General features: G+C 64.5%; 110 protein-coding genes and 5 pseudogenes (2 of these 115 running past the window's edge). 53 read left to right on the top strand and 62 right to left on the bottom strand.

From position 1 onward, the window contains the following. Both RFM98_RS06170 and RFM98_RS06165 read right to left on the bottom strand, forming a co-directional pair. Positions 1 to 267 carry the start of a GMC family oxidoreductase gene (locus RFM98_RS06170; protein WP_320308006.1) on the bottom strand. 1,440 nt of this gene lie to the left of the window's left edge, so only the first 267 of its 1,707 coding nucleotides appear in the window; the start codon lies at positions 265 to 267; its stop codon lies off the left edge, out of view. Between the two features lie 82 nt (positions 268 to 349). Next, positions 350 to 1,471: a mandelate racemase/muconate lactonizing enzyme family protein gene (locus RFM98_RS06165; RefSeq protein WP_320308005.1), complete on the bottom strand. Its 1,122-nt coding sequence runs from the start codon at positions 1,469 to 1,471 to the stop codon at positions 350 to 352. A 119-nt stretch (positions 1,472 to 1,590) separates the two neighbouring features. On the opposite strand from RFM98_RS06165, the gene RFM98_RS06160 reads away from it, so the two are divergent. The 4 genes from RFM98_RS06160 (at position 1,591) to RFM98_RS06145 (ending at position 6,150) form a co-directional block, all read left to right on the top strand. Then, positions 1,591 to 2,040 (top strand): cupin domain-containing protein, encoded by a 450-nt coding sequence (locus RFM98_RS06160; RefSeq protein WP_320308004.1) that lies wholly within the window; start codon positions 1,591 to 1,593, stop codon positions 2,038 to 2,040. Between the two features lie 54 nt (positions 2,041 to 2,094). Continuing rightward, positions 2,095 to 4,398, top strand: coding sequence for a molybdopterin-dependent oxidoreductase (locus tag RFM98_RS06155; RefSeq protein WP_320308003.1), 2,304 nt, complete (start codon positions 2,095 to 2,097; stop codon positions 4,396 to 4,398). Beyond that, complete coding sequence (locus RFM98_RS06150; RefSeq protein WP_320308002.1) at positions 4,395 to 5,090, top strand: FadR/GntR family transcriptional regulator; 696 nt, start codon at positions 4,395 to 4,397, stop codon at positions 5,088 to 5,090. The genes RFM98_RS06155 and RFM98_RS06150 overlap by 4 nt, the downstream gene beginning before the upstream one ends. A 217-nt stretch (positions 5,091 to 5,307) precedes the next feature. Beyond that, the gene (locus RFM98_RS06145) at positions 5,308 to 6,150 is read left to right on the top strand and encodes a GntR family transcriptional regulator (protein ID WP_320308001.1); all 843 of its coding nucleotides are present in this window, start codon (positions 5,308 to 5,310) and stop codon (positions 6,148 to 6,150) included. 33 nt (positions 6,151 to 6,183) lie between these two features. Here the strand turns inward: RFM98_RS06145 and RFM98_RS06140 are convergent, their stop codons facing one another. Beyond that, positions 6,184 to 7,359 (bottom strand): acetyl-CoA C-acetyltransferase, encoded by a 1,176-nt coding sequence (locus RFM98_RS06140; protein WP_320308000.1) that lies wholly within the window; start codon positions 7,357 to 7,359, stop codon positions 6,184 to 6,186. A gap of 310 nt (positions 7,360 to 7,669) precedes the next feature. Between RFM98_RS06140 and RFM98_RS06135 the strand changes: the two genes are divergently transcribed. From RFM98_RS06135 to RFM98_RS06070, 14 genes are all read left to right on the top strand, one after another. After that, positions 7,670 to 8,443, top strand: coding sequence for an SDR family NAD(P)-dependent oxidoreductase (locus RFM98_RS06135; RefSeq protein WP_320307999.1), 774 nt, complete (start codon positions 7,670 to 7,672; stop codon positions 8,441 to 8,443). Between the two features lie 5 nt (positions 8,444 to 8,448). After that, positions 8,449 to 9,102, top strand: a complete 654-nt coding sequence (locus RFM98_RS06130) for a class II aldolase/adducin family protein (RefSeq protein ID WP_320307998.1) — start codon at positions 8,449 to 8,451, stop codon at positions 9,100 to 9,102. A gap of 73 nt (positions 9,103 to 9,175) precedes the next feature. Further along, positions 9,176 to 10,144: a sugar ABC transporter substrate-binding protein gene (locus RFM98_RS06125; RefSeq protein ID WP_320307997.1), complete on the top strand. Its 969-nt coding sequence runs from the start codon at positions 9,176 to 9,178 to the stop codon at positions 10,142 to 10,144. Positions 10,145 to 10,207: 63 nt separating this feature from the next. Then, a complete protein-coding gene (locus RFM98_RS06120) occupies positions 10,208 to 11,722 on the top strand; it encodes a sugar ABC transporter ATP-binding protein (protein ID WP_320307996.1) in 1,515 nt (504 codons plus the stop codon). Beyond that, complete coding sequence (locus RFM98_RS06115; protein ID WP_320307995.1) at positions 11,719 to 12,720, top strand: ABC transporter permease; 1,002 nt, start codon at positions 11,719 to 11,721, stop codon at positions 12,718 to 12,720. The genes RFM98_RS06120 and RFM98_RS06115 overlap by 4 nt, the downstream gene beginning before the upstream one ends. Before the next feature lie 2 nt (positions 12,721 to 12,722). Beyond that, positions 12,723 to 13,703: an ABC transporter permease gene (locus RFM98_RS06110; RefSeq protein WP_320307994.1), complete on the top strand. Its 981-nt coding sequence runs from the start codon at positions 12,723 to 12,725 to the stop codon at positions 13,701 to 13,703. Positions 13,704 to 13,715: 12 nt separating this feature from the next. Then, the gene (locus RFM98_RS06105; protein WP_320307993.1) at positions 13,716 to 14,669 is read left to right on the top strand and encodes a carbohydrate kinase family protein; all 954 of its coding nucleotides are present in this window, start codon (positions 13,716 to 13,718) and stop codon (positions 14,667 to 14,669) included. Positions 14,670 to 14,690: 21 nt separating this feature from the next. Next, a complete protein-coding gene (locus RFM98_RS06100; protein ID WP_320307992.1) occupies positions 14,691 to 15,449 on the top strand; it encodes an SDR family NAD(P)-dependent oxidoreductase in 759 nt (252 codons plus the stop codon). 92 nt (positions 15,450 to 15,541) lie between these two features. Further along, positions 15,542 to 16,966, top strand: coding sequence for an aldehyde dehydrogenase family protein (locus tag RFM98_RS06095; RefSeq protein ID WP_320307991.1), 1,425 nt, complete (start codon positions 15,542 to 15,544; stop codon positions 16,964 to 16,966). A 4-nt stretch (positions 16,967 to 16,970) separates the two neighbouring features. Continuing rightward, positions 16,971 to 18,959 carry an acetoacetate--CoA ligase gene (locus RFM98_RS06090; protein ID WP_320307990.1) on the top strand — a complete coding sequence of 663 codons (1,989 nt, stop codon included), beginning with the start codon at positions 16,971 to 16,973 and terminating at the stop codon, positions 18,957 to 18,959. Further along, positions 18,956 to 20,113, top strand: coding sequence for a thiolase family protein (locus RFM98_RS06085; protein WP_320307989.1), 1,158 nt, complete (start codon positions 18,956 to 18,958; stop codon positions 20,111 to 20,113). The genes RFM98_RS06090 and RFM98_RS06085 overlap by 4 nt, the downstream gene beginning before the upstream one ends. After that, the gene (locus tag RFM98_RS06080) at positions 20,110 to 20,535 is read left to right on the top strand and encodes a Zn-ribbon domain-containing OB-fold protein (protein ID WP_320307988.1); all 426 of its coding nucleotides are present in this window, start codon (positions 20,110 to 20,112) and stop codon (positions 20,533 to 20,535) included. The genes RFM98_RS06085 and RFM98_RS06080 overlap by 4 nt, the downstream gene beginning before the upstream one ends. A gap of 1 nt (position 20,536) precedes the next feature. After that, positions 20,537 to 20,986, top strand: coding sequence for a MaoC family dehydratase (locus RFM98_RS06075; protein WP_320307987.1), 450 nt, complete (start codon positions 20,537 to 20,539; stop codon positions 20,984 to 20,986). A gap of 2 nt (positions 20,987 to 20,988) precedes the next feature. Then, complete coding sequence (locus RFM98_RS06070) at positions 20,989 to 22,203, top strand: MFS transporter (RefSeq protein WP_320307986.1); 1,215 nt, start codon at positions 20,989 to 20,991, stop codon at positions 22,201 to 22,203. Here the strand turns inward: RFM98_RS06070 and RFM98_RS06065 are convergent. From RFM98_RS06065 to RFM98_RS06025, 10 genes and pseudogenes are all read right to left on the bottom strand, one after another. Next, the gene (locus RFM98_RS06065) at positions 22,200 to 22,481 is read right to left on the bottom strand and encodes a hypothetical protein (protein ID WP_320307985.1); all 282 of its coding nucleotides are present in this window, start codon (positions 22,479 to 22,481) and stop codon (positions 22,200 to 22,202) included. The two genes, RFM98_RS06070 and RFM98_RS06065, sit on opposite strands and share 4 nt — an antisense overlap. A 31-nt stretch (positions 22,482 to 22,512) precedes the next feature. Beyond that, positions 22,513 to 22,812, bottom strand: coding sequence for a nuclear transport factor 2 family protein (locus RFM98_RS06060; protein WP_320307984.1), 300 nt, complete (start codon positions 22,810 to 22,812; stop codon positions 22,513 to 22,515). A 49-nt stretch (positions 22,813 to 22,861) separates the two neighbouring features. Next, positions 22,862 to 23,194 (bottom strand): annotated as a pseudogene (locus RFM98_RS06055) (transposase); the annotation flags it as partial. A gap of 49 nt (positions 23,195 to 23,243) precedes the next feature. Next, positions 23,244 to 23,441: pseudogene (locus RFM98_RS31350) on the bottom strand (Cif family virulence factor); the annotation flags it as partial. 329 nt (positions 23,442 to 23,770) lie between these two features. Then, positions 23,771 to 24,613 (bottom strand): carbohydrate ABC transporter permease, encoded by an 843-nt coding sequence (locus RFM98_RS06050; RefSeq protein ID WP_320307983.1) that lies wholly within the window; start codon positions 24,611 to 24,613, stop codon positions 23,771 to 23,773. Positions 24,614 to 24,618: 5 nt separating this feature from the next. Beyond that, entirely contained in the window at positions 24,619 to 25,515 is an 897-nt protein-coding gene (locus RFM98_RS06045) for a carbohydrate ABC transporter permease (RefSeq protein WP_320307982.1), read from the bottom strand. A gap of 136 nt (positions 25,516 to 25,651) precedes the next feature. Next, positions 25,652 to 26,899, bottom strand: a complete 1,248-nt coding sequence (locus RFM98_RS06040; RefSeq protein WP_320307981.1) for an ABC transporter substrate-binding protein — start codon at positions 26,897 to 26,899, stop codon at positions 25,652 to 25,654. A gap of 111 nt (positions 26,900 to 27,010) precedes the next feature. Continuing rightward, entirely contained in the window at positions 27,011 to 28,156 is a 1,146-nt protein-coding gene (locus RFM98_RS06035; RefSeq protein WP_320307980.1) for an ABC transporter ATP-binding protein, read from the bottom strand. Between the two features lie 89 nt (positions 28,157 to 28,245). Beyond that, positions 28,246 to 29,196 (bottom strand): PfkB family carbohydrate kinase, encoded by a 951-nt coding sequence (locus RFM98_RS06030; RefSeq protein ID WP_320307979.1) that lies wholly within the window; start codon positions 29,194 to 29,196, stop codon positions 28,246 to 28,248. A gap of 3 nt (positions 29,197 to 29,199) precedes the next feature. Then, a complete protein-coding gene (locus RFM98_RS06025; RefSeq protein ID WP_320307978.1) occupies positions 29,200 to 30,000 on the bottom strand; it encodes a beta/alpha barrel domain-containing protein in 801 nt (266 codons plus the stop codon). 162 nt (positions 30,001 to 30,162) lie between these two features. On the opposite strand from RFM98_RS06025, the gene RFM98_RS06020 reads away from it, so the two are divergent. Next, complete coding sequence (locus RFM98_RS06020; protein ID WP_320307977.1) at positions 30,163 to 30,924, top strand: DeoR/GlpR family DNA-binding transcription regulator; 762 nt, start codon at positions 30,163 to 30,165, stop codon at positions 30,922 to 30,924. Positions 30,925 to 30,968: 44 nt separating this feature from the next. Here RFM98_RS06020 and RFM98_RS06015 read toward each other — a convergent pair whose 3' ends face one another. The 10 genes from RFM98_RS06015 to RFM98_RS05970 all read right to left on the bottom strand — a co-directional run bounded on the left by RFM98_RS06015 (position 30,969) and on the right by RFM98_RS05970 (position 40,508). Next, the gene (locus RFM98_RS06015; protein ID WP_320307976.1) at positions 30,969 to 32,078 is read right to left on the bottom strand and encodes a Gfo/Idh/MocA family protein; all 1,110 of its coding nucleotides are present in this window, start codon (positions 32,076 to 32,078) and stop codon (positions 30,969 to 30,971) included. A gap of 70 nt (positions 32,079 to 32,148) precedes the next feature. Beyond that, entirely contained in the window at positions 32,149 to 32,913 is a 765-nt protein-coding gene (locus RFM98_RS06010) for an ATP-binding cassette domain-containing protein (RefSeq protein ID WP_320307975.1), read from the bottom strand. Beyond that, positions 32,910 to 33,914 (bottom strand): ABC transporter permease, encoded by a 1,005-nt coding sequence (locus tag RFM98_RS06005; RefSeq protein ID WP_320307974.1) that lies wholly within the window; start codon positions 33,912 to 33,914, stop codon positions 32,910 to 32,912. Before RFM98_RS06005 ends, RFM98_RS06010 begins: the two co-directional genes overlap by 4 nt. Beyond that, the gene (locus tag RFM98_RS06000) at positions 33,911 to 34,900 is read right to left on the bottom strand and encodes a sugar ABC transporter substrate-binding protein (RefSeq protein ID WP_320307973.1); all 990 of its coding nucleotides are present in this window, start codon (positions 34,898 to 34,900) and stop codon (positions 33,911 to 33,913) included. Before RFM98_RS06000 ends, RFM98_RS06005 begins: the two co-directional genes overlap by 4 nt. Positions 34,901 to 35,291: 391 nt before the next feature. Next, positions 35,292 to 36,299 (bottom strand): ROK family protein, encoded by a 1,008-nt coding sequence (locus RFM98_RS05995; RefSeq protein WP_320307972.1) that lies wholly within the window; start codon positions 36,297 to 36,299, stop codon positions 35,292 to 35,294. After that, on the bottom strand, positions 36,299 to 37,021 hold the full coding sequence (locus RFM98_RS05990; protein WP_320307971.1) for a ribulose-phosphate 3-epimerase: 723 nt from the start codon (positions 37,019 to 37,021) through the stop codon (positions 36,299 to 36,301). Before RFM98_RS05990 ends, RFM98_RS05995 begins: the two co-directional genes overlap by 1 nt. Beyond that, positions 37,018 to 37,836, bottom strand: a complete 819-nt coding sequence (locus RFM98_RS05985) for an alpha/beta fold hydrolase (protein ID WP_320307970.1) — start codon at positions 37,834 to 37,836, stop codon at positions 37,018 to 37,020. Before RFM98_RS05985 ends, RFM98_RS05990 begins: the two co-directional genes overlap by 4 nt. Beyond that, positions 37,836 to 38,654, bottom strand: a complete 819-nt coding sequence (locus RFM98_RS05980; protein WP_320307969.1) for a sugar phosphate isomerase/epimerase family protein — start codon at positions 38,652 to 38,654, stop codon at positions 37,836 to 37,838. Before RFM98_RS05980 ends, RFM98_RS05985 begins: the two co-directional genes overlap by 1 nt. Continuing rightward, the gene (locus tag RFM98_RS05975) at positions 38,654 to 39,730 is read right to left on the bottom strand and encodes a Gfo/Idh/MocA family protein (RefSeq protein ID WP_320307968.1); all 1,077 of its coding nucleotides are present in this window, start codon (positions 39,728 to 39,730) and stop codon (positions 38,654 to 38,656) included. The genes RFM98_RS05980 and RFM98_RS05975 overlap by 1 nt, the downstream gene beginning before the upstream one ends. 4 nt (positions 39,731 to 39,734) lie before the next feature. Continuing rightward, positions 39,735 to 40,508, bottom strand: a complete 774-nt coding sequence (locus RFM98_RS05970; RefSeq protein ID WP_320308145.1) for a sugar phosphate isomerase/epimerase family protein — start codon at positions 40,506 to 40,508, stop codon at positions 39,735 to 39,737. A 279-nt stretch (positions 40,509 to 40,787) separates the two neighbouring features. Here RFM98_RS05970 and RFM98_RS05965 point away from each other — a divergent pair, with 279 nt between their 5' ends. Continuing rightward, positions 40,788 to 41,936, top strand: coding sequence for a Gfo/Idh/MocA family protein (locus tag RFM98_RS05965; protein ID WP_320307967.1), 1,149 nt, complete (start codon positions 40,788 to 40,790; stop codon positions 41,934 to 41,936). 9 nt (positions 41,937 to 41,945) lie between these two features. Further along, complete coding sequence (locus RFM98_RS05960) at positions 41,946 to 42,893, top strand: alpha/beta hydrolase (protein WP_320307966.1); 948 nt, start codon at positions 41,946 to 41,948, stop codon at positions 42,891 to 42,893. 12 nt (positions 42,894 to 42,905) lie between these two features. Here RFM98_RS05960 and RFM98_RS05955 read toward each other — a convergent pair whose 3' ends face one another. Beyond that, on the bottom strand, positions 42,906 to 43,928 hold the full coding sequence (locus tag RFM98_RS05955) for a LacI family DNA-binding transcriptional regulator (RefSeq protein WP_320307965.1): 1,023 nt from the start codon (positions 43,926 to 43,928) through the stop codon (positions 42,906 to 42,908). Positions 43,929 to 44,519: 591 nt separating this feature from the next. After that, positions 44,520 to 45,638 (bottom strand): NAD(P)/FAD-dependent oxidoreductase, encoded by a 1,119-nt coding sequence (locus RFM98_RS05950; RefSeq protein WP_320307964.1) that lies wholly within the window; start codon positions 45,636 to 45,638, stop codon positions 44,520 to 44,522. 116 nt (positions 45,639 to 45,754) lie between these two features. On the opposite strand from RFM98_RS05950, the gene RFM98_RS05945 reads away from it, so the two are divergent. The 5 genes from RFM98_RS05945 (at position 45,755) to RFM98_RS05925 (ending at position 52,483) form a co-directional block, all read left to right on the top strand. Then, positions 45,755 to 46,660, top strand: coding sequence for a LysR family transcriptional regulator (locus RFM98_RS05945; protein WP_320307963.1), 906 nt, complete (start codon positions 45,755 to 45,757; stop codon positions 46,658 to 46,660). 90 nt (positions 46,661 to 46,750) lie between these two features. Next, positions 46,751 to 48,829 (top strand): hydantoinase/oxoprolinase family protein, encoded by a 2,079-nt coding sequence (locus RFM98_RS05940; protein WP_320307962.1) that lies wholly within the window; start codon positions 46,751 to 46,753, stop codon positions 48,827 to 48,829. 5 nt (positions 48,830 to 48,834) lie between these two features. Beyond that, positions 48,835 to 50,820, top strand: a complete 1,986-nt coding sequence (locus RFM98_RS05935) for a hydantoinase B/oxoprolinase family protein (RefSeq protein ID WP_320307961.1) — start codon at positions 48,835 to 48,837, stop codon at positions 50,818 to 50,820. After that, a complete protein-coding gene (locus RFM98_RS05930) occupies positions 50,817 to 51,119 on the top strand; it encodes a (2Fe-2S)-binding protein (RefSeq protein WP_320307960.1) in 303 nt (100 codons plus the stop codon). Before RFM98_RS05935 ends, RFM98_RS05930 begins: the two co-directional genes overlap by 4 nt. Then, the gene (locus tag RFM98_RS05925; protein ID WP_320307959.1) at positions 51,116 to 52,483 is read left to right on the top strand and encodes an FAD-dependent oxidoreductase; all 1,368 of its coding nucleotides are present in this window, start codon (positions 51,116 to 51,118) and stop codon (positions 52,481 to 52,483) included. Before RFM98_RS05930 ends, RFM98_RS05925 begins: the two co-directional genes overlap by 4 nt. A 53-nt stretch (positions 52,484 to 52,536) precedes the next feature. Here the strand turns inward: RFM98_RS05925 and RFM98_RS05920 are convergent, their stop codons facing one another. Further along, positions 52,537 to 53,862: an NAD(P)/FAD-dependent oxidoreductase gene (locus tag RFM98_RS05920; protein WP_320307958.1), complete on the bottom strand. Its 1,326-nt coding sequence runs from the start codon at positions 53,860 to 53,862 to the stop codon at positions 52,537 to 52,539. 223 nt (positions 53,863 to 54,085) lie between these two features. Between RFM98_RS05920 and RFM98_RS05915 the strand changes: the two genes are divergently transcribed. Continuing rightward, complete coding sequence (locus tag RFM98_RS05915; RefSeq protein WP_320212843.1) at positions 54,086 to 54,562, top strand: Lrp/AsnC family transcriptional regulator; 477 nt, start codon at positions 54,086 to 54,088, stop codon at positions 54,560 to 54,562. A 34-nt stretch (positions 54,563 to 54,596) separates the two neighbouring features. Here RFM98_RS05915 and RFM98_RS05910 read toward each other — a convergent pair whose 3' ends face one another. From RFM98_RS05910 to RFM98_RS05880, 7 genes are all read right to left on the bottom strand, one after another. Next, a complete protein-coding gene (locus tag RFM98_RS05910; RefSeq protein ID WP_320307957.1) occupies positions 54,597 to 56,252 on the bottom strand; it encodes an ABC transporter ATP-binding protein in 1,656 nt (551 codons plus the stop codon). Beyond that, a complete protein-coding gene (locus tag RFM98_RS05905) occupies positions 56,249 to 57,100 on the bottom strand; it encodes an ABC transporter permease (protein ID WP_320307956.1) in 852 nt (283 codons plus the stop codon). The genes RFM98_RS05910 and RFM98_RS05905 overlap by 4 nt, the downstream gene beginning before the upstream one ends. Continuing rightward, the gene (locus RFM98_RS05900) at positions 57,097 to 58,047 is read right to left on the bottom strand and encodes an ABC transporter permease (RefSeq protein ID WP_320307955.1); all 951 of its coding nucleotides are present in this window, start codon (positions 58,045 to 58,047) and stop codon (positions 57,097 to 57,099) included. Before RFM98_RS05900 ends, RFM98_RS05905 begins: the two co-directional genes overlap by 4 nt. An 86-nt stretch (positions 58,048 to 58,133) precedes the next feature. After that, positions 58,134 to 59,744, bottom strand: coding sequence for an ABC transporter substrate-binding protein (locus tag RFM98_RS05895; RefSeq protein WP_320307954.1), 1,611 nt, complete (start codon positions 59,742 to 59,744; stop codon positions 58,134 to 58,136). A 65-nt stretch (positions 59,745 to 59,809) separates the two neighbouring features. Then, a complete protein-coding gene (locus RFM98_RS05890) occupies positions 59,810 to 60,532 on the bottom strand; it encodes an HAD-IA family hydrolase (protein ID WP_320307953.1) in 723 nt (240 codons plus the stop codon). Positions 60,533 to 60,769: 237 nt separating this feature from the next. Beyond that, positions 60,770 to 62,143, bottom strand: coding sequence for an aspartate aminotransferase family protein (locus RFM98_RS05885; RefSeq protein ID WP_320307952.1), 1,374 nt, complete (start codon positions 62,141 to 62,143; stop codon positions 60,770 to 60,772). A 128-nt stretch (positions 62,144 to 62,271) separates the two neighbouring features. After that, positions 62,272 to 63,111, bottom strand: coding sequence for a GNAT family N-acetyltransferase (locus tag RFM98_RS05880; RefSeq protein ID WP_320307951.1), 840 nt, complete (start codon positions 63,109 to 63,111; stop codon positions 62,272 to 62,274). 322 nt (positions 63,112 to 63,433) lie between these two features. Here RFM98_RS05880 and RFM98_RS05875 point away from each other — a divergent pair, with 322 nt between their 5' ends. Continuing rightward, complete coding sequence (locus tag RFM98_RS05875; RefSeq protein WP_320307950.1) at positions 63,434 to 64,102, top strand: haloacid dehalogenase type II; 669 nt, start codon at positions 63,434 to 63,436, stop codon at positions 64,100 to 64,102. A gap of 16 nt (positions 64,103 to 64,118) precedes the next feature. Beyond that, positions 64,119 to 65,393, top strand: coding sequence for an NAD(P)/FAD-dependent oxidoreductase (locus RFM98_RS05870; RefSeq protein ID WP_320307949.1), 1,275 nt, complete (start codon positions 64,119 to 64,121; stop codon positions 65,391 to 65,393). Between the two features lie 71 nt (positions 65,394 to 65,464). Here the strand turns inward: RFM98_RS05870 and RFM98_RS05865 are convergent, their stop codons facing one another. The 6 genes from RFM98_RS05865 to argE form a co-directional block, all read right to left on the bottom strand. After that, positions 65,465 to 66,922 carry an NAD-dependent succinate-semialdehyde dehydrogenase gene (locus RFM98_RS05865; RefSeq protein WP_320307948.1) on the bottom strand — a complete coding sequence of 486 codons (1,458 nt, stop codon included), beginning with the start codon at positions 66,920 to 66,922 and terminating at the stop codon, positions 65,465 to 65,467. A gap of 17 nt (positions 66,923 to 66,939) precedes the next feature. Further along, positions 66,940 to 67,983 (bottom strand): tartrate dehydrogenase, encoded by a 1,044-nt coding sequence (locus RFM98_RS05860; RefSeq protein ID WP_320307947.1) that lies wholly within the window; start codon positions 67,981 to 67,983, stop codon positions 66,940 to 66,942. A 10-nt stretch (positions 67,984 to 67,993) separates the two neighbouring features. Beyond that, positions 67,994 to 69,457, bottom strand: a complete 1,464-nt coding sequence (locus RFM98_RS05855) for an aldehyde dehydrogenase family protein (protein ID WP_320307946.1) — start codon at positions 69,455 to 69,457, stop codon at positions 67,994 to 67,996. Between the two features lie 147 nt (positions 69,458 to 69,604). Continuing rightward, positions 69,605 to 69,958 carry a cupin domain-containing protein gene (locus RFM98_RS05850; protein ID WP_320212830.1) on the bottom strand — a complete coding sequence of 118 codons (354 nt, stop codon included), beginning with the start codon at positions 69,956 to 69,958 and terminating at the stop codon, positions 69,605 to 69,607. A 23-nt stretch (positions 69,959 to 69,981) separates the two neighbouring features. Then, on the bottom strand, positions 69,982 to 70,905 hold the full coding sequence (locus RFM98_RS05845; RefSeq protein WP_320307945.1) for a 2-hydroxyacid dehydrogenase: 924 nt from the start codon (positions 70,903 to 70,905) through the stop codon (positions 69,982 to 69,984). An 11-nt stretch (positions 70,906 to 70,916) separates the two neighbouring features. Further along, positions 70,917 to 72,041: an acetylornithine deacetylase gene (gene argE, locus RFM98_RS05840; protein ID WP_320307944.1), complete on the bottom strand. Its 1,125-nt coding sequence runs from the start codon at positions 72,039 to 72,041 to the stop codon at positions 70,917 to 70,919. 240 nt (positions 72,042 to 72,281) lie between these two features. Between argE and RFM98_RS05835 the strand changes: the two genes are divergently transcribed. Continuing rightward, positions 72,282 to 73,184 (top strand): GNAT family N-acetyltransferase, encoded by a 903-nt coding sequence (locus RFM98_RS05835; protein ID WP_320307943.1) that lies wholly within the window; start codon positions 72,282 to 72,284, stop codon positions 73,182 to 73,184. Positions 73,185 to 73,315: 131 nt separating this feature from the next. Here the strand turns inward: RFM98_RS05835 and RFM98_RS05830 are convergent. The 3 genes and pseudogenes from RFM98_RS05830 to RFM98_RS05820 all read right to left on the bottom strand — a co-directional run. Beyond that, positions 73,316 to 73,483, bottom strand: a pseudogene (locus tag RFM98_RS05830) (D-amino-acid oxidase); the annotation flags it as partial. Positions 73,484 to 73,536: 53 nt separating this feature from the next. Next, complete coding sequence (locus tag RFM98_RS05825) at positions 73,537 to 74,136, bottom strand: NADPH-dependent F420 reductase (protein ID WP_320307942.1); 600 nt, start codon at positions 74,134 to 74,136, stop codon at positions 73,537 to 73,539. A gap of 202 nt (positions 74,137 to 74,338) precedes the next feature. Next, complete coding sequence (locus tag RFM98_RS05820) at positions 74,339 to 75,073, bottom strand: SDR family NAD(P)-dependent oxidoreductase (protein WP_320307941.1); 735 nt, start codon at positions 75,071 to 75,073, stop codon at positions 74,339 to 74,341. Between the two features lie 287 nt (positions 75,074 to 75,360). On the opposite strand from RFM98_RS05820, the gene RFM98_RS05815 reads away from it, so the two are divergent. Further along, positions 75,361 to 76,257, top strand: a complete 897-nt coding sequence (locus RFM98_RS05815) for a LysR family transcriptional regulator (protein WP_320307940.1) — start codon at positions 75,361 to 75,363, stop codon at positions 76,255 to 76,257. Between the two features lie 396 nt (positions 76,258 to 76,653). Here the strand turns inward: RFM98_RS05815 and RFM98_RS05810 are convergent, their stop codons facing one another. Beyond that, entirely contained in the window at positions 76,654 to 76,944 is a 291-nt protein-coding gene (locus RFM98_RS05810; RefSeq protein ID WP_320307939.1) for a mannonate dehydratase, read from the bottom strand. Between RFM98_RS05810 and RFM98_RS05805 the strand changes: the two genes are divergently transcribed. Beyond that, positions 76,930 to 77,166, top strand: coding sequence for a Rossmann-fold NAD(P)-binding domain-containing protein (locus tag RFM98_RS05805; protein WP_320307938.1), 237 nt, complete (start codon positions 76,930 to 76,932; stop codon positions 77,164 to 77,166). The genes RFM98_RS05810 and RFM98_RS05805 overlap by 15 nt on opposite strands. 56 nt (positions 77,167 to 77,222) lie before the next feature. Here RFM98_RS05805 and RFM98_RS05800 read toward each other — a convergent pair. The 3 genes and pseudogenes from RFM98_RS05800 to RFM98_RS05790 all read right to left on the bottom strand — a co-directional run bounded on the left by RFM98_RS05800 (position 77,223) and on the right by RFM98_RS05790 (position 79,486). Then, positions 77,223 to 77,647: pseudogene (locus tag RFM98_RS05800) on the bottom strand (type II toxin-antitoxin system VapC family toxin). Then, on the bottom strand, positions 77,647 to 77,889 hold the full coding sequence (locus RFM98_RS05795; RefSeq protein ID WP_320307937.1) for a type II toxin-antitoxin system Phd/YefM family antitoxin: 243 nt from the start codon (positions 77,887 to 77,889) through the stop codon (positions 77,647 to 77,649). The pseudogene RFM98_RS05800 and the gene RFM98_RS05795 overlap by 1 nt, the downstream one beginning before the upstream one ends. A 100-nt stretch (positions 77,890 to 77,989) precedes the next feature. Next, positions 77,990 to 79,486, bottom strand: coding sequence for an HAL/PAL/TAL family ammonia-lyase (locus tag RFM98_RS05790; protein WP_320307936.1), 1,497 nt, complete (start codon positions 79,484 to 79,486; stop codon positions 77,990 to 77,992). Positions 79,487 to 79,629: 143 nt separating this feature from the next. On the opposite strand from RFM98_RS05790, the pseudogene RFM98_RS05785 reads away from it, so the two are divergent. The 10 genes and pseudogenes from RFM98_RS05785 to RFM98_RS05740 form a co-directional block, all read left to right on the top strand. Beyond that, positions 79,630 to 79,794 (top strand): annotated as a pseudogene (locus RFM98_RS05785) (RNA polymerase sigma factor SigJ); the annotation flags it as partial. Between the two features lie 100 nt (positions 79,795 to 79,894). After that, positions 79,895 to 80,068, top strand: coding sequence for a hypothetical protein (locus RFM98_RS05780; RefSeq protein ID WP_320307935.1), 174 nt, complete (start codon positions 79,895 to 79,897; stop codon positions 80,066 to 80,068). Further along, the gene (locus RFM98_RS05775) at positions 80,065 to 80,337 is read left to right on the top strand and encodes a hypothetical protein (RefSeq protein WP_320307934.1); all 273 of its coding nucleotides are present in this window, start codon (positions 80,065 to 80,067) and stop codon (positions 80,335 to 80,337) included. Before RFM98_RS05780 ends, RFM98_RS05775 begins: the two co-directional genes overlap by 4 nt. A 287-nt stretch (positions 80,338 to 80,624) precedes the next feature. After that, complete coding sequence (locus RFM98_RS05770) at positions 80,625 to 81,827, top strand: ABC transporter substrate-binding protein (RefSeq protein ID WP_320307933.1); 1,203 nt, start codon at positions 80,625 to 80,627, stop codon at positions 81,825 to 81,827. An 82-nt stretch (positions 81,828 to 81,909) separates the two neighbouring features. Beyond that, positions 81,910 to 82,776, top strand: a complete 867-nt coding sequence (locus RFM98_RS05765; protein ID WP_320307932.1) for a branched-chain amino acid ABC transporter permease — start codon at positions 81,910 to 81,912, stop codon at positions 82,774 to 82,776. A gap of 7 nt (positions 82,777 to 82,783) precedes the next feature. Beyond that, the gene (locus RFM98_RS05760; RefSeq protein ID WP_320307931.1) at positions 82,784 to 83,764 is read left to right on the top strand and encodes a branched-chain amino acid ABC transporter permease; all 981 of its coding nucleotides are present in this window, start codon (positions 82,784 to 82,786) and stop codon (positions 83,762 to 83,764) included. A gap of 3 nt (positions 83,765 to 83,767) precedes the next feature. Continuing rightward, positions 83,768 to 84,547, top strand: coding sequence for an ABC transporter ATP-binding protein (locus RFM98_RS05755; protein ID WP_320307930.1), 780 nt, complete (start codon positions 83,768 to 83,770; stop codon positions 84,545 to 84,547). Further along, entirely contained in the window at positions 84,544 to 85,266 is a 723-nt protein-coding gene (locus tag RFM98_RS05750) for an ABC transporter ATP-binding protein (protein ID WP_320307929.1), read from the top strand. Before RFM98_RS05755 ends, RFM98_RS05750 begins: the two co-directional genes overlap by 4 nt. Positions 85,267 to 85,277: 11 nt before the next feature. Next, positions 85,278 to 86,021, top strand: coding sequence for an aspartate/glutamate racemase family protein (locus RFM98_RS05745; protein ID WP_320212813.1), 744 nt, complete (start codon positions 85,278 to 85,280; stop codon positions 86,019 to 86,021). A gap of 134 nt (positions 86,022 to 86,155) precedes the next feature. Next, positions 86,156 to 86,863: a GntR family transcriptional regulator gene (locus RFM98_RS05740; RefSeq protein WP_320307928.1), complete on the top strand. Its 708-nt coding sequence runs from the start codon at positions 86,156 to 86,158 to the stop codon at positions 86,861 to 86,863. 152 nt (positions 86,864 to 87,015) lie between these two features. On the opposite strand, the gene RFM98_RS05735 is transcribed toward RFM98_RS05740, so the two are convergent. Next, positions 87,016 to 87,918, bottom strand: coding sequence for an SDR family oxidoreductase (locus RFM98_RS05735; protein ID WP_320307927.1), 903 nt, complete (start codon positions 87,916 to 87,918; stop codon positions 87,016 to 87,018). A 97-nt stretch (positions 87,919 to 88,015) separates the two neighbouring features. On the opposite strand from RFM98_RS05735, the gene RFM98_RS05730 reads away from it, so the two are divergent. Continuing rightward, positions 88,016 to 88,864 (top strand): helix-turn-helix transcriptional regulator, encoded by an 849-nt coding sequence (locus RFM98_RS05730; RefSeq protein WP_320307926.1) that lies wholly within the window; start codon positions 88,016 to 88,018, stop codon positions 88,862 to 88,864. Between the two features lie 52 nt (positions 88,865 to 88,916). Here RFM98_RS05730 and RFM98_RS05725 read toward each other — a convergent pair whose 3' ends face one another. Further along, the gene (locus RFM98_RS05725) at positions 88,917 to 89,525 is read right to left on the bottom strand and encodes an NAD(P)-dependent oxidoreductase (RefSeq protein ID WP_320307925.1); all 609 of its coding nucleotides are present in this window, start codon (positions 89,523 to 89,525) and stop codon (positions 88,917 to 88,919) included. 33 nt (positions 89,526 to 89,558) lie between these two features. Continuing rightward, positions 89,559 to 90,197 (bottom strand): DsbA family protein, encoded by a 639-nt coding sequence (locus tag RFM98_RS05720; protein WP_320307924.1) that lies wholly within the window; start codon positions 90,195 to 90,197, stop codon positions 89,559 to 89,561. Between the two features lie 107 nt (positions 90,198 to 90,304). On the opposite strand from RFM98_RS05720, the gene RFM98_RS05715 reads away from it, so the two are divergent. After that, on the top strand, positions 90,305 to 91,210 hold the full coding sequence (locus RFM98_RS05715) for a LysR family transcriptional regulator (RefSeq protein ID WP_320307923.1): 906 nt from the start codon (positions 90,305 to 90,307) through the stop codon (positions 91,208 to 91,210). Positions 91,211 to 91,281: 71 nt separating this feature from the next. Further along, positions 91,282 to 91,620 carry a fluorescence recovery protein gene (frp, locus tag RFM98_RS05710; RefSeq protein WP_320307922.1) on the top strand — a complete coding sequence of 113 codons (339 nt, stop codon included), beginning with the start codon at positions 91,282 to 91,284 and terminating at the stop codon, positions 91,618 to 91,620. A gap of 33 nt (positions 91,621 to 91,653) precedes the next feature. On the opposite strand, the gene RFM98_RS05705 is transcribed toward frp, so the two are convergent. Continuing rightward, the gene (locus RFM98_RS05705; RefSeq protein WP_320307921.1) at positions 91,654 to 92,610 is read right to left on the bottom strand and encodes a LysR substrate-binding domain-containing protein; all 957 of its coding nucleotides are present in this window, start codon (positions 92,608 to 92,610) and stop codon (positions 91,654 to 91,656) included. An 84-nt stretch (positions 92,611 to 92,694) separates the two neighbouring features. Between RFM98_RS05705 and RFM98_RS05700 the strand changes: the two genes are divergently transcribed. Both RFM98_RS05700 and RFM98_RS05695 read left to right on the top strand, forming a co-directional pair. Further along, the gene (locus tag RFM98_RS05700) at positions 92,695 to 93,525 is read left to right on the top strand and encodes a class I SAM-dependent methyltransferase (RefSeq protein ID WP_320307920.1); all 831 of its coding nucleotides are present in this window, start codon (positions 92,695 to 92,697) and stop codon (positions 93,523 to 93,525) included. A gap of 12 nt (positions 93,526 to 93,537) precedes the next feature. Further along, complete coding sequence (locus RFM98_RS05695) at positions 93,538 to 94,041, top strand: DUF8737 domain-containing protein (protein WP_320307919.1); 504 nt, start codon at positions 93,538 to 93,540, stop codon at positions 94,039 to 94,041. On the opposite strand, the gene RFM98_RS05690 is transcribed toward RFM98_RS05695, so the two are convergent. Continuing rightward, positions 94,038 to 94,577, bottom strand: a complete 540-nt coding sequence (locus RFM98_RS05690; RefSeq protein ID WP_320307918.1) for an Lrp/AsnC family transcriptional regulator — start codon at positions 94,575 to 94,577, stop codon at positions 94,038 to 94,040. The two genes, RFM98_RS05695 and RFM98_RS05690, sit on opposite strands and share 4 nt — an antisense overlap. Positions 94,578 to 94,625: 48 nt before the next feature. Here RFM98_RS05690 and RFM98_RS05685 point away from each other — a divergent pair, with 48 nt between their 5' ends. Beyond that, positions 94,626 to 95,813 (top strand): MFS transporter, encoded by a 1,188-nt coding sequence (locus tag RFM98_RS05685; RefSeq protein WP_320307917.1) that lies wholly within the window; start codon positions 94,626 to 94,628, stop codon positions 95,811 to 95,813. Between the two features lie 120 nt (positions 95,814 to 95,933). Next, positions 95,934 to 96,353, top strand: a complete 420-nt coding sequence (locus RFM98_RS05680; RefSeq protein ID WP_320307916.1) for a GNAT family N-acetyltransferase — start codon at positions 95,934 to 95,936, stop codon at positions 96,351 to 96,353. 48 nt (positions 96,354 to 96,401) lie between these two features. Here RFM98_RS05680 and RFM98_RS05675 read toward each other — a convergent pair whose 3' ends face one another. Then, entirely contained in the window at positions 96,402 to 97,517 is a 1,116-nt protein-coding gene (locus tag RFM98_RS05675) for an anhydro-N-acetylmuramic acid kinase (protein WP_320307915.1), read from the bottom strand. A 228-nt stretch (positions 97,518 to 97,745) separates the two neighbouring features. Here RFM98_RS05675 and RFM98_RS05670 point away from each other — a divergent pair, with 228 nt between their 5' ends. Together RFM98_RS05670 and RFM98_RS05665 are read left to right on the top strand one after the other, a co-directional pair. Beyond that, the gene (locus RFM98_RS05670) at positions 97,746 to 98,435 is read left to right on the top strand and encodes an SDR family NAD(P)-dependent oxidoreductase (protein WP_320307914.1); all 690 of its coding nucleotides are present in this window, start codon (positions 97,746 to 97,748) and stop codon (positions 98,433 to 98,435) included. Between the two features lie 307 nt (positions 98,436 to 98,742). Further along, the gene (locus tag RFM98_RS05665) at positions 98,743 to 99,762 is read left to right on the top strand and encodes an isopenicillin N synthase family dioxygenase (protein WP_320307913.1); all 1,020 of its coding nucleotides are present in this window, start codon (positions 98,743 to 98,745) and stop codon (positions 99,760 to 99,762) included. A 224-nt stretch (positions 99,763 to 99,986) separates the two neighbouring features. Here RFM98_RS05665 and hpaH read toward each other — a convergent pair whose 3' ends face one another. From hpaH to RFM98_RS05640, 5 genes are all read right to left on the bottom strand, one after another. Continuing rightward, complete coding sequence (gene hpaH, locus RFM98_RS05660; RefSeq protein ID WP_320307912.1) at positions 99,987 to 100,790, bottom strand: 2-oxo-hept-4-ene-1,7-dioate hydratase; 804 nt, start codon at positions 100,788 to 100,790, stop codon at positions 99,987 to 99,989. After that, positions 100,787 to 101,662, bottom strand: a complete 876-nt coding sequence (locus RFM98_RS05655) for a fumarylacetoacetate hydrolase family protein (RefSeq protein WP_320307911.1) — start codon at positions 101,660 to 101,662, stop codon at positions 100,787 to 100,789. The genes hpaH and RFM98_RS05655 overlap by 4 nt, the downstream gene beginning before the upstream one ends. Before the next feature lie 251 nt (positions 101,663 to 101,913). Then, on the bottom strand, positions 101,914 to 102,894 hold the full coding sequence (gene hpaD / locus RFM98_RS05650) for a 3,4-dihydroxyphenylacetate 2,3-dioxygenase (RefSeq protein ID WP_320307910.1): 981 nt from the start codon (positions 102,892 to 102,894) through the stop codon (positions 101,914 to 101,916). A 12-nt stretch (positions 102,895 to 102,906) separates the two neighbouring features. Next, positions 102,907 to 104,424 carry a 5-carboxymethyl-2-hydroxymuconate semialdehyde dehydrogenase gene (gene hpaE / locus RFM98_RS05645; protein WP_320307909.1) on the bottom strand — a complete coding sequence of 506 codons (1,518 nt, stop codon included), beginning with the start codon at positions 104,422 to 104,424 and terminating at the stop codon, positions 102,907 to 102,909. A gap of 49 nt (positions 104,425 to 104,473) precedes the next feature. Further along, positions 104,474 to 104,860, bottom strand: a complete 387-nt coding sequence (locus RFM98_RS05640) for a 5-carboxymethyl-2-hydroxymuconate Delta-isomerase (protein ID WP_320307908.1) — start codon at positions 104,858 to 104,860, stop codon at positions 104,474 to 104,476. A gap of 221 nt (positions 104,861 to 105,081) precedes the next feature. On the opposite strand from RFM98_RS05640, the gene hpaR reads away from it, so the two are divergent. Next, entirely contained in the window at positions 105,082 to 105,486 is a 405-nt protein-coding gene (gene hpaR / locus RFM98_RS05635) for a homoprotocatechuate degradation operon regulator HpaR (protein WP_320307907.1), read from the top strand. A 158-nt stretch (positions 105,487 to 105,644) separates the two neighbouring features. Here the strand turns inward: hpaR and RFM98_RS05630 are convergent, their stop codons facing one another. After that, positions 105,645 to 106,154: a flavin reductase gene (locus RFM98_RS05630; protein ID WP_320307906.1), complete on the bottom strand. Its 510-nt coding sequence runs from the start codon at positions 106,152 to 106,154 to the stop codon at positions 105,645 to 105,647. A 25-nt stretch (positions 106,155 to 106,179) separates the two neighbouring features. Then, on the bottom strand, positions 106,180 to 107,724 hold the full coding sequence (locus RFM98_RS05625; protein WP_320308144.1) for a 4-hydroxyphenylacetate 3-hydroxylase family protein: 1,545 nt from the start codon (positions 107,722 to 107,724) through the stop codon (positions 106,180 to 106,182). A 94-nt stretch (positions 107,725 to 107,818) separates the two neighbouring features. Between RFM98_RS05625 and RFM98_RS05620 the strand changes: the two genes are divergently transcribed. Continuing rightward, positions 107,819 to 108,697 (top strand): helix-turn-helix domain-containing protein, encoded by an 879-nt coding sequence (locus tag RFM98_RS05620; RefSeq protein ID WP_320307905.1) that lies wholly within the window; start codon positions 107,819 to 107,821, stop codon positions 108,695 to 108,697. Between the two features lie 101 nt (positions 108,698 to 108,798). On the opposite strand, the gene RFM98_RS05615 is transcribed toward RFM98_RS05620, so the two are convergent. The 3 genes in view from RFM98_RS05615 to RFM98_RS05605 are tightly spaced (at most 24 nt apart) and all read right to left on the bottom strand, a layout consistent with a single transcriptional unit that may run on beyond the window. After that, positions 108,799 to 110,154: an aminotransferase class III-fold pyridoxal phosphate-dependent enzyme gene (locus tag RFM98_RS05615; RefSeq protein WP_320307904.1), complete on the bottom strand. Its 1,356-nt coding sequence runs from the start codon at positions 110,152 to 110,154 to the stop codon at positions 108,799 to 108,801. Positions 110,155 to 110,178: 24 nt separating this feature from the next. Then, complete coding sequence (locus tag RFM98_RS05610; protein ID WP_320307903.1) at positions 110,179 to 110,844, bottom strand: HAD family hydrolase; 666 nt, start codon at positions 110,842 to 110,844, stop codon at positions 110,179 to 110,181. Continuing rightward, positions 110,841 to 111,471, bottom strand: the 3' portion of a protein-coding gene (locus RFM98_RS05605) for a Tm-1-like ATP-binding domain-containing protein (RefSeq protein WP_320307902.1). Its footprint extends 620 nt past the window's final position; only the last 631 of its 1,251 coding nucleotides appear in the window; the start codon falls outside the window, past its right edge; it ends in the stop codon at positions 110,841 to 110,843. The genes RFM98_RS05610 and RFM98_RS05605 overlap by 4 nt, the downstream gene beginning before the upstream one ends.

Raw genomic sequence — 111,471 nt, 5'->3', positions numbered from 1 at the left:
GCGCGGCAGCACCATTTTCATATTGCCGAGCCCGCGCGAAGGCTCGGCCTCGTAGAGGTACATCATCCTTGTGCCGCCGAGGAACGCCAGGTTCGGCATCATGAAGGACACCATGCCGAGCGGCATCCGCACGATCTGGCGCTTGTGGTTGCCGCTGGTGCCGAACTCGAGCATTGCCACCCGCACATTGGGGTCCTCGGTCAGCCGGTTGGCCACCACACAGCCGGCAACCCCGCCGCCGACGATCACATAGTCGAATTCAGACATGGTCTCTTCCCTTGCAGTGCTGCAGGCGCAATTGTCGTAGGTGCCGCCGGTCAGCCACGTGAACGGTCCATTTGAAAATGGCCTAACCGAGTGGAATGGTGGAAGACCGCACGACGCGCTCGTTCAGCTCGACGCCGAGCCCCGGGCCTTCCGGCAGCCGCACCTTGCCATTGTCAACCACGACCGGCTGCGCCAAGAGGTCGCCGCGCAACGGAACAGGCGCCTCGTCGCGCAGCATGATCGAAAAGTTCGGCCGGCTCGCGGCGAGATGAAGCGCTGCCACGAAGCCGATGTCCGATCCGTAGTGATGCGGCGAGAAGGGTATGCCGAGTTCATCGGCCGCTTCGCACATTCGCGTCGCCTGCGTGAACCCGCCGGACCGGCAGGGGTCGGGCATCACGAACTGTACGGCGTCGGCGCCGAGGAAGTCGCGGTAGTCCGACAAGGCAAACGCGTTCTCGCCCCAGGCGAGCGGCAGGGCCGGGAACTCCTCGCGTAGCCTGCGGTAGCCGTCGAGATCGTCGGTCAAAAGCGGCTCCTCCAGCCAGGAGAGGCTGAGGGGCTCGAGTTCGCGCAGCATCGTTCTGGCCCGCGGCAGGTCGAAGGCCTGGTTGGCGTCGATCATCATGCCGAAACCGGCCCCGACGGCGTCGCGCATGGCGCAGGCCTTGGCGATGTCCTCGGCATCGTTGAAGCCGATACGCATCTTGGCGTGGCGATAGCCCTTCCTTTGCATTTCCAGTGCGCCGGCTGCCGGATCGACCGCGCTGAAGCCGACCGCATAGCATTCGATCTCTTCCCGGTAGCGTCGACCCAGAAGCTGCCAAACGGGCATGCCAAAATGCTTGCCCGCCAGGTCCCACAGCGCGATGTCGATGCCGGAAATCGCCTGCATGATGGCGCCCTCGGCCCACATGCGCGTGAAGGCGCGGGTGGCTTCGACCATCTTGCGCCAAAGCCGGTCGATATCGAGCGGGTTCTCGCCGATGAGCAATCCGGCCAACCCATCCTCGATGGTCGCGCGCCTTTCGTGAACGCACCATGGTGGAAAATTGACCGAAGTCTCGCCGATGCCGGTGAGCCCGGCATCGGTTTCGACGGTGACGATGCCGAAATTGCGATGCGTCAGCCTTCCGCAGGCGAGCGGGATCGGCGTGGCGAGCTCGTAGCCGCAGAGGGTGAATCGTACCCTCGTGATTCTCATCGTCCCGCTTCTCCTCCGGTCGCTGAAAACTGCCGACACGAAAAAATATCACTTGGCAGCTTATCGGTTGTCAACCTATAAGTTGGTAAGACCAGCATACTGCAAACAAGGAGACAGGAATGAGTGCGGAAGAGACGGCCAAGGTGGTGACGATCGCGCCGGAAGAAATCCAGGACGGGGCGCCGATGCAGCAGGAGCATGGCGGCGTGCGCGACCTGAAGCTGGTCTATCCGGAGACGGGACTCGATGCCCGCACGCTTTGCATGGGGCTGGTCGAGATCGATCCCGGCCATTCGTCGCCACTGCACCGGCATAATTGCGAAGAGGTTTATTACGTGCTGGCCGGCAAGGGGGAACTGGAGCTCGAGGGCAAGCGCTATCCGCTCGTCTCGGGAGGCTGCTCGCTGCAGCGTCCGAACGATATCCACCGCGTTCACAACACCGGCGCGGAAACATTGAGGCTTCTCGTGATAGCCGGAATCATGCTTGTTCCGCTCTGGCCGAAATGGCCGACCGAGACACCTTATGAGGTGTTCGAGGGCACGACGCGCAACGCGACGGCGGCGTAAGCGGCAGGAGCGCCGGCCTTCGTCATCGTTGCCGCCGGCAGGAAAGCGACTGGAATGTCGGACTTATCCGCAACGCATTGGGGCTTCGCTCATGTGGACGTCGAAGACGGCCGCGTCGCACGGCTGCGGCCATTCGAGAAGGACGCCAACGCATCCCCGATCCAGGATGGCGTCGCCGAGGCCGTCTACGCCGCTACTCGCGTCGGTCGTCCGCATGTCCGCAAGGGCTGGCTTGAAGGCCGGCGCGACGGACGCGGCGGCGACGCGTTCGTGCCGGTCGACTGGGAGACGGCTTACGATCATGTCGAGCGCGCGCTGCGGCAAGCGCTCGACAATGGCGGCAACGAGGCGATCTTCGCCGGCTCCTATGGCTGGGGGTCGGCGGGCCGGTTCCACCATGCCGCGACGCATCTGAAGCGCTTCCTCAACACGATAGGCGGCTTCGTCGACCAGAAGCAGACCTATTCATTCGCCGCGGGGCAGATCATCTGTCCGCATGTGGTCGGCGACAACCGGATCCTATTCGGCGGCGAGACGACCGTTTGGCCCGCCATCATCGAGAACGCCCGCCTGATCCTCTTCTTCGGCGGCATCAACCTGACGAACGCGCAGGTTTCGGCCGGCGGACTCGGCAACCATGCCACGCCCGACTGGGTATCGAAGGCGCTCCAGCGCGGCATCAGGATCATCAGCATCACGCCGAAGCGCGATGCCGATCCCCGCCTCGCCGGCGTGGAGTGGCTGCCGCTGCGTCCCGGCTCGGATGTCGCGCTGATCCTGGCGCTTGCTCATACGATCGCCGATGAAGGCAGGCTCGATCGCGATTTCATCGATCGCTGCACAAGCGGCTATGACCGTTTCGAGCCTTATCTTCTGGGCCAATCGGACGGCGTGCCAAAGGACGCCGCGTGGGCCTCCCACCAGACCGGTATCGAGCCGCAGATAATCCTGGACCTTGCGCGGGCGTTGGCCGAGTCGCCGTCATTCCTCACGGCCAGCTGGTCGATGCAGCGCCAGGAGAACGGCGAGCAGCCGCTGTGGATGCTGATCGTGCTTTCGGCAATGCTGGGCGAGATCGGGCGGCCCGGAGGCGGAGTCTCCTTCGGCTACGGCTCCGTCGGCAATCGCGGCGAGCCGCGCCCGCTCGTCTCCTCGCCAAGCTTCAGCGCCGGCAAGAATCCGCTCGGCCGCTTCATCCCCGTGGCGCGGGTCGCGGACATGCTGCTTCATCCAGGCGAGACGATTCGCTTCGACGACCTCGACCTCGTCTATCCGCGCATAGATCTTGTCTGGTGGGCGGGCGGCAATCCGTTCCACCACCATCAGGACCTGAACCGGCTGGTCGAGGCCTTCCAGAAGCCTTCGACGATCATCGTCAACGAGATCTGGTGGACGGCGACGGCGCGGCATGCCGATATTGTGCTACCTGCCACTACATCGCTGGAGCGCAACGACCTTTCCGGTTCACCGACAGATCGGTTCAGCGCGGCGATGCGTCGCCAGATCGATCCGGTCGGCGAAGCGCGCTCCGAGTTCGACATCTTCCTTCCGCTCGCCGCCCGGTTCGGGACCGAGGCGCTCTATGCCGAAGGTCTGGACGAGATGGGCTGGATACGCCGCATCTATGAGGATTTCCGGACCAGGGCTGTCGGGGTCGGCGCCGAGCTGCCGGAGTTCGATGCGTTCTGGGAGAAGGGCTATGTCGAATTGCCGGTGCCCGAACGCCACTACACACTGTTCGAGGATTTTCGCCGCGACCCCGAACGCCACCCGCTCGCCACGGCGTCTGGCAAGATCGAGATCTGGTCGTCATTTATCGAACAGGCCGGGCATGCGGACGTCCATCCCCATCCGCGCTGGGTGGAGCCCGTCGAATGGCTGGGCACTGCCGAAGCAGGACAGCTGCATCTCGTCTCGCCGCAGCCATCCACGCGGCTGCATAGCCAACTCGACGGCGTCGGCGTGAGCCGCAGAAGCAAGGTCGCCGGACGGGAGCCGGTGTTGATAAACCCGATCGATGCCGCCGCGCGTGGGATCGCCGACGGCGATGTCGTCCTCATCCGCAACGCCAGGGGACGTTGCCTGGCGGGCGCCAAACTGTCTGAGGATATCATGCCGGGCGTCCTGTCGCTGCCGACGGGGGCTTGGTATAGTCCGGTCGAACCAGGAAAGGCGTCCTCGCTTGATCTTCACGGCAACCCCAACATGCTGACCACCAACCGGCCGACAAGTTCGCTGTCACAGGCGCCGGCTCAGCATTCGGCGCTGGTTTTCCTTTCCAAAGCCAACATCTATGATCAGCCGCAGATTCATCGCGGCGGCCCGGGAGCGCCGCAAGGCCAGACAAACGTTGTATGAGTGATCGGTTCACCACCATAGAAAGGCGATCGATCTGGCAGGAAGTTGCCAGCCAGATCAGCCAGATGATCGACAACGGGGTCATGGCGCCGGGCGAGAAGCTGCCCAGCGAGCGCGAGATGTGCCAGCAGTTCGGCATCAGCCGGATCAGCCTGCGCGAGGCGCTGCGTGCCCTGGAACGGCAGGGATTCATCGAAGTGCATGCGGGCCGCGGCGCTTTCGTCCGCTCGCCGGCGGACCGGAGCCAGCATGTGCTGCAGGCCTGGATCAGCATGGGCGCCGACAACGTCGCCAAGGTGTTCGAGCTGCGCAAGCTGTTCGAACCGAACCTGGCGGCGCTCGCCGCCCGCAGCATCACCGGCGAGAATATCGACCGCCTGCGGGCCGCGATCGAGGCGTTGAGGGTAAATCTCAACGATCCCGAGAAGGCGATCGAGGCGGATGCCGACTTCCACCGGATACTGGGAGAAAGCACCGGCAATCCGCTGATCGAGAGCCTCGTCCACTTCGTCATGACGGCGACTGGCGCGGAACGGTCCGTGACGCTGAACTCGACCAAAGGGGTCAAGCAGGCGCTGCTCGGTCACGAGCGCATTCTCGAACGAATCGTCGCCAGGGACGAGGCCGGGGCCCGCCAGGCCATGGAGGCCCATCTGGCCGACGCGGTCCGCTTCGCGTCCGGCAAACGGTGACGGCGCCTAGAACGATTCTGCTTTTCACAGGATCGCTGACTCGCTCTAAGCCTTTGTTTTTCCGCAATTCCGGACGGAAACCGCTCCGCATTTTCCTGGAATTGCTTTGGGGTTACGGCGTTCCGCTCACTTTCTGCTCGAAAGCCGCGCAGGGCTAAATTGAAGGTTCCTTCAAATCTGGGCTAATATTGGCGCGCCAGTTTGCATGGAGTTCGATTTGGATCAGCTTGCAAGCCACTCGAAGCGCGGTCGCGGGCGGCCGCGCAATGAGTTCGAAGACACGGGCAGCGCGGATGTCTTCCGCCGCATTGCACGCGAATCGAGGCTCGACAGATCCAACGCCGTGCCGCTCTGGGTCCAGCTCAAGAACGCTATTTCCGATGCGATCCTTAAGAAGGACCTGGTCCCCAGCGCGAGGTTGCCCTCGGAACAGACGCTGTGCGAGATTTTCGAGATTTCCCGGCCTGTGGTGCGAGCCGCGATCGCCGGCCTTGCGGCGGAAGGCCATCTGGCGCGCGTCCCGCGAAAGGGGATCTTCGTTTCCGTGCCGCGCATGGAGACGAACTTCCTGACCTCCAACGTTTCCGTGCATAGCGATCTCACCGCGCGCGGCCACAACGTGACGTCGAAGGCCTTCGAGTTCCGCCGCTGCGAGCCGGACGATGCCGAGCGCCAGGTGTTTGGCATACCCGACGGCGGCACAGTCGTGCGCATCGGCCGCATCTACTATTCGGACGGCAAGGCGATCACCAACACGCTGATCTCGCTGCCCGGCCACCGTGTTCCGGGCTTCGAGAACCTCGACATCGAGGGGCAGTCGATCTTCCAGATCCTGAAGGAAAAATACGGCCTCGTCTCGAAGCGGGCCGAGCGCTGGTTCTGCGCCGCGATGCCGGATGCCAAGGTCGCGCAGATGATGGGCATCCAGATGAGCGTGCCGCTGATCTCAATCGAATCGATCGCCTACGATCCGGACGATGTCCCACTCGAATACTATCGCGCCTACTACAATTCCGCCGTGGCGCGCATCCATGTTTCGACCACCGGCGTGAACAACTAGCGGCGCGATCGTGCCCTCTTTGGGCAGTCCCGCTCAGCGTTCCAGGCAGATCGCAACGCCCTGGCCGCCGCCGATGCAGAGCGTCGCCAGCCCCTTGCGGGCGCCCGAGCGTCGCATTTGATGCGCGAGCGTCACAACGATGCGCGCGCCCGAACCCGCCAGCGGATGGCCGAGCGCGATAGCGCCGCCGAGGCGGTTGATGCGGGCAGGGTCCCATCCCATTTCGCGGTTGACGATGATCGCCTGCGCGGCAAAGGCCTCGTTGACCTCGAGGATATCGAGGTCATCGACCGTCCAGCCGGCGATTTCCAGCGCGCGGCGCGACGCCGCGATGGGTCCCAGGCCCATGTCCATCGGCTCGACCGCAGCCGACGCATAGGCCGCGATGCGCGCAAGCGGTTCGAGGCCATGGCTGCGCAACGCGTCTTCGCTCGCGACCAAAGTCGCCGCCGCGCCGTCATTCAGGCCGGACGAGTTGCCGGCTGTCAGCGTGCCCTCTGGATCGAAGGCCGGCCGCATCGCCGCCAGCTTGTCGAGCGTCGTTTCCGGGTTGGGATGCTCGTCGCGTTCGACGACGCCGGGCTTGCGGCCGCGATCGATCGTCGCCGGCGCCAGTTCTGACTCGAACGCATTCGCCGCCATGGCGGCGGCGGCCCTGCGCTGCGATCCAAGCGCGAATTCGTCCTGCTCGGCGCGGGTCACCTGGTAGCGCGACGCCAGGCGCTCGACCGTGGTTCCCATATGGACGTCGTGGAAGGCATCCCACAGACCGTCGACCACCATGGAGTCAACCAGCCGCTGGTCGCCTGAGCGCACTCCAGTGCGAACGCCATAGAGCAGGTGAGGGGCCTGGCTCATCGAATCCTGGCCGCCGGCGACGATGAGGTCGGCGTCGCCGCATTTGATCGCCTGCGCGGCAAGATGGAGCGAGCGTTGGCCGGCGCCGCAGACCTGGTTGACGCCCATGGCCGGGGTGGTGACCGGCAAACCGGCCTTGAGCGCCGTCTGGCGCGCAGGGTTCTGGCCGGCGCCGCCAGTCAGCACCTGCCCCATGATGACCTCGTCGATCGCACCGGGATCGAGGTCGGCATCCTTCAGCAGGGCGGCCGTCGCCACCGCGCCGAGCTCGGAGGCCGAAAGCACACTCAGCGCGCCGTTCAGCTTGCCGATCGGCGTGCGCCTTGCGGCGGCGATGTAGGCGCTGCGCATGCTCACCTCCTAACCTTAATTTTGATTATAATCAAAAATAGCGACGGTGCGCAACGTCGGCTTCCCGGCCATTTTCTTGTTGTCAGCTCGACTGTTGTCAACTTATAAGGTGGTCAGACCAGCTTACTGAGGTGTTTGGCGTAGAGAAGGCTGGTTGAGTTGGCGTTGGGAGGGCCGTCGAAAAAACTTCAGCGAGCGGATTGACAGGGTCCGCTTCGGTCGACATGATTTCTGGTAACAATCAGAATTGCCGAGCGCCCGAGAATTCGAGAAGGCGTCCGGTGCGAGCTCAAGGGCTCTGGAGGAAGCGTTGGACTACCCAGGTCAGTTTCGTCTCGATGGAATGGTCGCTGCCGTCACGGGCGCGGCGAGCGGCATAGGCCTGGAGGTCTGTCGGGCGTTCGGCTCGGCGGGTGCCAGCATCGTCATGCTCGATCGCGCCGCCGATCAGCTTGCCGCGCGCCGCGATGAACTCGTCGGGGCGGGCCTCACCGTCGCCGGCTATGCCTGCGACGTCACCCGTCCCGCCGAGGTCAATGCCGTGGCCGAACGTGTCGAGAGGGAACACGGCCGCGTCGACGTCCTTGTCAACAGCGCCGGCATTGCCGTGCTCCATTCCGCCGCCGACTGCACCGACGAGGACTGGCTGCGGGTGATGGATGTCAACGTCAACGGCACGTTCTGGCCGTCGCGCGCCTTCGGCGCCGGCATGGTTCGGCGAAAGTCTGGCTCGATCGTCAATCTGGGTTCGATGTCCGGGATCGTCATCAACCGGCCGCAGCACGCCTCGAGCTACATGGCCTCGAAGGGCGCCATCCATATGCTGACCAAGGCGCTGGCCGCGGAATGGGCGAAGGATGGCGTGCGCGTCAATGCGCTCGCACCCGGTTATGTGGCGACCGAGATGACGCTCAAGATGCGCGAGCGCCCGGACCTGTTCAACACTTGGCTCGACATGACGCCCATGGGGCGCTGCGGGGAGCCCAGCGAAATCGCCGCGGCGGCGTTGTTCCTGGCGTCGCCCGCGTCCAGTTACGTCACCGGCGCCATCTTGTCGGTCGACGGCGGCTACACGGTTTGGTGAGGGGAATGCCTGTGTCGAGCCTGACTGAAATCGAGCGCCGCCAGTCGATCATCAGCTACTGCCTGCTGATGAATGAACTCGGCATCAACCAGGGCATGTCCGGCAACATCAGCCTGCGCCATGGCGACGGCCTGCTGATAACGCCGACGAGCATTCCCTACGATCGACTCGAGCCCGAGGATATCGTCTACCTCGCGGCCGACGGCACGCCGACCGGCAGGCGACCACCGTCGAGCGAATGGCGCTTCCATCGCGACATCCTGCATGCGCGCAAGGACGTCAACGCCGTTATCCACGCGCACCCGACCTATTGCGCCATCCTGGCCATCATGCACCGGCCCATTCCGCCCATCCACTACATGATCGCGGTGGCCGGCGGGCACGACATACGCTGCGCGCCCTATGCGCTGTTCGGGTCGGAGGAGCTGTCGCGGCACGCCGTCGAAGCGCTCGAGCAGCGTCGCGCCTGCCTTCTTGCGCATCACGGCATGATCTCGGTCGGCAGCTCGCTCGAAAAGGCGATGTGGCTGGCGGTGGAGGTCGAGACGCTCGCCCGGCAATATCACGGCTGCCTGCAGATCGGCGAACCGCCGCTGCTGACGATTGAACAGATTCAGGAGGTCGCCACGAAGATGGCCGGTTACGGCCAGACCGAATGAGTCGCACCAGCTTTTGCCGCGTATCGCGGTAAAGTCCGCCGGGGTGGCCCGGCATTCAAGGGAGGAACCCGGAATGAAGACCATAAAAGCATTGATGCTTGCCGCAACCGCACTGGCAACCATGGCTTTCGCCGCGCAGTCGAGCGCAGAGGAATTGTCGCTCAAGGGCAAGAAGATCGGCGTCACCGTCATCGGCACCGATCACGATTGGGATCTGCGCGCCTATCAGGGCCAGATCGACGAGATCAAGCGTCTCGGCGGCGAGGCGATCGCCCTCGACGCCGGCCGCAACGACCAGACCCAGATCACCCAGATCCAGACACTGATCGCGCAAAAGCCGGACGCCATCATCGAGCAGCTCGGCAACATCCAGGTGCTGACCCCGTGGCTGCAGAAGATCAAGGACGCGGGCATTCCGCTGTTCACGGTCGATACCGCCACGCCGCTCGCCATCAACAACACCACGTCGAACAACTACAACATCGGCGCCGAACTCGCGTTGCAGATGGTCAACGACATGGGCGGCAAGGGCAATGTGCTGGTCTTCAACGGCTTCTACAGCGTGCCTGTCTGCAAGATCCGCTACGACCAGATGAAGTACGTTCTGACCAATTTCCCGGACGTCAAGATCATCCAGCCCGAGCTGCGTGACGTCATCCCGAACACCGTGCAGTCGGCTCAGTCGAACATCACGGACATGCTGACCAAATATCCGAACGACGGTGACGTCAGCGCCATCTGGGCCTGCTGGGACGTTCCGATGGTCGGCGCGACACAAGCGGTCGAGCAATCCGGCCGCAAGGGCGTGCGCACCTATGGCGTCGACGGCAGCCCGGACTTCACCGCCATGGTCGCCGACCCGAACTCGCCGGCGGCGGCGGTGGCCGCGCAGCAGCCCTACGAGATCGGCAAGACGGCGGCGCAGAACGTCGCCAAGCATCTGGCCGGCCAGAAAATCCCGCCGTTCACTTTCGTTCCCGCGGTGCTGATCACCAAAGAGAACGCCGCGCAGACCGCAGGACCATTCCTCCCCAAGAAGTAGCGCAAACTGGCCGGCGGCGGCATCATGCCGCCGCCGGCACTTTCACGCGGGACGGACGACGCCATGGCCGACATACTTGCCATCGAAATGACCGGCATCACCAAAACCTTCGGCGCGGTGAAGGCATTGGTCGATGCCGACCTCAAGGTCGCCCGGGGCACCATTCACGGCCTCGTCGGGCAGAACGGCGCGGGCAAGTCGACCATCATCAAGATCCTGGCCGGCATCTATTCTCCAGACGCCGGCAAGGTCGTCATTAACGGCGAGCAGGTGACGCGCCTGACACCTGCTTCCGTCGAGAAGCTCGGCGTGCATTTCATCCACCAGGAGCGGCTCCTGGTTCCGACCGCCACGGTTGCGGAAGCCGTGTTCGTCAATCATGAGCCGCGGTTCGGCCCGTTCATCCGCAGCGGCGCGATGAAGCGCGAGGCAGAGGCCCTCATCAAACGCTATTTCGAGATCGACCTGCCGGCCGACACGCTCATCAAGGACCTGACGACGGCGCAGCAGAAGATCGTCCAGATCACCCGAGCGCTCGCCCGCAAGGCGTCCATCCTCGTCCTCGACGAGCCGACAGCGGCGCTGGTCAAGCGCGAGGTCAACAGCCTGTTCTCGGTGCTTCGCCGGCTGCGCGACGACGGTCTCGCCGTGATCTTCATCTCGCATTACATGCAGGAGATCGAGGAGCTCTGCGACGTCGTGACCGTGATGCGCAACGGCACTGATGTCGGCGTGGTCGAGCCGAGGGCGACGTCGATCGACGAGATTGTCGCCATGATGATCAACCGCGACGTCGGCGAGATGTATCCGCGCCGCTCGCATCCTCTCGGCGACACGCTGCTCAAGGCCGATCATCTTTCGAGCCAGGGGCATTTCTCAGCCATCAGCTTCGAGGTTCGCAGCGGCGAGATACTCGGTATCACCGGGCTGCTTGGCTCCGGCGTGAAGGAGCTGGTCGAATGCCTGTTCGGCCTCGAAACGCCCGACGGCGGCACGATCTCGATCGAAGGCAAGGTCAGGCGCTATCCAAATCCGAACAGCGCGGTCAGGAGCCGCGTCGCCCTGGTGCCGGAAGACCGGCGCGCCCATGGCGTCGCCATTGACCTGTCGGTGCGCGACAACATTACGCTCGCAAGCCTCGACCGCTACATGAAGGCAGGCTTCGTGTCCCGCGCCCGCGAGGCGGAGTCGGTCGACGCGCTGATCAGGGAACTGTCGATCAAGACCCCGCATCGCGACCACCCTGTACGCAATCTGTCGGGCGGCAACCAGCAGAAGGTGACTTTGGCCAAATGGCTGAGCTGCCAGAGCCGCGTCTATGTTCTCGACGAGCCGACGGTGGCGGTGGATGTCGGAGCCAAGGTCGAGATCTACAACCTCCTCAACCGGCTCGCGTCCGAGGGGGCGGCCATATTGTTCATGTCGTCGGACCTGCTCGAAATCGAAGGCTTCTGCGATCGCGCCATCACCGTCTATCGCGGCCAACTCAGTGGCGAGTTCTCCGGCGATCGGCTGAATAGCGACGCACTTTTGGCGGCGGCCTCCGGCGCCGGCAGTCGCGAAGGAGCGGCGGCATGAGCGCGGTCGCCGACACGATGAATACACCTGCTCGCAGTGGCGGCAGCAGGCTGGCGACATTTGCGATCCGGCTCGGCGCGCTCGCGATGTTCGTGCTGATCATGCTCTATTTCGCGGTCACCGCGCCGGGCTTCCTCAGCGCCTTCAACATCGTCAACGTTATCGAGCAGTCCGCCATCCTCGGCGTGCTGGCCTTCGGCGTAGCTGTCGTCATCATCGGCGGCGGCTCCGATGTACAGACCGGCGGCATCGATCTCTCCATCGCCGCCAATGCCGGCCTGTGCGCCGCCGTCTACGCCCTGATGACCAATGCCGGCTACGATCAGCTCCTTGCGGTCGCCGCGACCTTCGCGACAGGGATGGCGATCGGCTGCCTCAATGCGTTTGCCGTGGTGTGGCTGCGCATCCTGCCGCTTCTCGCGACGCTGGCGGCGATGAACATCGCGGCGGGCCTGGAACTCACCATCACGGAGAATACGGTTGTCGGCACGACATCGCCGCTGCTGACGCTGCTCGCGGGCGGCAGGTTCCTCGACATTTCGGCGCTCGCCTGGGTGCTGATCCTGTTCGCGCTCCTGAGCGCGCTGGTGATCCATCGGACGCCGGTCGGCGTGCGCCTCTATGCCGTCGGCGGACATCCCGAGGCGGCGCGCGCCGCAGGCCTCGGCACCGCGCGATATGTTGCCGGCACCTACATCTTCTCAGGCTTCTGCGCGGCCTTCGCCAGTATCCTCATCGTCTCGCGGCTGAGCGCCAGCACGCCGGGCACGGGGGAACTGCTGCTGTCAGTGCTGGCGGCCGCCTTGCTCGGCACGGTGTTTTCGCGCCGCTTCATCCCCACCATCGGCGGCACGCTGCTGGCGGTGATCTTCATCGGCTTCCTGGCCAACGGCTTCCAGCTGCTCAGCATCTCCAGCTATTGGGTGAGCGGCGTGCAGGGTGCGCTGATCCTGCTCGTGGTCGCCGTCACCACCTTCGCCCGACCACAGGAGCATTGACGATGGCGGTAGAGGCCGTGCGTTCTTCCTTCAAGCCCGCCGAGCACAAGTCGACGATCGCGGTGCTCGTGGCATTCGCGGCGGTGTTCGTTTTCTTCGCGATCAGCGCGCAGGGCTTTCTGTCGCTCGCCAACTTCCTCAACGTTCTGGTCAACAACGTCGTGCTGCTCGCGGTCGTCGCGCTCGGCATGACGCTGGTGGTGACCGCCGGCGGCATCGACCTCTCGGTTGGGGTGTCGCTCGACCTGGCGAGCCTGGTGTTCATTGCCATGCTCGCGGCTGGCTACTGGCCGCCGCTGGCAATCGCCGGCGGACTGGCGGCGGCGCTCCTAGTCGGGCTCGCCAACGCTGTTTTGATTGCCAGGATGAAGATCAGCCCCTTCCTGGCGACGCTCGGCATCCTGTTCATAGGCCAGAGCGTGCAGCGGCTGGCCACCAATGGCGGGCAGCCGATCTACCTGACCACCGGCGCCTATACGCCGGTTTTCGCGGCGATCTCGCGCTCGAGCTTCCTTGGACTGCCGACGCCGGTCTGGATCCTGATCGGCTGCACCATCGTGTGCTATCTGGCGCTCCACCGCATGGGCTTCGGCCGCTATGTGCGGGCCATCGGCGCCAAGCCGGGCGTTGCCTGGTATTCCGGCATCCGCGTGCCTTTCACGCTGGCTAAGGTCTATGTCGGTGCCGCATTCCTTTGCGGCATTGCCGGCATCATCCTGTCGTCCAGCGTCCGCTCCTACGTGCCGATGTCCGGCAACGCCTTCCTGCTCGACGCGATCGGCGCGACCTTCATTGGCACTGCGCTCGGCCGCGACATGCGGCCAAGCGTGGTCGGCACGATCCTCGGCGTCGTCCTTCTGGCGCTGGTCAAGAACGGCCTGCTGCTCATCGGCTGGAACTTCTACTGGCAGCAGGTCGGTATCGGCGTGCTGGTCTTCCTCGTGCTTGCGATGAGCTTCGGCCTGCGCCGCAGGGGCGACTGATACGGAGTGAAAATGACAACCTACGACGTGAGCTCGATCGGGTTCTACGTGCTCGATATTCTCGGGCGCCCGGTTACACGCATCCCTGAAGGCGGCCGCGCCGACTTCATCCAGGAGATCCGTATGACGGTGGCCGGCACCGCCGGCGCGACTGCCGTCGACTGCGCGATCTTGGGTCTCAAGACACAGGCGGTGACCACGGTCGGCGATGACGAGATGGGCGATTTCCTCGTCGCCAAGATGGAGAAGTTCGGGGTCGACTGTTCGATGGTCGAGCGTGACGATTCCGTGCAGACTTCGGCCACCATCCTGCCGGTGCGCCCGAACGGCGAACGCCCGGCGCTGCATGTGCCGGGCACCGCCGCAACCTTCACAATTGCGCCCGAGAAGCTGGTGGCGGCGCTCGACGCCAGGATCGTGCATCTTGGCGGCACCGGCCTGCTCAAGAGCTTCGACGGCGAGCCCAGCGTGGCGCTGTTGAAGCGGGCCAAGGAACTCGGCCGCATCACCACCTTCGACCTCATTCAGGCCACGCCCGAGACGTTCAGGCTGGTCAAGCCGATGATGCCTCATATCGACTATTTCGTTCCCTCCATCGAGGAGGCGTCCGAGATGGCCGGCCTGCGTCACCCGAAGGAGGTGGCCGCCTTCTTCAAGGAGCTCGGTGCCAGGAACGTTCTGCTGACGATGGGCGGCGAGGGCGTCTATGTCTCGCCCGAGGACGGAGCAGACTACCACCTGCCGGCGCATGCGATCGATGTCGTCGATACCACCGGCTGCGGCGATTCCTTCACGGCCGGCATCATCGTCGGGCTCGCTCACGGCTGGCCGCTCAGGGACTGCGCCCGCTTCGCCTCGGCGGTCGCCGCCAAGGTCGCGATGGGTCTCGGCTCAGACGGCAAGCTGAAGTCCTTCGACGACACGATGGAAGCGATGAACAACCTGCCGCTGCGCAAGAGCGCGTGACGCGAACTGGAGAAGAAGAACATGGCGAATGCATTGGACAAGGTCGCGGTGGTGACGGGCGCGGCACGCGGCATCGGCCGCGCGCTTGCGGTCGGATTTGCCGAGGCCGGCTATGACGTCGCGATCACCGATCTGCCCTCGCAGGCCCAAGGGCTCGCCGAGACTCGCGCCACGATCGAGGCTCGGGGGCGCAAGGCCTGGGTCGAGCAGATGGACATTTCCAGGAAGGCGGAGGTCGATGCCGCCTTCGGGCACATCCTCGATCAGGCCGGCAAGATCGACGTGCTGGTCAACAATGCCGGCATCCTGAAGCCATCGCTGCTCCAGGATCTGTCGGAAAAGGACTGGGATGCGCATATGGATGTGAACACCAAGGGCGTGCTTCTGGCATGTCAGGCGGCGCTGCCGTCGATGCGCAAGCGCAAGTCGGGACGCATCGTCAACATCGCCTCGATCGCCGGCCGGCAGGGGGTGGCAACGCAAGGGCATTACGCAGCGACGAAGGCGGCAGTGATCACGCTGACGCGCGTGTTCGCGCAGGAGGTGGGCGCCGACGGGATCACCGTCAACGCGATCTGCCCCGGTATCATCCTGACCGAAATGGGCAAGAACAATCTCGGCAGCGAGGAGGCGATCCGACACTGGGAGCAGGTGACGGCGCTGAAGCGTCTTGGACAGCCGGAGGACATCATCGGCCCGGCACTGTTCTTCGCCTCCGACCAGTCGGCCTTCGTGACCGGTCAGGCGCTCAACGTCTGCGGCGGCATCTATTTCCATTGAGCGGCGACGGCCCCGACGGTCGCCCTCTACATCACGCCAGGAAATCGAGGCCGCCTCCACGGCTTCGCGCCTTTATCCTATCGAGGAGTGCCATGCGCAACATTGACAAATTCTATATCGACGGCAAATGGGTCGCCCCCTTGTCGAAGGTGACGCACAGGCTGATCAATCCGGCTGACGAGACGCCGATCGCCGAAATCCCGATGGCCGACGCCGCCGATGTCGATCGCGCCGTTGCCGCGGCGAAAGCCGCCTTCGAAACCTATTCGATGACCAGCCGCGACGAGCGTCTCGTGCTGCTTCGCCGGCTGCTCGACCTCTACAATGCCGCCTATGACGAAATCGCCGAGCTGATGACGAGGGAGATGGGCACGCCCATCGCCTTTTCGAAGTCGGCCCAGGCCTGGGTCGGACAGGCCCATCTGGAGGCGGCGATCGCGGCGCTTGAAAAGGCGAAGCTGGAAGAAGTGCACGGCTCGACCCTGATCTCGAAGGAGCCGATCGGCGTCTGCGCCCTGATCACGCCGTGGAACTGGCCGATGAACCAGCTGGTGGTGAAGGCGGCTCCGGCGCTCGCAGCCGGCTGTACCATGGTCGCCAAGCCATCGGAATTCTCGCCGCTTTCGTCGATACGATTCGCGGAACTGGTCCACGAGGCGGGCTTTCCGGCAGGCGTCTACAATCACATCACCGGCCATGGTGAGGCGGCCGGCGAGGCGCTGTCGCGCCATCCGGACGTCGCCATGGTTTCGATCACCGGCTCGACCCGCGCCGGCGTCGCCGTTGCGCGCGCTGCCGCCGACACGGTCAAGCGTGTGGCCCAGGAGCTCGGCGGCAAGTCGGCCAACATCATCATGCGCGATGTCGACCTGGAGAAGGCGGTGAAGGACGGCGTCAACGCCTGCTACGTCAATTGCGGCCAGGCCTGCCGCGCGCCCTCGCGCATGCTGGTTCCTGCCGAGCGCATGGAGGAAGCCAAGGCCTGGGCGACGGAAGCCGCGGATGCGCATACTGTCGGCTCGCCTAACGAAGACGTGGTGCTAGGCCCGGTCGTCAACGAGCTGCAATTCAATCGCATCCAGGCGCTGATCGAGAAGGGCATCGCGGAAGGCGCCACGCTGGTGACCGGCGGTCCCGGCCGGCCCGCCGGGCTCAACCGCGGCTACTACGTCCGCCCGACTGTGTTCGGCGATGTCACCAACGAGATGACGATCGCACGCGAGGAGATCTTCGGACCCGTCATCACCCTCATCGGCTACGAAACCGATGAGGACGCCATCCGCATCGCCAACGACACGGTCTACGGTCTGTCGGGCTATATCCAGTGCGCCGACATCGAGAAGGCCCGCGCGATCGCGCGCCGGCTGCGTGTCGGCTCGATCTGGATCAACGGTGCTGATTGGGATCCGCGCGCACCGTTCGGCGGCTACAAGCAGTCAGGCAACGGACGGGAGCATGCGGAATGGGGCTTCGAGGATTACCTCGAGGTCAAGTCGACGGCAGGATACGCGGCCTGACGCCATGAACGCGCCGTCGCAATCAACCGATCGACCGCAGCCAGTCGCGGACATCCTCTGGCGGCCGGGCCGAGAAGCCGCCGAGGCCTCCGGGCTGGCGCGCTTCGCATCAGCCGAGGGCTTCGATCCCGCCGATTACCGCAGCCTGCACGCCTGGTCCATCAGCGATCTCGGCGGCTTCTGGAGCGCGGTCTGGGATTTCGCCGGCGTCATCGGCGACAAGGGCGAAACGGCCTTCTTGGCCTCCGAGGAAGCCTGGATGACGGGCGCACGCTTCTTTCCCGAAGCGCGGCTGAACTTCGCCGAGAACATGCTGGCGCGGGCAGGGGACGGCGTTGCGGTCCATTATTGCGACGAGACGGGCCGCGACATCCGGGTGAACGGGACGGAGCTGAGGGCACGCGTGGCGCGCGTGGCGGACGGGCTGCGCGAGGCCGGGATCGTGCCCGGAGACCGCGTTGCCGGAATCCTGCCCAACACGATCGACGCCTTGGTGGCGCTGCTCGCCGCCGCTGCGACCGGAGCCGTGTGGACCTCCTGCTCGCCTGATTTCGGCAGCGCGGCGATCATCGACCGTATCGGCCAGGTCGGGCCGATGGTGCTGTTCGTCGCGCCCGACTACATCTATGCCGGAAAACGTCACGACATTCGTGACCGCATCGCCGAAGTGCTTGCATGCATCGCCAGCGTCGAACTGGTCGTCGTCAGCGGCGCGTCCGCCGACACCGTCGAGACGGGAAGCGTGCGCAAGGCGAGCCAGGATGGCTTCGGCTCCGGAGACGCGCTCGAATTCGCGCGAGTGCCGTTCGATCACCCGCTCTACATCCTCTACACTTCCGGCACGACCGGCACTCCCAAGGCGATCGTCCACCGCACCGGCGGCGTCATCCTGCAGCACCTGAAGGAACATCTCCTGCACGGCGACGTGCGCGAAGGCGACGCGCTGCTCTGGTACACCAACACCGCCTGGATGATGTATCACTGGATGATCTCGGCCATGTGCTGCGGCGCCGCGGTCGTGCTCTATGACGGCGCACCGATCCTGAAGACGGCGGGCGGCCTCGACTGCTCACCGCTCTGGCGCCTTGCCGAGCGCGCCGGGGTCGCGCATCTCGGCATCAGCCCGAAATATCTCGCAACGCTCGCCGCGGAGAACTATCGGCCTGCGGACCACCACGACCTGGCGAAGCTGCGCGCGCTGATGTCGGCAGGCGCCCCGGTGATGCCGCACCAGTTCGACTGGGTCTACGCGGCGATCAAAGGCGACATGATGTTCGCCTCGATCTCCGGCGGGACCGAAATCCTCGGCTGCTTCCTGCTCGGCTCGCCCATGCATCCGGTGCGCCGCGGCCAGTTGACGGTGCCGGCGCTCGGCCATGCGGTCGGCGTGATGGACGATCGCGGCGCGGCGGTGATCGGCCGGCGCGGCGAACTGGTCTGCACCGAGCCCTTCCCGTCGATGCCGCTTACCTTCTGGGGGGAGGGCGGTTGGGAACGCTATCTGGGCACCTATTTCGCCGATCGTCCGGAGATCTGGACGCATGGCGACGTCGCGGAGTTGATGCCATCCGGCGGCGGCATCGTTCATGGCCGGTCCGACAGTACGCTGAAGCCGGGCGGGGTGCGCATCGGCACGTCGGAAATCTATGCCGCCTGCGAGACCTTTGCGGAGATCGAGGACGGCGTCGTCTTCGGCGTCAGCGCCGATGGCGACGAGGAGGTGGTGCTCTGCCTCAAGGCGAAGCCCGGCGCCGTCGTCGATGCCGAACTGGTCAAGCGGATCAGGGCGAGGATCCGTGCGGATGCCTCGCCGCGCCATGTGCCGGCGCGCATCCATCTCGTCTCGGACATTCCCTATACGATCAACGGCAAGCGGATGGAGGGTGCGGCCCGCGCGGCGGCAAATGGCGGCAAGGTCAAGAACCTCGGATCGCTGGCAAACCCCGCTTGCCTCGCCGAGTATGGCGCGCTCGACCGGAGTGCAGCGCTATGAGGGCCTGGAACGCGGTTGCCATCGCCGGCATCGGCGAGCTCAAGCCGGTGCGACGGACCGAGGGCGTCACCACCCTCGAACTGATTGCCGAAGCCTCGCGCCGCGCCGTGGTGGACGCCGGGCTCGTTCCGCGAGAGGTCGACGGCCTGCTTGTCGGCCCGCAGGTGGGTGAGACGCCGCAGCATGTGCCGGCGACGGTGGCCGAATATCTCGGGCTGAAGCCGACCATGGCCAATGTGGTCGACCTCGGGGGCGCGTCGGGGCCTGGGATGATCTGGCGCGCCGCGGCGGCAATCGATGCCGGCATGTGCGACACGGTGCTGTGCGTGCTTGCCAACCACCGTGACGACGAAGCACCGCGCTCGCCCAACCGCAACCCGATCCGCGAGTTCGACGTGCCCTTCGGCGCATCGGGCGCCAACATCTCCTATGCCCTGCTGATGCAGGCGCATATGGCGGCCCATGGCTGCCCGCCGGAGGATTATGCGGCCATCGCCGCCGCGGCGCGCGCCAACGCGCAGCGCAACCCGGACGCCATCTTTCACGGCAAGCCGGCGACGGTCGAAGACGTGCTCGCCTCGCCGACGGTCGCCTCGCCGCTGCATCTTTACGAGATCGTCATGCCGGTTGCCGGCGGCGAGGCGGTCGTCGTGACACGGCGCAGAACCGCCGAGTGCGGCCCGCACAAGCCGGTGCGGCTGCTTGGCGCCGGCGAAAAGGTGACGCACCGTGCGGTGTCGCAGGCGCCAAGCCTGACCTCCGGTCCGCTGAAGGACGCCATGGCGCGCGCCTTCGCCCAGTCGGGCCTCGCGCCGCGCGACATGAAGCTGCTGTCGCTCTACGACTGCTACACGATCATGGTCGCCACCACGATCGAGGACGCGGGCTTCTGCGCGCCGGGCGCGTTCGGCGCTTTCATCCGCGACAGCGGCACCGGTGCGGACGGGCTTTATCCGCTCAACACCCATGGCGGCCAACTCGGCTTCGGCCAGCCGGACCTTGCCGGCGGCATGACACATGTGGTCGAGGCGGTGCGGCAGCTGCGCGGCGAGGCGACGGGCCGACAGATCCGAGGCGCGACGACGGCGCTCGTCACCGGCAACGGCGCGACGATGAGCGAAGCCGTGTCCCTGATCCTCGGAGCCGAGGCATGAGCATTTTCTCCGAATTGAAGACTCCCGGGCCGACGGTCATCGCGCTGACGTCGCCGTTCTGGCGGGCGGCGGGCGAGGGCAGGCTTCTCATCCAGCGCTGCGAGGACTGCGGCGAGGCGGTGTTCTATCCGCGCGCGCTTTGCCCGCATTGCTGGTCGAAGAGGCTGAAATGGGAGGAGGCGAGCGGCCGTGGCACGCTGCGCTCCTTCTCCGTCGTCCATAAGCCGGGCCATCCCGGCTGGCTTCCTGCCGTGCCTTATGTGGTGGGTCTCGTCCATCTCGATGAGGGGCCGACCATGACGAGCTTTATCCTGGCTGACGGGGAGCCCAGGGTCGGCGACCCGGTCGCGCTGGAGCCGACCGACATCGGCGGGCGCATCCTGCCGGCCTTTCGCGTGAAACCGTCATCAAGGAGCACATGACATGAGCGAGACCAGGGACGGGTGGGCCGGCACCATCAAGGGCCGGCCAACGATGGGGCAGGCGGCGGAGCGCAGCCGCACCACCAGCATGAAGGATATCATCGCTTTCACCGAAATGACCGGCGACCGCAATCCGGTCCACTACGACCAGGCCCTTGCCGAAAAGACGGCATTCGGCAAGCTTATCGTCCAGGGCGGCGTCACCACCGGCATCCTGAATGCCGTCGTCGCCGAGGACCTGCCTGGACCCGGCACGGTCTTTCTCGGTGTGGAGTGGAAGTTCGTGAAGGCCGTGGGCGTCGATGAGACGATCACGGGCCGTGTGGAGGTAGCCGAGGTGCGCGCCGACAAGCCGATATGCAAGCTGCTGACCGAAGTCCGCGACAGCCAGGGCAATGTCTGCCTGACCGGGACAGCCACCACCTATACGATGCCGCTTCAGGGGCTGTGAGCATGTCGGGCGAGGAGAGGCGCTGGTCGTTCCTCGCGCTGGCTTGTCTGGCCGTCGTTCTTTCGCTCACCACCTGGTTTTCGGCGACGGCGGTGATCCCCGAGCTCAAGGCGCGCTGGCAGCTTGGCGCTGCCGCGGCGGCCTGGCTGACCAACGGCGTGCAAGCGGGCTTCGTCTTCGGCGCGCTGACCTCCTCGATCCTCGGCCTGCCCGACCGCTGGCGGCTCAACCGCATGATGGCGGGCGCGGCGGCGCTGGCGGGGGCGGCAAACCTGGTCCTGCTGACAGAGCCCGGCGCCGTCGTTGCGATCCTCGCCCGGTTCGTCACCGGCATCGCGCTCGCTGGCGTCTATCCGCCGGCGATAAAACTGATGGCGACCTGGTTTCGCAGGGAGCGCGGCCTGGCGCTCGGCCTCCTGATCGCGGCGCTGACACTCGGCTCGGCGCTGCCGCATCTCGTGCGGGCCATCGGCGCGGCCATCGACTGGCGCGTCGTCGTGAGCGCCAGCTCGATCTGCGCCTTCGTCTCCGCAGCGATCTTCGGACGCGCGCTGCATGAGGGACCGTTCCCGTTCGCGCGATCGGTCGTCGATCCGCGCCAGATCGGGGCAATCATCCGCGATCGCCCGGTCATGCTCGCCAATCTCGGCTATTTCGGCCACATGTGGGAGCTCTACGCCATGTGGGGCTGGTTCCTGGCCTATGCGGGTGCCACCGTCGCCGCCGGCAATCCGGTCTTTTCCGGAAACGTGTCCCTGCTTACCTTCGCGGTGATCGCGGTGGGCGCGCTCGGCGCCGCCGGCGGCGGCCTGCTCGCCGACCGTGTCGGCCGCTGCAACACCACCGTGCTGTCGATGGCGCTATCCGGCGCGTGCGCGCTCCTGATCGGCGTCTTCTTCGACGGTCCGTCCTGGCTCTTCGTTGTCGTTGCGCTGGTCTGGGGTGTCTCGGTGATTGCCGACTCCGCGCAGTTCTCCGCCGCCGTGACGGAACTGGCCGAGCCGCATCTCGTCGGATCGGCGCTGGCCCTCCAGATGGGCATCGGCTTCGCAATCACCATCGTCGCCATCTGGACCTTACCGTTTTTCGGCGATGCCATCGGCGGCTGGCGCTGGGCGTTCCTGCTGCTGGTGCCTGGTCCGGCCATCGGCGCAGCCGCCATGCTGGCGCTCCGACGAAATTCGTCAGCAGTCAAGCTCGCAGGGGGCCGCCGTTAGCTAGTGACTTCGAGTGAGAGGCTCAGCGACGGCAGGCGACCGGCCTGGAAGCGCGTGCCCGCATCATGGAACACCGTCTTCATGGGCGTGGGCGCCATGATCATGACGACGCCCGGCCACCTGAACGCCGGGTCCGGCATGATGAGCGAGGCGGGGAGAATAATATAGGTGAGCTCGACCGACTGGCGGGGCGGGCCTGGCTGAACCACTTGGCCGAAGTTGACGTTGGCTGAGCCAACGATTTCGCCGCGCCACTCGCCCGCCACGATCGGCGGCAACTGGCTTTCTGAGCCGATTGATCATTCGCTCTCACCTCTCCACGTAGGTTTGACCGAGGGCAAGGTAGGTCTCCCGCCGGCGCACCTTGTTCTGTTCGTCGAACTCCCAGATATCGGTAAACCGTACGAGGCGCGGTGCCTCATTGGCGCCGTGGCCCTTGAATTGCCCGGTAACAAAGACCCGGGCGGCATCCTCTTGATGGCAGGTCCGATCGAGAGTGTGGGTGCCGCGGATCATCCGTTCATTTCGGTAGAAGTGCTCGATTGCGGCTCTGCCGACATATCTCGCGTCCGCGCGCTCATAAACCGCATCCTCGGAAAACAATGCCATGACGGCATCGATATCCTCGCAATCGACGTCCTAGAGTGTGTCGCCCCTCATATCCGGCAGCTTTGAAGAAGTTTCTGCATTCTGTCGGCTCGAACAGGTGGCAGATGTCGCCGAGCGCTTCGCAAAGTGTGTCGAAGGTTCTGGCCGCCTTCTTGCGCAGCCGCGCCTCGATCGGATTGAGGTCGGGCGAGTATGGCGGCAGGAACAGGAGCCAGGCGCCTCTTTGGCGGACCAACTGGGCTGCGCGCTCGGTCTTGTGGAAGCCGACATTGTCGAGGATGACGACATCGCCGGGCGACAACTGCGGAGCGAGCTGTGTTTCGACATAGCCCTCGAAGATGGTGGCATTCATCGGCGCGTTGACGATCCAGGGCGCGACAAGACCGTGGCATGAACAGCGGAGCCGAATGCCGCTCCCAGCGATAGGCGAAATGCGCGATCACACGGTCCGCCACATCCTCGGCAACATAGATTGTCCGGACCTTGACCTCCGCGCTGATCGTGTCGGCGTGCAGCTTCTCGTAAAACGGTCGCACCGCGACTGTTCCGTAAACCAGCGACACGACAACAACATCTGCGGTAAAGCAGGCCAACATGTCGTCGAGATCGCCAGTCGCCAGTGCCATCAGGTAGCGCCGGACGTTCCAGTGCCTGCGGACATTAACCGGCCCTTTCAGCGTTGCGGTGCGTAGGCGATGCCGATACCTGGCCCCGCTCTCGGATTAATGAGTGGGGGCGTTGAGCTAATGCGTGTCGCCCAGAAGTGTGCAGCGGTTCTGGGACAACGACATGTATCAAAACAAAGACTTAAAGCGCGTCGCCTGAATCCGGTTCAGCGCTACGCGCTTTAGGATTACTGGAAAGCGCCCCGGTGCTTTTCGACGAACTCTCCCACGGTCATAGGCTTGCGACCGCCTATCCACTGGATGACATCATTCGTGCCGGCAAATTCGCGATCCTACTTGACCGAGCCCGCCGTCATGCCGGCGAGGAAGAACCTTTGGGCAAGGAGGTAGATGAGCAAGAGCGGTAGCGAGCCGAGCACGCTCATCGCCATCATCTGGTTCCATTCAAAAGCGTGCTGCCCCATCAACAGCTGAATGCCGATCGGCACGGTGCGCATGGACGTTGACTTCGTCAGCGTCAGCGCGAAAAGAAATTCGTTCCAGCACAACAGGAAGGTGTAAACCGACGTCGCCACGATACCAGGCAGTGAAATCGGGACGATCACCCGCCAAAGCGCTGTCCAGCTGGAGCCGCCATCGACAGCCACCGCTTCGTCAAGATCGCGTGGCAAGGTGTTCAGATATCCCGTCATCAGCAGGATCGCGTAGGGCAGGGTAAACACCAGGTACGTCAGGATAAGTGCGACGTAGGTGTCGAAGATGCCATATGAGACGACAAGCCCGAAGAAGGGGATCAAAAGCGTGATCGGCGGGATCGTCTGTGTGCTGATGATGAGTGTGTTCAGGCTGCCCTTGCCGCGGAAATTGAAGCGGCTGAACCCATAGGCTGCCAGCAAGGCGATCAGCACCGTCAGCACGGTCACCGCTCCGGCCACAAAGTAGCTGTTGAAGAAGAAGCGCAGCTTTACCGGATCGCCAAGGATGGCTGCATAGGCTTCCAGCGTGAATGCCTTCGGCAGGATGGTTGGTGGCAGGGCAAAGATTTCGGTGTTCGACTTGAACGAACTGCTCAGCATCCAATAGATCGGGAAGGCTGCGAAAAAGAGTCCCGCGGCAAGCGCGACATGGAGCGCGGCGGTGATCAGCCTGTCTTTCGGCGTGTGCCTTTTCCTCATGGTAACTACCGTGCCTTTTGATAACGAATGTAGAACAGAGTCAGGCCAAGCGAGATCAACAAGATGATCACGGCGCTTGCCGCCGCCTGCGACAGGTTGTAGCTCGAAAAGGCCAGCTTGTAGGTGTAGGTGCTGAGCACCTCGGTCGAGTAGATCGGACCGCCGCCCGTCGTTATCCAGATCAACGGGAAGACCTGCATGGTCCAGATGAAGTCGAGCAGCGAGATGCTGATGATGATCGGCATCAGCTGCGGAATGGTGATGAAGATCAGCTTCTGGTAGGCCTTGGCTCCGTCGATATCCGCGGCCTCGTAGAAGTCCTTGGGAATGCCCTGCAGACCTGCGAGCAGGCTGACCATGAAAAGCGGGTAGCCCGCCCAGATGTTGGCGAAGGTGACGGCGTGCAGCGCGGTCTCGGGCGAGGAAAACCACTCGACCTTGGAACCGATGATGCCGATCTGCAAGAGAATGCTGTTCACGACACCGTTCGGCTCGAGCAGCAGGCGCCAGATCACCGCGATGATCACCGCGGTGAACAGCCAGGGCAATATGTAGAGCACGCGCAGGATATTGCGCAGCGTCGGATTGATGCGGTCGCTGTTCAGCATGAGCGCGAAGATCATTCCGATGGTCATCTGGAACACGACACTCATGCAGGTGAAGTAGAGCGTGTGCCACAGCGAGGCCCAGAACACGGGATCAGCAAAGATCGCCTGGTAGTGTTTCAGTCCGGCAAAGGATGGGTCGCGGCGCAGCACCGCGCTGTTCTGGAACGAATAGGAAATCACCGTCACCATCGGCAGCAGCATCAGAAGGCCGATGATGAGCAGCGAGGGTGAGAGGTAAAGGTACGGTGCGACCGCTCGTTTCAGTCTGTGGTGAGAGCGCTTCTGCCGGGCCATGTGCCAACCTTGGGATACGCCTTCAAGAGAAGGGGAGCTTCGGAACCAGGACCATCTCACATTGCCGATCCGATGTTGTCGGGTGGCCTGACCGAAGTCAGGCCACCCGACCGAAGATCGCAACGAAACAGGCCGATCAGAATTTCGCCATCCAGCCCTTCTGAGCGTTGGCTGCGGCTTGTTCCGGAGACTGCTCGCCGGCGAGCATCTTCTGAGCTTGCACGCCGAACTGGGTCATCAGGTCTTCAGCCACCGGCAGACCCGTGAACTCGTTGGCGAGATAGCCGGTCTTGAAGATTTCGAAAGCCTTGCCGAAAGCCTTGTCGGAGGTCACGAAATCGGGCTTGGCGTTGACGTTGCCCGGGAAGGCGTTCGCAAGCGACACCAGCTTGGCGTTCACCTTTTCACTCATCAGATATTGGACGAGTTTCCAGGCCTCTTCCTGATGTTTCGAGCCGGCAGAGATGCCGATGCCCCAGGAGGCATAGGGAAGGCCCCGCTTGCCGCTATAGTTCTCCACGACCGGGACCGGGATGAGGTCGAAGTTCAGCTTGGGATTGCGCTTGCGGATGAGGTTCACATGCGCGAGCGAGTCGATCATCATGCCGACGCGGTCGTTGACGAATTCCTCGACCTTTTCCTGTTCAGTCTTGGTGGCGATGCCGGGCGAGACGGTGCCGGCGTCGTTGAGCGATTTGACGAAGGTGAGCATATCCACCACCGGCTTGCCCTCGAGGTCGGGCTTGCCGTTCGCCATCATCGATTGGCCCGAAGCCCAGACCCACGACATCATGTCGTTCTGGACGCCGGACGGCGTTTGCAGCGACAGGGGCAGCACCCAGCCATACTGGTTCTTGTCGGCATGGGTCATCTTCTTGGCGGCTTCGAGAAACTCCGCGCGGGTCGACGGCAGCTTGGTCACGCCGGCCTGGGCGGCGAGGTCCAAATTCACGAAGACCGGATAGACGAACGAAGCGACCGGGAACATCACCGCCTTGCCGTCCACCTTGATGATATCGGCGACTTGGGCTTTGTCGAAGCCGCTCGCATCCATCATCGGGTTCATGTCGGCGAGCGCATTCTGCGCGTTCAGATTGTTCACCCAGGCGCCGTCGAGACCGACGACGTCGCTAAGCGTTCCGGTAGCGGCACCAACCGAGATCTGGTCTCGCGTGGTCGCATAGGGGCCGCTGACCAGCGTCACCTTGATGCCGGGGTTTGCGGCCTCGAAGTCATTCATGATTGCCCTGAGAGAGCCGGCCGGCAATTCGGGCTCCCACCATTGGGTGAATTCCAGTGTCGTGTCCGCCATGGCGCCGGTCGCGGCAAGCAACCATGCGGCCGCGGTCATTTTCAGCATCGCGGGTCGTATCCGAAACGTCATTTTCTCCTCCTTCTTTAAGATCGGCCGCACAATGCGGACGATCGTCTGGTTTATTCAGAAGTCTTCATTCGCGGGCGCCTCGCCCTCGCCTGCGGGCCTTGCCGCAATTCTTCAGATCGCCAGATGCGTCTCGGGATCGAAGAAATGCAGCTTGCTATCATCCAGGGCCAACCGGATTTCCGAGCCGGAGCGGACTTCGCTGACCGGCTCGAATTTGGCCACCGCGTTCGACGCCAGGCCGAAATCCTCCACCGCGTCAGGATCGCCGGAGTCCACGCGGACCGCGTCGATGCTGAGATGGACGATGTGTTCGGATCCGAGCTCTTCGATCGATGTCACCTTTCCCGGTATCGTCTGGTACTTGCGGCCGGATTCGAGGCCGCTGTCATAGAGATCCTCCGGCCGGATCCCGAACACGACCTTGCGCCCCGCATAGGGCTTCAAGCCCGGCCTGCGCACAAAGGCTGCATCCTGCAGCCGGATGGCGAAGGCGCTGGACCTCAGTTCGTCGCCGGTCAGGGTCGCCTCGAAAAGGTTCATCGACGGAGAGCCGATGAAGCCGGCAACGAAGGCGTTCACCGGCGATTCATAGAGCCTCTTGGGCGTGTCGATCTGCTGCAGCACGCCGCCTTTCAACACCGCGACCCTGTCGCCCATCGTCATCGCTTCGGTCTGGTCATGGGTCACGTATATGGTCGTCACGCCGAGCTGCTTTTGCAGGCTGGTGATTTCGGCGCGCATTTGCACACGCAGTTTCGCGTCCAGATTGGAAAGCGGCTCGTCCATGAGAAAGGCGGCCGGCTCGCGGACCATGGCGCGGCCCATGGCAACCCGTTGACGCTGTCCGCCTGAAAGGTTCGCGGGTTTGCTGTCCAGCAGCGACGTCAGCTGAAGGGTTTTGGCGATCTCGTCCACGCGCTTTTTGCGCTCGGCCTTCGGCTTGCCCGCCAGCCGCATCGAAAAGGCGATGTTTTCGAACACCGTCATATGCGGGTAGAGCGCGTAGCTCTGGAAGACCATCGCGATGTCGCGGTCCTTGGGCGGCATGTCGACGACGTCGACACCGCCGATCCGAAGGCTGCCGCTGGTGACGTCCTCCAATCCTGCGATCATTCGCAACGCGGTGGATTTGCCGCAACCTGAAGGCCCGACGAGAATCAAGAACTCGCCGTCCTCGACCGACAGGTTCAATTGGTCGATTGCGTGAAAATTGTTCCCGTAGGTCTTGCAGATATTCTCAAGAATGACTTCTGCCATCTTCCTCCCTCCACAAGTATAAGCCGATTTATTTTCTGTTCTCCTCGGCTCGGGGTCGCTTGCAAAATATTTCCTGGGATAGTCTCAGCCTATGTTCCAGTGTCGAGCTGGGTATATTTGAGTCCGGTTGCCGACGGAGCGTTCGTCGATGTCAGGAGTTCCGTGACCTGGTCGTCGGTTGGAAGCGCTTCACGCCCGCCACGCCCCATTATCGATAGGGCCGCGGCGGCGGCCGCGAATGCGACCCGGCCTCCGGTGTCGGCTCCGCACGTCAACGCATGCGCATAGGCACCATGAAAGCAGTCGCCAGCGCCGGTCGAGTCGACGACGGCAACCCGGTGCGGGGGCAGGTGCCAGAGCCCTGTCTCGTCACGCCCGCGATAGTAGACGCCCCTGCCGCCATCGGTCAGAACCACGGCGGATCGCGACGGCAACCACAATGCGTCGAGCATCTCGGCGGGCGATCGGCGGCCCGTTGCGGTCCGTGCAAAGCCGAGCGGAAGAATGAGATGGTCGCAGAGCTCGATCAACCTATCCGTGGCCGGGCCGCCGCTCCATTCGATATCGCCGAGAATGGCGAGGCCGAGATCGCGAGCCCGGGCCACGACCTCCAGAGACCGGATCGCGTAGCCGTCGACGATCAGGACGGTCGCGCGGCTGAGGATCTCGTCCGGAAAGTCCGGCGCGGTGCCCAGCATGGCGTCGTCGTCATACGCGATGAACCGGTCCCCGTCAGAGCCGACGGTGATCCGCGAGCGTACCGGGCGCGCGTCGGGGTGGCGCGGCGCGAATGCGGTTTCAACACCGCTCTCTATGAGATCGCACAGCACCGCGTCGTCCGCGGCACTGCCCAGCCATCCGATGAACCCGGCACCTCCGCCGAGCCGCGCGACGGCGGCAAGCGCCGTCGCGACATTGCCCCCGAAACCCCGAGCACTTTGCAGCACCTTCCCTTTGCCCGCCGACAGCGGCTGATCGACATAGACGATGTCGTCCATCGCAATAGCACCGAAGCCGAGGATTGCGGGGACGGTGGGCATCGTTCAGGCGCCCGCCTTCGTAAGGGCGTCTTGCGCCGAAAGGCCGTCATGGATGACGCTCCGAAAGGCAAGCGCGGCCTTCTGAGGATCGCCGTGCCCCCAGAGATTGCGACCCACCACGGCGCCGCGCGCACCGGCGCGGATGGCGTCCGCCGTCTGCTGCAGCGCGCCGAGCAGCGTATCGGTCTTCGGACCGCCCGCGATGACGACCGGCACCGGGCAGGTCCGAACGGTCTCGCGGAACGACTCGAAATCGCCCGTGTAGCCGATCTTGATGACGTCGACGCCGGACTCGTAGCCGATGCGCGCCGCATAGGCGATCTCGTCGGGGGTGAAGACGATTTTTGCCCCGTCGGTGAAATCGCGGGGGTAGATATGCGCCACCACCGGCATGCCGTAGCGGGCCGCCGCATGCACCGAATCGGTCAGCCAGCGTATGTACTTGCCCTCGGTTGCGCCGCGCACCGGAATGGCCACGGCCAACGCGTCGGCGCCAGCGCGCACCGCGTCCTCCGGCGTTGCGATCAGCTCGCTGATGCGATCGTCCGGAGTGAAGCAGCCTGCCTGGATCACCAGGGAAGCCTTGCCCGCATATTGCGGCCACAGATGGCGCGCGGTGCCAGGCTGGATGCTGACGTAGTCGGGTTTGCCCGCCATGACGCGCGCGAGTGCACCCGGCAGGTCGGCAAGACCGCCTTTGCGCACGTCGCCATAGCCGACGAAGTGGTCGACCGCGCCGCCAAAAAGGTTCCCCGATGGATGCGAGAAGAGGCGCGCAAGACGCACCTTGGTGCCTAGGCTCATGAGTAGAAAATTCCCCAATCGTTTGATTTCAAAATCCTGAACCCAGTGTTTGCGAAAGAAAGGAAAAATACAATCTTTCGAAAGCTTTCGAATTTGCGTATTTTTGGTAGAGTGAGCCGAGGCCAGAGCGGTTGCCTGGCGCAGAGAGGCAAGGGCAGGGCAATGTTGTCGGAGCAGAGACGCCAATCGATCCTGAGTGAGGTGCAACGCAGCGGACAGGTTCGCACGAAGGACCTGTCAGACGGTTTTGGCGTGTCGGAAGTCACGGTACGCTCCGACCTCGAGATCTTGGACCGCAAGGGACTACTGACCAAGACCCGTGGCGGGGCGGTGACCCGGACCACCGATTCCACCACGGCCGCATTCGCGCGGCGGATGCAAACCAACCTCGAGGCAAAGAAGCGCATCGCGCGAGCGGCGGTAGAACTGTTTGAGGACAACCAATCGGTCATCTTCGACGGTGGCTCGACATTGATGCAGGTTGCCATGCAATTACCGCCGCTCAACAATGTCGTGGTCGCCGCCACGGCGATGAATATCGTGCAGCATCTGATGCATCGGCCCGGACTCGACGTTCACATGATCGGCGGCCGCGTCTATCCAGACACGGTGAGCACGTTGATCACCGATGCCGACACGGCACTCGGCGGCATGGTGGCGCATCAGGTTTTTGTTGGAGCGCATGCGATAGACTCCTCGCTCGATGTGGTCGACGTGAACGAAGACATGGCGCGAACGAAGCGATACCTCGTGCGCATGGGCCGGCGCGTTGTCCTCCTCGCCGATTCGAGCAAATGGGGCGTCAGCGGCACCTCCAAGGCATTCTCGCTGTCGAGCGTCGATGTGGTGATCACCGACGATGGCCTGCCTGGTCCGATACGGACCCAGCTCGATAAGACGCGAGCCAAGGTGATCTATGTCTGACCCGTCGCGTTCGCTGGCTCTTGTCGGCATCGAGAGTGGCTCCGCTAAATCGCCGATCCGGCTTTGAGGCCGGCGGTCTCGCTCTGCCGCATCCGCTCGACGATCTCGGCCATCAGCGCCAGGTCGCGACGCGAGTCCGCGAGATCGGTGAGCGGCTTGGTCCCTTCGACGATGTGGCGATGGAATGTCTCGAGCTCGTTCGAGAAGGCGTCGCCATAGAGCGGCCCGAACGTCTTCGTCACCGGGCCGAGCAGGCCGGCGTCGGTCACTACCAGCCGGGTCGGCAGGCTGCGGATATAGGGCGTGTCGTAGATGATGCGCACGCGCCTGGTGTTGGAGCGCACCTCGATCATGGCGTCGAACAGGCCGAGATCGTCGACGACGGCATCATAGAGGCAGGCGAAATGGCCGTAGTCGAAGGTGACGGATGTGTTGGCGCCGCCATTGGTGCGGTGCGCAGCAATCACGCGTGACGGCTCGCCGATCAGCCCGCGCATGGCCGAGATGTGGTGCGAGGAGAGAGCGGTCAGCCCGCGATAGGCGCGCACCAGATCGACGGGCGCGTCGGCGCCCACTATCTCGCGGATCAGCGCGTCCCGCTCCTTGGCGCCGCGCGCCAGAAGGGCGGGGTCGATATCTTGGGGATAGAGGATGTTCCGGCTCTTCTTCAGGAAATGCCGGCCCTCCGAGATCAGGTCGAAGATGCGGACATGGGTGATGTCGGCGTGGTCGGGAAGTTCGTTCCTGGCGGCCAGATAGGCCGGCGCGTAGCGGCGCATGTAACCGACGAAGAGGGTCTTCCTGTAGGCCGGCATCAGCGCCAGCAGCTCGTCGATCTCGCGCACCGTGAGGCAGGCGGGTTTTTCCAGGAGGATGTGCTTGTCGGCTTCGATCGCGGCGCGCACGAAGCGGCTGTGGGTGTCGTCGGACGAGAGCACGAACACCACGTCGATGTCGGGCGAATTGATCAGCGCCTCGGCGCTCCCATAGGCTTTCGCGGTGGCATAGTTCGAGGTGGCGAGCGCCACCAGGCTCGGCGAGACGTCATAAACGCCCCCTATCGTCCAGCGGTCGCACTGGTCGGCCAGAACAGGCAGATGGATCGACTGCGCGACCTCTCCAAGACCGACAAGACCGACACGAAGTGGTGCCACTGCTAACTCCTTCCGATTTCAAGCCTGAGGTTGGCTGCGCCGGCGGCCGGCCGTTGATTTCATAAGCGGATCACGCCGCGCCGGTGACCAGCGCGACGAGCTCGTTGCCCGATGTCTCGGATGCCCGCACCGTCGCGGCCATCTTGCCCGCGCGCATCACCCAGATCTGGTCGGACAGGCGGCGCACCTGATCGAAATTGTGGCTGACCAGGATGACCGAGACCGACTGTTCGCGCAGGCGCCGGATCAGCGCCTCGACGTTCGCCGTCTCCTGCACGCCGAGCGCCGCCGTCGGTTCGTCCATGACCACCAGTTTGGCGCCCGAGCCGACGGCGCGGCAGATCGAGATCGCCTGCCGCTGGCCGCCCGACAGGCGGCGCACACGCTGGTTGATCGACGGCACGTTGATCGACAGCCGCGACAGCATCGCGCGCGCCTGTGTTTTCATCGCCTTGCGATCGAGAAGCGTAAGCGGGCCGATGCGCCTTACGATCTCGCGATTGAGGAACAGGTTCTGCGCCACCGTCAGTTCGTCGATCAGCGCCAGGTTCTGGTGCACGGTCTCGATGCCGGACTTGCGCGCGCCGTCCGGGTTGGAGAACGGGTGTTCGCGGCCGTCGAAGACGATCGAGCCGCCATCCGGAACATGCACGCCGACCAGGCAGCGGATCAGCGTCGACTTGCCGGCGCCATTGTCGCCGATGACGGCGGTGACCTCGCCGCGGCGCGCCTGGAAGGCGACATCGGTGAAGGCGCGCACACCGCCGAAATGCTTGCTCAGGCCCTGGCAAGCGATGATCGCGTCTGAGGCGGCGAAGGGCGGGACGGCGCTCATTTCTGGTACCGCATGATTAGCGCCGCCAGCACCACGATGGCGCCCACGGCAAGCGGTTGATAGAAGGCCGAGACGCTGAGCAGCGTCAGCCCGTTGACCAAAGCGGTGAGCATCAGCGCGCCGATCGCGGGGCCTAATATGCTGGCGCGACCGCCGAACAGGCTGACGCCGCCCAGCACCACCGCGGCCACCGAGTTCAGCAGCAGGCTGGTGTTGATCAGCGGTTCGGCCGAGCCGATCCGCGCCACCAGCAGGATGGCCGCGATGCCGGCGCAGAGGCCTGAAACGGTGTAGGCGGCAATCTTGACGCGGCCGGTGCGGATGCCGAGCGCGCTGGCGCTTTCGGCCTGACCGCCGGTGGCGAGCAGGTGCACGCCGAAGCGCGTGTGGTAGAGCGCGACATGCGCCACGACGACGGCCGCGATCGCCACCCAGACCGGGTAGCCGAACGGCCCGAACGAGCCGGAAGCGAGCTTGAGCAGGAAGGTGGAGCCGACCATGGTCGGCTCGCCGCCCGACAGGATCAGGCCAAGCCCGGTGATGCCGGACAAGGTGCCGAGCGTGACTACGAAATCTGGGATTTTCCCGGCGGTGATGATGAGGCCGTTGAGCAAGCCCAGCGTGCTGGTGGCCAGCGCGCAAAGCACGCAGGCGATGAAGATGCCGTAGCCGGCGGCGTTGACGAGACCGAGTATGACGGCGCCCAGCATCACCGCCGCCGCCAGCGACAGGTCGATGCCCGATGTCGCCACGACGAAGGTCTGGCCGATCGACAGCACGACCAGGATCGCCGCCGCCAGGAGCAACGCCTGCAGATTGGCGACGCTGAGGAAGACCGGCTGGGCGATGCCGAAGATGATGACCAGCCCGACCAGGCCGACGACGGACGCCCAGTCGGCCCAGAAGGAGGGATCGAGGAGGAGAGCCGCAAGGGAGGAACGGCTCTCCTCCGGCGCGCCCGCCGAGTGGGCGACGGGCGCGTTATCGGTGGAATTGCTCACTTCAGCAGCTCGCGCAGCGGATCGGGATAGTCGCCGCCGGGGCGCGGGAAGTTCTTCAGCGAGGCCTCGGCATTGTCCTTATTGATCAGGAGAACGGGCGCCGGCACGTTGGCGGGCAATTCCTTGCCCTTGACCGCCGCCTTGCAGGCCTCGACGCCCATGGCGCCGACGACATAGGGATATTGGGCGACGGTGGCGGTGAGCTCGCCGGCCGCCACCGATTTCAGCGCGTCGACGATGCCGTCGAGGCCGATCACCTTGACGTCCTTGCCAGAGGTCTGCACGGCGCGCTCGACGCCGAGCGCCATGATGTCGTTGGCTGCGAAGAAGCCGGCGAGATCCGGATGTGCCGCCAGGATATCGGTGGCCGCGGTCAGCGCCTTCTCGCGGTCCCAGTCGGCGCTCACCATCACCACCACTTCGAGCTTGCCCTCGACGGCTTGCTTGAAGCCCTTGATGCGGGCGTTGGAGCCGACGTCGCCGACGATGCCGGCGACCAGCGCGACCTTCGAACCCTTCGGCACCAGCTTCAGCATCTCCTCGCCGGCGAGCGCCCCGGCGGCGACGTTGTCGGTGCCGATATAGGTCGAGACGGTGAAGCCGGCGGCCTTGGCCTGCTCGGCGTCGATGGTCGAATCGATGTTGATGATCGGCTTCTTCTTCTGGGCCACTGGCACCAGCGCCTGGACGAGGTTGGAGACGCTGATCGGGTTGACCAGGTAGCAATCGAAGTCCTGCAGGGCCATCGCGGTCAGCCGGTCGGCTTGGCCGGTGGCGTCGCCCATGTTGGCGGCGGCCTGCACCGTGACATTGACGCCGTCGGCCTTCGCTTGCTCCTCGATGCCCTGCTGCATGGTCTGGAAGAACGGGTTGTCGAGACCCTTGACGATGGCCGCCACCTTGGCTGCGTCCTCGGCATGGGCCGGGACCATCATTGTCGTTGCAAGCAGGCCCGCGCCGATCGCCAGGCAATTGAACATGCGCATATGTCTTCCTCCTCCGGATTTCTGATTGTCGGGTCGTACTTCTGCGGACGGCATGCCTGGCGGGACACAAGCAACCCCGGCACTTGCGTTGGAAAACTGACAACCGCGGATTGCAGCCCCGGTTCGGGTCTGTTCTGCGCCAGGCATTTGCTCCTCCCAAAGCGCTGGCCGGGTGCCTTGCCAGCATTTCCGCATGTTTTAGAAGAATTTGACACGCGTCAATAATTAAAGTGATTTGCAGTTCGTTTTTATGTGCTGCGATGCAACAAGGAGTGAGGCAAGCGCTGGCCCCGCCGACGGCTGGTAAGGTCGGAGAACACCCGCGCCGAGGGGGTCGGCCCGTCGAGGTGAAATCGGCGGAAGCGATGGCGCGATGTCGAGCGCGATCGGACTATGCAGTGCGGGCCGTGTCGGCGCCTTGGTCCTGCACCATCGAAAGCGCCGTGCCCGGCTCGCCCTCCCACAGGATAAGGCTGGCAGCGCCGACCAGCCCGGCGCGGTCGCCGAGCTTGGCCGGCACGATCGGCACGTCGCGATAGGCTTGCATGGCGCGCTCGTCGATCGTTGCCCGGATCCCCGGCTCCAGGAGGTCGAAACCGTTGGACAGCCCGCCGCCCATCACGATCACCTCGGGCGAGTAGAGATGCAAAAGGTTGGTGAAGCCGATGCCGAGCCAACGCGCCTCGGCGTCGAGCAGCTCGCGCGCGATCGCTTCGCCTGTCCGCGCCGCCTCGACGACATGGCGCGCAGAAACATCGCCGTTGCGGGAAAGCCGCCGGAGCTGCGACCCGTCGCCCGGCGCGGTCAGCTGTGTCGCCCGGCGTCCAAGCGCGGTGCCGGAGGCGACCGCCTCGAAGCAGCCGACATTGCCGCAGAAGCAGCGGTCGCCTTCGCCGGTGATCGTCATGTGGCCGATCTCGGCGGCCAGCCCGCGTCGCCCATGATAGATATGGCCGTCGGCGATGACGCCGCCGCCAATGCCGGTCGACACGGTGACGAAGACAAGCGATTCCGAGCCACGCCCGGCGCCGTAGCGCCATTCGCCCAGCGCCGCCGCATTGGCATCATTCTCCAGCCGCACCGGCAGGCCGAACTGCCGGCTCAAAATGTCGATCATCGGCACATTGTGCCAGCCGGAGAGCGTCGGCGGCCCGATGACGATGCCCGCCTTAGGATCGAGCGGGCCGGGTGCGCAGGCGCCGATGCCGATCACCTTGGCTTGAGGGTGCTCCTTGAGCAGTTTGCCCGCCAGCCCGATGATCTGGCCGATCACCGCTTCCGATCCCGCGCCCGCCATCGTTGCCTCCGAGGCGCGCGCGATGACGTCGCCGCTGCGTCCGACCAGGGCGCCGCGCAGCTCCGTGCCGCCGAGATCGAACGCCAGCGCGAGCGTGCTCATCAGGCGGCGGCCTTCAGCCCGTGCAGCCAGCCCATGCGCTGCGCGAGGTCGGGATCGCCGAAGGCGAGAGAGCCGAGCACCACGGTGTCGGCGCCGGCGGCGCGGAGCAGCGGCACCGTCTCGTGACGGATGCCGCCATCGGCGGCAAGGATGATGTCGGCTTCGCGGCCGGTTTGCCTCATCAGCGCCCGCGCCTCGATCAGCCTTGGGCATGCCTTGTCGGACAGGCTCTGCCCCTTGACGCCGATCGAGGTGCCGAGAAGCGTCACGAAGGCGACGTCCGGCAGGAAGGGGACGATTGCCGTGACCGGCGTCTCCAGCCGCAGCACCACGCCGGCCTCGGCGCCGAGCTCACGCGCCAGCCGCACCGCGCGCCGGCCCGCCTCGCCATTCTCGGCATGGATGGTGACGAGGTCGGCGCCGGCTTCGATGAACTGACGCGTCTGCGCCTCGACGATTTCCGCCTCGACCATCAGGTGCACGTGGATCGGCTTGGCCGTCAGCTTGGCGATGCGTGCCACCAGGTCCGGGAAGAACAGGAAGCCGGGCGTGAAGCGGGCGTCCGCCACGTCGATGTGATGCAGGTCGGCATGGGCTTCGATCCGCTTCAGGTCGCGCTCCATGTTGGCGAGGTCCGCCGACCACAGCGAGAATTCGCCGATCAGCCGGTTGCGGGGCAGGGCGGCGATGGCGGCGGGACCGGAGAGAGGCTTGGCGGTCATGACGGAATGGGACTCCGGACGTTTGAATGCGTTTGCAGGAAGGACGTGATTTGCTGGTGCAAGTCGCTGAAATGCTTCTCGCTGTCGCGCGCTTTCGGAGTGATTTCGGCAAAGACCGCGTTGGGCATCGCGGCGGCAAGCGTGTAGGCTGAAGACAGCGGGTGCACGGCATCCATTGCGTTGCCGACGACCAGTGCCGGAACGTCGAGCGCGGCCGCGTCGCGTGCGGAAACGCCGGGACCGTCGCCGGCGATGTTGGCAAGCACTTGCGCGAATGCCCTGGCGTCGGGCCGGTCGAAATAGCCGAGCAGCGAGGAAAGATTGTCAGGCGCCTCGTGATAGAGTCGCGTGGCGGTCTCGGATTGCGCGAACATCCTTCGACCCTTGTCGGTCCCGTGTTCGAGAATGAGTTCGGCGACCTCGGCGATAGGCTGCATGTTTTGTGGCGCGGCGGAAAACGTCCATGCCGGGCGCACCAGGATGAGGCCGGCGATACGTAGCGGATAGTGGTAGGCGAGGCGCAGCGCGATCGCCGCGCCCATCGAGACGCCGCCGGCAACGAAGCGGTCGAGGCCAAGCCGATCGGCGGCCGCAATGACGTCATCGGCGAACATTTCGAACGAGAATGGCCGCCGCTCGCCAAGCCCGGAGCCGCCATGCCCGCGGCATTCGATCGTGATGCGCCGGAAGCCGTCGGGAAATGTCTGCGCGGCCTGCGCTTCGCCGCCGCCCAGGCCGTGCTGGAAGACGACCGCCAGGCCTGCCCCGGTGTCGGTGATCCGCAGCCTGGCTCCGTCGCGCAACAGCGTCGCCATCACGCAAGCTCTTTCAGGAAGCGGGCGACGCCGGGTGCCTCTTCAGCCGACACCCCGTGCGTCACCAGCGGCCCATCGAAGCCGGTGGCTTTCAGCCGGGCGATGAAATCGGCAAAGTCGACCACGCCTTGCCCGGCGGTGGCGAAGCGGCCGTCGGCGAAGCGATCCTTGGCATGCGCCAGCGTCACATGACCCGCGGTGCGTTCGACCGCATCGGCAACGATGGCGCGCGCGGTCCGCGCGGTCGCCTGTTCGAACAGATTGGCCGGATCGAGCACGATGCGCAGCCGCTTCGAGCCCATCTCGACGATCAGCCGCATTGCGTCGCCGGCCGAGGTGACGACGTTGGCCTGCTCCGGCTCGATGCCAAGATCGACGCCGTGGCGCTCGGCGATCGGCAGGGCCTTCTCCATCTCGCCCGCCATGTCGGCCCAGGCCGAAGGGTCGGCATTGTCGGGATGGTGCGCCCACTGGTCCTCGGCGTTGCGCGTTCCGGTGCAGAGCGTCACGAGCGGGATCGAAAGCCTGGCCGCCGTCTCGATGATGACCGCCAGCCGCCCGAGCCCGTCGTCACGCACACGGCTATCCGGATGCGCCATATTGTAGGTGCCCGAAAGCGCGACGAGGGAGACATTTGTAGCCTTGGCGGCGGCGTCGATAGCGCGGATCGCATCGTCCGGAACCGCGTCCGGCATCGACGGCAGGCCGGCGCAGGCAAGGTTGAACTGGGTGACCGCAAAGCCCGCCTCGCGCACGGCGGCCAGCACGCCGGCCGGCTCGCTGCCCGGGAAGGTCTTGGCGAACACCCCGACCTGCATCAGACCGCTCCCGTGACGCCGGCGAGTTCGACGCGCTCGCCGCTCTCAACCGAACGGGCGATCGCCACCATGGCGCGGATCGAGGCGAGCCCGTCCTCGACGGTGGCGCCGCGCTGCGGCGTGCCGTCGAGCACGGTGTCGGCGAGGCCTTCCAACTGGCGGCGGAAGAAATGGCCGTCGGCGCCGAGTGGCTTGCGCGAGGTCGCATCCTTCTCGTGAAAGATGTCGACTTCGCTGGCGCGGAAATACCAGGGATTGAAGGTCTTCGCGATCACCGAGCCGTTCTCGCCATAGAGCTGGAAGCCTTCGTGCCAGTCCATGCGAACGGCGACGGTGAGGTCGAGATGGCCGAGCGCGCCATTGGCGAATTCCGTCTCGACGAACCAGCAATAGGCGCCGAAACGCTCGTTGAGGCGCGCGCGCACGGCCGTGATCTCGCCGCACAGGAAGCGCGCCGTATCGACCAGATGCGAACCATGCGCCAGCATGAAATATTGCCTGAGATCGGCCTTCGGATTGCCGCCCGGCTTCTTCGCGAGCTTGCTGGTGACGGGCAGCGGCTGCACGGCATCGGTATTGGCGTAGCGATGGGTGGAATCGCAATACCAGGCCTTGAGCGCCAGGATATCGCCCATCTCGTCGCGAACGAAATCGCGCGCCGCTTCCAGCGCCGGGTCGAAGCGCTTCATGTGGCCGACCTGCAGCACCTTGCCGGAACGCTTGACCGCCTCGGCGAGCTTCTCGCCTTCCTCGACCGAAACGCCGATCGGCTTTTCGCAAAGCACATGCTTGCCGGCTTCCAGCGCCTTGATCGACATCGGCACGTGATAGGCGTCCGAGGTGGCGACGATCACCGCTTCGAGCTCCGGATCGGCAAGCATCTCGTCATAGTCGCCATACATTTTCCGTGGCTCGTAGGTCGCGCCCATGCGTGCGAGCAGATCGGGCGCCGCGTCGCAGATCGCGTAGAGGTCGGCATTGGCAGCCTTCACACAGGATTCCAGATGCGCGAACTGGGCGATCGGCCCGCAGCCGAGCACGCCGACACGAAGGCGACGGTCTTTCTTGCCGATCATCGTCTCAGGCTCCGTAGCCGCGCATGGTCTGACGGTTGGTCTTGATCGCGCCTGCCGGATCGGCGGCCGCAGTTTCGGATTCCTCCTCGAGCACCAGCCAGCCATTGAAGTTAGGCGCCGCGCTCGCGATCTCGATCACCTTGGCCGTATCGCAGATGCCCTTGCCGAGCATCGCCCACGTGCCGCTCGCATCGACGTCCTTCAGATGCACATAGCGGATGCGGTCACGATAGGTGGTGAGCGTGTCGACCATATCCCGGTGGCCGCGCAATATGTGGCCCGTATCAGGCACCCAACCGACCAGCGAGGCGTCGATCAGTCCGAAGATGCGGTCGTAATCGGCGCGGTCGAAGAGTAGCGTGTTGTGATGCGAGCTTGGATGCACCGCGACCTTCACCCCAGCCTTGCGGCCGATCTCGCCGGCCTTATTGTAGACTTCGGCGGCAATGGCGAACTTGTCGTCGCGCGGGCCGTCGGAGACCACGGTTGCCGAGCCCATCGAGACCAGCGCGCCAGGGAAGGCAGCGGCGAAGTCGATCCACCGCTTGGCGATATCGAGGTCGGCGCCGATCTGGTCCTTCAGGGTAAAGCCACTCTTGGAACCAAATGCGAAGGAGACCAGTGTCAGGCCGGACGACTTCAATGCAGCTGCGAACTCACCCGGCTTGCCGGCATAGCGGCCGATCATCCTGTCGGTGATCTCGATGCCGGCATAGCCGCCATCGGCGATCGCCTTGATGAGATTGTCGGGGCCGCCGGTGAATCGGTCTCCCAGCATCTCCCAGGTGAAGGTCTGGCAGCCGACTTTAAGCTCTTTCACGTTTCATCCTTTCAAGTCCTTGATGCCGTCCCGCGTCAGGCCCTCGATGACCTGGCGCTGGGAGAACAGCGTGACGGCCGGCGGTCTCCAATGCTGTATCAGCATTTTCATATGCTCTCGAAAAATTTTACGCGCGTCAATATTTAAAATGCTGTATAGCGAATCTCGAAAAACGGTCCGCCGCGCCCGCGGGAGGATAGACCGGAACGCTGCCGGATTGGGAGGCTGGGAACGAAAATGCACGCAAAATCAGGCGCGAAGCTCGGCATCGGGGTCATCGGATGCGGCAACATATCGATGACTTATCTGCGCAACGCCGCACTTTTTTCCGGTGTGGAATTGCGTGCCTGCGCCGACATTTCCGCCGATATGGCGGCACTTCGGGCAAAGGAATATGGTATCCGCTCGCTCGGCGTCGATGCGCTGCTGGCCGATCCCGAGGTCGATCTCGTCCTCAACCTCACCATTCCGTCGGCGCATTTCGACATTTCCCATTCGGCGCTTTCGGCCGGCAAGCATGTCTTCACCGAAAAGCCTCTCGCGACCTCGGCCAGCGACGGTCGCAAGCTTATCGCCGAGGCCGCGAGGCGCGGACTGCTCTTGGGTTCGGCTCCCGACACTTTCCTGGGCGCTGCCGGTCGCCGCGCGCGCCGGCTGGTCGATGACGGCGCGATCGGCCGCGCCGTGACCGGCACTGCCTTCATGATGGCGCGCGGCATGGAGCACTGGCATCCCAATCCGCAATTCTACTATCAGCCTGGCGGCGGTCCGGTCTTCGACATGGGGCCGTACTACCTGACGATGCTCGTCAACCTGCTCGGTCCGGTCGCTCGCGTCATGGCGATGGCGACGCGCGGCCAGGAGGAGCGGCTGATCACCGCCGAAGGCCCTTATAAGAACACCAGTTTCAAGGTCGGCACACCGACCAGCATCCTGTCGCTGCTCGAATTCCGTTCCGGCGCCACCGTAACCTTCGGCGCCTCCTGGGACGTCTTCAAGCATTCCAACCACCCGATCGAGTTGCACGGCACGGAAGGGTCGCTCAGGCTTCCCGACCCGGACACTTTTGGCGGCACCGTCTCGATGTCCGCGCGTGGCGCCGACTGGACGGATTTTGCAAGCGAGAGCGAACTCTATGGCGCGCGCAACTGGCCCTATGCCGCGCCCAATCGCGCCAACTACCGTATGCTTGGCGTCGCCGACCTGGCGCGATCGCTTTCGGAAGGCAGGAGGCCGCGCGCTTCCGGCGAGCTTGCGCTGCATGTGCTGGAGATCATGGAGGCTATCTTGGCTTCGGGAGAAAGCCGCGGCTCGGTTGCTGTGATGGGGACCGTCGACCAGCCGCAGCTGCTCGGCGAAGACGAGGCAGCAAGCCTGATCGCCTGAGGAGGGATCATGACGGTATCGCTCGATCCACAGGCCCAAAAAGTTCTCGATCTCGGCCGGCTGGCGCACGAGCCGCCATTCGAGACCGGCACGCCCGAAGAGGCCCGGCGGGCTTACGAGAATGGCTTTCCCGAGCTGCAGGGCAAGCGCGAAGTGGTCGCCTCTGTCAGCGAGCGGACTATTGTCGGGCCAGTCGGGCCACTCACTCTGCGCCTCTATCGCGGACAGGGCGCGCCTGACGCCAACGCCCCTTCGCTGCTTTACCTGCATGGCGGCGGCTGGGTGATCGGCAATCTGGATTCGCATGACGAGATCTGCCGCTGGTTTGCCAACATGGCGAATTGCGTGGTCGTCTCACCCGACTATCGGCTGGCGCCGGAACACAAATTTCCGGCTGCCGTCGAGGACTGCGAAGCCGCTCTCTCCTATATCCGTGATGCGGCCGACGATCTCGGCATCAATGCGCGGCGCATCGCCGTCGCCGGCGACAGCGCCGGCGGCAATCTCGCCGCCGTGCTCGCCCTATTGGCGCGGGGCGACCCACATCGATTGACCGCACAGCTGCTGTTCTATCCGAACACGGACGCCTCTCAGGCGGCAGACAGCTATCGCCGCTTCGGCGAGGGTTTTGGGCTGACCGCTCCGACCATGGCATGGTTCCGCGACCACTATGTGCGCGGCGCCGCTGATATCGACGACTGGCGTGTCTCGCCGCTCAAAGCCGGGGGCCTTGCGGGAGCCGCGCCGGCCTTCATTGCCATAGCAGGCCATGACATCCTCGCCGACGAGGGCGAAGCTTACGCGCAACGCCTGGAGGCGGACGGTGTGCCGGTCGCGCTCAGACGCTGGCAGGGGCAGATTCACGGCTTCGTCTCGATGGGGCGCCACGGTCCGGCGTCGCGGCAGGCGGTCGAGGCGGCCGTTGCCGCATGGCGAAAATTCGATCTCGCGTTCTAAGGTCGGTTGAGATCAGGCCGACTGGCGCATCACCAGCGTCGCGTCGAGTCTGACCTTCGGCGCGACGACCGTGCTGTCCTCGTCGAGCAGGGCAAGCAGCGTCTCGACGCTGCGCCCGGCCATCGCCGCGAAATCCTGCGCCATGGTGGTGAGCGCCGGGCAGGTGTAGCGGCTGAGCGGATGGTCGTCGTGGGCCGCGACGCGCAGGTCGCAATCCGCCTTGCGGCCGACTTTCAGCCCGCTCGAGAAGGCGGCGGCCATCACGCCGAAGGCGAGGCGGTCGTTGTTGCACAGGATCGTCTTGCCCGGCAGGCCGCCCTGGTTCAGCATCTTCTCCATCTGCTCGTAGCCGATCCGCTCGAAATCCCAGGTGTAGGCCTTGGTGTTGCCGATGACGACCGGCTCCTGTCCGAGCCGCTTCATCGACTTGACATAGCTGTTCAATCGTTCCGGCGAGTTGTGGTTGATGTGCGGGATGTCGAAATAGATTGGGGGCTCGCCGGATCTGCACAGGTAGTCGACGATGGTCGACACGCTCTGACCGTTGTTGTTGCCGACGAACGGCGGGCTCCCTTCGAGATACGTGTCGAAATAGACGATCGGAATGGCCTGGGTCAGTTTCTCCAGCGCACGGTGGTCCGAGCGCAGGCCGAGCGGCGCGATCAGCGCGCCGGACACTTTTAACGACAAGATGGTTCGTGCCGCCTCGGCCTCGAGCTCGGTCGAGCCGTGCGATGAGATGACGATCGGCCAGTAGCCTTCGTCGCGCAGCCGAAGCTCGATCCGGCTGACCATCTCGGAATAGAAGGGATCGGCGACCGTCGGCACGACGATTCCGATGCTCCGGGTGCGCTTGCGGTTGAGGTTGCGGGCGAAGAGATTGGGCTGGTAGTCGGACGAGCGCAGCGCATCCTCGATGCGCTTTTGCGTCGCCGGCTTGACGCTGGTCGGATCGTCGAAATATTTCGATAATGTCGGCCGGGAGACGCCACAGGAACGGGCGAAATCCTGCATCGTCTTGTGCGTCATCGGCATTCAAACCCTCGCGATGGATTTCCGTATCAGAGTCCGTGCCGCCCAGTGATCCAACGCGGTGGCCGGCACGCAACCCCAAAGTTTACAGCATGTTTTACAAGTTTTAATGCGTTGCGAGAAATTATTCCGCACGTAAAATTTGCAAATTGACATAATTTGCAATCCTAACGGAGCTGGCGTTACCGGAGTCAAGCGAGCGTTTGACGAACTGGCAGGTACCGGCCCGAGTGGCCGTCGGTCGACGAAGCCAGGGCGCCAAGAATGCCGGCTTCTGCAAAATGCCACGTTATAACGACAGTCCGCTGTCGGCTCATCTCGGTCGCTGGGTGATAGGCTGCGGACAGTAACCGTTGTGTTCAGCTTGAAGCGTGCCGCGGTGCCGTGACGGTACTTTTTGAGAAACGGGATTGTGCGTAGCAGTGCAGCGAGAGCGATCAGAAAGCCCGATCGATCTCGATAGTCCACGAGACCTCAAAATATTTTACGTCGAAAATTTCCTTTTAAAATCAGTACCGTAGATTTCTAACGGCCCGCACGACGGCCTTCATTACCTAAAAGCTAGAAAAACCAAGCCAGATCAATACTAATCCTTCAGACGGCGCGGCCGAAGCGATCCACCCTGAAATCATCGAGCGGGGTTTCGCAGCGCCCGCTCATCATGAGCTCGGCCATTGCGTCGCCCACGCCTGGGCCGAGCTGGAAGCCGTGCCCGCAGAAGCCGAAAGCATGGAACAGGCCTGGCGTCGTCGCCGATTGTCCCATGACCGGCAGCATGTCACGTACATAGCCCTCGCAGCCCGACCAGGTGCGGATGACCGCGGCCTTTGCGATCGCCGGCAGCAGCCGCGCGACGGCGCGCAACTGCACCGGCAGCCGCATCGGGTCGGCGGCCGCGTGGCCGGGATCGAGCTCCACCGCCACCCTTTCGGCCGCGCCGCCGAAGACGATGTTGCCACGTTCCACCTGACGCAGATACGCCCCATAATCCTTGTCGCGCGTCCAGATGCCGACCACAGGCAGGATCCGGTGTGGCAGCGGCTCGGTCACGCCCATTTGCGGGCCGCGGGCTTCGAGCGGTACCTCCTCGCCGAATTGGGCGGCGATGCCTGCGCCCCAGGCGCCGGCGGCGTTGAGCAGGCACTCGGCGGCGAACGTGCCCTTTGAACTGGCAACGACGAAACTGGAGCCCGTGTGCTTGATCGTCTCGACCTTGGCCCCCTCGACGATTTCCGCGCCGAGCTTACGTGCAGCCTCGGCAAAGGCCGGCGCGATCAGCCGCGGATTGCCGCTGCCGTCATGCGGCGAAAATGACGCCGCGATCGCCCCTGGACCGAGGCCTGGAAAACGGGAACAAATTTCGTTTGGGCCAAGTTCCTCCAACTCGAGCCCACAGGGCCGTGCCGCTTGAGCGTAGGCCCGCATGTCGGCAAGGCTTCCTTCATCGAAGATCAGCCGGATGTGGCCGGTGGCGCGGAATTCCACATCGCGGCCAAGCATCTTTTCGGCCTCGCCCCACAGCCTCAGCGAGCGGTGGGCCAGCGGTAGCTGCGACAGATGACGGCCTGTGCGCCGGATGTTGCCGAAGGAGGCGACGGTCGCCCCGGTGCCGATCCGGTTGCGCTCGATTAGCGTCACGCGCGCACCACGCCGGGCGAGGAAGTAGGCCGAAGCCGTCCCCATCAGGCCGCCGCCCAGCACGATCACATCCATAGTCGTTCCTTAGCGCAGAGCGGCTGATCCTCGGATGCGCCCATCTTGCCGGCGCCGCGGCATTGCGTCAAAGATGGGTTTGGACAAGACCCATAAGTTTGACCTATGGAGTTGCGATGCGAGCCCGGCAGCTCGAAGTTTTTATTGCCGTCATGCGCGCGGGCACCGTGACGGCGGCGGCGCGGATGCTGAACATTTCCCAGCCCGCGCTCAGCCAGATCCTGCTCCACACCGAGGACGAGCTCGGCTTCACGCTGTTCGAGCGGGTGAAAGGCCGGCTGCGGCCGACTCCCGACGCACTGGAGATATTCCCCGATGCGGAGCGCCTGTCGGCCGGGCTGGAGGGCCTGCGCCGCAAGACCACCGATCTGCGCCTCGGCCGGGCAGGACTGGTGAGGGTCGCGGTCTCGCCGCCGCCGGCCATGGCGATACTGCCGCGCGCGTTCACCAGATTCCGAGAGCAGCATCCCAACATATTGCTGCGTTCCCATAGCGCCCCGATCGCCGCGATCGTCGACATGCTGCGCGCCGGCGATGCGAGCCTTGGGGTGGCCATGGACGACCGCTTGCCGCCCGACATCGAGGCTGAGGTGATCGGGAGCATAGGCTTCGCGTGCCTGTTGCCTGCCGGGCACGTGTTGCAGAAGAAGACCGAGCTGATGCTCGCCGATCTCGTCGGGCAGGAGTTGATATCCTATCGCGGAAACACGCGTCCTGCCGACGTACTGGCCCACGCAGCCCACGCGCAGGGTGTCACGCTTTCGCCGTCGCTCGAGATAGATGCGTCCATCTCCGCGGTTAGTTTTGTCCAGGCCGGTCTGGGTGTCGGCCTGGTCGACGCGCTGCTGCCGTGGGAGCAATTTACCGGAGTTGCCGTGAGGCCACTCGCCAACGGGCCGGAACTCCCGATCGCGCTGCTTAGCTCGCGCGCACGGGCGCTTTCGCGAGCCGATGAGATGATGCGCCACGAAATTCGCGCGGCCTGTGCCGCCGTCTTGAGCGAACATCGCGCAAAACCATAAGCAGGACTTATAAGCTTCTCCGTCATTTGTCTTGGACCCGAACCATCCGGTCGTGCCAGCTTTCGCTTGGCAAACAGGAAGGGACGCATCATGGATGGTGCCATTGCGGCGGATGAGGCGCGGAACGGAGCTGACTGGAAGCTCGGCGTCGATATTGGCGGGACATTCATCGATTTCTGCGCGCTCGAATCCCGTTCCGGACGGGTCGCTTCGTTGAAGGTGCTGACGACGCCGGAGGACCCGGGGGCCGAGCTGATGACGGGCCTCGCCCTTCTGGCTGAACGCGAAGGCTTTGATCCTGGGCGCACAACCCGGTTCGTGCATGGCACGACCGTCGGCATCAACACGATTATCCAGCGCAAAGGCGCTAAGCTTGCCCTGTTTACGAACGCGGGCTTCGAGGACGTTATCGAGCTTGCGCGGCTTCGAATGCCGGACATGTACTCGCTGTTCTGCTCGCGGCCGGATCCGCTGATCTCGCGCGACATGGTCTTCGGCATTCCGGCCCGCATGCGCGCCGATGGGAGCGAAACCCACGCGCCGGATATGGCGGCGGTGGAGAGGGCGGTCGCGACGGCGAAAGCGAACGGAGCGCAAGGGATTATCGTGTCCTTCCTCCATGCCTGGCGCAATGCTGCGCAAGAGGCCTCTGTGAAGGCCGCGATCTCCCGTCTTGCGCCCGGCCTCTTCGTCTTCGCCTCGGCCGAGGTCTGGCCCGTCATCCGCGAATATGAGCGCAGCTCGACCGCCATCCTCAACGGCTATGTCCACCCGCGTGTCTCGAGCTATCTGACGGCGCTGGAAGCGCGGCTGAAAGACCGCGGCGTGCCAGCTCGCCCCATGCTGACCAAATCGAACGGCGGCGTCATGAATGCCGCTGAGGGCAAGCGCGCCTGCGTAAACATGCTGCTGTCGGGAACGGCCTCTGGCGTCATCGGCGCCTCTTGGCTGGCGCGTCAGGCAGGCGAAGACAAGATCCTGACACTCGACATCGGCGGGACTTCGGCCGACTTCGCGCTCATCATCGGCGGCGAGGCGCAGTTCGGCACCGGCGAGCTGATCGGCGAGTTTCCGCTCCACATCCCATCGGTGTCGGTCAGTTCGATCGGCGTCGGCGGCGGCTCGATCGCCAGCGTCGATGCGCAGGGTGTGTTACGGGTCGGACCGGAATCGGCCGGCTCGATGCCGGGACCCGCCTGCTACGGTCGCGGCGGCGAGCGAGCGACGGTGACAGACGCCATGGTGGTCTGCGGATGGCTGGGCCACAGCGATATGGCCTATGGCCAGCTCAGGATCGACACCGGACTGGCGCATCGCGCCGTCGGCGAGCTTGCCGCCCGGCTCGGCCGCCCGGTCAAGCAGACCGCGCAGGCGATCCTCGACATCGCGGTGTCGGAAATGTTCGTCGAGGTCGAAAAACTCGCCTCGCGCGCCGGCGTCGACCTGCGCGATTTCACGCTGATGCCCTTTGGCGGCGGCGGCCCGATGCTAGGCGCCTTCCTTGCCCGTGAGCTCGGCATGAAGCGTGTCATGGCGCCGCGCCGCCCCGGCGTGGTGTCGGCGCTAGGCGGGCTGGTGGCTGATCTGCGCGGCGACTTCATCCGCACCATCTTCAGTCCGCTGTCGGCCGCCTCGCTCCCGGCGATCCGCGAGGCCTTCGAGGCGCTTGCGCAAGAAGGCCGCGACTGGCTCGCGGCGCAGGGGCATGATGCGGTCGCGCAACTCAATCTCTCCTGCGACATGCGCTATCTTGGGCAGAGCTACGAGATCGAGGTTGTCCTTTCGCCGGAATGGCTGGCGGACGGCGACGCGGACGCAATCGAGAAGGCCTTCCACCGAACCCATGAGCAGCTCTACGATTTCCATGACCGGGACGGCGCGATCGAGCTTGTGAATGTCCGGCTGTCGGCGATAGGCGCAGGGCCGGCGCTTTCCTTCCCGCGGACCGAGGAGATCGACGCTCCGGCCAACCCGGCGCGCCGGCTCCCGGTCTATACCGGCCGGAGCGTCCAGACCGTCGATCTCCATGACCGGCAGACCTTGGTGCCGGGCAGCACATTCCACGGTCCCGCCGTGGTGGTGCAGGAAGACACCACCTTCGCTATCCCCGCCGGAACGCAGGCGAGGGTCGACCGCCATCTCAATCTCCTTGTGACTTTCGCGGAGTGATGCCCTTGTTCGACCGCACAAACCTTCAGGTTCTGGCGAACCATGCCCGCGCGGCGGCCGAGAACATGGCCCACACGCTGCACCGCACCGCGCACTCCGCTTTCGTCAAGGAGACGCAGGACTTCACCGTGATGCTGATGGACCGCTCGGGCGCTACATTCGCCGTCCCGATGGAACTCGGCGCCACCTGGTATCCCGGGCTTTCCTATCGCCGCGCCATCGCCATGGTGGACGACTACCGGCCCGGCGACGTCGCCTTCACCAACGATCCATATTCCGGCTACGTCGCCACCCATGCGCCGGACACCCATTTGTGGAAACCCGTCTTCGTCGACGGCGAGATCGTCGCCTGGAGCGGAGGCCACATCCACAACACGGACATGGGAGGCGCGGTGCCAGCCTCGCTTAGCCGGGCGCTGACCGAAATCCATCAGGAAGGCATCCGCTTTCCGCCGATGAAGCTCGTGAAGGAGGGCGTCTTCGACGAGATGATCCTGCGGATCATGAGCACCAATGTGCGCAAGCCAGATCTCAACATCGGCGACATCAAGGCGCTGGTCGGCGCCCTCAACACCGGCGAGCGAAAGATCCAGGCGATGGTGCGGAAGTTCGGCAAGGCCGGGTTCGTCGAGGGCGTTGCCGCTCTTCTCGACCATGCGGAGGCGCAGGCGCGCGACGTGCTGCGCTCCATGCCCGACGGCACCTGGGAATTCGCCGACTATGCGGACGAGGATTCCGTCGAGGCCAATCCGTGCCGGCTGAAGCTGACGCTGACGATCAGGGGCGACGAGGCGGTGCTCGACTTCACCGGCTCCGATCCGCAGCTCGGCTCCTCGCTCAATGTGCCCTCGGGCGGCGACCCGCGCCACACCATGCTGCTCATCGGCGTCTACTACGTGCTCTATACGCTCAACCCGAAGCTCCTACTCAACACGGGCCTCACCCGGCCGTTCACCTGCATCACGCCGCACGGCTCGGTGCTGAACCCGGTCTACCCCGCGGCCGTGGGCATGCGCTCGCTCACCTGCTCCCGGCTGCGCTCGGTGGTCTTCGGCGCCTTTTCGCAGGCAGTGCCGGAGCGCCTGCCTGCTGCGCCGGCCGGCAACAACTGCATCGTCAACGTCATGACCACGGATGAGCGCACCAGCCGGAGCGTCATCGCGGCGGTGAACCCGGTGGTGGGCGGCGGCGGCGCGATGCCGCATCGCGACGGGACCAATGGATCGGGCGCCGATGCCGCCTATCTCAAGAACACACCGATCGAGATCACCGAGACCGAGACTCCGGTCGAATTCGTCAAATACGGCCTCGCCAAGGATAGCGGCGGTGCGGGCCGTTGGCGCGGCGGGCTGGCGACCGAGATGGCCTTCCGCGTCTTTGCCCCCGACTCCAGGATCACGGCGCGCAACCGCGACCGCAGCTTCTTCCGTCCCTGGGGGGTGCTCGGCGGCAAGGCGGCCGGCCTGTCGGATATGGTCGTCAATCCGGGGACCGAGCACGCGCGGCGGCTGGGCAACATCGACACCGCGGTCTTGCAGCCCGGCGACGTGCTCGAGATCCGCTCCGCCGGAGGCGGCGGGCGCGGCGATCCGCATCAGCGCGAGCCCTGGCGGGTCGCTGAGGATGTGCGGCGCGGCTATCTCTCGGCGGCTGCGGCCGAACGCGACTATGGCGTCGTCATCCGCGGCGGCGAGGTCGATGAGCAGGCGACGGTGCATTTACGCGCGCGGCACCGGCCGCCCGCCGGCCATTTCCATTTCGGTCCCGAGCGCGATGGCTACGAGGCGCAGTGGACGCCGGCCACCTATGACCGCCTTCACGCCATATTGGATGCCTTGCCGATCCACTGGCGGTTCTTCGCCAAGACGGAGATTTTTCGCCGCATGAAAGGGCGCTCCGGGCCGGAAGGTGTCCTGGCGGCCTTCGACGCGGTCTGCGAACGGTTTCCCGAACTGCCTCGTCCGCGTCCGGCGCGAGAGGCCGCGGAATGATCGCCGCCGGCCGCATCGTCCGGCTGGCCGAGCGCGACCGGGCAGAGGTGCGTTTCGTTCTCGACGGTGAGATGCGTTCTGCTCTTGCGGGCGACACTGTGCTGACCGCCATGCTGGCTTCAGGTCATGTGTTGCGAAAGTCGGAGTTCGGGCCGGAATCACGCGCCGGCTTCTGCCTGATAGGAGCCTGCCAGGATTGCTGGGTGTGGCAGGATGGGGGACCGCGTTTGCGCGCATGTTCGACGCCTGTCGTCGAAGGCATGCGGTTGCGCACGACGGCGCCGGAGAACTGGCCGTGAGCGAGGCCCCATCGCCGCGGATCGTAATCGCCGGCGCCGGGCCGGCTGGCATAAGGGCCGCGGCGACGCTGGTCGAGGCAGGGCTTCACCCGGTGGTGATCGATGAGGGGCATCGCGCGGGCGGGCAGATCTATCGCCGCCCGCCTGCCGGCTTCGTCCGCACACCGGAGCAGCTCTACGGGTCGGAGGCGGCCAAGGCCCGCGCGCTGCATGCGCTCTTCGACCAAATGGCCGAAGCAGGGCGGCTCACCTATTGCGCGGGAAGCTCCGTCATCGCTGTGCATGGGGGGCGGCTGCACATGCTGGGGGAGGGCGGCCTGCAGGTCATCGGCTATGACCGCTTGATCCTTGCCACCGGCGCGTCCGACCGCGTCGCCCCGGTTCCCGGCTGGCAGAGCGCCGGCGTCTACAGCCTAGGTGCGGCGCAGATCGCGCTCAAGGCGCAGGGCGTGGCGCTCGGGCGGCGCATCGTCCTCATCGGATCGGGGCCTTTGCTGACACTGGTCGGCGCTCAGCTCCTCAAGGCCGGAGCGAATGTGGCGGCGATGCTGGATACATCCTCCTGGCGCCAGCAGATGCAGGGGTTCTGGGGACTCGCCGCCCGGCCGGTGGTCACGCTGCGCGGCCTCGCACTGCGGGCGCGGCTTGGCGGCCGCTATCATGCGGGCGTGGCGCTGGAGCGTATCGAGGCCGACGCGTCGGGTGTAACGGCAATACGCTGGCGCGATGCCGTCGGCCGGCAGCGTCTTACCGCATGCGACACGGTCGGCATGGGCTGGCACCTGCGGGCGGAGACGCATCTGGCCGACCTGACGGGATGCGCTTTCATTTATGACGAGCAGTGGCGGCAATGGCTGCCAAGGACCGACGAGATGGGTCGGGCCGGCGACGGAGTCTACCTTGCCGGCGATGGGGTCCGTCTCCTCGGAGCGGACGGCGCGGAGATCTCGGGGCGCCTTGCCGCGGCGGCGTGCCTTGCCGATCTCGGACGTCCGGCGCCCTCCGCCAGCGCCGATTTGCGCAAGCTGGCGCGGCTCGAGCGCTTTGCCCGCGGTCTGGCTCGCGCCTTTCCCTGGCCGGCCGAGAGGGTGCGGGCACTTCCCGATGAGGCGATCGTCTGCCGCTGTGAGAATGTGAGCGCCGCAGCCGTGCGTGAGGGCGCGGATCTGGGCGGCGGCGAGGCCAACAGGGTGAAGTCGCTTTCGCGTGTCGGCATGGGGCGCTGCCAGGGGCGCTTTTGCCAGTTGGCTGCTGTCGAGCTCGTCGCGGCGCAAGCCGGCTGCGCACCGGATGCTGTCGGCCGGTTTCGCGGGCAGGCTCCTGTCCGGCCGGCGCCGATCGGCGCCTTTCTCCGAGAGGGCTGATGCAGGTCCGGAGGCTCCACCTACCAAGCAATGTCGGAATGTCGAGCCTGGGACTAGAAGTCGGCGACCTTACCCCACGCCGAAGCATCGAAGCGCCGCGGATCGTAGGATGTCGCATCGACGATTGGTTCCGACCCGGTCACGAGATCGGCGACGAGGTGGCCGGCGCCAGGTCCGATGCCGAAGCCGTGCCCCGAAAATCCGGCCGCCAGGAAGAAACCCGGAACGCCGTAGATCTCGCCGATGGCGGGCACGCCGTCCGGCGTGCTGTCGATGTAGCCGGCCCAGGCGGCGCTGATCCTGGTCTGGCGCAAGGCGGGCAGCAGCTCGAGCGCGCGGGCATGCGTCAGGCGGATCGTGGCGTGGTCCGGGCTCGGATCGAGGATACGCATGCGCTCCATCGGCGTTGGCCGGTCGAGCTGCCAGCGCCGGAGCGTTTCGTGGCCCGAACGCATCCCCTGCAGGCCGCCGGGCGCGAGGCTTCGCCACCGCTTCAGGAACATCGGGACGAATTGCGACGAGAAGCGCAGCTGCTGCGGCGTCACATCCACGCGCCCGCGTCCGCTGATGGCGAGCGTATAGCCGCCGTCGCCGCGGCGCGTCGCCGATATCCGCGCCGTATGCAGCGCATCCGGCAGGCCTTCAGCACCGGGCGAGACGGACAAGATGGAGGAGCGGACCGACGCTTGCGGAAAGCGGAAACCGAACTGGTGGCAAAACGAAGAGGCCCAGGCGCCGCCGGCCATCACCGCCATCTTCGTGCGGATCGTTCCGTGTTCCGTGACCACGCCACTCAGGCGCCCACCCTCGGTCTCGATGCCGCGCGCGGCGCAATTCTGGTGCACGGTGCCACCGAGCGCGAGAATGGCGCGGGCGACCGCGGGCGCGGCGCGCGATGGATCGGCCGTGCCGTCGGTCGGCGAGAAGACGCCGCCCTTCCAGCTCCGGCCAGTGCCGCGGCCGCGCTCGCTGGCCTCGGCGCTGTCGAGCATATGCGTGGTGACGCCGGCCGTTCTGGCGAAATCGCGCCAGCGCGCCCAGCCGGCCAGTTCCGCCTCGTCATTGCTGAGATAGAGCAGGCCGCAGCGGCTAAAGCCGGTGTCCTCGCCGCTTTCGGCGGCAAAGTGCTCCCACAGATCGAGGCTTCGGGTCGCCATCGGCAGCTCGCGGGCATCGCGGTTCTGCTGGCGGCACCATCCCCAGTTCCGGGAGGACTGCTCGGCGCCGATGCGTCCCTTTTCGACAAGCGCGACTTTCAGGCCGCGCCGTGCCAGGTAATAGGCCGCGAAGACACCGACTATGCCGCCGCCGATCACCACCACATCAGCCGATTGCGGCAGTTCGCCCGACGTTTCGATTTGCTGCAGCGGCGCGCGCATGATCCTCTCTGCCTTGAAGCGCCAGTCTATCGCGTTGTGCTGGCAGCCGCTGCCGCAGTTGAGACAGAGGCAGAATTTTATTCCGGCAATTCCGTCGAAATCGCGAGTCCCTGCGTTTCAAAGCGGTATCCGCCCGGATGGACAGCCCTGCGGGCTGTGGTAGTCTCAACAGTCACCAGAAACGCAGCATTTTGTGCTGCGGAACTCTTCTTCGGAGACACCAGTGAAACTCGATCGGATCGATATCAAGATTCTTCACGAACTGCAGAAGAACGGCCGCATCACCAACGTGGAATTGGCGGAAGTGGTGCATCTATCGCCGAGCCCATGCCTGATGCGGGTCAAGAGGCTGCAATCGGAGGGTTATATCGAAGGCTATTCCGCGCAGGTCAATATTGGCAAGCTCGGCCAGACATTGACCGTCTTCACCGAAATCACCTTGAAGAACCACCGTCAGGTGGACTTCGCTCGTTTTCTCGCCGTCGTGGATAAGATCGAGCAGGTCATCGAATGTCACCTTGTGTCGGGTGGCTACGACTACCTGATGAAATTCGTGACCTCCGGCATTGCTGAATACCAGACGATCATGGAGCGGCTGACCGACATGGATATCGGCATCGACAAGTATTTCTCGTTCGTGGTGCTGAAGTCTCCCATAGTCAAGGCGCACATGCCGCTGCCCAGCCTGTTTCCGAGGTGAGGCCCTGTTTCCGAGGTGAGACCTTGCCGCCTCGTCAACGGTGGCTGTACTGGCTGACGAGCTCGGGGTCGCGGACGAGGCCGTCGAGCCAGGTCGGATCGAGCTTCGGCACGGAGGAGAATAGAAGCTTGGAATAGGGATGGGTGGCCGCCTTCACCTTGTCGGGTGTGATCTGCTCCACCCGCTCCCCGTTGTACATCACCATGATCTCGTCGCAGATCGCCTCGACGACGGAGAGGTCGTGGCTGATGAAGATGTAGGAGAGCCCCAGCTCGCGCTGCAGCTCCTTGAGCAGCTCGATGACGGCGGCCGCCACGACCGTGTCGAGCGCCGAGGTGATCTCGTCGCAGATGATGAGCTTGGGGCTAGCCGCCAGCGCGCGCGCGAAATTCACGCGCTGCTTCTGGCCGCCCGACAGTTCCGAAGGGTGACGGTAACGCAGCGCCTTGGGCAGGCGCACCATGTCGAGCAGTTCGTCGACGCGCTTGGAGCGCGCCTGCCTGTCGAGCCGGTGATAGAAGGCCAGCGGACGGGCAATGATGTCTTCCACGGGCTTGGCCGGATTGAGCGCGGTATCGGCATACTGGAAAACGATCTGCATCTCGCGCAGCTGATCCTGGCTGCGTTTGCTGGCGGCGCGCTGCAGTTGCTTGCCGTCGAAGACGATGTCGCCTGCCGCCGCCGGATGGATGCCGGCGATGACGCGCGCCAGCGTCGACTTTCCGCAGCCGGATTCGCCGATGACGCCGAGATTGCGGCCCTTCTCCACGATCAGGCTGACGGAATCGACAGCGCGGATGAGGGGCAGGCCGTCGCCCCGAACCGCACCGTAGCCGGCCGTCACATTGTCGATGCGCAGCAGCTGGTTGGCCGCGGCCTCCGCGTCCGCGTGCGCTTGCCGCGGCTTCGGCTCGAACGCTGCCAGCAGCTCGCGCGTATAGGGGTGCTTGGCGGCCGAAAGGATTTCAGCCGTCGTGCCGGTCTCCTGCACTTCGCCACCCTTCAGCACCACGATGCGGTCGGCGATCTGGGCGACGACCGCAAGGTCGTGGGACACGTAGACACCCGCTATCCCGCCCGCCCGCATGACCGACTTGAATGCCTTCAGCACGTCGATCTGCGTGGTCACGTCGAGCGCAGTCGTGGGCTCGTCGAAGATCATCAGCTTTGGATCGCCAATGAGCGCCATGGCCGCCGCCAGCCGCTGCAACTGCCCGCCCGAAACCTGGTGTGGATAGCGGGCGCCGATCCCGTCCGGGTCGGGCAGCGACAAGGCCCTGAACAGCTCGACCGCCCTCTTGCGCGCCTGCTCGGGTGGCATCAGCCTGTGGATGCGCGTGACCTCGATCACCTGCTCCATGATCGTCGACGAGGGGTTGAACGAGGCGGCGGCACTTTGCGGGACATAGGCGATGTCGGTGCCGCGCAGCTTCGCCCGTTTCTTCTCGGAAAGCGCTGCCATGTTCTTGCCGTTGACGTTGATCTCGCCGCTCGTGATCCGGCATCCGGGCCGTGCGTGGCCCATGAGCGAGAGCGCCACCGTCGTCTTGCCGGACCCGCTCTCGCCGATGAGCGCGACGATCTCGCCGTCGGCGATGTCGAGGCTGACGCCCTTGATGATTTCGACGACGCGTCCGGCGTCGGTCGTCGCCTCGATCTTCAGGTTTCTGACCTCGACGAGGTTGGTCATGCGTCACGGTCCCTGATTTTCTGCGGCAGGTTGTCGATCAGCAGGTTGACGCTGATGGTGAGGCTGGCGATGGCCAGCGAAGGCACGACGACCGCCGGGGCCGCGAACGGCAGGCCGCCGATGTTCTCGCGCACCAGCGCACCCCAGTCGGCCAACGGCGGCTGCAGGCCGAGCCCGAGGAAGGACAGGCCTGAGAGCAAAAGCACGATGAAGACAAAGCGCAGGCCGAAATCGGCGAGCACCGGGCGGATGATGTTGGGCAGGATCTCGGACCCGATGAGATAGGCCGTGCTTTCGCCGCGGACGCGGGCGACGGTCATGAAGTCCATGGTGTTGATGTTGACGGCGAGCGCCCGTGCGAAGCGGTAGGCGCCGGGGATGTAGATGACGGCGAGCGTCAGGATCAACGCCGGGATGGACGAGCCGACCGCGGCCACCACCACGAGGCCGAACAGCTTGCTGGGAATGGAGTTCATCGCGTCCAGGAAGCGGCTGAGGCAGGTGTCGAGCCAACCGCCGGCGACGGCCGCGATCATGCCGAGCACGACACCCGAGAAGCAGGCGATGGAGACTGCGGCGAGCGATATGCCGACGGTGTAGCGGGCGCCCATCAGGACCCGCGAGAGCATGTCCCGCCCCAGATAGTCCGAGCCGAGCCACAGCCCCTGGCGCATCGGGCCGAAATAGTCGTCGTCGACGATGTCGCCGATCGAATGTGGGATGATGTAGGGCGCGAAGATCGCGACAAGCGTCCACGCCAGGATGACCAGCGCGGCCACGACGCCGACGAGGTTGTAGCTGTGGCCCAGGAGGGACCGTCGGGAGGCTGCCGCGCGCGCCATCATCATCTGAGCCTCGGGTTGGACATGATGGCGACGATGTCGGCGGCCGTGATGAGCAGGAGATAGCCCAGGCAGAAGATCATCGCGCAGCTCTGGATCAGCGGCAGGTCACGGGTCGCGACCGCGTCGACCATCAGCTTGGCGATGCCGGGATAGTTGAAGATCGTCTCCACGATGATGACGCCGCCGACCAGATAGGACAGCGAGAGCGCGACCGCGTTGACGATCGGTCCGAGCGCGTTGGGCAGCGCATGCCGCAAGACCATGCGGCCGCGCGAGGCACCTTTGAGAAGCGCCATCTCGACATAAGGCGTGGACAGCGTTTCGATCACCGCGGCACGGGTCATGCGGATCATCTGGGCGGAGATGACGAAAGTGAGCGTGATCACGGGCATCGCATAGATGCGCACGAGGTCGGTCAGTGAATGCGCCTCGTTGACCGAGGACAACGCCGGCAGCCATTTGAGATAGACGGCAAAGAGCAGCACCGCCAGCGTCGCGACCATGAACTCCGGCACCGAGATGACGCCGATCGAAAGGATGGTGATGGCGCGGTCATAGAGCGAGCCCCGTAGCATCGCGGCGGTGATGCCGAGCGTCAGCGCCAGCGGCACCGAGATCAGCGTGGTGACGCTGGCGAGCTTCATGGTGTTGACGAAGCGGCCGCCGATCAGCGCCGCGACCGGCATGTCGTTGGCATAGGAGGTGCCGAGGTCGCCGTGGAGCAGGCCGACAAGCCAGCGCAGGAAACGCAGGATCGCCGGGTCGTTGAGATGCATGGCCTCGCGCAGGCCGGCAACCGCCTCGGGCGTCGCCGCCTGGCCAAGCAGGATCGAGGCCGTGTCGCCAGGCAGCATGCTGGTGGCGAAAAACACGGCGAACAGGACGATCAGAAGCGTGACGGCCGCGACCGCCAGCCGCTTCACCACGAGGTTGAGAACCCCAGATTTCATGGAAGCGCTCCCCGCGGTTGCGTTCGGTCAAACAATCCTGCGCAATGCAGTGCCGGAGCCGGCCGACCGGCCCCGGCAGGCGCCTCTCAGGCTTCGAGCCAGAGATATTCCGCCATCGCATAGCCCATCATGCCACCGAGTGGGTTCGCTTCCAAACCCTTCACCTTGCTGGAGAGGGCATCAACGTTGGAAATATAGGCCGGGATGATGGTGCCGGCCTCTTCGGACACCATCGTCTGCATCTGGCCATAGATTTCCTTGCGCTTGGCCTGGTCGAGCGAGCCACGCGCCTCGACAAGCATCTTGTCGAACTTCTCGGACTTGTACTGGCTTTCGTTCCACGGCGCGTTGGAGGCGTATAGGAGCGAGAACAGGATGTCGGGCGTCGGGCGCGGATTGATGTTGCCGAAATGGATCGGCGCCTTGAGCCAGTAATTGTCCCAGTAGCCGTCGGACGGAACGCGCTGGACGTCGAGCTTCATGCCGATATCGGCGCCGGCGGCCTGGATGATCACCGCCATGTCGATCGACGAGGTCGCGGCGTCGGAAGCGATCACGGGAATCGACTGGCCGAGCACGCCCGCTTTCTGGAAGTGGAACTTCGCCTTGTCCGGATCGAAAGCCTTCGGCTTGAGGTCGGTGTTATGGAAGATGTTCGCCGGCGAGACTGGCTGGTCGTTGCCGATTTCGCCGAGACCGCGCAATGCTGATTTGACGATCTGCTCGCGGTTGACGAGATACTTCATGCCGGCCACGAAGTCGGCCTTCTTGCCCGGATCCATGTCGAGCCGGATGTTGAGGTCCGTATAGTTGCCCGACGTCGTTTTCGACAGTTCAAAGCCTTGCTGGCTCTCCAGCAGCTTCATTGCGCGCGGATTGATCGAGGCGGCAAAGTTGATGTCACCGGAGAGCAGGGCGTTGACTCGGGCGCTGTCGTCGGTGATGGCGATGAACTCAAAGGAGTCGAGGTAAGGCTTGCCCGACTTCCAGTAGTTCTTGTTCTTGGTGACCACCGAGCGCACGCCGGGCTCGAACGTCTGCAGCACGAAGGCGCCGGTACCATTGCCCTTGGAGAAATCGGTGGTGCCGTCGGCCACTATCATGAAGTGATGCAGCGCCAGGATGGTCGGCAGGTCGGCATTCGGATCGGCGAGCGTGATTTCCACGGTCGACTTGTCGACCGCCTTGAAGCCGGTCATCTGCGCGGCGATCTTGGCAACCTTGGAGCCGACCGCTTTGTCGAGATGGCGCTTCAGCGAGAAGACGACGTCGTCAGCTGTGAGGTCCTTGCCGTCATGGAAGGTGACGCCCTTGCGCAGCTTCACGGTCCAGGTCTTGGCGTCCTTGCTATCGAAGCTTTCGGCCAGTTCCATCTGCGTCTTGCCATCCTTGTCGAGGAAGGTCAGGCGATTGTAGAGCGAGCAGCAGCGGACATAGTCGGTGGAGAGCGACGCCTTCGCCGGATCGAGTGTGTCGGCGGTCGAGGACGACCAGCCGGCCGCCTTGAAGTTCCCACCCGAAACCGGGGTGGCTGCGACTGCTTGCGTCGCGCGGCCAAGCACTACGCCGCCCGCGGCAACCGCTGCGCCGCCGGCCAGCAGCATCTTGAGAAGTTCGCGGCGGCTCGCGCCCCGCCGGATGGCGTTTTCGACCATGGCATCGTCTGCGCTGGTCCAGTTGGTGATCTTGTCGGTCATGTTCATTCCCCTTTCTGTTGGTTTAGTCGGTATGCTCGTCTTGCTGCGGCTTCCCGGGCTTGGGTTCAGGTTCGCTCCTTCAGGCTTTCGCGCACGGCCGTCGCAAGGGCGGCCATCGAGGTGAAGTGGTGGTCCGGCACGGTGAAGCGCTCGGGCTCGATCGTGCCGCCATAGCCCTTCTGGGCGTGCCGGCGCTCGATCCAGCAATTGGTCATGCCGAGCGCCCGGGAGATGCCGATGTCGTGGTATTGGCTTTGTGCGACATGCAGGATGTCGTCCTTGCCGTCGCCGCGCGCCGCCACGAAATCGAAGACCTTCTGGAAAAAGGCCGGGTCTGGTTTTTCCGTACCGGTGTCGTCGGTAGTGAAGGTGGCGAAGAACGGCGATCCGAGCTGCTTCTCGAAATGGTCGAGCGCCCAGCGCCGGGCATTGGTCATGGCAATCAGCCTGTGCGACTTGGCGAGATCGGCCAATGCCGCCGCGCTGTCGGGGAAGCCTTTCCAAACGCTGGCTGAATCCCGCAGGCGCACACCGTATTTCTCTTCGGCCGGCAGGCCGAGCCGCGGCGCGATGACCATGTAGACGCGCACGAGATCGTCCGGGAACAACCCCACGCCAGGCATGTAACGGGCCTGCCGATAGAGGGCGAGTGCTTCCTCGCCGACGATGGCAACGCCAGCCTCGGCGGCAATCCCCGCCAGACAGGCCGTTATACCGCCTTCGAAGTCGATCAGCGTGCCGACGACATCGAAGGTCATGTATTTGAATTCGCTAAAGGCCTTGGCCAAGAACTAGCTCTCCTCTGCACGCGGCCCAATTGCATGGTGTTGAACAGAACAAAATTTCGTGCTGTCCGAGGCGTCGGCCTTTTTCAAAAGCCCGGAAATTCGGGCTCTGGCCTTGTCTTAAAAGCAGTCTGGCACTTCCCTCGCGCTGGATACGCCGAAAAGGCGCGGAGTAGCGGCACAAAATTGCGAAATCGTCTGCCCCGGCGATATTTCGAGATGCCAAAGATTCGGCGCCCGTCATGCAAGGGCCTTGCGGACATCGGGATCGTCCAGCGTTTGATCGAGCGTCCGGCGCGTGCGCTCGATGATCGCATCGATATCGCCGTCGGTGCAGCAGAGCGGTGGTGCATAGCCGAGAACCCCGTGCGCGAAGGCACGGATGATGAGGCCGTTGTCCCACGCCCTGTCGAAGACCCGCCGCGCCGGCATTGCCGAAGCGGGAAGCGGCGTCTTCTTCTGCTTGTCAGTCACCAGCTCGACCGCGGCAAGCATGCCACGGCCACGCACGTCGCCGACCAAAGGATGGTCGCTCAGGTCGGCCAGTCCGGCCATCAGGCGGGCGCCGGCCTTGATGCCGTTCTCCAGAAGTCCGTCCTCATAGAGCTTCAGCACCTCGAGCGCGACGGCGGCGCTGACCGGATGGGCGGAATAAGTATAGCCGTGGCCGACCGCCGCGTTGCCCGCGCCATCGGCGATGACCTGGTAGACATGGTCGGCCATGAACACGGCACCCATCGGCACATAGCCCGAGGTCAGCCCTTTTGCGGTCGTCATGAAATCGGGAACGATGTCCTCGTCCGTGCAGGCGAACAGCGGCCCGGTGCGGCCAAAGCCGGTGATCACCTCGTCGGCGATGAACAGGATGCCGTATTCGCGGCAGAGCTCGCGGATCGCCTTGATCCAGCCTTTCGGCGGGACGATGACGCCGCCCGAGCCCTGGATCGGCTCGGCATAGAAGGCGGCGACCCGCTCGGGACCAATCTCCTCGATCTTGGCCTTCAGCGCGCCAAGCGACGCGGCGATGATCGCGTTCCCGTCCTCGCCAACCGGGTTGCGGTACGGATAGGGCGACGGGATCTTGTGCTGCCATTCGAAGGGAATGCCGAAACCGGCGTGAAAGACAGGCAGTGCGGTCAGCCCCGCGCCGACCACCGACGATCCGTGATAACCCTGCTCGATCGAAATGAACTGGTCGCGTTGCGGCTCGCCCCTGGCATTCCAGTAGTAACGGACGAAACGGATCGTGCTGTCGACCGCGTCCGATCCGCCGAGCGTGAAATAGACGTGATTGAGGTCCCCCGGCGCGCGCTCGGCCAGTTCCGAGGCGAGCCGGATAGCCGGCTCCGAGCCAAGGTCGAAATAGGCGGTGGCGTAGGGAAGCTCGCGCATCTGCCGGGCCGCCGCCTCGACGATGCTGTCATGGCCATAGCCGGCGTTGACGCACCACAGCCCGGCGAAACCGTCGACGAGCTGCTTGCCGGACGCGTCGGTCACGGTCGCCCCCTTCGCCGATTTCAGCACGCGCACGCCGAGCGCCTCGTGGCCGCGATAGGAGGAGACTGGATGGATGAGATGGGCGCGGTCGAGTTCGATCAGGGAATTGGCGAGCATTGTTGTCCTCGTGACTAGAGCATGATGCCGAAAAGTGTGAGGCGGCTTTCGGACGACATCATGCTCTATCTCCTTGATTTAGAGCCGGATTCAGATTTCGGATCGAACCGATCCGAAATCATCCGGCTCTAGCCGAGCGCCTGGTTGGCAAGTGCGTAAACTTTTGGCCGGGCCTGTGCCGCGTCCTTCTTCGAAGGGCGGTCCATGGCCACGCCGCCACCGACATGGGCGAGGCCGATTTCCGTGAGCCAACCGGCGATGCCGGTCCGGCTGTCGGTGTCCACGCGCAGGAAGGCGCCGGCGCGCGACGCGGCGAAGAAGCCGATCAGGGCCTTGGCGTCCTCGACACTTCCCGCGATGACCGGGCCGATCACCTCGCCGCGTCCGAACGGACGGATCGCGGCATAGGCTTCGATGGCGCCGTCGCGGCGGATAACAGCGAATTGGCCGCGCTCGGCCAGCGCATCGATCAAGGCTTCGCGATCGGCGCCATAGGCGTCGCGATCCAGCGCCTTGATCTCCAGCAGGTCGTCGGCGCTTGTCGCTTCCACGCCGTCGGGCGCCCCAAGCGCAGCGACGCTGCCCTGATGCTGCAGGATTGTGCCCGAGGGCACAAAGCCCAGTTTCTGATAGAGCGGCATGCCATCCGCTGTCGCAACGAGCCGCAGCGGACGTTTTTGGGCCAGGGCGAAGGCCTGTTCCATCAGCCGGCGCCCGAGCCCTAAGCCGCGCATGTTCCTGTCGACGATCACCATGTTGATCATGGCGCAATCCGTGCCATATGGCGTCACCAGTATTGTTCCGGTGACCCGGCCCTGGCCGTCGAGCGCCACCGCGCCGCTCGAAAGCTGCAGCGCCATCTGCCAGTCCTGCGGGCGATGCGGCCAGTTCTCCTGGCGAGAAAGCGCCACCGCGCCCTCGATATGGTCGGGCCCGAAGTCCCGGAGTTCGATCTCGCCCTGCTGCATGAGGCATCCTTCCGTCTCGCCTCGAAGTGTCGACCATCGGCGCGCCGCAGATCGTCTGAAGGTTTCGGTCTCTGCGGTATCTTTCGCCTTTGCACGGCACGCGCGCCGCATCTTCTGCTGGCGGCGTCCCAGGCGGATGCGCTTGACCATCGCGCAATGGCGCGCTTCCCGACAGGCAAGATGCTACAGCGTGCCAAACCGGACGTCGGATACGGAACTTTCTGCTTTCGCGGAGCCGTTTTCGGTCAGGTGGCTCGCCGCCTGCCCGCATATGATGACGTAAATCCCAAGGCGGGTGCGCTTCCACCGGAGATCGACGGACATGGCTTCATTCAGGCCCAAATACATCACCTTCGACTGCTATGGCACGTTGACTTTTTTCCAGATGGCGGAAGCGGCGCGCGACCTCTATGGCAGCCGGCTCGACGAGCCGCGCATGCAGGAGTTCATCAAGAACTTCGCGGCCTATCGGCTGGACGAGATCCTGGGCGACTGGAAGCCTTATGCCGACGTCATCCACAACGCGCTCGAGCGCGCCTGCAAGCGCAACGATGTCGTCTTCAGCCCCGACGACGCCAAAATGGTCTATGAGCGTGTCCCGACCTGGGGGCCGCATGCCGACGTTCCGGCCGGCCTGGCCAAGGTCGCCAAGGAGATTCCGCTGGTGATCCTCTCCAACGCCATGAATGCGCAGATCATGTCCAACGTCGAGAAGCTCGGCGCGCCGTTCCATGCCGTCTACACGGCCGAGGAGGCGCAGGCCTACAAGCCCCGCTTCCAGGCTTTCGAATATATGCTCGACATGCTGGGCTGTGGCCCGGAAGATATCCTTCACTGCTCGTCTTCGTTCCGCTACGACCTGATGTCGGCGCACGATCTCGGCATCAAGAACAAGGTCTGGGTCAACCGCGGCCACGAGCCGGCCAACCCCTATTACGGCTACACCGAGATCGCTGATATTTCAGGTCTTCCCGGCGTGGTCGGGCTTTGAGACAGGCGAATTGCCTATGAAGCTCGTCTCCTACTGGCACGACACCGCCCCGATCTTTTCAGGCGGGGCGCAAGGCCCGGTCGAAGGGCATTACGATGCCGCCATCGTCGGCGGCGGCTTCACCGGTCTTGCCGCTGCGCTCCAACTGGCGAAGGCCGGCGCCAAGGTGGTGGTGCTGGAAGCGGAGCGGGTCGGCTGGGGTGCATCCGGGCGCAATGGCGGGCATCTGAACAACGGCCTCGCCCACAGCTATCTTTCGGCCAAGGCGGAGATCGGCAAGGAACGCGCGATCGCGCTCTATCGGGCGCTGGACGACTCCGTCGATACCATCGAGGCATTGATCGCCAAGGAAGGCATCGACTGCAACTTCCGCCGCGCGGGCAAGCTGAAGCTCGCCTCCAAGCCGCAGCATTTCGAGGCGATCGCGCGCAACTTCGAAGCCGTCCATGCCGAGGTCGATCCGGACACGGCGCTGCTGTCTGCGGCCGATCTCAAATCCGAGATCGGCTCGCCCTTCCATGGCGCGATGCTGTCGAAGAAAAGCGCCATGATGCATATGGGCCGCTACGTGGCCGGTCTTGCCACGGCCGCCGTCCGCCACGGCGCTATCATTCACGAGAACGCCAGGGTGACGGACCGCAGGCAAGCCGGAACCAGGTATGAGCTGACCACCTCGCGTGGCCGCATCAGCGCCGACAATGTGCTGGTGGCGACCGGAGCCTACACGACGCCGAATTTCAGTTACTTCCGCCGCAGGATCATTTCCGTCGGCAGCTTCATCATCGCCACGCGGCCGTTGAGCGATGCCGAGATCGCCGCGACCATGCCGGGCAACCGCACATGCGTGACCTCGATGAACATCGGCAACTACTTCCGGCTCGCACCCGACAATCGTCTGATCTTCGGCGGCCGCGCGCGTTTTTCGGCGACGTCCGACCAGCGCTCCGACGCCAAGAGCGGGCAGATATTGCGGGCAAGCCTCGCGGCGATCTTCCCGCAACTCGCCAAGGTCGAGATCGACTATTGCTGGGGTGGGCTGGTCGACATGACCAAGGACCGTTTCCCGCGGGCCGGCTACCATGACGGTGTCTGGTACGCGATGGGCTATTCCGGCCACGGCGCGCAGCTTTCCACCCATCTCGGCATGATCCTGGCCGATGCCATGCTCGGCCGTGAGGATCGCAATCCACTGAAGGGGCTCGAGTGGCCTGCCATTCCAGGCTATTCCGGCAAGCCCTGGTTCCTGCCGATGGTCGGCCTCTACTACAAGGCGCTTGACCGGATGCAGTAAGGCAGTAAGGCAGTAAGGCAGTAAGGCAGTAAGGCAGTAAGGAGTGCTCTATTCGCTACTGCCCTACTCCCTTACTGCCCTATTCCCATATGAAAACTCTTCATCTCGAGATATTCCTCGATGCCGGCCTGGGCGCCCTCACGGCCGAGGCCGGATTGCTTGACGCCGCCGAAGGGGGCGACTTCCATCGAGACCGAGCCGGTGTTGAGCCCGACCATGCCGAACTCCAGCGCCTCTCCGACGCGCCAGGCGCGCTTCAAATTCTCGGTGTAGAAGTAAGAGGCAAGCCCGTAGGGCGTGCCGTTGGCCAGTGCGATCGCTTCCTCTTCGGTCTCGAAACGGAAGAGCGGCGCGACCGGGCCGAAGGTCTCCTCGCCGGCGAGCTGCATCTGTGCTGTGGCGCCGGTCAGCACCAGCGGCGCGACATATTGCGGGCCCTCCGGCAGCGACGGTTTGTCAGTGACGATCGCAGCGCCTTTGGCGAGCGCATCCTCGACATGGCGGTTGATCTTCTCGACCGCCGCCATGTTGATCATCGGTCCGATGGCGACGCCGGGCTGCGTGCCGGGCCCCACCGTCATGGCGTTGACGCGGGCGGTGAGCTTCGCCGCGAACGCCTCATAAATTCCAGCCTGGACGAGGATGCGGTTGGCGCACACACATGTCTGGCCGCCATTGCGGAATTTCGAGACGAGCGCGCCCTCGACGGCGAGGTCGAGGTCGGCGTCGTCGAAGACGATGAAGGGGGCGTTGCCGCCGAGCTCGAGGCTGAGCCGCTTCACGCTGTCGGCCGCGCCGCGCATCAGCAGCGAGCCGACCCGCGTCGAGCCGGTGAAGGAGATCTTGCGCACGGTCTCGTTCGACATGATCTCGTTGCCGATCTCAGCCGGCATGCCGGTGACGATGTTGATGACGCCGGCCGGGATGCCGGCCCGTTCGGCGAGCACGCCAAGCGCCAGCGCCGAATAGGGCGTGAACTCGGACGGTTTGATCACAACCGTGCAGCCAGCGGCCAGCGCTGGCGCGACCTTGCGGGTGATCATCGCGTTGGGAAAATTCCACGGCGTGATGATGCCGCAGACGCCGACCGGTTCCTTCAGCACGATGATGCGGCGGTCTTGCGTGGGCGAGGGGATGGTGTGGCCGTTGATGCGGCGTGCTTCTTCCGCGAACCATTTGACGAAGGACGCGCCGTAGCGGATCTCGCCTCTAGACTCGTCCAGTGGCTTGCCCTGTTCCGTGGTCAGGATCAGCGCCAGATCGTCAAGATGCGCAAGCATTAGCCCATGCCAGGCCTCCAGCAGCGCGGCGCGCTCGGCATGGGTCTTCTTCTTCCAATCCCGATAGGCGGAGGCCGCGGCGTCAATGGCCGCGCGCGTTTCAGGGCCGGCCATATCGGGCACTGTACCGATGGCGGCTTGGGTCGCCGGATCGATGACATCGACGGTCTTGCCGGAGCCGGCATCGACCCACTTGCCGGCGATCAGGCCGGTTTCGCGGAACAGACTTTTGTCTTTCAGGTTTTTCATCGAAAACGACCTTGCAATCAGGAGAGTGCTGTCACGACGGCGGCCGTGATGGCCTCCGTGCGGTCCTTGCCGGGAGCGGTTCCAATACCGCGCGCGGTCGTCGCTTCGAGCGCCTTCATAATGCGGCCGGCAGCGGCTGTTTCGCCGAGATGATCGAGCATCATCGCGCCGGACCATATGGTGGCGATCGGATTGGCGATGCCGAGATGGGCGATGTCGGGCGCCGAGCCGTGCACCGGCTCGAACATCGACGGCGCCGAGCGGCCGGGGTTGATGTTGGCCGAGGCGGCGTAGCCGAGCCCACCCTGGATCGCCGCGCCGATGTCGGTCAGGATGTCGCCGAAGAGATTGGAGGCCACGACCACGTCGAGGCTGTCGGGCGCCATGATCATGCGCGCGGCGAGCGCGTCGACATGGTAGCTGGTGACTGTGACATCAGGATACTCCGCCGCCAGTTCGCGCGTGATCTCGTCCCAGAAGACCATCGAGTATTTCTGGGCGTTGGACTTGGTGACGGAGGCAAGCTTGCCGCGCCTCGCCCGCGCCTGCTCGAAGCCGAAGCGCAGGATGCGCTCGACGCCGGCGCGGGTGAAGATCGAGGTCTCCACGGCGACCTCGTCCAGCGTGCCCTGATGCACGCGCCCGCCGGCGCCCGAATACTCGCCTTCGGTGTTCTCGCGAATGCACAATATGTCGAAGCTCTCAGCCCGCAGCGGCCCCGTCACCCCCGGCAGCAGGCGGTGCGGGCGGATGTTGGCGTATTGCACGAAAGCCTTGCGGATCGGCAGCAGCAGGCCGTGCAGCGAGACGGAATCCGGCACCTCCGTCGGCCAGCCGACCGCGCCGAGCAGGATGGCGTCGAAGCCGCGCAAGGTGTCGATGCCTTCCTCCGGCATCATGCGGCCGGTCTCCTTGTAGAATTTGCAGGACCAGGGAAATTCGGTTCCGGTTAAGGCAAAGCCGGACTGTTTGGCTACCGTTTCCAATACCGTCCAGGCGGCGGCGGTCACGTCGCGGCCGATGCCGTCACCGGGGATCAGGGCGATCGAATAGGAGTTCATCGGCATCTCTCTAGAGGCTGATCAGAACGCTCTTGGTCCTGCGGTTGGCGAGATAGGCCTCGCGGCCGAGATCCTTGCCGATGCCGGAGCGCTTGTAGCCGCCGGTCGGCAGGATATGGTCGCGCGAGCGGCTGTAGCGGTTGACCCAGACGGTGCCTGCTTCGAGCTTGCGCGCAAGACGGATCGTGCGGGACAGGTCGGACGTGAACAGGCCGGAAGCCAACCCGTAGGTCGGATGGCTGGATAGCGCCAGCGCCTCCTCCTCGGTCTCGAAGCTCTGGACGGTTAGAACAGGACCGAAGATTTCCTCCACGATCGCCGGATTTGCCTGGTCGACATTGGCAATCAGCGTCGGCTCGTAGAAATAGCCCGGACCGTCCATGGCGTTGCCGCCGGTCAGGCATTCGCCGCCGGCCGCGACCGCGGCCCGCACGATGCCGTCGACACGCGCCCGCTGCCGCTCCGAAATGATCGGCGAATACTGCGTCGCCTCATCCCAGGTCGGGCCGAGCCGCACCGCCTTCAACTTCTCCAGGATCGCAGCGGTCAGCCTGTCGGCCACCCTCTTTTCGACGATCAGGCGCGTGCCGGCCACGCAGGCCTGGCCGGCGTTGAAGGTGACACTGCCGGCGATCGCTGCCGCCGCCTTGTCGAGGTCGGCATCGGCAAAGACGAGCTGCGGGCTCTTGCCGCCGAGCTCCAGCGTCATCGGCTTGACGCCGGTGCGCGCGACATTCTCCATGATCGCCGAGCCGGCGCGGGTCGAGCCGGTGAAGCTGACCTTGGCGATCTCGGGATGACCGGTCAGCGCGGTGCCGGTGGTCGGCCCATCGCCCAAGACCACGTTGATAAGCCCGGCCGGCAGACCAGCTCTGACGGCAAGCTGCGCCAAATAGGCAGCCGAGAACGGCGTCATCTCGGAAGGTTTCAACACAACTGCATTGCCAGCGGCCAGCGCCGGGCCGAGCTTCCATCCTGCCATCGAGATGGGAAAATTCCAGGGCGTGATCGCGCCGACCACGCCATAGGGCTCGCTCATGATCATGCCGAGGCTGGCGTCATCGGTCGGCGCCAATTCGCTGCCTTCCTTGTCGGCGAATTCGGCAAAGAAGCGGATCTGCTCGGCGGTGACAGCGATGTCGCCGGCGACGAGCTGGCCGACGGGCCGGGTCGAGCATAACGCCTCGACCCTGGCAAGCGTTGCGGCCTCGGCCTCGATCAGGTCGGCCCAGGCCTGCAGCACCCTGGTGCGCTCGCGCGGCCGAACGCCGCCCCAGTTGCTGGCTTTCAGCGCCGCCTTGGCGCTCTCCACAGCACGGTCCACCAAGTCCACACCGGCCACCGGGCAGGCGGCATAAGCCTTGCCGTCGGAAGGACGCCGCATCTCGATCGCACCCTCGGCCGAAATCAGCTCTCCGCCGATGAAATGGCCAACGGGGAGGGGGATCGTGTCAGGATCGAAGCTCAGGCTCATGGGAAAACCGCTCGGCAGCAACGACCTGAGCCTAACGCGTGCCGGCACGCAGCATGCGCCGTTCGGTGATCCGCCGCCGACGAATGTTGCGTGCTGGGGGCAAGGGACAGCAAAATCTTCCGCCGAGGTCGGCGCCCGACGCGCACGCTACCCTACCGTCACGTAGATCTTGCGCACCGTCTCGATGGTTTTCCAGACACCGGTGAAGCCAGGCTTCATCACGAAGCTGTCGCCGGCGCGGTAGGTCACCGCCTCGCCGGCGTCGGGCGTGATTTCGACCACGCCGGAGAGGATATGGCAGAATTCGAATGTCTCCCCCTTGATCGAGCGCGTCTCGCCCGGCGTCGCCTCCCAGACGCCGGTATGGACGAGGTCGTCCTTGGCGGCGTCCTGCGCCCAGGTCTTGAAGGCGGGGTCGCCGGCGATCAGCCGCTCGGGCAGCGCCTTGGATTCGCGCGGTGAAAAGCTCGGGTTGGTGTCGACGGACTTGAGCAGAGACAAAGGACAGCCTTTCGGTTTGGACTTCAATAACCGCGCGAACGGTCGACGAGCCCGATGGGATCGAGACCGGCGCGGTGGCGTCGGATGTTTTCGATGACGGCGCGCGCGGCGGTCGAGGGCTGTGTGACGCTGGCGACATGCGGGGTCAGGATGATCTTCGGATGCGACCAGAACGGGTGGCCCTCGGGCAGCGGTTCGGGGTCGGTCACATCGATCATCGCCGCCGACAGATGACCGCTGTCGAGCGCGACGACAAGCGCATCATGGTCGAGCTGTGGCCCCCGGCCGGTGTGGACGAGCGCCGCGCCTTCAGGCAGTTTCGCGAACAGACGGGCATCGAGGAACCCGCGCGTCGCCTCGGTCAGCGGCAGCAGGCAGACCAGTATGTCGCTGGCAGCCAGCGTCCGCTCCAACCCGAGCTCGCCATAATGGCAGGTCACGCCGTCGATCTGGCGTGGCGAGCGGCTCCAGCCGGCGAGCGGAAAGCCGAAGGGCTTCAGGCGATCGAGTACGGCCTGGCCGAGTTGCCCGAGGCCGAGCACGCCGATCCGGCGCGACCCGGCCTGCAACTGCGGGATGTCACGCCATTCGCCGGCGCGTTGCTGTGCCAGATAGGCGGGCAGGTTGCGATGCAGGGCGAGCACGGCCAGCGTCACGTATTCCTGCATCATGCGCACGATGCCTTCCTCGACCGTGCGCACGATCTTCACTTGTTCCGGTAAGGTATCGAGGCGGAACTGATCGACGCCGGCGCCAATGGAAAACAGGATCTCCAGGTTTCTGTAGCGCGCGAGGTCTTCTGGCGCGGTCCAGGTCATGAGATAGCGTACGGAGTCGGGATGGACCGTCGCGCCATCCATCGTGAAGGGGACGTCCGGCAGTTCCTTGGCGAACGCCTCGGCGAAGATCGAGCCGCGCTGCGCATCGGAATTGAAAAGGAACGTCATTGCGGTTCCCTTCAGGCCGCGCAGCGGGCGCCCAGCGCCTCGATCAATCGCTGGCAGGCGGCGAGTTCACCGGTGAGAATGTACTCATCCGGCTTATGGGCGCGGCCGATATCGCCCGGTCCGCAAATGATCGCTTCGATCCCGGCGGCCTGGTAAAGGCCAGCCTCCGTTCCGTAGCTGACGGCCGCTGAAGGCGCTTCGCCGGTCAGTTCGCCCAGCAATTCAGCCAGCGGCGAGTCTCGTGGTAGCGACAGCGCCGGATAGGCGCTGATCGGCCTCCACTCGACCAAGAAGCCGTTGGCGGCAAAAGCCTCGGCCTGCGCCTTGACCGGCGCAAGCAGGCTCGTCGGGTCCACGCCGGGTATGGCGCGAGCCTCCAGGTCCAGCGTGCAAGTGTCGGGAATGATGTTGACCGACTGTCCGCCCGTCAACACGCCCGCTTGCAGCGAGGAGTAGGGCGGCTCGAAGGCAAGGTCGAATGGACCGTGCGTCAGCCGCTCGGCTTCGCCGACGGCCGCGCTCAGAGCACCGGCCATGGCGTGGATGGCGTTGAGGCCGAGATCGGGCCGCGAGGAATGGCCGGAGCGCCCGTGGATCGTCACGCGAGCGGCCGCCTTGCCCTTGTGGCCGCGCACGGCGCGCATGCCGCTCGGCTCACCGACGATGACGCCGAGTGGCTTCGCGCAAAGTTCGGGAAGGCGGGCGATCAGGTGCGGGACGCCGCGGCATCCCACCTCCTCGTCATAGGAGAAGGCAAGGTGGATTGGCCTGGCAAGGCGCAGTTTCGTCAGCGCGGGCACTGCCGCGAGCGCTGCGGCCAGAAACCCCTTCATATCAGTGGTGCCGCGTCCATGGAGCCGTTCACCCTCGCGACGCAGCGTGAAGGGGGGCGAGCTCCATTGCGGCTCGCCGGCGGGGACGACGTCCATGTGCCCGGACAGAATATAGCCCGCGACATCGGCGGGGCCGATCGTCGCGAAAAGATTGGAACGGTCGCCTTCAGGCCCGGGCAGCAGGGTGACCTTTGCGCCATGTTCGCCGAGATAGGCCTCGATCCAGCCCGCAATGTCGCCGTTCGGCTTGCCGGCGACCGACGGAAAGGCGACGAGACGGTCGAGGATGTCGAAGACGTCCATTCCAGCCCTCAAGGCATTTTCGGGTTCGCCGGGTTCGGCGCCGCCGGCCGTAACTAAAGAATTGCCGGAGAGGATGTATGCATTCCTTCGTGATTGCGTGCCGAAAGCGGAAGTGTTTCAGTTGAATCTTGCGTTGGTACGCGGCATTCGAGCAAATCGTATCGGTCTGGTTGTTTAGCGTTGACAGGGGCAGGGGCGGCCATTGTGTTGTGTGTCCCCCCTTCGCGATCTTTCAGAGGCATGAAATTGAAGCCGTCGGGACGCTTGAAAATCGATGCCTTCTCAATGCGGATCGCCGACATTGAAGGTGTCGAACTGGATCGGTTGCATGCGCTCTCCCTGTCGGTGGGGTGGCCGCATCGGGCAGAGGATTGGCAGTTCCTGCGCGAAACAGGACAAGGCTTCGTGGCGCTCGATGAGATCGGCAGGGTTCTCGGTTCGGCCATGTGGTTCGAGCATGGCGATGGTCTGTCGACCGTGGGGATGGTCATCACCTCGCCGCGACTTCAGACGCTGGGGGCGGGGCAATGGCTGATGAAGCGGGTTTTCGAGAAGGTCGTCGACCGCAACTTGCGCCTCAATGCAACCCGTGCAGCAAGGCGGCTCTATCTCTCGCTCGACTTCCAGCCGGAGAAGACCGTTTATCAATGCCAGGGCATCGCCCGCATGCAAACAACGGGTAGTCCGGCAAATACTCGAGGCGATGTCCGGACTTTGGACGCCAGGGATATTCCCGCGGCGATCGCGCTCGACGCGGCAGGATTTGGCGTAAGGCGGGCGGCGCTCATCGAAAAGCTTTTTGCGCACTCGGCCGGCTATGGGCTTTTCAAAGGTGACACGCTGAACGCGTTCGCGCTCTGTCGGCCGTTCGGGCGGGGCCATGTGGTGGGTCCGGTCGTAGCGGAAAGCGACGCCGACGCCGTCGCGATCGTCCGGCCTCACGTGGCCGACCATTCGGGATCCTTCCTTAGGGTCGACACCCATATGGACAATGGCGAATTCGCCGCCTTTCTGGCGCACAGCGGAATGCCGGTCTTCGACACGGTACTGACCATGTCGATGGGCAAACGCCTCGCCGATTTTGCTGTCGACGGTGCAGCCACACCGGTGACCTATGCTCTAGCCAGTCAAACTCTCGGATAGGTCAGCGGAGGACGCGGGCTTCGAACAGGAGCACGTTCAGCCCGGCGCGGCGTAAGGAAGCCGGGTGGAGCGTATAGCCGATTGGATGAGGATGTCGCTAAATGGCGGCGCCTTCGACGTCGTACCAGGCCTCAGAGTGATCCGACCTTTATCTTCGAACCATCGACCAGCCGCGCGAGCCGGAAGTGGGTCGGATCCACACTTGGCGTCTCATTGGTGATCAATTGCGCGGCAAGATAACCTATGCCCGGGCCAAGGCCGAAGCCGTGACCGGAGCAGCCCGCTGCCAAGAGTAGATGGCAGACGTTTTGGGATCGTACATTTCTGGCCAAATCATACGGTCGTAGACCGATTACTGCTCCTTCTTGAACAAATCCTGGAAGATCAGCTGGCCCCAAACGCGGCCGCGTGCGTGCACCAGCGCGCCACCCTCGTTGAGCTTTCCCAGCTTGATGGGTGCGAACCCGAGTTGTTTGGCCAAGGCAGCCACGGGAGCGATCGCGTCCTCGTCGTCGCTCGACAGAAAGACAACCCGGTGGCCGCCCTCGACGATCGGATCGGCAGCCAGGGTGGCCGCAATCAGGTGATTGAACCCTTTCACGAGCTTGGCGCCGGTGAACGCCTTCGCGACGAAGGCGGAGGACGGGAGACCGTCCAGCTCTTCAGGGACTGGAAACGCATTCGTCGCGTCGATGACTGTCTTGCCTTCCCAGCTCGGCAGAGCCTTCGCAACCTCGCGGTGCTCCCAGAACGGGATTGCCAAGATGATCGTGTCGGCCTCGATCGCTTCCCGCAGCGACTTGGCGACGACCGTGGGTCCAATCGCCCGGGCCTGCGGCGCCAACGCCTCGGGCGGCTGGCGGCTTGCGACGGTCACGTCGATGTTTTTACGGGCGAAGCCGTGGGCGAGGGCCTGGCCTATCTTGCCGAATCCTACAATCGCGTAGCTCATAATGCTTCTCCGATCCGTGTTGGTATTGATTTCCGGCCTTCAACGGCGCTGGGTTATCCGTTCTGCCGTGTGGCGACCTTTGCGCGGACGTCCCGTCGTGAACGACTTCCGCGCCCCCGGGCCGACAGTTCAGCGCGGAAGTCGTTCCACATGGACATGCTAGTTGCCGCCGATCGGCCACTTCCCGCGATCCGGCGCGATTTCAGATGGCCGAGAAGCCTCCGTCGACGGACAACTCCAGCCCATTCACGAAGCTCGAATCGTCTGAAGCAAGAAACAGCGCGGCCGTCGCAATTTCCTCAGGACGCCCCATCTTTCCCCGCGGGATCAGGGATTCGAACATCCGCTTCCCCTCCTCGTCGAGAACTTGGTCCTGCATCGGTGTAGCGATCGGCCCCGGGTGCAGCACGTTCACCCGGATATTCCTGCCCTTCAGCTCGTTGAGCCACCCGCGTGCGAATGCGTGCAACGCCGCCTTGCTCGCCGCATACACGCTGTAACCAGGAAAACCTTTCACCGAAGCAACTGATCCGGTCATGAAGATCGATCCGCCATCGTTGAGCAGCGGCAACGCCTTTTGCACCGTGAACAGCGTGCCGCGCGTATTCAGGCCGAAGGTCGCATCGAAATGCTGCTCGGTGATCTCGCCCAGTGGGACGGCTTCGCCCGTGCCGGCGCTCGCATACAGGATATCGATCTGGCCCTTTTCCCGCTTGACCGTATCGAACAGGCGGTCGAGGTCGTCGAGATTGGCCGCATCTCCGCGCACGCCGGTCACGTTCCGGCCAATCAGCCTGATGGCCTCGTCGAGCGCCTCCTGCCTCCGGCCTGTGATGAAAACGTAGGCGCCTTCTTCAACGAACCGCTTGGCGCTCGCCAGCGCCATGCCGCTCGATCCACCCGTGATGACTGCAACCTTACCCTCGAGCTTTCCCATGACTTATCCTTTCGGCTTTCCTCAGTTGCCCCGAGCCTTCGTCCGGGGATCGTGTCGACGTTGAAATGGGTCCGGCTGCGTCAGGCGTGCAGTGCGGAAGTTCGCACATCGGTGGTGCAAAATCGAACCACACGAGGTAATAGCTTCAGCCATGGCATGCGGTGTCCGCGGTGAGCGACGCCCCCAGGCGCCGAAGTCGCCGCTGCACTTGTCCGGGGACGAGACGCTGTTCGATGGTATAGGACACGGGGTATTGGGAAGCGCACCCCGCGGTGCGGGATTGCACCATGATCGACTGGGATGACGTTCGCTACTTTCTCGCCGTCGCGCGTGGAGGCTCGGTGCGGGCTGCCGCCGAGCGCCTCGGCGTGAACCACTCGACCGTGCTGCGACGCATCGCCCAGCTCGAGGAACGCCTCGGGGCGCAGATGTTCGAAAAGCTGCCTTCGGGCTACCGCCTGACGGCTGCGGGCGAGGAGGTCCTCGAGCTCGCGAACCAGATGGAAGCGTCGTCGCATCAGCTGGAGACGCGCGTCTTCGGGCGCGACCAGAGCGTGCGCGGGCTTCTGCGGGTGACGCTGGCTCCGCCCCTCGCGACACACCTGCTGATGCCCGACTTCGCCGATTTCGCGCGTCTGCATCCGGACATCGAGATGGAAATCTTGTCGTCCGGCGAGCTGGCAAATCTGACCAACCGAGAGGCCGACGTGGCGATCCGCGTCGTCTACGACCGCAAAACCCTGCCCCTCAATCTTCACGGCCTGAAGGGACCGGAGCTGTTCGGCGGCGTCTACATGTCCTGCGATCGACTAGCCGCGTGGCGTGCGGGCGCGCCTGATCCCATCCGGTGGATCGTCATAAGCATTCATGGAATTCCGGATTGGGCCAGCGAGGGTGAGGTTCGCACCACGGGGGTTCCATTCAGGACCACGGACGCCGAGGCGCAGATCGTTGCTGCACGGCAAGGGCTCGGGATCACGACGCTGCCGTGCTTCGTCGGAGATGCCGATCCCCTGCTGGTGAGGGTGCCGTGCACCGACCTGCACATGTACGGAACGCTCTGGCTTCTCACACAGGGGGAGACACGCAAGACGAAGCGCGTGCGGCTCTTCACGGAGTTCGTATCCCGCAGGCTCGCCGCATACGCTCCGCTTCTCGCGGGACTGTCCATATCGCGCGACTGACGCGCGACTGGTCGTCGGCGACGCTTGCCCTACGGGCCAAAGCCCAGCTGTGATCGCTTGAAGCCGCCCAATCGACCCAGACGTGGACAAATCCGTTTACCCACCCCTCGTAACGACAAGTAAGCCGAGCCGGATTGCATCGCGGGTGCGGCTTGCTCATCAGCGGATTGTGCGTCGGCTCGTTGGTCGGAAAGATGTCGGCCTCGAGCACGGGCATGGCCCGGCCAAGCAATCGCGTCTTCTCATCGACAGGCTTGAAGACGGGCGGCAAGAACTGATGCTGCAGCCCCAGCGTGTCCATCACGTCACCGACAACCGCGACGAAGAGCTCACCTTCGAACAGGCGGTACATTTCGGCATCGTCGGCATAAGGGCGCGTCGATCTTTTCATCGGGCTTATATCCGGATGTTGGTGGCTTGGGCGGTGCGGGAAGGTCCCAGCGCCGTGGCGTTCTGCACCAGCGCGCGCATGTAGCCGAGCGCGAAGGCTTTCCCCGCATGCCAGGGCGCGTCGCAGGACATTTCCGGCGTATGGTCGGGGATGATGACGCCACGATAGTCCTCGTCGCGCAGGATGCGGACGATCTCGGCCATGTCGATATCGCCGTCATCGACGAAGGTCTCGTGATAGTTCGGGACCTTGCCGCGCACGTTGCGGAAAAGCACGCGGTGATGGCGCTGACCCATGCGGCGAAGTTCGCCGGCTGGGAACACGGCGTGCGCGTCACGGCTCTTTGTCCCGGCGCCGTCGACACCGAACTGGTCGCTTCGGTGCCGGGCGTGGTGCCGTCGGCCAACCGCATACCGCCCGACACGGTCGCCGATAGCGTCAGCTTCCTGCTCAGCCTGCCCAACACAGCCTCGGTCGCCGAACTGGTGATGAATACGCGATTGGAGAGCTGGATTTAGCGCCCGGCGTCGACGACATCAAAGCCGCAGCAACGCCCTGTCGGGCGATAGCTGCTTCATACCAGCAACTGCGTGGGCACGCCGAGCGATGGGCCGGCTTCGGCAAGGCGCTCGTCGAGCGTATGCAACGTGACGCCGTGCTCCGATGCGATTGCGAGGTGAAGCGCGTCCCCCGCGCGAAGCCCAAGCATATGCTGATCGGCAAACCTCGCCGCCGTCCGGAACTGCGCGCCGGTCACCGTTACCAAGGTGAAGCTCTCAGCGACCAGCTTGTTGAACATTGCGAGCGCCGATGCGCGCTGCTCCAGTCCGATCTGTCCGGTCCGCAACTTGATCGCCATGGCCGAGGACATCTCGGTGATGGTCCAGTCGCTGATCAGAAGCTGTTCCGGGTCCTGCGTCGCCAGCCAAGTCTGAACGCGCGCGTCATCGTTTCGTTGGAGAGCGCCGCGACGATCAGCGACGTGTCGAGATAGGGCATCAGTAGCGATCGCCGTCCCGCATCGATCGCACCAGATCGGTGGCGGTTTGGGTCTGCGGCGGCATGGTCGCTGTCAGCGACCGCAGCAGAGCGAGATCGATCGGCTTCCGGGGTTTGGCCACTGCAGTGAGCCGCGCGACCGGCTTGCCGCGCCGGGCAATGTCGATCGAATCGCCCGCCTCGACCCGGTCGACCAGCTCGCTAAGATGGGCTTTGGCGTCCGCCAGATTGATGATATCCATGCCACCCTCCTGACCATGTAGATGGTCATATAGAGTATAAGCTTTGAAGATTCCAGCGCGCGTGACGAAGCGGCGGTTGTAGAGGGCCTCTTGGCCCGCTCTACAGCCGCGGCCCCGCCACCATCCTGGCGACCCGCGCCATGTCGGCGCTCATCTCGCGGTCGTCGTCGAGCGGGGCGACCAGTGCCCGCACGGCTTCATAGCTGCGCCGCGGGCCTTCGCCCATGCTGTCCAGCACGCCGCGCAATTCCACGCCGGTCGCCGCGAAGATCAGTTCCATCGCAACCATATAGCGCAGGCGCTCGATGATTCCCGCCGTCTTGGCCACCACGCGCGGCGCCATCGACGACTGGTCCTCGACGCCGTCGGAGATCGCAAGCGGGCTGAGCGACATCGGATTGGCGAGATGCCGGATCTCCGCCTCGAGCGCGGCGACCGGCTTCTGCAGTTCCGCATAGCCCTGGCGGCTGCCGCCTTTGGCCGACAGGAAGCGCGGCAGCTCCGCCACCGTCGGCGACATCAGCTTCATCGAGCGGTTGGCGGTGCCGACAGCGCAATGCGCCAGCGCCTGGCCGAGGTTTTCCCAGGTCAGCGTGAAGGCGGTGAGGTCGAAATTGCCGTTGGAAACGACCCGTTCGGCCTCGGGCAGGATGACGGGGTTGTCGCCGGAATGGCCAAGCTCGATCTCCGTTGCCAGCCTGGCTTGCTCGAACGCATGGAGCAACCCGCCCCACACTTGCGGCACGCAGCGGAAGCTCAGCGGATCCTGCAGGCGCCGAGCGGCATTCTCCTGCCAGAGCCCGCTTCCCGAAAGCTCTGCCCTGAGCCTGGCGCCGATCTCGCGCTGGCCAAAGGCCGGCCGCGCCGCCAGGGCATCCTCGTCGATGGCCTTGAGCGACGCGCGAAAGGCTTCGTAGTTCAGCGCCGCAGCCGCGAGCGACCAATCGATCAGGCATGCGACGTCTTCAAGGGCGAGGCACGCCGTTCCGGTCGAAAGGCTGTTGGCGACGATGATGGCGTGGCCGTCCTTCTCGCGCAGATCGAGCGGTTTGAGCCCGGCGAGCCGTAGCGCCTCGGTCGACGGCATGACCTTGCCGCGATATTCCGTCTCGCCGTCACCACCCAGCGCCCGTGCCAGATGGCCGAGAGGCGCAAGGTCCGCAGCTCCCACCGATCCCCAGCTCGGAACGATCGGGTGGACGCCGGCATTTAGCGCGGCGAGCAGGCCGAGCACCACGCCCTCCGAGGTGCCGGTGCCGCCCGCGGCCATGCCGCAGATGCGCGCGGTCATCAGTGCCCGCACCGCTTCGGTCGGCAGCGACGGGCCGGCGCCCATGGAGTGGCTGAGCGGCACGCTGTGCTGGAAGGCGATCAGGTCGGCTTGCGCCAGCGGCGTGTCGACACAGGCGCCAAGGCCGGTGGTCACGCCGTAGAGCGGCTTGCCGAGCTGGGTGAGATGCTCGATGAGGGCGCGGCTGGCGCGGATGCGGCGCATGGCTTCCTCGCCGAGCACGAGGCGAGCGCCGCGGCGCGCGACCTCGGCGACATCGGCCGTGCTGAGCGGCTTGGCGTCGAGAATTATCGCTCTGGCTGTCATCGGGCTATTCCTTAGGCCTCCGGGAATGGTGGCCGAACGAATGCAGGATATCCGGCATCGGAGCCCGCCATTGTCGAAAATCCGGCGTCGGGATTGCCGTTATTTTTCGGCGATCCGGATAAGCGGCACCATGGCTGAAGGACAACCGCTCGAAGCTGGTCCGCTACGGCTTCATCAACGGCCTGCCTGGCTTCGTCACGCTTGAGGTCGATGGCGAGCTCCAGACCACGGCCCTCGACATCGAGGATGGCAGGATTACGGCGATCTACGTCATGCGCAACCCCGACAAACTGCGCCATCTGCATTAGTTCCTCGATGCCGGGATTTCGAAAGGTTGCCGTTCGCCGGTGAGCAGGATTCTCACCATCATTTCCGCCGGAATCAGCGCAAACGCCGGGATTGATCGCGATGGGCGTTCCGGTCAATCTCCAAGGCATGCCACCCGCCAACGCAAACATAGCCCACCACACAAATTTCTATGTCGAGGAACTTGCCGGCAGAAAGCAGGAAAGGGGAACTTTTGCGCCGCTGGCTATTTTGGATATGCTGCAGATCCAAATTGCCAGAAGGTCGCTGCTATGACGAAATATCTTGCAATCGTCGCGCTCGTGCTTGCCGCGGCGGCCACGGCGGCCGGCCCGGCTTCCGCCGGCGAACGGCATCGCCACCGCGTCGCCGAACAGGAGCGTTATGTCCCGGCCAGTGACGACATCATCGATACGCTGTTCGGCGGTCCGCGCTATTACGACCGGCAGATGTCCACCACGGCGGTGGGCGCCTGCTCGTATCACCGCGTCGGACCGGACGCGAATGCGGTAAACGCCATCAACGACCACTATTGCGGGAAATAGGGTCACCGGCGGCATTCCGCGCGGGCCAGTTTCGACAAGCTTCGACCACCTTTGCGTCCATGGTCTCCTGCGAACTGATCGGAGTCGCTGGGTTGGCTGTCATTGGCCAAGCTTCTTTGAATGCTGATCCTGTCATGCGTTGGCAGGCCATCGCACATATTCGATCCAAGTATTGTATACAATACAGAAGAAAGATGTTGACAATCGGCCGAAGCCGGTTTCCCTTACCCTATACGCGCAGCCTACGAGCAAAACACAAAGCGCGATAACCAAGGGGAACTGCAGATATGATCAACCGTCGCTCGACTCTGAAATCAATGGCGCTCGGCGCCGCCTCGACCCTGGCCATTGCCGCTGTCGGCATTTCGTCCGCGCAGGCTGAAAACAAGGAACTGAAAATCGGTTTTGTCGGCGTCACCAGCGGTCCGGCGGCCGCCTGGGGCACCTCGAACGTGCGCTCGATGCAGACCCGCGCCGCCTGGCTTAACGAGACCGGCGGCGTCAAGATCGGCAACGACACCTACAACATCAACATCATCACCTTCGACGACCAGAAGGATCCCAAGCGTGCCATCGCCGGCATGGAGAAGATGGCGCAGGAAGGCGTCCACTACGTCGTCGGGCCGAATGTCGATGACGGCGCCGCCGCGGTGCGCCCCGTCGCCGAGGCCAACGGCATCATCTATTTCCCCTACGCCTTCCCGAAGGCCCTCTACCAGAAGCCCGCCTCAAATGCAGTGCTCGGCATGATCGCCAACTACCAGTCGGGCCCGGCGATCTACAAATATCTCAAGGAAAACAAAGGCGTGAAGAAGATCGCCTTTGTCGCGGCGAATGAATCCGATCCGCTGAGCCAGCGCGACGGCGGCGTCGAGGCGGCGAAGGCGCTTGGGCTGGAAGTCGTCGCCCAGAACGACACCTACCAGAACGACACACGCGACTTCACACCGGTGCTGACGCCGATCGTCGCGCTGAAGCCCGACCTGCTGGTCTTGTCCGGCGTGGCGCCGGCCAACGCGCCGCTGCTCATCCGCGCCGCCCGCGAGCTCGGCTATGAAGGCCTGATCTCGACCGAAACGGCGCAGGACGCCAAGGTCCTGGCGGAAGGTGCCGGCGAATACGCCAACGGCTTCATCTCCGTCGGTGGTGCTTCCACGCCCGAGATTGCCTCCGACACGATGAAGGAGTTCGTCACCCGCTACACCAAGATGTTCGGCGAATACAACGACGAGTCCAACACCAAGGTCTACGCGCTGGAATACATCCTCGATACGCTGAAGGCCAATCCGGCGGCAATCAACGACGTCGCCGAATTCAAGAAGACCATGGAAACCTTCACGGCGCCCAATCCCTTCCTCAAGGGCGACGCCAAGCTGAGCTATGTCGGCTCGACGTCCTTCGGGCAGAAGCGCCAGCTTTCGGTGCCGATGGTGGTCAACGAATACAAGGACGGCGCTTTCCAGACCCTGTTCGTCGGCTCTGTCGACTAGCATTACCTTCGAGCGTCACTTCCTCCAGCTTGCCGCGGGGTCCGGACGATTGGCCGGACCCCATGGCAGATCGAAGGTGTCCATGGAACAGGTCATCGCCAACGGACTGTATCTCGGCGCCCAGTACGCGCTGATCGCGCTCGGGCTAACCCTGATCTTCGCCCTGATGAACGTGCTCAATTTCGCCCACGGCCAGATGTATGTGCTGGGCGGGTTCATCACCTATACGGTCTACGGCCAGCTCGGCCTGCCTTTCGTGGTGGCGCTGCTCGCCTCCGGCGTCACGCTCGCCGTCATCGGTGCGCTGATGGAGAAATTCCTCTTTCGAACCGTCATCAGGCGAAGCCACCGCGAGGAGAGCACCATGTTGCTCGCGGCGGCCACCGCCTTCTTCTTCGATGCCGTCATCCTGCTCATCTTCGGCGAAAAACAGCGCGGCGTTCCCAAGATCGTCAAGGGCGTCTTCAACGACGCCGGCATCATCATGCCTTACGACCGGCTGCTCGTCGGTGCTTTAGCCATCATCTTCATCGCCGCTTTCGTCTTATACATGCAATACAGTCGGGTCGGGCGGGCCATGCGGGCGCTTGCCCAGGATCGCGTAGCCGCCCAGCTGATGGGTGTCAGGGTCGACCGCTATTCGATGATCGGCTTCGCCATGGGCGCCATGCTCGCGGGCGTTGTCGGTGGGCTGCTGGTCACCATCACCGGCGTCAATTCCGGCATCGGCGGACCGATCTCGATCAAGGCCTTCCTGATGGTGATGATCGGTGGCGCCGGCGTCGTCGGCGGTGCGATCGCCGGCGGCTTCATCCTCGGCATGATGGAGTCGGTCGGCCTCACCGTGCTGCGCGAATATGGCGACGTGACCTACCTCGTCATCTTCGCTGCCCTGATGGTGTTCCTGTCGGTCCGACCCAACGGGCTGATGGGCAAGCCGTGGGGTTGATCGCGCCATGACCCTCAATCGCAACATGAAGATCGCCGCGGTCGTCGCCTTCCTCGCGATCGTCTTCATCGCCGTGCCGACCGCGATCTCGGCCAGCGGCCGCTTCGACCTCTATTACACGCTGACCTCGGTGGCATTGCTCAGCATCGCCAGCGCCGGTGTCTGGCTCACCTTCTACATCGGCCGCATCAACATCGGCCAGGGCGCCTACGCGCTGACGGGCGGCTATGTCTCGGCCATCCTGGTGATGAACCACGGCTGGTCGTTCTGGCTGACGCTCCCCGTCGCAGGTCTGTTCTGTGCCGCGGCCAGCGTCCTGATTGGCCTGCCGATCCTGCGCCTGCGCGGCGTTTATTTCGCCATGGTCACGCTGGTGCTGACCGAGGTGGCGCGTCTGCTCGCGCTGGCACTGCCGATCACCAACGGCGCCAAGGGTATCGTCAGCATCCCGTTGCCGGGCGCCCTGTCGGTCTTCGGCATCACACTGATCCCCGATTTCGCCACGCTGCAGAATTCGCGGCTCGCCTTCTACCTGCTGGCGGTCGCGCTGATGGTGGTCTGCTTCGCGGTCATGTACCGGCTGGTCAATTCGCGCATCGGCAAGCTTTGCCAGTCGCTGCAGCAGAATGAGGAGCTCGCTTCCTCGATCGGCGTCAACATCGCCTATCTGCGCGTCATCGCCTATGCCGTGTCGTCCTTCTTCGGCGGCGTTTCGGGCGCCATCTTTGCCGCCATCTCGCAGTCGATCTACCCGTCGAGCTTCACCGTCACCGATTCCGTCAACTTCATGCTGAACTGCTTCCTCGGCGGCCTCGGCTATGTGTTCGGTCCGATGCTCGGCACGCTGGTGCTCTATTTCGGTTGGGACCTGTTGTTCCAGACCGGTCAGTTCCAGTTGCTCATCTATTCCGGCCTGATGATCGTCCTGATGCTGGTGCTGCCCAACGGCTTGCTCAGCCTTGCCGAAATGACCCGGAAGAAGGGTTGAGCCATGGCCGAAATGCTCGAAGTCTCCGGCCTGACAAAACGCTTCGGCGGCCTCGTCGCGGTCAACGACGTTTCCTTTTCGGTGCGCGAGAAGGAGATCCTGTCGGTCATTGGTCCCAACGGCGCCGGCAAGTCGACTTTGTTCAAGCTGATCGCGTCGTTCCTGCGGCCGACAACGGGCGAGGTGCGCCTGAAGGGCGAACGCATCTCCGGTCTCGCCCCGCATATCGCGGCCCGCAGGGGCGTGGTGCGGACCTTCCAGGAGACGACGATCTTCAAGAACATGAGCGTGCGCGACAACGTCATCATCGCGCACCATCTGCGCTCGAAGGCGAGCCTCTTCGGCTTCTTCCTGGGCACCGGCGCGGCGAAGGCCGACGAGGCCGCCTTCGGCCAATCAGCCGACGAGATCCTGGCACTGCTCGGCCTCGCCTCGCTCGCCAATGAAACCGCCCGCAACCTGCCGCATGGCCATTTGCGGGCGCTCGGTATCGCCATCGGCCTGGCCACCAATCCTTCCATCCTGCTGCTCGACGAGCCCTTCGCCGGCATGAACCACGACGAGACCATGCGCATGGTGGAAATGGTGCGGCGCCTGCGCGAGCGCGGCTTGACCATCCTGCTGGTCGAGCACGACATGCCGGCCGTGATGAAGATTTCGGACCGCCTCGTCGTGCTCAATTTCGGGCAGAAGATTGCCGAGGGAACGCCGTCGGAAATCCAGGCCAATGAGAAGGTGATCGAAGCCTATCTCGGCAGCGAAGACGAGGCGATCGGCCTATGAACCAGATCCTGAACTTCGCCAATGTCGAGCTCTACTATGACCATGTCTACGCGCTGAAGGGCGTCTCGCTCGAAGTCAACGAGGGCGAAACCGTCGCGCTGATCGGCGCCAACGGTGCCGGCAAGTCGTCGATCCTTCGCGCCATCACCGGCCTGCGCAGGATCAGGTCCGGCGAGATCCACTATGGCGGCAGGCGTATCGACGGCGCCGCCCCCGACGAGATCGTCAAGATGGGCATCGCCATGGTGCCGGAAGGACGCCGCGTCTTCCCGTTCATGACGGTCAGGGACAATCTCCTGATGGGCGCCTTCACGCGCACCAGCAAATCCGAGATCGCCGCGTCGATGGAGATGGTGCTGGGGCGCTTTCCGCGGTTGAAGGAGCGCTTCTCGCAGGCCGCCGGCACGATGAGCGGCGGCGAGCAGCAGATGCTGGTCATCGGCCGCGCGCTGATGGCGAAGCCGAAGCTTCTGCTGCTCGACGAGCCCTCGCTCGGCGTTGCGCCAAAACTCGTCCAGGACATCGCCCGCTCGATCGTCGCCATCAACCGCGACGAGAAGGTCAGTGTCCTTTTGGTCGAGCAGAATTCGCGCATGGCGCTGCGCATCTCACAGCGCGCCTATGCGCTGACCACCGGCAGTGTCGCGCTGAGCGGCAACTCCGCCGAATTGCTGACCGACGACCGGGTCAAGCGTCTTTATCTCGGCGGCGAGATCTGAGGCTGATTGGAATGCGCATACTCGTCATCAATCCCAACACCACCCAATCGATGACCGCCAAGATCGGCGAGGCGGCGGCAAGCGTCGCCTCCGATGCGACCCAGATCATCGCCGTCAACCCGGCCGACGGTCCACCGAGCATCGAGGGTTATTTCGACGAGGTTTTCGCCATTCCAGGCATCATTGCCGAAATGGGCAAGGCGCCGGCGGCCGATGCCTATGTCATCGCCTGCTTCGACGACACCGGGCTGGACGCCGCCCGCTGTGCCACCGAGGCTCCCGTCATCGGCATCGGCGAGGCGGCGTTCCATATGGCGAGCCTTGTCGCCGGCAAGTTCAGCGTCGTCACCACGCTTGCCCGCTCGGTTCCGGCGATCGAGCACAATCTGGCGAAATACGGCCTTGCCTCGCGCTGCGCCAAGGTGCGCTCGTCCGAGGTTGCCGTGCTCGAGCTCGAACGTCCAGGCTCGAATGCAAGACATCGGATTTCGGAGGAGATCGCGCGTGCCATCAGCGAGGACAAGGCCGAGGCGATCGTGCTCGGTTGTGCCGGCATGGCCGACCTTGCGCATAGTCTGTCCGAAGAACACGGCGTTCCGGTACTGGACGGCGTCGTCTGTGCCGTCACGCTGGCTGAGAGCCTGTTCAAGGTCGGCTTGAAGACATCGAAGATCGGTGGCTATGCGGCTCCGCGCGGCAAGCGGTTCGCCGGCATGTTCGCGCCGCTGTCGCCCACGGAAGCCGAGATCGTTTAGGCGGCTTTTGCTGCCCGACGACCGGCCGGCGTCCGGACAGGTGGGATTGACCGCTGCGCGAGCGATACTAGATTGGGCGGGCTGCTGGCGATTTGGGGGCAGATCGGGCCATTTCGGGCCCGCGCATTGAAAGCATGTTGACGGTACTCAGGGAAGAAGATCGAGACGACAAGCCGGCGGCGCGCTGGTCGCCGATCTATTTTGGGCTGAGGGACGCCATCGTCAGCCACCGTCTTGCTCCCGGCACCAAGCTGCCGGAAGACGAGCTTGCGTCGATCTATTCGGTAAGCCGCACCGTTATCCGCGCAGCCCTGCAGGCGCTGGCGCACGACCGGCTGGCGCGGCTCGAGCCCAACCGGGGCGCCTTTGTCGCCAAGCCGTCGAAGATCGAGGCGCGCGAGGTGTTCGAGGCGCGCGCCTTGATCGAGCCGAAGGTCGCCGCGCTCGCCGCCAAAGTGGCGGTGCCGTCCGACATCGTGCAATTGCGCCAGCATCTCGAAAAGGAGCACGAGGCGCTTCATGAAGGCCGCGACAGTGATGCTATCATGCTGTCGGCGCGTTTCCATGTCGGCATCGCCGAGATCGCGGCGCATTCGGTGTTCACCAATTTCGTCCGCGACCTCGTTTCGCACTCCTCGCTGATCATCGCGCTCTATTGGAAGCGCCGCGACGCGACCTGCGAGAAGCACGCCCATCACGCCCTGGTCGACGCCATCGAGGCCGGCGACAGCGCCGACGCCGCCGCCCTGATGAACAGCCATCTGGTCGACCTGCTGTCGGGACTGGATCTCACCGACAAGGTCGAGAAGTCCGACAGCCTGGCGGATCTGCTTCGCGCCTAGGAAGATGAGGCGGTTCAACTGATTGCCGAGCCGCCGTGGAGGCCGGCTAATGCATGTCGCCCAGAAGTGTGCAGCGGTACTGGGACAACGACATGCATCAAAACAATGACTTAAAAAGCGCGTCGCCTGAATCCGGTTCAGCGCGACGCACTTTAGGCCGCGGCTGCCTGCGAATAATCCATCCGCTCGAGGTCGGCGATAAGGCCGGGTCCCGTCGGCTGCCAGCCGAGATGCGCGCGCGTCCATTCGCTCGAGGCCGGCATATCGAGGCCCGCGAATATGGAAAGCCATCCGAAATGGTTCGCCGCTTCTTCCTGTGACAGCGATACCACCGGCACGGCGAGCCTTGCGCCGATCACTTCCGCGATCTCGCGCATGGCAATGCCTTCCTCGGCGACGGCGTTGTAGCGCACGCCGGCTTCCTGCTTGTCCAGCGCCAGACGGTAGAGCTTGGCGACATCGAGCACATGCGCCGCCGACCACCGGTTGCGGCCCTCGCCAAGATAGGCCGACACGCCCTTGGCACGCGTCTGCTCGATGAGTGGCGTGATCAGGCCTTGCTTCACCGTGTCATGCACCTGCGGCAGCCGCACCACCGATACCTTGACGCCCTTCTCGGCCATCGCCGCACCGGTAAGCTCCGACAGGATGCGCGGGTTGGGATGGTCGGTGTTGAAGACATCTTCCTTCGCCGGCTGCCCATGTTCGGCAGAACCCATGCCGACGCCCGACGTGATGAGGAGCAGCCGGTCCGAGCCGGCGAGCGCGCCGCCGAGCGCTTCGATCACGCGCTTGTCCTTCTCGCAATTCGCAACGAAATTCGAGAAATTGTGGTCGAAGGCAGTGTGGATCACCGCATCCGACTTTGCCGCGCCGTCACGTAGGCTGTCGAGGTCTTCGAGGTCGCCGCGATGCGCCTCGGCGCCCTGGGCGGCAAGCGACCGCGCACCGGCGTCGGAGCGGGTCAGGCCGAGCACCTGGTGCTCGGCGGCAAGAAGTTCGGGCACGATTCTGGAACCGATGAAGCCGGTGGCGCCGGTGAGGAATACACGCATGAGAGGTCTCCTATGTTGTTCGGAGGTCCTTCTTGCGCTATAACTCATTCTGTTAAAGTAGTGACATTATCATGGTATAATAGCCAACAGGATTGCAATGCCCCAAGAGACCGCCAACAAAGAGACGACCAACAAGCTTGGCACCTTTCTGCGGGATCGTCGCAAGCGCCTCGATCCCACCGCCTTCGGTTTCGCTACGGGACGGCGGCGCACACAGGGGCTGCGCCGAGAAGAGGTGGCGCAGCGCGCCAATATTAGCCCGACCTGGTACACCTGGCTGGAGCAGGGGCGGGGCGGCGCGCCCTCCGCGGATGTACTCAACCGCATCGCGACCGGGCTGATGCTGACCGAGCCCGAACGCGAGCACCTGTTCATGCTGGGCCTCGGGCGGCCGCCGGAAGTCCGCTACAGGAATGTCGACAGCGTGACGCCGCGCCTGCAACGCGTCCTCGATGCGTTCGACCCCAGCCCGGCCATCATCAAGACCGCGACATGGGATGTGGTCGCCTGGAACCGTGCCGCGGCGGCGATGCTGACTGACTATTCCAAGCTGCCGCGCGAGCAGCGCAACATCCTGCGCCTGATGTTCGGCAACCCGCGCGTGCGGGAGGCACAGGACGACTGGGAGAGCGTCGCTCGCTTCGTGGTTGGCTCGTTCAGGGCCGACGCTGCCCGCGCCGGCGCCGGTGCGGAGATCACCGAACTGGTTGAAGAATTGTCCCGCATGAGTCCGCAATTCGCGGCGCTGTGGCGGGACAATGACGTCGTCCCCGCGCATGGCGAAGGTGTGAAGCGTCTGCGGCATCCCGAAATCGGGCTGATCGAGCTGGAGTTCTCCGTCTTCGCGGTCGACGGCCGTCCGGAACTCGGCATGATCGTCTACAATCCCGTCACGCGCGCGGATGCCCAACGCATCCAGTCCTTGATCGAGTCCCGCGCCGCATGATGATGGGCCGCCGTGTCCGGCGGCCCGCCGCAAAGAGCTGAAATCGATCGCCTCAGTAGCCGACGGTGAAGCGCTGCCGGATATGCTTCGGGCTTTCGATCTCGTCCGCCATGACGATGGCGTAGTCCTCGAAGGAGATGCTGCTGCCCTTGTCGGTCGCCAGCAGCGCGTCCTTGCCGAGCCGGAACTTTCCGGTGCGCTCGCCCGCGACGAACAGGGCCGAAGGCGACAGGAAGGTCCAGTCGAGATCGGAGACGGTCCTGAGCTTGTCCAGGAAGTCAGCGCCTTTCAGCGCCTCGCCCTTGTAGATGGCCGGGAATTCCGGCGTGTCGACCAGGCGCTTGCCGGGCGCGACTTCGAGGCTGCCGGCGCCGCCCACGATCAGGTAGCGCTTGACACCGGAGGCGCGCACGGCCGCGATCAGCGTATCGGGATCGCTTGCGGTGAAATGCACCGCGCTGATCACGGCATCGTGGCCCTTGATCAACGCGGCCAGCGCGTCCCTGTCGAAAGCGTCGCCCTTCTTGGCGGTGACGCCCGGCAGCGCAGCGATCTTTTCCGGGTTGCGGGCAATCGCGGTGATGGCATGGCCGCGATCGGAGAGTTCCTTGAGCAGGCGCGAGCCGACCTGGCCGGAGGCGCCGATGAGTGCGATCTTCATGGAAGTTCCTTTTGCTTGGGGGAGGGACCGGGATTAGGCCGCCTGGATATGGGCGACGAGATTGTCGTAGCTGCCGAACAGCGCGTTCGAGCCGATCAGCCGGGGCGCGTCGTTGCCGATGATGGCGAGTGAGGGAACGCCATTGGCGTGCAGCCGCTGGAACAGGGCACGTCCGCGGCTGACCAGCTCGCGATGCGCGGCCAACACCTTGTCCGTCGGCGCCTTCACCGCCGTGGCGGCGTCCGCCATTCCTGCATCGGCCAGCACTTGGCGCACGCCGTCCGCCGTCACGATATCGCGGCCGTCGACATAGCGGGCGTGCTGGATCGCCTTCAACGCCGGCAGCCGCTGGCGCGGATCGTCCAGGCCCGCGGCGCTGATGCCGAGCGTTGCGGCGCTGGAATCGAGCAGCGTGCCGCGAACGTTGAGCACATTGTCGAGATAGGCCTGGCTGAAGCGCTGCCCGCTCAACCGCTCGATGCGCTGGTCGTTGGCCCAGGCATGGGCGGCAAAGCCCGCATCCAGCGGCCGGGCGCCGGCGCCGGAGAAGAGTCCGGTCGGCAAAAGGTCGAATGCGATGCCGCTTGCCGCGAGCCTGTCCAGCATCGGCGCGGCGCCGTAGCACCAGCCGCAAAGCGGGTCGAAAAGATAGGTCACGGTGGTGTCGGTCATTGCCATCCGGTCCGGGGAGCGTCGTCTCCGGGCTAGATGGCAGTTTGGCTGGTTGCAAAAAACCTCGATCAATCATACAAACTGTCTGATCAAATCAGACAATAGCGATGGCCGACCTCCTCAATCTCAACCGTCTCGTCTACTTCACCACTGTCGTGGAGACAGGATCGTTCACCGCCGCTGCCGATCGCCTCGACGTCGCCAAGGCTGTGGTCAGCCATCAGGTGGGCAAGCTTGAAGCGGAGCTTGGCGCGACGCTGTTGCAGCGCACGACCAGGCGTGTCACGGCGACCGAGGAGGGGCGGCGGTTCTACGACCGCGCCGCCATCATCCTGCGCGAAGCGGAAGCGGCCTATGGCGATGTCTCGCAAAGCGCGGGCAGGCCGACCGGGACGCTGCGTCTCACCGCATCGCTCGATTACGGCGCCAAGATCGTCGCCCCGACCATTGCCGAGTATCTGAGGAAATACCCGAAGGTGAAGGTCGAGGCGATCTTCGACGATGCGATCAGCAACCTGGTCGACGAGCAGATCGACCTCGGCATCCGCATCGGCTGGCTCGCCGATTCCTCGAACCAGGCGCGGCGCCTGGGGACCTTGCAGCAATTCGTCGTTGCAACTCCGAAGCTCGCGGCCGGCCTTCCAGCCTATGTAAGCCCGAAGATCGCAAAATCCCTGCCATGGGTCGGCAACGCGCAATTGCGCGGTACCGGCCAGTGGCTGTTCTCGAAAGATGGCGAGACGGTGCTGGCCGAGCTCAATCAGGTCGTGATCTGCGACAAGACCCCCGCGGTGCAGGCCTGCGTGCTGGCCGGCATCGGGCTCGGCGTCTTTCCGGACTTCGCCGTCGAGGACGACATCGCCGCCGGTCGCCTCGTGCGGGTGTTTGCCGACTGGAACCTGCCGTCGGGCGGCATCCATGCCGTCTATCCGCCGGCCCGCTTCAGGCCGGCCAAGGTGCGCGCCTTCGTCGATCTCCTGGTGGCGGCGGAAAGGAAACGGGCGCGAAGATGAGAGATGCTTGGCGCCGATGCCTGCGCTAGATTGCCTAGGCAGTAAGGTAGGAACTCTCCAGGGAGATATCGGTGAACGTCAACGAAATCAGGTGGTCGTCGTCCGAAAAGAAAGTCGCGCGCCGCGCTTTTGATACGGCGCTGGAGGCGGCGCTCGGCGAGACGATGACCGAACTCAAAAGCAAGGTCAGTGCCGTCACGACACCTGATGACATGTGGGAGATCGAAAATTATCTGCGGCAGCAGCGCCGAAAGATCGATCAGATGTTCGACTATCGCTATTCGCAGCTGACCGTCGTTTTTGGCGTTCTCGTCCGGGAAGGATATCTGGACGAGAGCCAGCTTGCCGGTTTGTCGGAAGACAAGCGGGAGGAGATCCGCCGGTTCCTTTCCTGGCACGCCAAGGGGTAGGGCGCTGGCGACCGGAGTCTCGGCGATGATGCATCAGGTCTGAGATCGTCGTCCACCAGATCGCTTCGGCGAAGCATCAACGCCGCCCGGCTGCCTGATTTGGTCGATGAAAGCACGCAGCTTGGGCAGAACCTGGTGCCTTTCCGGGTAATAGAGAAAAACGCCCGGCGAGGTCACCGCGAAGCGGGCGAGCAACGCCTGCAGGCGCCCATCGGCAATCGGCGCTTCGGCGATCGGGCTTGGCACCTGGGCCAGCCCGACGCCCTGGATCGCCGCGCCGAGAAGCGACGGATAGTCGTGCGCGATGAGCGGTCCCGAGACGATCGCCTCGACAGCCTTGTTGCCGTCGACAAAGGACCATGGCGCGACCGAACCGTTCGAGCGGCGCAGGCGCAGGCAGGCGTGGTCGCGCAGATCCTCGATGCGCTCTGGCATCGCGCGCCGGCGCAAATATTCGGGACTGCCGACGACCATCATTGGGAAGGACGGCGTCAGGCGGACCGCGACCATGTCGGGCGCGATCAGATCGCCCATGCGGATGCCGGCGTCGAATCCCTCAGCGGCGAGATCTGCCAGCTCGCCACTGGCGACGATCTCCAGCTCGATCTCGGGATAGGCCTGGCAGAAGGAGGCGATCATCGGCTCCAGCAGCACCGGCACCACGGCCGGCGGTACCGAGATACGCAACAGCCCGGCCGGCCGCTGGCCGATCCCGCGCGCGATCTCGCTTGCGGCGATCAATTCCTCGAAGGCCGGCCGGGCGCGAGCGAAAAAGCGCTCGCCGGCTTCGGTCAGGCCGACGCTGCGCGTCGTGCGGACGAAGAGCGCGGCACCCAGGCGCGCCTCGAGCGTGCGTATTGCCTGGCTGATTGCTGACGGGGTGACGGACAGCTCGGCCGCCGCCTTGCGGAAATTGCGGTGCCTGGCCACGCTCAAAAACGCCTCGACGCCGTCGAGCGCGCCATGCCTGACTGTGAAGTTCTGCTTCATGACCCATCGACATTATCGCGGATAGTTGTCGGCAGAAAGCGGCCGTATTTGTTGTCTGACCTGGAAGCCTGAAGGGAAGTGGCAATGACAAATGAACTCGATCGCGTGCGCGATCACTACCGCGCGACCGGCCTGACCGATCGGTTGAAGACTGCGCTGGCGGTCTTCGGGCCGGAGGAAAAGCGGCTGATGCCCGAGCAACTGGCCACGCTCGATCAGTTCCACACGCGTGGGCTTGCGGCCACCGCCGAGCTGGCCAGTCTTGCGGCTATCACCGCCGACATGTCGGTGCTCGACGTCGGATCGGGTCTTGGCGGGCCGGCCCGCTTTCTTGCCGCGACCTATGGCTGCGAGGTGACCGGCGTCGACCTCAGCGAACCCTTCGTCGAGGCCGCTCGTTATCTGACCGCGCGAACCGGGCAGGACGGCAAAGTGTCGTTCGAAGCCGGCAGTGCGCTGGAGCTGCCCTTCGAAGATGGCCGGTTCGATGCCGTGCTTTTGCAGCACGTGGCAATGAACATTGCCGACCGGCCGCGGCTCTACCGCGAGATCAGGCGGGTGCTGAAGCCGGGCGGAAAATTCGCGACCTTCGACGTCGTGCTGAATGGCGGCGACCCCCACTATCCGGTTCCGTGGGCGAAGACGCCAGGCGAAAGCTTCCTTCTGACGGCCGACGCGACCTGCGAGGCGATCGAAGCCGCCGGCTTCGGCACGCTTGTCCAGAAGGACGACACGGCTGCCGCCAAGGTCTGGTTCGCTGAGCTCCGCGCCTCCGGCCCGCCGCCTTCGCTCAACCTCGGCGTGGTCATGGGGGCTGGCTTCGTGGACCTTGCTTCCAATCTCGGACGCAATCTGATGGAAGGCCGGCTGGGCATTCTGACAGCGGTGTTCGAAGCCGTTGCTGTGAAGGCTTGATAGGAGGCGAAGATGTCACCTGCGATGATCTTCAACATCCATCTCGCGCTCGGCTACGTGCCGTGGCTGCTTTGCTTTGGCGCCTATATCTGGCCAAGGCTGAAATCCATGGAGCCGAGAGAGGCGCAGCGCGCCATCGCGACGCTGCACAGCTTCCGTTTCTTCGGGCTCGTCTTCCTCATTCCGGGCGTCACCGGACCGGACCTGCCCGGCGGCTTTGCCAGTTTTGCCGCCTATGGCGATTTTGCGACCGGCTTGCTCGCCATGCTGGCGCTGCTCGCCGTGGCGAGGCCCGCGATCTTCTGGCCGCTTGTCGTCGCCTTCAACCTCGCGGGCGTGGTCGACATTGTCGGCGACTACTACCACGGCACCATGCTCGACCTTCCCGGGCATGCCGGCCAGTTGGGCGCTGCCTATGCGATCCCGATCCTCTACGTGCCGCTGCTTATGATCACGCATGTCGCGGCGCTTTACCTGCTTGTGCGTCGCGGGCTCGGCGAGCCCGCGGCGACCTAATAGACCGGGGTCGCCATATGTTTGGGCGCCGGCCATTCGCTCGTGATCTCGGGCTGCACCGGCCGCTCGAGATAGGTCGACAGCACGACATAGCTGCGCGTCGAGGTGACCCCGGGGGTGTCGTAGAGGCGCGCCAGCAGGCCTTCCAGCGCGCGCGTATCCTCGGTGCGCACCTTGAGCAGCATGCACGTGTCGCCGGCGACAGTGTGGATCTCCTCGACCTCCGGATATTTGGAGACCGCCATCAGTTCCGGCGTCTTGCCCCAGCCCCTGGTGTCGATATGCACGAAGGCTAGCAGCGGCTTTTTGATCGCCCTCGGATCGATGATCGCCGATGTGGCGCGGATGGCGCCGCTGCGCTTCAGCCGCTTGACCCGCTCATGCGCCGCCGGTGGCGACAGGCCGACACGCTCGCCGAGCTCGGCATAGCTGATGGTCGCGTCCTCGACGAGAACGCCTAATATCTTTCGGTCGACAGCGTCGACCTCGCGGGCCGGATGCTTGTTCCGCTGAATATCATCTGTTTCTGTTTCCATATGGAAATTCTCCGTTGATGCGGAATTTAATTCGGCCATTATGATGATATGTCGAACAGTGATCAATCAGCAATTCTGACGGCGGGGTCCCGCGCGCCGATTCCCGCCGCCGCCTATCTGCTGACGGGCTGCATCGCCGTCATCGGCTCCAATTCGCTGGTTCTTGGACCCATCGCGCCGGCCGTCGCGGCATCGTTCGGCGCCAGCGTGCCGGCGGTGATGACGGCTGCCGCCGCCTTTGGCCTCGGCACGTCGGCCAGCGCGCTCTTCCTTGCCCGCTACATCGACCGGATCGGCGCGCGCCGCATGCTGCAGGGCGCGTTGCTGTTGCTGGCGCTAGCCCTTGTGGCCAGCGCTTTGGCGCCCACGGTCGCGTTGCTCGTGACGGCCCAACTGGTAGCCGGCGTTGCCGCCGGCATCGCCATGCCCGCGATCTATGCCAGCTCGGCCGCGATCGCGCCGCCCGGTCGCGAGAGCGGCACCATCGGGGTCGTGCTGACCGGCTGGACGCTCTCCATGGTCGCCGGCGTCTCGCTGTCGGCCGTGATTGCCGATCTCATCCACTGGCGCGCCGTCTTCGCCGCCGTGGCGCTGCTGGCGGGAACCGCCGTTGCCGGCCTGGCGATAAGTTCGCTGCACGACACCAGGAAAAGTGGTCCGGCGCCGTCGCCGCTCGGCGCGCTCGCCGTTCCAGGCATCCTGCCGCTGCTCATCGCCTGCGGCGCGTTCATGACCGCCTTCTATGGCGTCTACGGCTATCTCGGCGACCATCTCCATGAAGCCCTCGGCGAACCGGTCAGCGCCAATGGCCTGGCGGCGGTCGCCTACGGCCTCGGCTTCGGCGCCGCCGCTTTGCTCGATGGCGTCATCGACCGCCTCGGCGCGCGTCGCGTCATGCCCTTCGCCTATCTGCTGGTCGCCGCCGTCTATGTCGCGATCGCCCTGGCGAGCGGCAGCTTCGGCTTGCTGCTGGCGTCAATAGCCGTCTGGGGTCTTGCCAATCATTTCGGGCTGAACGTGCTGGTCATGCGGCTGACCGCGCTCGATCCGTCGCGGCGCGGCACCATCATGGGGCTGAACAGCGCGGTCACCTACCTGGCCGTCACCGTCGGCACCGCCGGCTTCGGCCCGCTCTACACCGGCCTCGGCTTCGCCAACTGCGCCTTGATCGCCGCGGGACTGATGCTGGTGGCGGCATCGGCCGCGGCGTGTCGGTCGGACATCCTTCGGCAATAGGCTTGCGTCTCTCTTCGCCCTTTCCACCCCTTTTGTTTTTACGCAATTCCTAACGGAAAACCGTTTCACACTTTTCCTGGAATTGTTCTAAGGCTGGCTTCCGAACCGGAGTCGCAGCCGATGAAGACGACGCTCGAGATCACGGCCGAGCCCTCGCCGCAGGACCTCGCTTTCCTGAGCGGGAGCCTTACCGCTTTCAACGATGGCGATGTCGGCGCGTCAGGCCGAAAGCCGCTGGCGGTTTTCGCGCGCGACGAGCATGGCGGCATCGTCGCCGGCATTTCCGGCTATACCGCCTGGGGCTGGCTTTATGTGCAGTGGCTGTGGGTGGACGAAAAGCTGCGCGGCCGGCGAATGGCCGCCGACATGCTCGACGCCGCCGAAGAAGAGGCGATCGTGCGCGGCTGCCACGGCGCCTGGATCGACACCTTCAATCCGATCGCCGAGAAAGTCTATCGGCGCCAGGGTTATAAACCGTTCGGCAAATTGCCCGACTTTCCTGTCGGCCGCAGCCGCATTTTCCTGCAGAAGAAACTCTGATGCATGTTGCCCAAGGTGCGTTTTGGAAGGGCGACATGCGCGATCTGATCAGCCCGCGAGTTTTCCGCCACGCATCGGCTCGGGCGCGCCGGTGGTGCTTGGAAAGCTGATCGGCAGGCCGCGCAGCACGCGCACGGCGAGGAAGGCGAAGCACTCCGCTTCGACAGCGTCGCCCTTCCAGCCGAGCGCTTCGGCCTGCACGACCTCGACGCCCGCGCGGCTCTCCAGCATTGCCATCATCGTCGGATTGTGGCGGCCGCCGCCGCTGACCGCCAGCCGCTTCGGCCGGCGCGGCAACAGGTCGAGCGCCTTGCCGACAGCGGAAACGATGAAGGCCGTCAGCGTCGCCGCGCCATCCTCCGCGCCGAGTCCCTCGGCCATCGCCGCGGTGAAGTCGAAGCGGTCGAGCGACTTCGGATAGGGCTTTGTCAGATACGGATGCTGCAGCAGCCTGGCGAGCCGTTCCTCATCGACCTTGCCTGCGGCAGCCAGTCTGCCGTCGCGGTCCATCTCGCCGAGGCCTTTCGCCTTGATGAAATCATTGACCGGGGCATTGGCCGGCCCGGTGTCGAAGGCGACGATATTGTCCTTGCCGTCCCACCAGGTGATGTTGCCGACGCCACCGAGATTGAGCACGGCGGTGTCGCCGCTGGCATCCGCCTCCTTGAGCAGCGCCGCATGATAGGCGGCAGCCAGAGGCGCGCCCTGGCCGCCGGCCGCGACATCGGCAGTGCGGAAATCATAGGCGATCTTGGTGCCGAGCAGCGAGGCCATCAGCTCGCCGTCGCCGAGCTGGCGCGTGCGGCCGATCCGGCCCGGCTGTGGCGCGCGATGCAGCACTGTCTGGCCATGAAAGCCGACGACGCCGATATCGGTCATGGACATGCCCTGGCTCTCGACCAGGTCCCTGACCGCCGCCGACTGCGCCCGCGTCAGCGCCTCTTCGGCTTGGCGAAAAATCGCCGGTTCCGGTCCCTCGAAATTCCAGGCGCGCGCCTGGCGCAGCGTTTCTTCGAGCAGGGTGCGGATCGATTGCGGATAGGGGGCCAGAGTATAGGTGCCGGTGTCGGCGATGCGCTCGCCATCCGTCTTGATCAGCGCCACGTCGATGTTGCCGTCGAGCACCGTGCCGGTCATCAGGCCGACGGCCCAGATTGGTTCCATGGTCGTTCCTCGAATCGCCGTTCAAATCACGTGTCGGACGGATCGGCTCGTCAGGCAAGTGTCTCGCTGCACCCAAGCAGGCCGCCGCATGGACCGGCGGCTTTTTGCGTCGAATGGTGAAAACGGAGCAACGCCGTTCTTGCCTCCCGGCCAAGAAGGCGCGAGGCTGCGGACAAAGAACACCGGCGGGCCGACTGTCCGGATGGATTTTCGCAAGGAGGACACGACATGGCAGCCAACGTTGCGGTCATCGCAGGCGCGGGGCAGGGGCTCAGCGCTTCATTGGCACGGCTTCTCGGCAGGGAAGGTTTCCGCGTCGTCCTCGCCGCGCGCAACGTCGACAAATTGGCGGCGCTGGTCAAGGAAACCGGCGCGCAGGCTGTGGAGGCCGACGTGTCGGACACGGCCTCCGTCGAGCGGCTGTTTGAGGCGGCCGACAAGGCAGGCCCGCTCGAAATTGCCGTCTTCAACGCCAGCGGCCGCACGCGCGGCCCCATCGCCGAGCTCGATCCCGAGGCGGTCAAGCAAGCCCTGCTTGTCGGCGCCTATGGCGGCTTCCTGATCGGCCAGCAGGCGGCACGCCGGCTTCTTGCACGTGGTTCCGGCTCGATCCTGTTCACCGGCGCCAGCGCAAGCCTCAAGGGCTTTTCCGGTTCCGCCGGTTTTGCCATGCCGAAATTCGGCCTGCGTGGGCTGGCGCAGTCGATGGCGCGCGAGCTCGGCCCGAAGAACATCCATGTCGCGCATTTCATCATCGACGGCCAGATCGAGCCGGCCGGACAGGCGCCCGAGCCCGACCGGCCGGACCGCCGGCTCTCGCCCGACGCGATCGCCGAGACCTATCTCGCCGTCCATCGCCAGCATCGCAGCGCCTGGAGCTTCGAGGTCGAACTCAGGCCCTGGGTCGAGACGTTTTGAGACTTCGGCCGTGCCGGCGACACGACGGCGATCGGCGCGCTCCAAGTGATAGAATCTTTGAGAGAGTATTTTCCGCAGTCGCTCCGAGAGAAAAAGCGATCGGACGTGAACGCAATTTGCCGCAAAAGCCGGGAATTGAGCGCCGGCTTGCTCCGTTCGCAATGAGATTGGTCGGTGCGTTTCTTCACCGGCAATGACGCGCGTGTCATCGTCCGGTGGGGCCGCCAGAGCAATTCCAGGAAAAGTGAGCGGCGGTTTTCCGTCCGGAATTGCGAAAACAAACAGTTCCGCCAAGAGGAGCCTGTCCATGCCCAGAATAATCCCGGTGCTCGATCTCGCCCGCTTGGAGCAGGGGCCGTCGGAACTGCGGACTTTCTTGTTCGATCTACGAACGGCGGCGCGCGATGTCGGCTTCTTCTATCTCACCGGCCATGGCATTACCCAGCCGGAAATCGATGCGGTGCTCGACGCGGCGCGCCGCTTCTTTGCCTTGCCGGAAGCCGACAAGCTCGCCATCGAAATGGTGAAATCGCCGCAATTTCGCGGCTATACGCGCGCCGGCGGCGAGCTGACCAGAGGCAAGGCCGACTGGCGCGAGCAGTTGGACATCGGTGTCGAGCGCACGACCATTTCGCAAGCGACGGGCGTGCCGGCCTGGACACGGCTGCAGGGTCCGAACCAGTGGCCAGCCGCACTTCCCGATCTCAAGCCGGCCCTGCTTGCCTGGCAGGCCAAGGCGACGGAGGTGTCGATCCGACTGCTAAAGGCCTTCGCGCTTTCGCTCGACCAGCCGGAGGACGCTTTCGATCCGATCTATCGCGGTGAGCCCAACCACCGCATGAAGATCGTGCGCTATCCCGGCCGCGATGTTACCGGAGACGACCAGGGCGTCGGCGCGCATAAGGATGGCGGCTTTCTCACCCTTCTTCTGCAGGACGAGAACAAGGGCCTGCAGGTCGAGTATGACGGCAGCTGGGTCGATGTGGATCCGATCCCGCAAACGCTCGTCGTCAACATCGGCGAGCTCCTGGAACTGGCCTCGAACGGCTATCTCAGGGCGACCGTGCACCGCGTGATCACGCCGCCGGCCGGCGTCGAGCGCATTTCGGTTCCCTTCTTCTTCAGTGCACGGCTCGACGCGACGATCCCGCTGCTCGACCTGCCGCAGGAACTGGCGGCCGAAGCGCGCGGTCCGGCCAGCGATCCAGACAATCCGCTGTTCCGCAATGTCGGAACCAACGTGCTGAAAAGCCGGTTGAGGTCGCATCCCGACGTGGCGCGGCGGCATTATGCCGATCTTCTGGAAAAAGCGTCGGCTGCCGGCTGACGATTTTGCCTTATTCGAGCGAGACTTTTTCGCGACTCCGATCTTTTTTGGAATTCCGTTCTTGGAAAATACCCCGGTGAGGCCCCAGATAACGACTATCGCTCGGTGTTTTCCTCCCATTGCGCCGGGCGATGTTCCCCTCTGAAGGTTATGACCTTCATTCTTGGCCGGGCCGCTTTCGCGCCCGGCCTTTTTTCTTTCGCCGTGCTGTGAAAATGCGCCAATCAGGCGAAGGCTATGCGGATCGATCCATAGGGGCCGAAATCCGAAACGATCCGGTCCCCATGCCGGCATTCGACCGGCCGGATGAAGGAGCCCGACAGCACGACCTGGCCGGCCTCGATGCGCATGTCGTATTGATGCAGCCGGTTGGCGAGCCAGACGATGCCTTTCGCCGGATGATCGAGCACGCCGGCGCCAAGCCCCGTTTCCTCGACCTCGCCATTGCGCGACACGATGGCGCCCATCCAGCGCAGATCCGCCTCGCGCGGCCCTGCCGAACGGCCGCCGACGACGATGCCGGCATTGGCGGCATTGTCCGAGATCGTGTCGAAGAAGGTCCGGATCTTGCCGGTCTCCTTGTTCACCCGCTCGATGCGGGTGTCGAGGATTTCGAGCGCCGGGGTGATGTGATCGGTGGCGTCGAGCACATCGTCGATCGAAATGTCCGGACCGGCTAAAGGCGCCTTCATGACGAAGGCGATCTCGGCCTCGATGCGCGGCTGGATGAAACGATCGGCCGGCACCGTGCCGCCATCCTCGAAGAACATGTCGTCGAACAGGATGCCGGAATCCGGGATGTCGATGCTGAGCGCCGACTGCATCGCCTTCGAGGTCAGGCCGATCTTCCAGCCCTTGATCGTGAGGCCGGAAGCGACCTTTCGCTTCACCAGCGCCGCCTGTACGCGATAGGCATCGTCCATCGTCGCTTCAGGAAAATCGAGGCTGAGCAGCCTGATCTGGCGACGGTCGCGCTCGGCTTCGAACAACCGGCGGGCGGCCTCCTCGACTTGGCTTTCCGTCATCATCGACCGGCTCCTTCGTCGACGACGCCGTTGCGGAGCAGCCCGATGCCGTCGGCCTCGACCTCGATCACATCGCCGGGTTTCAGCCAGACCGGCGGGTCGAAGCGGGCGCCGGCGCCCGTCGGCGTGCCGGTAACGATGACGTCGCCCGGCACGAGCGTGGTGAAGGTCGAGATGTAGTTGATGATCTTGCGGAACGAAAAGATCATGCGGCCGGTGCGATCCTGTTGGCGGAGTTCACCGTTCACGCGCGTGGTCAGCGCGATGTCGCCGATCTGCGCCTCGTCGGTGAACGGCACCAGCCACGGCCCGATGGAACCTGTGCGGTCGAAATTCTTGCCCTGGGTGACGTTGAACCTGGCGTGGCGCACCCAGTCGCGGATCGTGCCTTCGTTGCACAACGACAGCGCCGCGATATGGCTGAGCGCATCGGCTTCCGCGATCCGTCGTCCTCCCTTGCCGATGACAATGACGATCTCGCCCTCATAGTCGAGCTGCGGCGATTCCGGCGGCCGCACCAGGGGCGCGCCATGGCCGACGAAGGAGCGCGGGAAGCGGATGAACAGCGATGGGTTCGAGGGCGCCGCCTGCCCGTCCTTGTACTCCTCGTTGCGGTCCGGATAGTTGACGCCGACGCAGATGATCTTTTCCGGGGAGGGGACAGGGATTTCGTAAGTGATGTCCTCGACGCTGAAATCGGCGGCGAGGCCTTCGGCTTCCTCGGCGAGTTTGCCGAGCGCGCCGGCCTCGATCACCTCGCGCAGCGTCGGCCATTCCCGGTGGCGCGCCGAGAGGTCGACGACGCCCTTATCGGTGATCGCGCCGTAGCGCGTCTTGCCGCCGATGGTGAAGGTAGCGAGGCGTGCCGCGCTCATGCTGATGCTCCGGAGTCGATTCTGTTGGCTAACCGGTAGCGTCGAGCTCTACGGCGCCCCGCGCCCCCCTCTGTCCTGCCGGACATCTCCCCCTCTTGGGGGGAGATCAGCAGAACTTGCGGCCGGCGCTTTTCTTGCGGCGTTGAAAATTGGCGAAGGCGAAGATGACAGCCAATCTCCCCCCTTGAGGGGGAGATGTCCGGCAGGACAGAGGGGGGCGCCGTAGAACGCGAACATCTCCCAATAGCCCGTCAAGGCGCCACGATCGGCGAAGCCGCCAGATCGGACTTGCGCGGTTCAACGCCCGCGAACACGCTGCCTTCCTCGAACCAGCTTTTCGGCGCCGGCGCGCCCCACAGCGTCTGGCGCTGCGGATCCTTCAAATCCCACTTGATCGGCTCCAGGTCCGGATCGACCGTCTGGTAGTCCGAGCAATAGATCTCGATGCGATGATTGTCGGGGTCGCGGATATAGAGGAAGAAGGCATTGGAGATGCCGTGCCGGCCGGGGCCGCGTTCGATATTCGGCAGCCAGCCGGTGGTCGCCATCAGGTCGAGCAGGTCGATGATGTTGAGTGGCGTCGGCACCCAGAAGGCGACATGGTGCAGCCGCGGGCCGAAGCCGTTGGTGAAGGCGATGTCGTGCACGCCGCCCTTGCGATGCGTCCAGGCGGCCCACAGCTTCCCGGTCTCGGCGTCCTCTGTGTATTCGGTCACGCGGAAGCCGAGCTCATTGTAGAAGGCCACCGATTCATCGACGTTGGGCGAGAAGCAGTTGAAGTGGTCGATGCGCAGCGGCTTCACGCCCTTGTACAGCGCGTATTTCTGATGGATCGGCGGCAGCCGCTCCATCTTCGAATAGAATTCGAGCGGGATGCCGTGCGGGTCGCGGGTGCGGAAGGTGCGCGACTGGTACGGCCGCTCCACCCATTCAACCGGCTGGCCTTTGGCTTTGAAGAAATGCGCGGCCTTGTCGAGATCCTCGTCGGAGAAGACCTTGAAGCCGAGGTCGCGCGCTTCAGGTGTCGTCGCCTTGCGCAGCACGATGCAGTGATGGCCGCGTTCCTCCAAGGCGCGCAGATAGATCGCGCCGCTGGTCTCGTCGGTCACCTGCAGGCCGAGCGTGTCGACATAGAAGGCGCGGGATTTCGCCAGGTCGGTGACGGCGAGCTCGACATGGGAGAGCCGCACGATGTTGAAGGCTGGGTAGAGGTTGGGTTGGGGCAGGGCCATTGATGTCTCCGGTCAGCCGCCGAGCTTCTGGATCGAATGCGGCGCCGTGGCGAACGCGATGTTCTTGGTTTCCATGTAGAAGTCGAACGACCAGTCGCCGCCGTCGCGGCCGATGCCCGAGCTCTTGACGCCGCCGAACGGCGTCGTCAGGTGGCGCACATTCTCCGAGTTGACCCAGATCATGCCGGCATCCAGCGCGTCGGTGAAGCGCAGCGCGCGGGTGACGTCGGAGGTCCATAGATAGCCGGTGAGGCCGTACTGCGTGTCGTTGGCCAGCGCCAGCGCCTCGGCTTCGTCCTTGAACGGGATCGCGGTCAGCACCGGACCGAAGATTTCCTCCTGGGCGATGCGCATCTTGTTGGTGGCGCCGGTAAACAGCGTCGGGCTGACATAGCAGCCGCCGCCCGGGCCGGCGAACTTGCTGCCGCCGGCGGCGATCACCGCGCCTTCCGATTTGCCGATCTCGATATAGGAGAGCACTTTTTCTTCGTGTACGGGATGGATCAACGGCCCGACCACGGTGTCCGGATCGAGCGGGTGGCCGATCCTGATGCGCCTGGCCTTCTCCGCCACCAGATCGGTGAACTTGTCGTGGATCGAGGCCTCGACCAGCAGGCGAGACGACGAGGTGCAGCGCTCGCCGTTCAGGGAATAGATCATGAAGACGGCGGCGTCCGCGGCCCGCTCCAGGTCGGCGTCGGCGAAGACGATGACCGGGTTCTTGCCGCCGAGCTCGAAATGCACGCGCTTCAGCGTTTCAGCGCCTTGGCGCATGATCATCGAGCCGGTGCGGCTTTCGCCGACAAAGCCGATCGCCTTGATGTCGGGGTGCTCTGTCAGCGCCCGGCCGGCATCCTCGCCAAACCCGTTGACGAGGTTCCAAACCCCCTTCGGCAGACCGGCTTCCTCGGCGATCTCGACCAGCAGCCGGGCGGTGAGCGGCGACAATTCCGCCGGCTTGTGTACCACCGTGCAGCCGGCGGCCAGAGCCGGCGCGATCTTCCAGGTCGACAGCATGAAGGGCGTGTTCCACGGCGTGATCACGCCGACCGGGCCGATCGGCACGCGCGTCGTCAGATTGAGCTGGTTCGGCGCCCTGAGCGAACGGCCGTCACGCGCTTCCGGCGCGCGGTCGGCATAGAAGCGAAAGTTCTCGGCGCCGCGCAGTGCTGCCTTGGCCATGAATTTCAGCGACTGGCCGGTGTCCATGCATTCGATGAAGGCGATTTCTTCGGCCCGCGCCACGATGGCGTCGGCAATTTTGTGCAGCAGCTTCTTGCGGGCTTCACCGGAGATCGCCGCCCAGTCCTTGAACGCGGCCTTTGCCGCCTTGGCGGCGCGGTCGATATCGGCCGCTTTGCCGCGCGCCACAGTCGCGAGCGGCTTGAGGTCGATCGGCGAGATCGTCTCATATGTCGAACCGTCGGCGGAGGGCACCGCCTCGCCGCAGATCTGGTTGAGCACGCCGTGCTTGCGGAAGCGCTCGAGATAGGCCTCGACTTTCTTCAGATTGTCGTCCAATGCCGCCATGGGTTCTTCCTGTTGATTGCTTGTCGCGCCCGGTTCCTTGCCGCGATGCTCACTTGCCTCGCAAGCGCGGATGGATGGCGTTCTTTTTCCAGCTTAGCTCGGCGTCGATTTCGCGGATCTCCAGCGACAGCGCGAAATGCGGCGTGGCGAACAGCGATGAAAGATGGTCGGCGACCTCGGCGAAGATCGCCTCGCCGGCGCTTTTCTTCTCCTCTTCGCCGCGGCCCTTGCCAATGCGGAAATTCATGTCGAGGAAACCGTTCTCGGGCAGCCGGTCGGCGATCGCATAGGCCTCGGCGCGGAAGGCGCGCACCCTGACCGCGCCCGGTTCGAACAGGCCGGTATCGAGGATGGCGCGCGAGACCAGCGCGCAGAGCTCACCCATGTCGACTTTTGGGTCGAGATTCGCCGAATATTCGATCGACATATGGGGCAAGGGTTCCTCCACCTTGTAGTTAACATGTGAATTACATCTTGACGACCGAATGTCAAGCGTCGTTCTCTATGCGGGCGCAGCTTCCGGCAGTGGGATTGCCGGTCTCGGAAAAATCGCGGATATAGCTGCGATCCGGCTGTTAATATTTACCGCGACTCGTACTGGATTGGATTTTTCGGAGACCTGATTTGCTACCGCCCAGCACCCGCCGCTCTTTGCCGATGGCTCTGCTTCGTGCCCGCGAAGTGATCATGGCGCATTTCCGGCCGATGCTTGCCCGCCACGACATCACCGAGCAGCAATGGCGCGTGCTGCGCGTGCTTGCCGAAACCGGACCGCTGGAAGCGACCGAGCTCGCCAACCGCGCCTCGATCCTGCCGCCGAGCCTCACCCGCATCATCAAGGCGCTGGAGGAGCGTGAATTCATATCTCGCAACAAGGTCAAAGATGACGGCCGCCGCGCGCTGCTCGCCATCAGCCCTACCGGCGTGGCGCTGATCGAAGAGCTGGCGCCCGAGCGCACCGCCATCTACGAGGCGATCGAGAAGCGTTATGGCGCCGCGGAGCATGAGCGGTTGCTGGATATGCTGGACGGCTTGATCCAGTCGGAGTCGACGGAGGGCTAGGATCTCCCTTCTCCCCTTGTGGGAGAAGGTGGATCGGCGCGCAGCGCCGAGACGGATGAGGGGTGTTCCAGGGAACGCCAGCGTCTCACTCCGCTGGAGCACCCCTCATCCGTCGCCTTCGGCGACACCTTCTCCCACAAGGGGAGAAGGGAAAGTGCTCACCCACCGAAACTCCCCAGCGCGCTCGGCTGCATGTAGTTGCGCCCGACATAGAGCAGCGCCGCCTCGTCGCTGCCGTGGCGGATGTCGACGATGCGGCCGAACATCACGTTGTGCGTGCCGACCTTGTTCACCGCGCCGATCTCGCAATCGAAGCTGACGATCGCGTCGAGCAGCGCCGGCATGCCTGACGGCATGGTCTGCCAGCGCGCCGCATTGTAGCGTTCCGCCATGTCGCGGATCGTGCCGGCGAACTTTGCCGCCAGATGCATATGCGACTGGGTCAGCACGTTGACGCAGAAACGCTGGTTGGCGAGGAACATGCCGGTCTGCGCCGAACGCTCGTTCATGCACACTAGCAGCGTCGGCGGGTCGTCGGAGACGCTGCACATGGCGGTGGCGGTGAAGCCGCCGCGCCCCGCAGGACCGTCGGTGGTGACGATGTTGACCGGGGCGCAGACCCGCGCCATCGCCTCGCGGAATTCCAGCCTCGCGACTTGTGTCGTCATGGCCGCTTCCATGGCCGGCCCCCCGTCAGTTGGCCTGGGCCGACAGCGGCGGTAGCCAGGTGTCGCCGGTCCAGCCCTTCTCGTCATAGTCGGCCATGCATTGGTCGACGAGCGCCTCCATCTGCTTCAGTCGCCCGCCGCGCTCGGCGCCCTTCAGCACCTGCAACCGCACCTCTTCCGGCGCGCCGGCATAGTTGAGCTCATAGAGTGCATGGCGCCCGCCGAATTCGGTGCCGGTCGCGTCCCACAACAGCTTCATGATCTTGATGCGTTCGACATGGCCCATGTCGTTCGAGCCGCGCACATATTGCGCGAGGTAGCGGTCGATCTCTGGATTGTCGAAGTCGCGCGCCGAGGAGGGCAGGTAGATCAGGCCCGAGGCGATCACGCGGCGCACCGTGTCGATGACGCGCGGATAGGCCTCCGACATGAAGGTCCGGTACGCAAGTGCGGCCTCAAGATTGGGCAGCACCGCGCCGTTCGCCCAAGGGATCGGATTGTGCGCCATTGCGTTGGAGAAGCTCCAGAACATGTGGCGCAGTGCAATCACCTCGCCGAGCGCGGCCTGGTTGCCGCGGAAGGCGTCGCCGCCTGTCGCGCGCAACGCCTTGGCGAGCAGGCCGGCGAGGAAATCGAGCTTGACGGCAAAGCGCGTGCAGCCCTGGAAGCAGTAGCCATGCATGAATCCCGACGCCGGATGAAAGGACAGGATCTTCTGCGCGTCGCGCAGCACCAGCACGTCCTCCCAGGGGATGAAGACGTTGTCGAGAACCAGGATCGCGTCGTTCTCGTCGAAGCGCGACGACAGCGGATAGTCGAAGGGATGGCCGACGGTGTTCGCCGTCTGCTCGTAGGAGACGCGGCAGAACATCTTTATGCCGGGCGCATTCATCGGCACGATGAACATGACCGACAGCGACGGATCCTCGGTCACCGTCGCCGAGCTCTGTGCCAGGAAATTGTAATGGGTGAGCGCTGACGATGTCGCCACCACCTTGGCGCCCGACACCCAGATGCCGGCATCGTTCTCCTTGGTGATGTGCACGAACACATCCTTCACCTGCTCGGCCGGTTTGTGGCGGTCGATCGGCGGGTTGACGATGGCGTGGTTCATGAACAGGACCGCTTCCTGCGCCCGCTTATGCCAGGCGCGCGCATTGTCCTTGAACGGCCCGTACCACTCGGCATTTGCGCCGAGCGTGTTCATCAGCGCCGCCTTGTAGTCGGCGGTGCGGCCCATCCAGCCATAAGTCATGCGCGCCCAATGCGCGATCGCTCCTTGCTGCGCGGCAAGCTCGGCCGGCGAGTGCGCAACGCGAAAGTATTTGTGCGTGAAGCCGCCGGAGCCGGTGTCCGTGGGTGAGGTAAGGACTGCTTGCTGAGCCGGGTCGTGCAGCGCGTCGTAGAGGCGAGCCAGCGAGCGCACCGAATTGCGCATCGCCGGATGGCTGGTGACGTCCGCCACGCGTTCGCCGTTGATATAGACCTCGCGCCCGTCGCGCAGGCTCGCCAGATATTCGTCACCCGTGAACGGCCGCGACTTGTCGGCCCGGAATTCTTCCGATCGCATCATGATCCTCCCTTAACGCGTTAACGATAGCGCCGGCAGCCACAAAGGTTTATGGACAAAAGCATAAAACCATTTGGACTTTTTGCGGCCGACAATGAACCAGACCGCCATCCCGGAATTCTTCGTCTATGGCGAGCCTGCGCGGGCGCTCGACGTCGGCTTCCTACATGTCGAGACCGTGCAGGCCCGCGCTTCCGTGCATCGTGGCCAGGTTCTGGCGCACAAACACCCGCAAATGGCGCAGATCACGTTTTGGACGAACGGGCAGGGCCTCTATCGGATCGAGGACAAGACCTGGAGTTTTTCGGCGCCGACGGTGAGCTTCATGCCGAGCGGCGTGGTGCATGGGTTCGACATCGAGCCGGGCACCGACGCGATCGTCGTCTCGGTAGCGGACGCCGCGCTTGCGGCAATCGCGGAACATTCGGCGCTGCCGCTCGACCAACCGGTTTTCATCACCGCGCACGGCGATACAGGGCTTTGGCAAAGGCTGGGCGACACGGTCAGGATGATCCAGGCCGAATATGCCGAGGCTCAGGCCGGCGCGGAAAAAATCCTGCCGCCGCTGATCGCGGTGGCATTGTCGCTCATCGCCCGCCTCGACGTGCAATCGCATGCGGTCACGGTGCCAGCAGCCGTGGCTCTGGGCGGTCGGCTCAGGCGGCTGATCGACCGCCACTTTCGCGACGACTGGCCGGTCGAGCGCTATGTCGAGGAACTCGGTGCCACCAGGCACCTGCTCGACAAGGCGGCGCATCAGGTTCTGGGTTCCGGCGTGCGCCAGGCGATCGCTGAAAGGCGCCTGGTCGAGGCCAAGCGCCTGCTGCTCTTCACCATCCGCACGGTCGAGGACATCGCCTACGAAACCGGCTTCAACGATCCCGCCTATTTCTCGCGTTTCTTCCGGCAGGCGGTTGGGGTGGCGCCGGCGATGTGGCGGAAAAAGCGGCTGGAAGGAGGCAGTAGGCAGTAGGCAGTAGGCAGTAGGCAGTAGGCAGTAGGCAGTAGGCAGTAGGGCTTTCTTTCCTTACCCTATTGCCTATTGCCTATTGCCTACTGCCTAATCCCTATTCCCTAGGCTGCAGCAGCCGCCAACCCCGCATCCAACCCCTCGGCAATCTTCGCAACGTCGGCGGCCGTGATGATGAGCGGCGGCGACAGGATAATGTTGTTGCCGGAGACACGCAGCATGACGCCAGCGCCATAGGCACCGTCCGCGACCGTCGCCATCGTCTTCTTGTCGACCGGCTTCTTGGCCGAGCGATCCGAGACCAGCTCGAGCGCCGCCATCAGGCCCTGGTAACGGACATCGCCGACCAATTGGTGCTTGGCCTTCAGTGCCTCCAGCGCCTGGCCGAGCTCGACGCCGCGCGCGGCCGCGTTCTCGTTGACGGCAAGCCGCCTGGTTTCGGCGAGCGCTGCAAGCCCGGCCGCGCAGCCGACGGGGTGGCCCGAATAGGTGTAGCCATGGCCGATCGAGCCGAAGCTGGTCTTGTCGGCCTCGAAGGCGTCGGCCACCTTGGCGCCGATCAGCGTCGCGCCGAGCGGGAAGTAGCCGGAGGTGATTGCCTTGGCGATGGTCATGAAATCCGGCTTCGTGCCGGAGAGCCGCGAGCCCGACCAGGCGCCGGTGCGGCCGAAGCCGGTCACCACCTCGTCGGCGATCAACAGGATGTCGTGGCGGTCGCAGATCGCCCGCACCATCGGCATGAAGCTCTCATGCGGGACGATGACGCCGCCGGCGCCGAGCACCGGCTCCATGATGAAGGCGGCGATCGTGTCGGCGCCCTGGAAGGCGATCTCTTCCTCGATCGCCCGGGTGCAGAGCTTCGCCAGCTTCACCGGATCGGTCTCGTCGAAAGGATTGCGATAGGTCATGGGCGCCGGGGTGTGGAAGACGCCGGGCAGCAACGGCTCGTAGTTACGGCGGAAATTGGCGTTGCCGTTGACCGAGGCGCCGCCGAAATGCGTGCCGTGATAGCCCTTCTTCAGCGCAAGGAATTTCGTTCGGTCGCCCTGGCCGCGGATCTTCCAGTATTGCCTGGCGAGCCTCAGCGCCGTCTCGACCGAGTCCGAGCCGCCGGAGGTGAAGAAGGCGCGCACCATGCCTTCCGGCGCGAACCATTCGGTCAGCTCATAGGCGAGCTCGATCGACGGTCCGGTCGAGGTGCCGCGAAAGCCGGAATAATAGGGCAGGACGTCGAGTTGGGCCATCATCGCCTTCTTGATCGGATCGCAGCTGTAGCCGAGGTTGACGTTCCACAACCCGCCGACCGCATCGAGCACGGTGCGCCCCTCGGCATCGGTCACCGAAACGCCTTCGCCCTTCATGATGATCTTCGGCGGGCTCGCGCGCATTTCGGCCGGATGCGCCATCGGATGCCAGATCGGCTTGGCGTTGTTCTCGGTGAGGAAGTTGATGTCACGCATCGGGAGGGACTCCGGTTTTTCCGATTATGAGAGCGACAGGCCGAAATGGCCCAGCGCCTCGGCATAGCTTTGCGCCGGGCAGGCTACGTCGAAATGAACGGCAAGCATGCCGGCGGCGATCGCGCCGTCGACATTGCGCGTCTGGTCGTCGACGAAGACGCAGGACGAAAGCGGCAACTCCAACGCCTCGCCGACCATCGCATAAGCGCGGGGATCGGGCTTGAGGACCTTGGTATAAGTCGCGTCGACGATCGTCTCGAACAGCGAAAGCAGCGGCAGCCGCTCGCGGAAGGACTTTCCGTAGAACAGGTCGAGCTCGTTGGAGAGGATGGCGAGCCGCACGCCGGCCTCATGCGCGATGCGGATCGCTCGCTCGGCCTCGGGCCGCACCACCGCTTGCGGATCGGCGCCGCGCGCCCGCTGCACGAAGGTCGACATGTCCTGCCAGTCCTCGCCGACCAACTGGCCAACTTCGCGCGTGCGCGTCTTCCAATAGTCGCGCTCACTGATCTCGTCGGCCTGCATCGAGCGCCATAGCGCATCGGAGGCCGGATCGAACGGTCCGCGCCAGTCGAGCGTGCCGGGCCTGAGCCCAAGCGCCTCCTCGGTCAGCGCATGCGTCTCGAACAGCGTGCGGGTGACGACGCCGCCGAAGTCGAGCACCAGCGCCTGCGGCTTTGCCTTGCTCATGCCGCCCGCCTGCCGGGCGGCACGATGCCTTCGGCCACCCAGCGATCGAAGATCTCCAGCGCCTTGGCGCTGAAGGCGGCGTCGTTGATGTGGCCGGCAATCTCATGCAGCTCGGCATTCTGCGGCACGCGCGCTCGCATCTCTTCGACAAACGCCGCGAGCGCTTCCGGTTCGTAGAGCGGCTCGCCTTCCTGGTCCCATTGCTGGATACCGCCGGCCGGCAGGATGAAGGCCGTCGGACCGGTCGCCGCGGCGAGCTTCTCGCCGATGGCGCGCGCGATCTCCTGGCGTGTCGCGCCGTCGGAGGTGACCGAAGCAAGCAGTCGGTTGTGCGCGTGATAGGGCCGCTCGGTGAAGCGCGACGGCACCGCCTGCCAGGTCGGGAAATCGACCATGTCGATGGCGCCGGGCGCGACGATCTGCGGAATGCCCTGCCGGCCGGCATTCTCCAGCCGGTCGGTGCCTGAATTCACCACCGAGCCGGTGAGCTGGTTGGCGAGTTCCTGCAGGCTGAAATCCAGCACCGCGACGAAACCCTTCTGTGCCGCGATCGCCTCCAGCGCCCGCCCGCCCATGCCCGTGGTGTGGAAGACGATGACTTCATAGCCGCGCTTTTCCAGCTCCGGC

Origin of the sequence: Mesorhizobium australafricanum (assembly GCF_033977265.1) — a bacterium.
Classification (GTDB): domain Bacteria; phylum Pseudomonadota; class Alphaproteobacteria; order Rhizobiales; family Rhizobiaceae; genus Mesorhizobium; species Mesorhizobium australafricanum.
This window is presented reverse-complemented; position numbering and strand designations above follow the sequence as displayed.

Coding starts and splice junctions, on each gene's coding strand:
- RFM98_RS06100 (WP_320307992.1), top strand. CDS start 14,691: ATGGCGAATGCATTGGACAAGGTCGCGGTGGTGACGGGCGCGGCACGC.
- RFM98_RS05835 (WP_320307943.1), top strand. CDS start 72,282: ATGAAATTGAAGCCGTCGGGACGCTTGAAAATCGATGCCTTCTCAATG.
- hpaH (WP_320307912.1), bottom strand. CDS start 100,790: ATGATGACGGAAAGCCAAGTCGAGGAGGCCGCCCGCCGGTTGTTCGAA.
- RFM98_RS06070 (WP_320307986.1), top strand. CDS start 20,989: ATGTCGGGCGAGGAGAGGCGCTGGTCGTTCCTCGCGCTGGCTTGTCTG.
- RFM98_RS05720 (WP_320307924.1), bottom strand. CDS start 90,197: ATGACCGACACCACCGTGACCTATCTTTTCGACCCGCTTTGCGGCTGG.
- RFM98_RS06110 (WP_320307994.1), top strand. CDS start 12,723: ATGGCGGTAGAGGCCGTGCGTTCTTCCTTCAAGCCCGCCGAGCACAAG.
- RFM98_RS05895 (WP_320307954.1), bottom strand. CDS start 59,744: ATGACCGACAAGATCACCAACTGGACCAGCGCAGACGATGCCATGGTC.
- RFM98_RS05735 (WP_320307927.1), bottom strand. CDS start 87,918: ATGCGTGTATTCCTCACCGGCGCCACCGGCTTCATCGGTTCCAGAATC.
- RFM98_RS05955 (WP_320307965.1), bottom strand. CDS start 43,928: ATGCCGATGACGCACAAGACGATGCAGGATTTCGCCCGTTCCTGTGGC.
- RFM98_RS05960 (WP_320307966.1), top strand. CDS start 41,946: ATGACGGTATCGCTCGATCCACAGGCCCAAAAAGTTCTCGATCTCGGC.
- RFM98_RS05865 (WP_320307948.1), bottom strand. CDS start 66,922: ATGAAAAACCTGAAAGACAAAAGTCTGTTCCGCGAAACCGGCCTGATC.
- RFM98_RS05705 (WP_320307921.1), bottom strand. CDS start 92,610: ATGAAGCAGAACTTCACAGTCAGGCATGGCGCGCTCGACGGCGTCGAG.
- RFM98_RS06000 (WP_320307973.1), bottom strand. CDS start 34,900: ATGCGCATGTTCAATTGCCTGGCGATCGGCGCGGGCCTGCTTGCAACG.
- RFM98_RS05615 (WP_320307904.1), bottom strand. CDS start 110,154: ATGCGTGACATCAACTTCCTCACCGAGAACAACGCCAAGCCGATCTGG.
- RFM98_RS05620 (WP_320307905.1), top strand. CDS start 107,819: ATGAACCAGACCGCCATCCCGGAATTCTTCGTCTATGGCGAGCCTGCG.
- RFM98_RS05775 (WP_320307934.1), top strand. CDS start 80,065: ATGACGAAATATCTTGCAATCGTCGCGCTCGTGCTTGCCGCGGCGGCC.
- RFM98_RS05745 (WP_320212813.1), top strand. CDS start 85,278: ATGCGCATACTCGTCATCAATCCCAACACCACCCAATCGATGACCGCC.
- RFM98_RS05790 (WP_320307936.1), bottom strand. CDS start 79,486: ATGACAGCCAGAGCGATAATTCTCGACGCCAAGCCGCTCAGCACGGCC.
- RFM98_RS06040 (WP_320307981.1), bottom strand. CDS start 26,899: ATGACGTTTCGGATACGACCCGCGATGCTGAAAATGACCGCGGCCGCA.
- RFM98_RS05985 (WP_320307970.1), bottom strand. CDS start 37,836: ATGGCGACGCTGTTGCGCGACGGAGCCAGGCTGCGGATCACCGACACC.
- RFM98_RS05885 (WP_320307952.1), bottom strand. CDS start 62,143: ATGCTCGCCAATTCCCTGATCGAACTCGACCGCGCCCATCTCATCCAT.
- RFM98_RS05810 (WP_320307939.1), bottom strand. CDS start 76,944: ATGGGTCAGCGCCATCACCGCGTGCTTTTCCGCAACGTGCGCGGCAAG.
- RFM98_RS05715 (WP_320307923.1), top strand. CDS start 90,305: ATGGCCGACCTCCTCAATCTCAACCGTCTCGTCTACTTCACCACTGTC.
- RFM98_RS05870 (WP_320307949.1), top strand. CDS start 64,119: ATGAAGCTCGTCTCCTACTGGCACGACACCGCCCCGATCTTTTCAGGC.
- RFM98_RS05820 (WP_320307941.1), bottom strand. CDS start 75,073: ATGGGAAAGCTCGAGGGTAAGGTTGCAGTCATCACGGGTGGATCGAGC.
- RFM98_RS06010 (WP_320307975.1), bottom strand. CDS start 32,913: ATGAGCGCCGTCCCGCCCTTCGCCGCCTCAGACGCGATCATCGCTTGC.
- RFM98_RS06105 (WP_320307993.1), top strand. CDS start 13,716: ATGACAACCTACGACGTGAGCTCGATCGGGTTCTACGTGCTCGATATT.
- RFM98_RS05965 (WP_320307967.1), top strand. CDS start 40,788: ATGCACGCAAAATCAGGCGCGAAGCTCGGCATCGGGGTCATCGGATGC.
- RFM98_RS05855 (WP_320307946.1), bottom strand. CDS start 69,457: ATGAGCCTGAGCTTCGATCCTGACACGATCCCCCTCCCCGTTGGCCAT.
- RFM98_RS05655 (WP_320307911.1), bottom strand. CDS start 101,662: ATGAGCGCGGCACGCCTCGCTACCTTCACCATCGGCGGCAAGACGCGC.
- RFM98_RS06125 (WP_320307997.1), top strand. CDS start 9,176: ATGAAGACCATAAAAGCATTGATGCTTGCCGCAACCGCACTGGCAACC.
- RFM98_RS06150 (WP_320308002.1), top strand. CDS start 4,395: ATGAGTGATCGGTTCACCACCATAGAAAGGCGATCGATCTGGCAGGAA.
- RFM98_RS06075 (WP_320307987.1), top strand. CDS start 20,537: ATGAGCGAGACCAGGGACGGGTGGGCCGGCACCATCAAGGGCCGGCCA.
- RFM98_RS05740 (WP_320307928.1), top strand. CDS start 86,156: ATGTTGACGGTACTCAGGGAAGAAGATCGAGACGACAAGCCGGCGGCG.
- RFM98_RS05940 (WP_320307962.1), top strand. CDS start 46,751: ATGGATGGTGCCATTGCGGCGGATGAGGCGCGGAACGGAGCTGACTGG.
- RFM98_RS05685 (WP_320307917.1), top strand. CDS start 94,626: ATGTCGAACAGTGATCAATCAGCAATTCTGACGGCGGGGTCCCGCGCG.
- RFM98_RS05910 (WP_320307957.1), bottom strand. CDS start 56,252: ATGACCAACCTCGTCGAGGTCAGAAACCTGAAGATCGAGGCGACGACC.
- RFM98_RS05905 (WP_320307956.1), bottom strand. CDS start 57,100: ATGATGATGGCGCGCGCGGCAGCCTCCCGACGGTCCCTCCTGGGCCAC.
- RFM98_RS05815 (WP_320307940.1), top strand. CDS start 75,361: ATGATCGACTGGGATGACGTTCGCTACTTTCTCGCCGTCGCGCGTGGA.
- RFM98_RS05980 (WP_320307969.1), bottom strand. CDS start 38,654: ATGCAGGTCGGGGTGTTCGCCAAGACCTTCCCGGGCAGCGAGCCGGCC.
- RFM98_RS05795 (WP_320307937.1), bottom strand. CDS start 77,889: ATGGATATCATCAATCTGGCGGACGCCAAAGCCCATCTTAGCGAGCTG.
- RFM98_RS05950 (WP_320307964.1), bottom strand. CDS start 45,638: ATGGATGTGATCGTGCTGGGCGGCGGCCTGATGGGGACGGCTTCGGCC.
- argE (WP_320307944.1), bottom strand. CDS start 72,041: ATGGACGTCTTCGACATCCTCGACCGTCTCGTCGCCTTTCCGTCGGTC.
- RFM98_RS05880 (WP_320307951.1), bottom strand. CDS start 63,111: ATGCAGCAGGGCGAGATCGAACTCCGGGACTTCGGGCCCGACCATATC.
- RFM98_RS05755 (WP_320307930.1), top strand. CDS start 83,768: ATGGCCGAAATGCTCGAAGTCTCCGGCCTGACAAAACGCTTCGGCGGC.
- RFM98_RS05680 (WP_320307916.1), top strand. CDS start 95,934: ATGAAGACGACGCTCGAGATCACGGCCGAGCCCTCGCCGCAGGACCTC.
- RFM98_RS05730 (WP_320307926.1), top strand. CDS start 88,016: ATGCCCCAAGAGACCGCCAACAAAGAGACGACCAACAAGCTTGGCACC.
- RFM98_RS06030 (WP_320307979.1), bottom strand. CDS start 29,196: ATGCCCACCGTCCCCGCAATCCTCGGCTTCGGTGCTATTGCGATGGAC.
- RFM98_RS05670 (WP_320307914.1), top strand. CDS start 97,746: ATGGCAGCCAACGTTGCGGTCATCGCAGGCGCGGGGCAGGGGCTCAGC.
- RFM98_RS05725 (WP_320307925.1), bottom strand. CDS start 89,525: ATGAAGATCGCACTCATCGGCGCCTCCGGCCAGGTCGGCTCGCGCCTG.
- RFM98_RS06085 (WP_320307989.1), top strand. CDS start 18,956: ATGAGGGCCTGGAACGCGGTTGCCATCGCCGGCATCGGCGAGCTCAAG.
- RFM98_RS06060 (WP_320307984.1), bottom strand. CDS start 22,812: ATGGCATTGTTTTCCGAGGATGCGGTTTATGAGCGCGCGGACGCGAGA.
- RFM98_RS05695 (WP_320307919.1), top strand. CDS start 93,538: ATGTCACCTGCGATGATCTTCAACATCCATCTCGCGCTCGGCTACGTG.
- RFM98_RS05805 (WP_320307938.1), top strand. CDS start 76,930: ATGGCGCTGACCCATGCGGCGAAGTTCGCCGGCTGGGAACACGGCGTG.
- RFM98_RS05780 (WP_320307935.1), top strand. CDS start 79,895: ATGGGCGTTCCGGTCAATCTCCAAGGCATGCCACCCGCCAACGCAAAC.
- RFM98_RS05625 (WP_320308144.1), bottom strand. CDS start 107,724: ATGCGATCGGAAGAATTCCGGGCCGACAAGTCGCGGCCGTTCACGGGT.
- RFM98_RS06130 (WP_320307998.1), top strand. CDS start 8,449: ATGCCTGTGTCGAGCCTGACTGAAATCGAGCGCCGCCAGTCGATCATC.
- RFM98_RS05825 (WP_320307942.1), bottom strand. CDS start 74,136: ATGAGCTACGCGATTGTAGGATTCGGCAAGATAGGCCAGGCCCTCGCC.
- RFM98_RS05700 (WP_320307920.1), top strand. CDS start 92,695: ATGACAAATGAACTCGATCGCGTGCGCGATCACTACCGCGCGACCGGC.
- hpaR (WP_320307907.1), top strand. CDS start 105,082: ATGGCTCTGCTTCGTGCCCGCGAAGTGATCATGGCGCATTTCCGGCCG.
- RFM98_RS06050 (WP_320307983.1), bottom strand. CDS start 24,613: ATGAGGAAAAGGCACACGCCGAAAGACAGGCTGATCACCGCCGCGCTC.
- RFM98_RS05610 (WP_320307903.1), bottom strand. CDS start 110,844: ATGAGCAAGGCAAAGCCGCAGGCGCTGGTGCTCGACTTCGGCGGCGTC.
- hpaD (WP_320307910.1), bottom strand. CDS start 102,894: ATGGCCCTGCCCCAACCCAACCTCTACCCAGCCTTCAACATCGTGCGG.
- RFM98_RS06115 (WP_320307995.1), top strand. CDS start 11,719: ATGAGCGCGGTCGCCGACACGATGAATACACCTGCTCGCAGTGGCGGC.
- RFM98_RS06045 (WP_320307982.1), bottom strand. CDS start 25,515: ATGGCCCGGCAGAAGCGCTCTCACCACAGACTGAAACGAGCGGTCGCA.
- hpaE (WP_320307909.1), bottom strand. CDS start 104,424: ATGGCGGCATTGGACGACAATCTGAAGAAAGTCGAGGCCTATCTCGAG.
- RFM98_RS06025 (WP_320307978.1), bottom strand. CDS start 30,000: ATGAGCCTAGGCACCAAGGTGCGTCTTGCGCGCCTCTTCTCGCATCCA.
- RFM98_RS06120 (WP_320307996.1), top strand. CDS start 10,208: ATGGCCGACATACTTGCCATCGAAATGACCGGCATCACCAAAACCTTC.
- RFM98_RS05875 (WP_320307950.1), top strand. CDS start 63,434: ATGGCTTCATTCAGGCCCAAATACATCACCTTCGACTGCTATGGCACG.
- RFM98_RS05765 (WP_320307932.1), top strand. CDS start 81,910: ATGGAACAGGTCATCGCCAACGGACTGTATCTCGGCGCCCAGTACGCG.
- RFM98_RS05770 (WP_320307933.1), top strand. CDS start 80,625: ATGATCAACCGTCGCTCGACTCTGAAATCAATGGCGCTCGGCGCCGCC.
- RFM98_RS05845 (WP_320307945.1), bottom strand. CDS start 70,905: ATGACGTTCCTTTTCAATTCCGATGCGCAGCGCGGCTCGATCTTCGCC.
- RFM98_RS06095 (WP_320307991.1), top strand. CDS start 15,542: ATGCGCAACATTGACAAATTCTATATCGACGGCAAATGGGTCGCCCCC.
- RFM98_RS05760 (WP_320307931.1), top strand. CDS start 82,784: ATGACCCTCAATCGCAACATGAAGATCGCCGCGGTCGTCGCCTTCCTC.
- RFM98_RS05630 (WP_320307906.1), bottom strand. CDS start 106,154: ATGACGACACAAGTCGCGAGGCTGGAATTCCGCGAGGCGATGGCGCGG.
- RFM98_RS05995 (WP_320307972.1), bottom strand. CDS start 36,299: ATGAGCACGCTCGCGCTGGCGTTCGATCTCGGCGGCACGGAGCTGCGC.
- RFM98_RS06155 (WP_320308003.1), top strand. CDS start 2,095: ATGTCGGACTTATCCGCAACGCATTGGGGCTTCGCTCATGTGGACGTC.
- RFM98_RS05750 (WP_320307929.1), top strand. CDS start 84,544: ATGAACCAGATCCTGAACTTCGCCAATGTCGAGCTCTACTATGACCAT.
- RFM98_RS05920 (WP_320307958.1), bottom strand. CDS start 53,862: ATGCGCGCGCCGCTGCAGCAAATCGAAACGTCGGGCGAACTGCCGCAA.
- RFM98_RS06090 (WP_320307990.1), top strand. CDS start 16,971: ATGAACGCGCCGTCGCAATCAACCGATCGACCGCAGCCAGTCGCGGAC.
- RFM98_RS06160 (WP_320308004.1), top strand. CDS start 1,591: ATGAGTGCGGAAGAGACGGCCAAGGTGGTGACGATCGCGCCGGAAGAA.
- RFM98_RS05930 (WP_320307960.1), top strand. CDS start 50,817: ATGATCGCCGCCGGCCGCATCGTCCGGCTGGCCGAGCGCGACCGGGCA.
- RFM98_RS05665 (WP_320307913.1), top strand. CDS start 98,743: ATGCCCAGAATAATCCCGGTGCTCGATCTCGCCCGCTTGGAGCAGGGG.
- RFM98_RS05860 (WP_320307947.1), bottom strand. CDS start 67,983: ATGAACTCCTATTCGATCGCCCTGATCCCCGGTGACGGCATCGGCCGC.
- RFM98_RS05975 (WP_320307968.1), bottom strand. CDS start 39,730: ATGATCGGCAAGAAAGACCGTCGCCTTCGTGTCGGCGTGCTCGGCTGC.
- RFM98_RS05945 (WP_320307963.1), top strand. CDS start 45,755: ATGCGAGCCCGGCAGCTCGAAGTTTTTATTGCCGTCATGCGCGCGGGC.
- RFM98_RS06165 (WP_320308005.1), bottom strand. CDS start 1,471: ATGAGAATCACGAGGGTACGATTCACCCTCTGCGGCTACGAGCTCGCC.
- RFM98_RS06020 (WP_320307977.1), top strand. CDS start 30,163: ATGTTGTCGGAGCAGAGACGCCAATCGATCCTGAGTGAGGTGCAACGC.
- RFM98_RS06080 (WP_320307988.1), top strand. CDS start 20,110: ATGAGCATTTTCTCCGAATTGAAGACTCCCGGGCCGACGGTCATCGCG.
- RFM98_RS06035 (WP_320307980.1), bottom strand. CDS start 28,156: ATGGCAGAAGTCATTCTTGAGAATATCTGCAAGACCTACGGGAACAAT.
- RFM98_RS06140 (WP_320308000.1), bottom strand. CDS start 7,359: ATGCGCAGCGCCTACATCGCCGCCGCAAGGCGCACGCCGATCGGCAAG.
- RFM98_RS05900 (WP_320307955.1), bottom strand. CDS start 58,047: ATGAAATCTGGGGTTCTCAACCTCGTGGTGAAGCGGCTGGCGGTCGCG.
- RFM98_RS05990 (WP_320307971.1), bottom strand. CDS start 37,021: ATGACCGCCAAGCCTCTCTCCGGTCCCGCCGCCATCGCCGCCCTGCCC.
- RFM98_RS05970 (WP_320308145.1), bottom strand. CDS start 40,508: ATGCTGGGAGACCGATTCACCGGCGGCCCCGACAATCTCATCAAGGCG.
- RFM98_RS05675 (WP_320307915.1), bottom strand. CDS start 97,517: ATGGAACCAATCTGGGCCGTCGGCCTGATGACCGGCACGGTGCTCGAC.
- RFM98_RS05690 (WP_320307918.1), bottom strand. CDS start 94,577: ATGGAAACAGAAACAGATGATATTCAGCGGAACAAGCATCCGGCCCGC.